Below are 115,343 nucleotides of genomic sequence, written 5' to 3'. Positions count from 1 at the left end.
ACTGCGGGTTTCCCATCACCGGTTTGACGGTTTTAAGCTTGGCGCGACAACAATTCGTGATGGTCATCTGCTGCTTTCCCAGGTGCTCCGACAAATTCTGCCACGTGAACCCAATTCGTTGAAGTTTCTCGCCCGCGTAAGTGCCCGTGAATCAGAATCTTGACATCCTTAAGGGTGATAGCTAAACTCCCGAACGCAGATGACCTTTCCTTTTATCCGTTGTGACGGGCTGTTGCCTGTTTCTTGGAGGTACCGTGACTTTTCAGGAACTAATCCTTTCCCTGCAGAACTTCTGGGCCGCCCAGGGGTGTATTATTCAACAGCCCTACGACATCGAAAAAGGTGCCGGAACCTTTAATCCTGCGACTTTTCTGCGCGCTCTCGGTCCTGAGCCCTGGAATGTTGCTTATGTTGAGCCGTCGCGGCGCCCAACTGATGGGCGCTATGGTGAAAATCCCAATCGTCTGCAGCACTATTATCAATTCCAGGTTATTCTCAAGCCCTCGCCCCTCAATATTCAGGATCTGTACCTCGATTCGCTCAAGAGTTTTGGTATCGATCCTCTTGCGCACGATATCCGTTTTGTTGAAGACGATTGGGAATCCCCTACCCTGGGAGCCTGGGGACTGGGTTGGGAGGTGTGGCTCGACGGGATGGAAATTACCCAGTTCACCTACTTTCAACAATGTGGCGGTATCGATTTAAAGCCGATCCCTGGAGAGATAACCTACGGGATTGAGCGTATTGCCATGTACCTTCAGGGCGTAGATAACGTCTACGATCTGGAATGGGTCAAAGGGATTCGCTACGGTGATGTACACCATCAAACTGAGGTCGAATTTTCCCATTATAACTTTGAAGAAGCTGATACTGCCATGCTGTTTCAGCTTTTTAACATGTACGAAAAGGAATCGGTGCGACTGGCTGAGAAAAAGCTGGTATTCCCAGCCTACGATTTTGTCCTGAAGTGTTCACACACATTTAACCTGCTTGATGCCCGCGGGGCTATTTCGGTGACCGAGCGTGCCGGTTATATCGGCAGGGTGCGTAATATGGCCAAGCTTTGCGCTAGTGCCTATGTTGAACAACGGGAACGACTTGGTTTTCCCCTGCTAAAAAAATAGCTGCTTCTACCGGGTGCTAATTGCCTGCAAGGATTGGAGACATACATGTCTGCAGAACTGTTTCTCGAATTAGGTACCGAGGAGATACCCGCCGGGTTTATTCCTCGTGCCCTTAACGATATGGAAAACCTGCTGCGTCAGGAACTTGAACACGCCCGTATCCCTCATGGTGAGGTCACGACTTTTGCCACCCCGCGGCGACTGGCGATTTCTGTTGCGGAGGTGTCATCGGTACAACAGCGTCAGGAGCTTGAACTGACCGGTCCACCCGCGCGTATCGCTTATGATGGGCAGGGGCAGCCAACCAAAGCCGCCATCGGTTTTGCCCGCACTAATGGTGTTGAGGTGGCGGATCTGAAGATTGTGCAGACCGAAAAAGGGGACTATCTCGGGATCTCAAAGATTATTGAAGGGGGTGACACCAGCGATCAACTGCCGGAGATCTTGACCCGCGTCATCAATAAAATCAGCTTTAAAAAATCGATGCGCTGGAAGGATCTGGATGTGCGCTTTGCACGCCCGGTTCATTGGATCGTTGCCCTTTACGGCGGTGAAGTGGTACCGGTGACCTATGGCGATCTGCAGAGTGGAAATCGTTCACGCGGGCACCGTTTTATGGCGCCGGATGAATTCAGGGTTACCGGGGTTGAGGATTATGTTGAACAAGCGCGGCAACATCATGTCATGGTTGATATTGCTGCCCGCCGTCAGTTGATCGAAGAGCAGTTGCACGCCCTGGCTGATCAACTGGGGGGACGCATCAATCCTGATGACGAATTATTACAGGAGGTAACCTTCCTGGTTGAGTCGCCACAGGCTCTGGCCGGTTCCATCGAAGCCGGTTTTCTCCAATTGCCATCGGAGCTGCTGATTACCAGTATGCGTGAGCATCAGCGCTATTTTACTCTGGTCGACGAGCAGGGTACGTTGCTGCCCCATTTTATTACCATAGCCAATACCCAGGCAGTTGATCCAGCGGTGGTGGTGGCCGGTAATGAGCGCGTGCTGAAGGCTCGCCTGGCCGACGCGATGTTTTTCTGGCGCGAAGATCAAAAAACTCCCCTTGAGAAGCGTCTTGACGCACTAAAAAAAGTTGTCTATCAGGCGCAACTCGGCACCAGCTTTGAAAAAGTTGAACGTTTCAGTGAACTTGCTGCTAAGCTGGCAGAGCAGTTTGCACCGGATACTCTGGCGCTGACGCGCCGTGCCGCGCTGTTGGCCAAGTGCGATCTGGAGACCGGCATGGTTTATGAGTTCCCGGAGTTGCAAGGGGTGATGGGACGCGAATATGCCCTGCTCGAAGGTGAGGACCCGCGTGTCGCAACAGCTATTTACGAACACTACCTGCCAACCCAGGCCGGGGGCGTTCTGCCTGCCGACGATATCGGTGCTTTTGTCTCTATTGCCGACAAAATTGATACTATCTGCGGCTGTTTCAGCGTTGGTCTGATTCCTACCGGAACTGCCGATCCCTACGCCTTGCGACGCAACGCTATTGGCATTCTGAGCATTATCCTCGATCGTGGTTATGCTCTGTCCATCCCCGAGTTGATCGCTCGCAGTGTTGCTTTACTTGATAACAAGCGTCAGCGCCCGGCGCAAGAGGTTGTGGATGATGTGGTCTCCTTTATCCGTCTGCGACTGGTCAACCAGTTGGCGCAGCAGTACCCTGCCGATGTCGTTGATGCGGTATTGAGTGCCTCTTTTACTGTGCCGGTCGATGCCCTGGCGCGCATCAAGGCCTTGACGACGTTGAAACAGCGAGCTGATTTTGATTTGCTGAGCGTCGCCTTCAAGCGGGTCGGCAATATGGTCAAGCAGCAGACCGATACCCGGCTTGATGAACAACTGCTGGTGGAGAGCAGTGAAAAGGATTTGTATCAGCAATTGCAACTGGTGGAACAAAATGTCTCGGTTGCGATTAAAAGGGGTGATTACGTTGCTGCCCTTGAGTCCGTCGCCCGGTTACGCAAGCCGGTCGATGCTTTTTTTGATGATGTGATGGTAATGGTTGAGGATGCTTCGCTCAGAACTAATCGGCTGGCGTTGCTGGCGGCAATTTCCACCCTGTTCAGTGGCATTGCTGACTTTAGTCGTTTGTCCTGAAACACTATTTAATTGATGGTATTTTTACCTGTAAGGAGAGATCAGGATGGCAAAATTCGTATATTCTTTCGGAGAGGGGCAGGCTGACGGTGACAGTACCATGCGTGAGTTGCTTGGTGGCAAAGGGATGAATCTTGCGGATATGACCTCGATCGGTCTGCCGGTGCCACCTGGTTTCACGATGACCACCGAAGTATGCAAGGCCTTTTATGCCAACGATCGGGACTACCCCGATGAGGTTCGCGAGCAGGTGGCGAACGCCCTGCAGTTGCTGGAAAAACGGATGGGTAAAGGGTTCGGCGACGCCGCCAATCCGCTGTTGGTATCAGTGCGCTCCGGTGCTCCGGCTTCGATGCCGGGGATGATGGACACGGTGCTCAACCTCGGACTTAACGACCAGACCATTCAAGGGGTGATCAAACAGAGTAACGACCCCCGTTTTGCCTACGATTCCTACCGTCGTTTCATTCAGATGTATTCCAACGTTGTCATGGGGATGGACGGTGAAATCCTCGAACACCTCCTCGACCAGAAAAAACAACAACGCGGCGTTGCCCTCGATACCCAGCTGTCTGCCGATGATCTCAAACAACTGGTTGCCGATTTCAAGGCGAGTTGCAAACAAACCCTGAACCAGGATTTTCCTGAAGATCCGCAGGAGCAGCTGTGGGGCGCGATCAGTGCCGTATTCGGTTCCTGGATGAACCCTCGCGCCGTCACCTATCGCAAACTCAACGGCATCCCGGCCCATTGGGGTACTGCCGTCAACGTTCAGGCGATGGTGTTCGGCAATATGGGGGATGATTGCGCCACCGGTGTTGCCTTTACCCGTGATCCTTCGACCGGAGAAAACTACTTTTACGGAGAATATCTGGTCAACGCCCAGGGGGAGGATGTGGTTGCCGGGATTCGTACCCCGCAGCCGATCAATCGCGCCAAGTATCAGGAAGGGGACCTGCCGGCGATGGAAGAGGTGATGCCGGCAAGCTACCAGGAACTGGCAAAGATTCGCGACTTGCTTGAACGGCATTACAAGGACATGCAGGACATCGAGTTTACCATCGAGAAAGGGAAACTCTACATGCTGCAGACCCGCACCGGTAAGCGCACGGCCCACGCCGCCATCCGGATCGCCGTGGAGATGGTCAATGAGGGCTTGATCAGCGAACAGGAAGCGGTCCTGCGGGTCAGTCCCGATCAGCTCGATCAACTGCTTCATCCCTCCCTCGATCCTCAGGCGGAGAAGCAGGTGATCGCCAAAGGGCTGCCGGCGTCTCCCGGGGCTGCCAGTGGCCAGGTCATCTTCACCGCCGATGAAGCAGAAGAGTTGGCACGGCTTAAAAAAGATGTGATTCTCGTGCGGGTTGAAACCAGCCCGGAGGATATTCACGGTATGCATGCCGCCCGCGGCATCCTGACCGCTCGCGGAGGGATGACCTCTCATGCTGCAGTTGTTGCCCGCGGTATGGGGAAATGCTGTGTTTCCGGCTGTGGCGCGATCAAGATCGACTACGAAAAACAACAATTTACCACTGAAGCCGGACAAGTGATAAAACGTGGTGAATATATCACCCTCGATGGCTCTGCCGGAGAGGTGTTGTTAGGTAATGTTCCCAAGGTAGAACCTCAGGTCTGCGGCGATTTTGCCACCCTGATGGCCTGGGCCGACAGTTTCCGACGTCTGAAGGTGCGGACAAACGCCGACACTCCCTATGATTCCAAGGTGGCTCGCGACTTTGGTGCTGAGGGGATTGGTCTGTGCCGGACGGAGCATATGTTCTTTGAGGGGGATCGGATTCAAACCGTACGAGAAATGATTCTGGCCAATGATCTGGCCGGACGTAAACGGGCCCTCGATAAGATCCTGCCGATGCAGAAGAGTGATTTTCTCGGGATTTTTCGTGAGATGAAGGGTTTGCCGGTTACTATTCGTCTGCTTGATCCTCCGTTGCATGAGTTCCTGCCGCAAAACGACGATGATGTGTCCGAATTGGCCCAAGCGGTCGGCATCCGCTTTTCCGAAGTGAAATCACACGTGGAAAAGCTCCATGAGTTTAACCCGATGCTTGGTCACCGTGGTTGTCGTCTGGCGATCACCTATCCCGAAGTGTACGACATGCAGGTGCAGGCCATTATGGAGGCGGCCTGCGAACTGGTGCGCGATGAACAGTTTGATATCGTGCCGGAAATCATGATTCCTCTGGTGGCGCATGTCAATGAACTGCGAATTTTACGTGAGAATGCGGTTAAAATGGCTGATGCCGTCTGTGAACGCTATGGGGTTAAGGTAAAATATCTGATCGGTACCATGATCGAATTGCCACGCGCCTGCCTGACCGCTGACGCCATTGCCGAAGAAGCAGAATTTTTCTCCTTCGGTACCAACGACCTGACCCAGACCACCTATGGGCTGTCACGCGACGATGCCGGCAATTTTCTGCCTGATTATGTCGAACGCGGCGTACTGAAGAAAGATCCGTTTGTTGCCCTGGATCAGCGCGGGGTCGGTGAGTTGGTTAAACTTGGTTTTGAGCGTGGACGTTCAACCCGTCCGGATCTGAAGGTGGGGATCTGTGGTGAACATGGTGGTGAACCATCGAGTGTTATTTTCTGCCATAAAATCGGTCTTGATTATGTGTCCTGCTCCCCCTATCGGGTGCCGGTCGCACGGCTGGCAGCTGCCCATGCCGCTATCCTGGATCAATAACCCTTCTTTCCTTTGATGTCAGATAGTACAGGCGAGTGTCGGGCTACCCGGGACTCGCCTGTTGGCTTTTAGTTTGCTGGAATGTTCCCGCCGTATCATGATGCGCTAACATATAGTCGATGATCTGTTCCTTTGCAACGGGCCGACTATAGTAATATCCCTGACCAATTGTCCCCCCGTGGATTAACAGGTATTCGTGCTGTTGCCGGGTTTCTATCCCCTCGGCGACAAAGCGTAATTGCAGCCCCTCGGCGACTCTGATCATGGCTGGAATAATCGGCTCAGCAGGGTTCTCCGGCGTAATTTTCTGGATGAAGGACTTGTCCAGCTTGAGGGTGTTGAGGGGTAGACGATCAAGATAACAGAGGGACGAATACCCGGTACCAAAGTCATCCACGGCAATGTTCACTCCGGCACCGGCGAGTTCAACGATGTTGGCAACGGTGGTTTTGAGATCCTGAATCAACACATTCTCTGTCAGTTCCAGTTCAATGTCCTGTGGCCGGAGGCGATGGAAATGGATCCGCTCCAGTACTATTCCGGCGAAATTTTCCATCTGCAACTGCACCGCAGAGACATTGATCGACACCTGGGTTTTGATTCCCCTGCGGTTTAAATCTTTGAGGTCGCGGCAGGCAATTTCAATGACGCGCGCGCCAATGTCATGAATCAGTGGGGTTTCTTCTGCCGTCTCGATAAATTGAGTAGGCATAAGAATGTTGCCGGAGGATAATTGAATTCTGGCCAGAGCTTCTATACTGGCTACCTTCAAGGTGCTGACCTGGACCAGGGGTTGGTAATGTACAATCAGTTGATCGTTCTTTAGTGCCTGCCTGATCAGATTTTCGGTAAACACCTTTTGACTGTTTTTGTTCTCCAGGGTTGTATTGTAGAAACCATAGGAGTTGATGGAGCGGTTTTTCAGATTGCAGAGCACGGTGTCAACATTTTTCATAAGATCCTGACAGCTGTTGCCATGGTCCGGATAAATGGTGATACCGAGGCTGACACTCAGATGGATGTCGTGGCCATTGGCGCGAATCGGCATCATGGTCTCTTCAACTATGCGTTCGGCTCTTGCTCGGGCAAAAGTGTCGGCCGGACCACTGGTAGGCATCAGCAGGGCAAACTCATCACCGCCGATGCGTGCCAGGGTGTCAACCGCTGTGCAGCAGCGTCCCAGGCGTTCGGCGAAGCTGCGCAAGACGCTGTCACCAACTGCTTGACTGTAGGTATCATTGATCAGCTTAAAACGATTGATATCGATCAGGATCAGGGCAAAGGTTTCGTTGGTGCTGCGCGCTCGACTGAGTAACTGCTCCAGCCGCTCATGGAAGAGACTGCGGTTGGGTAAGCCGGTCATCAGGTCGTGGTTATTCTGAAAGCGGATAATTTCTTCTGCGCGTTTTTTTTCGCTGATGTCCCGGGCAACGCCATAGGTGCCGATAGCATGGGTATCCGGCTTGCGAGCACGGCCTAAACGGTAGCCTCCAGCAAGCTTTCGTTCGATATGAATCGAGCGGATTTCAGCATGGATGATATTACCCTTGTTTTTGCCTTGCAGGCGCAACTCGATACTTTCGTGGTGGGGTAAGGTTGCGTTGGTCATAAAGTATCGTTGCGCAAGGTCCAGATCGTCAGGGTAGACAACACTACTGTAGTGTCTACCCATTAGTTCTTGTCTCTTGTAACCCAGTCGTTCTGCCGTATTGTTGTTGACGAAGGTGAAGTTGCCCTGATGGTCGAGCATATAGACCAGATCGGGTGAGTGGTGAACAATAAACTTATGGAGGGCCTCTGATTCCTGCAGCGTCGCAATCATCGCTTGATTGTCACGTTCCAGTTGGATTTTTTCACGCACGTTATTGATGGAAAAAATCAGTTCTTCCGGGGTGTAGGGTTTGCGAACAAAGTCCCTGGCTCCGGCCTTCAGAACGTGAACAGCTTTTCTGATTTCGGACTCGCCGCTGACCACAATGACGCTGGTGTCAGGGTGGTTGCGGGTGATGTGGTCAAGAACAGTCATGCCATCAATCTGCGGCATGTTCAGATCAAGGAGGGCTATATCGTAAGGATGACGCGCTAACTCTTCAAAAGCTGCTGCCCCCGATGTTACAATCTGGGCTTCAAACCCCTCCAGCTTGAGGATCAGTTGCAAGCTCTGGGCAACCTTAATTTCGTCATCTACGATCAGAATCAACATTGGTTTTAATTCTCTTTCCCCCGCCGTTTTTAATTAGGTTTTTTTTCGTCCCCGCAACCGGCCATATTTTCAGTGGCGGTTTTACCCTGTAGCGCGTGGCAGCAAAATTTTGAACTCAGTGCCGGTGGCACTTGAAAAGCAGGAGATGCTGCCACCTAGATCCTTGATCAGGTTGTTGACTACTGTCAAACCCAGGCCGGAGTGCCCTTCTTTGGTGCTGGTGACTGGGCTGAACAAGCCCTGCAGCACCGCAGGTGCAATGCCGGGCCCGTTGTCTTTGATAGTGATCTCAATATAACGCTGCTGATCCTGGAAGATATTGTCCCTGGTGGAAACCTGAATGGTTCCACCGCAGTCAAGAGCTTCCGCCGCATTCTTGAGCAGATTAATCAAAATCTGTTTGAGCTTGTCGGAAGAACATCGTACAGGAGGCAACTTCTTGTCAAGATGCAGAACCGATTGGATCTGTCCAGAAGAATAAAGTGAATTGTTCAGGATGCGATCAAGGTCGGATATCAGTTCATTAATATTTGTAATATCTTGACTTCTTTTAGCTCCTGAGCTGCTTTCCCCGGCGTGCAGCAGGATGCGGCCAATCCGATCAATTTCTTCGGAAATAGTTCGCAAGTCCTCCTGAGCCGTATCCTCATGGTGAAGTTTTTTGCCGAGAACATAAAGATAGTTGTTGATAATTGACAATGGGTTGCTGATCTCATGCACCAGCTGTCTGAACCGGTTTGCCCCCATGCCAAGCGAATTATCCAGGGTGTTGTTAAGGGTAGCGTAGCGTCGGGCGATCTCCTCGCAGAACAATGACAACAAGGCCTTGTCCTTCACTGCCAGAGGGGATTGTTCACCACCCAGCCCCAGAGCTATCAACCCGATTTTTTTATTCCGGTACACCAGGGGGATCAGGGACGCTGTTGAACTGTCGAGAAGGCGGAGTAATTGCCGATCTGCGATAGTGGCCCCGTTCGTGGTCAGGGTTTTTTCGCTAGCGGAGTTGAGGGCGGCAACAACCCGACTTTTCTTGTCTGAGTCTTCCCAGAGCAGGTCGTCTAACTGATGTAGTTCAAGATCATTGATTGGAATCAGGAGATTATTTTTCTCGTCGTAACTGAGCAGCAGCAGCTGTTGCAGAGGGAAGACCGAACAGATGCTGATTCTTACCTGCTTGGCAAAAGTGATCAGGTCCTTGCTGGTGCCAGGCGCTCCAGCCTGGCTGAGCGCAATCCGGCGAACCGCTGCGCGCAGTTGTGGGGCGGAGTGTTCATCCTCGGGGAGTTGTCCGGATTCGCGCTGGTGATTGATCAGAGAGGCGGCATTCGGAATCCTTAGGGCCGTCAGCATGGCGATACTTATGTTCAGTGATTCCTGAAGGCACGTAAGTGATGTTTCGGAAGTGAGTCCGAGTAGCTCCGTAGCTATGGCCAGCGCTGTGGGATTATCGTCAGGCTTGCGGCTCCCGGTAAAGCGCGCAGCAACGGCGAGGATTTTTATCAGGGTCGGTGCACTGCGCAATTCTTCAACAGGAGCGCGCTGGAACTGGATGGCATCGGCAATAAAGGAATCGAGCTTCCAGCTCTGTGCCAACAGTGCACCCAGCTCACAGTGATCGATTTGTAGAAGCGCCCTTTCCTGTTCACAGAAACTGTACGGGGTCTCGTAATAGCTGTCCAGCAGCTGTAGATAATTGTCACAATCGTTCATCATCAGTATCAGCATGCCGGACTGATGGAGAAGACCGGCAAAAAAAGCCTCTCCGGGCTTGTGATAGTTAAGCAGGCGGGCCAGGCGCTCGCACAGATTGGCACAACAGATGGATCGCACCCAGATCTGGCGTAACTGGTGATTAAAGGCACTGCTGAACTGGTAAAAAAACTGCTCAATGGCAGAAGTGGTAACAATGGTCTTGAGGTTGTGCATACCCAGAACGATCAAAAACCGGCGCAGATCACTGACATCTTTCCATTGTCGAAATGCCGGGGTGTTGGCAATGTGCATCACTCGTGAAGTCAGTCCGGTATCTTTGCCGATCATCTCGGCGAACTTGTCAAAACTGACATCTTCCTGATGACAAAGATTGAGCAGTTCCACCAACAGATGAGGGACCGTGGGGAGATTGGAGATGTTGTAGCTCTTGTTGTCGCTGCAAGTGAGATTCATCGCTTCTCTGATGTTCAATAGATTCGACAGTTCTTCTGTCTTGCCGACCGCCGGAATGTTAGGTGGTCGACTACCACCAATAGATCTGCTTTAGTTAACTAAACCAGTGAAGAAAGGCAAGGATTTTAATTATTTCATGCGCGCTTGTTAGTGAAATTTGTCTTATTAAAGAGTTCGAGTATTGATTCCGCCTTACTGGTGCTGAGACGTCCTGAACCTTCAGCAATCAGTACTGTTCTGCCGCCCAGAAGACAATAGAGGTCAAGCAGACCGGTGGGGCTGCTTTCCAATGCCTGCAGATGGGCAGTGAGGGTGCCGATATCTCCCCGCACAATGGGACCGGTCAGCCCTTCGTTTGTCCCACAGGTTGCAACATTGCGCAAGGTGGCTTCAAGTAGCGGAAGAAGGCAAGTTTCCCCCTGACTCGGTTCAATGCCACATTCTTCCAGTAGAGAACCGGCCTCCGCGATCAGCGTGACAAGATAATTGGAGACCAGGCAGGCGGCAGCGTGGTAAAGATGCTTCATCTGTGGGCTTAGAAAGTGGAGTTGTCCCCCCAGGGTGTTACCGAGGGCCTCGGCAGTGGGATAAGCGGTCACATCCCCTTCACCGAAATAATGAATAAGACCCAATTGTTCATACGCCTGCCGGCGGTCAGCAAATGGGAACAGGGGGTGGAGGGAAAACAGGAACGTTCGCCCTTCCGGCTGGCGCATAACGGCAGCCGGGTGAACACCGCTGAAATGAAGCAGGACGCAGCCCGGTTTTGCAACCTGATTGAGGTGGATTTGACCGGCGACAGCTGCGATGCGGTCATCCGGTACGGCCAGTAGAATCAGCTCGGCAGGGGCGGCAGCGTACAGATCCATGGTTGCCAGACCCACGTCACAGCCGATGAAAGAACAGGCTTCCTGCGCTGATTGCAGGTTGCGACCAATGATGGCGACCGGCTGATAGCCGTTCTCGAACAGCGCCCGGGAGATGACTGAACCGACCCGACCTGGGCCGATCAGGGCAAATTGCTTGCTCACGCTACAGACACCTTCAGGGAACCAACCTGTTCAATCGTCCCCTCGAGGATATCACCACTATAAAGCCTGGCAACGCCGGCCGGGGTGCCGGTGAGAAGGATATCACCGGGTTCGAGGGTGAAATAGATGGAGATCTCAGCAATGATCTCCTCAATCGAACGCATCATGTGCGCGGTATTCCCTTTTTGACGGGTCACACCATTCACCTTGAGCTGCAACTCAAGATTGTTGGGGGTTGTCACCTGGTCAGCGGGGACAAAGGCAGAAAGGGGGCAGGAGGTGTCGAATCCTTTGGCGATATCCCAGGGGAGCCCCTTTTCTTTGAGCTGCGTCTGTAGGTCGCGCAGGGTCAGATCAAGTGCAACGGCATAACCGGCGACATGATCAAGGGCCCTTTCTGTCTTGATGTTTTTGCCGGTTTTGCCAATCAGTACGGCAAGTTCCAGTTCGTGGTGACATTCCTTGGAAAATTCCGGCAGATTGATGATGCCGCCATTATTCAGTAGACTGCTCTGGGGTTTGGAGAAGATGACCGCCCGTTCCGGGACGGCATTGCCAAGCTCACGGATGTGATCCAGGTAGTTGCGTCCCAGACCGATAATTTTACCGGGGTTCAGCGTTGTGCCATCAGTGAATTTGATTTGATGCATGGTGATATCCTCATAAGGGGTGGAGAAAAACTATTGGATTGGGGCCTTGGGTAGCGACCAGTTGTAGCGGATGGCCAGGACCCGGATCAGAATAACGCTGCCGGCCACCAGCAGCAGATTAAGTTGCTCCGGAACTTCAAGGTGGGTCAGGATGACCAGCAGAATACCGCCAAGAACGCAGGCAGACGCATAGATTTCCTGGCGCAGAATCAAGGGAACTTCGTTAGCGAGAATATCGCGGATAACCCCACCGGCAGTGCCGGTCAATATCCCCATCAATACGGCACCAAAGGGTCCGGTGTCAAATAACAGCGCCTTGCTCACGCCAATCACGACAAAAGTCCCCAGACCAATGGCATCCAGATAAAGTAATGGCTGCATCAGGGTGGGCAGATGACGATGCATGACAAAAACCAGTAGCGCTGTCGCCGCCGGCACCCAGAAGTAGATTTCATTCTGCAGGCAAAAAGGGGGGAGATCCCCAAGCAGCAGGTCGCGCAGGGTGCCTCCACCGATTGCGGTGACCATTCCTAAAGCAACGACGCCGAACAGATCCATTTCCTTGCGGACAGCGACCCAGGCCCCGGAGGCGGCAAAAGCTACGGTGCCGATCATATCCAGCATAAACAAAAGACTCATAGTAAAACCCTCGCTGCAGGGATGATTCCGGTAGCCGGATATTGTGCTATTATATTGGCCTGCCAACCGACAGGATTGCAATGTTTTTCCCCATCGCCGATACTCCCCGAGCTCCTGGCCGTCCCGCTGTCACCTGGGGACTGATGGCGATAAACATTGGTGTTTTTCTTTTTATCAGCTTTCCGGCAACCCGTACCAAGGTTGATTTGACTGACCCGCTGCTGTTGGACTATCTCAGATCTTTGGGGTTGTATGGCAGGATTTCCGCCCGTGAAGTTCTTGACCATCTGAGTGCTCATGATCTGCTGGTGTTTCAGTATGGTTTCAGGCCCGCTGCCGCCTCATTGCTGACCCTGCTCAGTTCCCTGTTCCTGCATGGGGGATTCATGCATCTGGTCGGCAACATGTTGTTTCTATATATTTTCGGTAAAAATGTCGAATATCGGCTTGGTCATTTACGCTACTTGCTTGCTTATCTCGGCTGTGGGGTTTCAGCCACCTTGTTTTTTTCCATGTTTTCACTGAATTCACAGGTCCCGTTAATCGGTGCATCCGGGGCGATCTTTGGAGTGCTGGGCTGTTACTTTCTGTGGTTTCCCAAGAACCGGGTGCGGTGTCTGATCTTTTTATTTCCCATTGTGGTGACTACAATTTATCTACCCGCCCGCCTGTTGCTGGGTTTTTATCTGATTATTGATAACCTGCTGCCATTCATTGTTTCCGGTACTCAGGGCAGTGGTATTGCTCACGGTGCTCATATCGGTGGCTTTTTGGCGGGCTTGGGAATTGCCTGGGGGGGGAATCACTACCGTCGCCTCTTTCCCTTGCGCCGGACGCAGCAGGTCAGTGCTCCCCTCGAATCGTTGCGCAGTATTTGTCCCGCCGTGGATCGGGGGGATCTCGATCAGGCCGCACACTGTTATTTCAGTTTGACCAGTCGCGAGCAACGTGGTCAGGTCGCGACCGCTGATCTGTTAAGGGTTGGTGATTATCTGCTGGCTCAGGGGCGGGATCAGGAGGCTTTATCCCTTTTTCGACGACTGATCGCTGAACGGCCGCGCGATAGGGCCCTTGATCATGCCTACCTGGGAGCAGGGCAGGCGATGCTGAAAAATCCGCGCTATTTGACCAGCGCCTATCATTATTTTCTGGCAGCGATCGACTTATCCAGCGATCAAGAATTGATTGGCCGAGCGCGCGGCTATCTGCGCGCGATTGAAGATCGCCCTGGCCCGGATTTATGACCGGGTGGGGAGGGGGTAGTCGATGTCCGGCAGGTACAGGGTATTTCGGCCGCTTTCTTTTGCCCGATAGAGGGCCTGATCAGCCAATGCGATCAGATCGGCGGGTGAGTTATCGTGGCTGGGGGTCATCATGGCTCCCCCAAGGCTCATGGTAATATGGTCGGCAGCGTCGGAATATTCGTGGGGAATCTGCAGGTCAACAATCGCCTGACGGGCACGTTCACCAACTGTCCCGGCTCCGGCAAGATCACTCCCCGGCAACAACAGGGCAAATTCCTCACCGCCATAGCGGGCAGCCATGTCACTTGGACGCAGAATAGCCTCCTTAAGCGCCTTGCCAACCAGGATCAGGCAATCGTCCCCCTGCTGATGACCATAGTTGTCGTTATATTTTTTAAAAAAATCGATATCGGCGAGAATCAATGAAAAATTCTGATTCTGTTCCCGTGCCAGGCGTTTCCATTCTTTATCAAAGACTTCATCAAAAAAACGCCGATTAGCAATGCCGGTCAAGCCGTCAATCCGGGCCATCTCTGATAGGGCCCGGTTGAGCTCTTCAAGCTGTTGCTCCGCTTCTTTGCGCGCTGTAATGTTTTTGAATTGGCTGATAATAGCGGTGGTGCCGACAATAGTGGTCAGCGGTGCGACACTGATAATGTAATGATCGCAGCTATCCGCTCCTGTCGCCAGTTTGACGTCAAATTCCTGTTTCTTTCGGCTGCTGCAAACCTCAAGCGGGCAGGATTTGTTCTGGCAGAGGCCATAATCAAGTAACTCGCGGCATTTCTTGCCGACAATGTCAGCGGTAGGTTTGCCGAGCAGCGCTGCCATCGCCTCATTGGCTCTGATGACAGTGCCGTCATCACGGACGGCCCACATGGCATCACTGACAGAAAGAAAAATCTGTTCCAGTTCCATTGCTTCAATTTCGGCGCGCAGTTGCTTATTGCCGAACTCAGCAATCGCCATCTCCAGGGCTTCACGCTCACTGATCAGGTCTTTACAGGTCTGCTTAAGTTCTCCATTTTCCTGTTGGAGCTGGGCAAGCAGCTGCTGGACGTCGTCGCCGGTGTCGGCCATTGGGTACCCTTGGGTCTGATTTTCAACTACAAGTTGACCATGCTTTATTTATTGGTTTAAGAGCCTGGCTTTTTCGTTCGACACGGAAAAGCCAGGGGTTTAAGAATTGATCTCTAGTGGTCATCAGCTACGCTGAAAACTGTCATGGGCAAAGGAGTAGCTGAAATTCATGTGATCGGTATAGGTTCCTTCGAGGATAGCAACCACATCCTCGGTAAAAACCAACTCCTCATCTGTGGGAATAACAAAGACCTTGATCGGCGAGTCCGGGGTGGAAATCATCGTTTCACGCTTGCGGGTCATGGTGTTGCGGTTTTTCTCACGGTCAAGTGTGATCCCCATATGTTCCAGATTGTCCAGTGTTTTTTCGCGGATCAGCCAGGCCATCTCTCCAACTCCGGCGGTAAACACCACCGCATCAAGGCGTCCTAACGCAGCATTGTAGCAACCGATATATTTTTTCAGGCGATAGGACTCAATGTCAAGGGCGAGTTGACAGCGGGTGTTGCCGGCTTCGGCGGCCTCGATGACGTCGCGCCGATCGGTGAATTCACCCGTAATGCCAAATATTCCTGATTTTTTATTGAGGATATTGTCAATGTCCTTAGGAGTTAACCCTTCGCGCTCCATGATAAAGGCCGGGATCGCCGGGTCAATGTCCCCACAGCGGGTTCCCATGACCGCGCCTTCCAGAGGCGTCAAGCCCATGGAGGTATCTACCGAGACACCATTTTTGATAGCACAATGAGAGACCCCGTTGCCAATGTGCATGGTGATAATATTGCACTGTTCCGGTTTCTTGCCGAGCAGAACCGCAGCACGCTTGGCTACATAAAGGTGACTGGTACCATGGAAGCCGTAGCGCCGTACGCCATGCTGGGTATACCATTCGTGGGGAACCGGATAGGTATAGGCATATTCGGGCATGGTCTGGTGAAACGCGGTGTCAAAGATAGCAATGTGCGGAACGTTGGGAAGCACCGCTTGCGCTGCTTCGATGCCGGAAATGTTAGGCGGGTTGTGGAGCGGGGCGAGGTGTTGAACCTCTTTGATGGCGGCCAGCACATCGTCGTCAATACGCACCGAACAGGTGAATTTTTCTCCACCATGAACCACTCGATGACCGACCGCCGATATCTGATTCATATCCGTGACGACACCGTGCTCCTTGCCGCTCAGGGTTTTGACAATCAGGTGGACGGCCGTTTTGTGGTCGGGGCATTCATATTCTTCGCGGTAGGTTTCGCGTCCCGGTACTTCGTGAATAATGTAAGAATCGCCGATGGTCACGCGTTCCACCATGCCTTTGGCGATTACTTCCTTGCGCTTCCAGTCAAATAATTGATATTTGACCGATGAGCTTCCACAGTTCAGCGCCAGAATGTCCATATCGTCAGCTCCTTTTTATTGTCAAATGAAAAAAATGGTTCGAACATTTCCCCGTTTTTCAGATCATCGTGGGAGGATTTGTTGTCCCGCTATTGATATATTCATAGCTTATACGAAAAAAATACGGATAAAATCAAGACGACAGGCTAGCGCGATTACACCATTTTCCGCAAGTGTTTTTCAGGTCTGGACAGGAAGGTTGAGATCGGGTAAAGTGCCACCTGTTACGAGGGTATAACCATATCAGGTGATACCGGACCTTAATTTTCAGGAGGAAAAAAACCATGGCTCATGTAATCTCTGACGAATGTATTGCTTGTGGCGCCTGCCAATCAACCTGTCCTGTCGACGCAATTGCCGAAGGCGACATCTATTCCATCGATGCAGGAACCTGCACCGATTGTGGTGCCTGTGTTGATTCCTGCCCGGTGGATGCAATCAGCCAAGCCTGATTCATTGCTGGACAGTATGAGGTAAGAGAGCGGTGGCTGTTATTGACGGTCGCCGCTTTTTTTATAGATCGAGGACCGGACCTGAGGTGCTGGTAAAATAAGCAGGAATGGTGGATGGACGCGACAATCAGCGGGCAATTGGGCGGGAGGACGTGACGTTAACACTAAATTCGGCAATGTTAGCCGGCAGATCCTTGAAGATAATGTCGAAGGAAATACTTGTTCGTGGGTCCACCTTCATGTTGCTCAGGTCTTTGCCAAACTGGTTTCCCATCAGTTGTTCCAGTTCATTAAAGGGCAGGGTGCGTAGCTGCTCATCGCTGATCGGATTACCACAGAATACCGTCTTTTGCATCAGTGGTTTGCCGTGTTGATCGTACAGCACCCCTTTGACCTGAACAGCTGAGCGAGGTTGATTGAAATTATTAATGGCCTCACCACGAATCAGAAAAATCTCCCCGGCGTGTTCATTTCTCAAAAACCGGCCTTCCAGTGTCCCCAGGGAGATCTGATCAATGCCGGTTGATTCCTCGCTTGCCTGACCAAAATAGTGTTTGAGCTTTTCATTGATTTCTTCCGGTCCGTCCAAATAGATGTAGATTCCTCCGATAATCAGGGCGGCCAGAATAATTAACAGCATAGCTTTGATTAATATTGAGAAGGCTGAACTGCTGGGGGCTGAAGCTTTTTTGTGCTTTTGAGCCGCTGCCGGAGCCAGTTCCCTGGCTTCATCCTGCTCTTGTGGCGCGTTAAGCTGCCCATTTGCCGTCTCGGAGACAGACTCAGTCCCTTGCGCCGGCGGGGGCGCCAATTCTTCATCATTGCCAAAGGTAAATTCCTCGGCAGCCGAATCACCGGTGTCAAGTTCGCGGAAGCGATCGTAGTCGAAGTCGCCATCGTTGGTATCGACATCACTGAAGCTCGCTGGATCCTCAGGGGGTGCGGCCGGGCTGTGGGAAAAGGTCTCTATTCTATTGCTGAAGGCCGATTCGCCTAAGCTTGATTCCTCCGGCTGCGGAGCTGAGCCTATTGTCGCAGCTTCTTTCGGGGTTGCCTCTGGTTCTTCTGGTTGCACTTCTTCCGGTATCGGTTTGTGGACCATGAAAATGTGTCGGCAGCGGGCACAGCGCAGTTTTGCCCCCGCGTCAGGGATGCGTGCTTCGGCAACATTGAAACGGGTGGAACATTCAGGGCAGGTAATAACCATGGTGATCTCCTTTTAAAGAGTAGGTCGAGAACTTTTCGCGAAAATTATCCGACAGTCTTGCCGCTCGTTCCACGGGATGAAGGTCAGACGTCGTGGACCAGGTAGATGTCCGGCAAGTTGCGATAACGTTCGTCGTGGTCAAGGCCATAGCCGATGATGAAACCATCTTCCATCGCCATACCGACATAATCAGCTTCGATCTCGACTTCGCGTCGCCCACGTTTATCAATCAAGGTGCAGATTTTTAAGGATAAGGGTTCCTGAAGCAATAACTTGTGATACAGGCATTCCAGGGTGTAGCCACTATCGACGATATCTTCAACAATAACCACATGACGACCACGAATGGGCATTTCCAGCCCTTTGCGAAATTCGATAATTCCGGATGTGCTGGTTTCCGAGCCGTAGCTTGCCAGGCGCACAAAATCAACCACGGTTGGCACCTTGATGGCGCGAATCAGGTCGGCAATAAAAATAAAAGAGCCTTTTAACACCCCAATCAGCATGACTTCCTGATCGGCAAAATCACGGGAAATCTCTAGGCCTAGACGTTCGACCTCGGCTGCAATGAGTTCTCGTGAAAAGAGAATGCTCTGCTTTTTGTCTGCTATTGTCATTGTTGCTCCCTGATCAAAAATTAATAAGAGTAATCTATAGCAGGAAAAAATAACCCTTGTCAATTGAAAGGACGTTGGCCGGGGTTTCTTTTGTGTCGCCACAACTTACTATATTCATTAATGTTTTTATTCAAAAAAAGGATGATCTGGCGATCGTTGGGCTTATCGGTCGGTAGCGGTAACCATGCTTCTTTCCGAGTGTTAAAAAAACGCAGGTAAGCGCAGCACAGTATTTTCATAAAAAGCATGTTAACGATTATCTTGATATAACCTTTGTGCTATAGTTCCGCTCGAGTTTTTTATGGGCAATGGATATTGTTGTTCTGTCACGATTGTCGTCCTGTGTTGTTAGCGTTAGTTTCTATGAAGGAGTTTGTATGAGTGAAGCCCCTGCCTCCCCTAATGAAAGAAGAACGTTTCTGGCTATTATTCTGGCAGCTATTGGCGCTGTTACCGCTGGCGTGTTTGGTTGGTCAATATTTCGTTTCCTCTCGCCGGTCGAACGGAGTGGGGAAGGCAGCCAGGTGCGTGTTGCCCGTGAGCTGGTAGCGATTGGCACGGTTCATTTCTTTGCCTTTCAGGGACGCCCGGCAGTTGTCCTGCAACCACGAGCAGGTGAGTTTGTCGCTTTGAGCGCAGTCTGCACTCACCTGGGGTGTATCATCAAGTGGGTTCAAGAAACGCAGGAATTTCTCTGCCCCTGCCATGCCGGTCGCTTTGGCAATTCCGGCCAGGTTCTGGGTGGACCACCACCCCGCGCCCTTGATACCTATCCGGTTACCCTCGATGGCGACGACATTCTGATCGGTTAAGGAGGTACACAATGAATCCTGCTAAAGAAGCAATTAACTGGCTGGATCGGCGCCTGGGCGTTCGTGAACTGTTGCATCAGAACCTCGGCGGCTATCTTTTGCCACCTAATATTAACATCTGGTACACCCTGGGGGCCGTGCTGATGGCCATGTTCGGTCTGCAGTTCCTTACCGGAACCCTGCTCCTGGTTTTTTATGTGCCCGATACGGAAAAGGCTTTTGCCAGCGTTACCATGATCATGAACGAGATCCCCTATGGCTGGTTGATCCGATATCTGCATGTGGTCGGTTCCAATCTGATCATTGTCTTTCTGTTGGCACACATGCTCTCCGTTCTGTTTATGGGCAGTTATAAGCGCCCCCGGGAGTTGACCTGGGTGTCGGGTTTTATTTTGTTTAACCTGGCGCTGGTCTTCTGTCTGACCGGTTATCTGCTCCCTTGGAGTCAATTGTCATTCTGGGCAACTACGGTTGCCACTGATGCGGCCGGCGCTATCCCGATTGTAGGTGACCAGCTGGTCGCCTTTATGCGGGGTGGGCCTACGGTCAATGAAGCCACCCTCGGGCGTTTCTTTGCCCTGCACGTGATGGGATTACCCCTGGTGTTTTTTGCTCTGGTCGGCTTCCATCTGTTCTGTGTCCGTCGGGTTGGTATCTCCAGGCCGCCTTTTGGTGACGCATATCGGACGACGGAAATGCCACTTAGCTTCCATCACGAAGAACATCCGGATGGCGTGCCTTTCCATCCTAACTACACTATTAAAGATGGCGCCATGGTCTTTTTTGCTTTGGCACTGCTGGTGGGCATCACATTTTTTGCCCCCTGGCTCTTTATTCCGCCTGACGCACTGGAACCTGCCGATCCGTTTTTCACTCCGCCCAACATCAAGCCGGAGTGGTATTTCCTCTGGGCTTATCAGGCGTTGAAAATATTCCCCAATGAGCTTTTAGGCCTCGCTTCTCAAGGGATAGCCATGGGCTTTTTGGCAGTGCTGCCGTTTTTTGATCGGGGCTTGGAACGGCGACCGTCCCATCGGCCGCTTTTTGTCACCCTCTACCTGCTGGGGATTCTGCTGTTTGTCGGCCTGTCACTGTGGGGGCACTACTCATGAAAAAAATATTGCTGAACAATCTGTTCTTTTTTCTGATGATTTTTTTGCTGACCAGCGCAACCGCTTCTGCTGCCGCTACCAGTGTTTGTATCGAATGCCACGGCGGACTGTCCGGTCAACTGGGGGAAATCCCCACCGCTGAGTGGCATACCAGTGTCCATGCGGTTCATCGGGTGTCCTGCCATGATTGTCACGGTGGCGACCCGACTGATTATGTTGAGGCCATGTCCTCTGATCGGGGCTTTATCGGAGTGCCTGATTATGCCGAGGTTCCGGCTTTCTGCGGCCGCTGCCACGTTGGGGTGGAAGAAGATTATCGTGCCAGTCTGCACGGCCAGGTGGTTGAGTTTGGGGGCCCCAACTGTGTCAGCTGTCATGAAAATCACGCTGTGCAGGTAGCTACCATTGACCTGATTAATGACATCAGCTGTTCACGTTGTCATACTTACGACAAACCGGCCTTGATCAAACAGGAGATCAGCGACACTGAGGCGATGCTCAGTCGCCTGGAAGCCTCGATCGCTTCTCTTTATCGGGTTGGTTTTGATACCGGTCGCCTGCAGGATGAGCTGTTTTCGACCCGTAATAATTTCCGGCGCCTGTTCCATAGTGTCGATATTGAGAAAATTCGTGCAGAAACCGCAGGTTTCGATGCTGATCTGGCAGAAACCAAGGCCACAATTGATGAATTGGAAGAAACCCTCGGGCAGCGTAAACTTGTCGGCGGGGCCCTGGTGTTGTTGCTGATTCTCGGCGGCTGCATTGCCTTGTTAATCCGGCGTACCTTTGAGAACCGCTAATAGGCTCATGCCAACGCTGATCATAGGAAAAAGATAAGCAAAAAGGGGCAACCATCCCGGTGGTGGTTGCCCCTTTTCTCGTCAAAGATAAACACCATACTAACATGATTCCAATGGTTCATCGTCATCCTTGACAGCAGCTCAACAAAAGCCCAAAGGAGTGCTGTCGATGCCTATCACTGAGAGTTCCACCGAGACGTTTCATCAATTGACTATTCCCTGCCCCCTGTATGACCGTCGGGCCTCTCGCTGTCAGCGTTCCTCCGCTGAAATGCCTATACGCCGTCCCCTGTGCCTGACCGACGAGCACGATGCCTGCCCCCTGTACCTCGCGTATCTGCTACGCCACTCGCGCATGATGCGCTGCGATAACGACTGGCTTGATGCCAGCTGAATCCTTTAGCCTCTCAACGATCGGTGAAGGGGGTACCCCAATAACAATGGCAGGTACCCCGCGGGTCACCTGCCATTGTTATTGGTTAACTGGAATGTTGGAGTGGACTTAGTTTTCAGCAGCACCGGTCTTGCGTGCCCTGGGCAGCAGCTTTAGTCCTGCCAAACAGTATTAGCACCGCCGGCACCAGTTGTGCGACAAGGATCAGGACGCAACAGCCGACAAACAACAGAACCAGCAATCCGCTGTTGTAGGTCACTGCCGTGTCAACAGCAAAAGCAGGGGCAGCAACGCAGTCGTTGGTGGATTTTGCGACGCCATCACGTTTACTTGGGCCATTGCTCCAGATTAAGACCCGATAGTTTTTCAACAATCCTCACCACCTGGTGACTGTAGCCATATTCATTGTCGTACCAGACATAAAGAACGCAACGGTTGCCCTGGACGATGGTGGCCAGAGAATCAACAATCCCCGCATAACTTGAGCCGACCATGTCGGAGGATACCGCTTCGGGCGAATTGGTGTAGTCGATCTGATCCTGCAGGGGTGATTCCAGCGACATGCCGCGCAGATAAAGATTGAGTTCGTCGACGCTGGTCTCCTGTTTCAGGGTCAGGTTGAGGATCGCCAGGGAGACATTGGGTGTCGGCACGCGGATAGCGTTACCGGTTAATTTGCCGGCCAGTTCCGGTAAGGCCTTGGCCACGGCTTTGGCGGCGCCGGTTTCAGTGATGACCATGTTCAGGGGAGCACTGCGACCACGCCGCTCTTTGTTGTGGTAGTTGTCAATCAGGTTCTGGTCGTTGGTATAACTATGGCAGGTTTCTACATGACCATTTTCGATACCGAAACGGTCATTGATCGCTTTTAGCACTGGGACAATAGCGTTAGTGGTGCAGCTGGCGGCGGAGAGGATCTGATCCCCGGCATCCAGCAGTTCATTATTGACGCCGTAAACCACATTGGGGATATCGCCTTTGCCCGGTGCGGTCAGTAGCACCTGGGATGCGCCGGGGCGCAGATGGCGGGAGAGCCCGGCGCGGTCACGCCATTTTCCGGTATTGTCAATGACGATGGCGTTGTTGATACCGTAACTGGTGTAATCCACTTCTTCCGGGGAGTCAGCGTAAATGATCCGAATCTGATTACCGTTAGCAACGATGGAGCTCTGCTCTTGGTCGACGATGATGGTCCCTTTGAAGTGGCCGTGAACCGAGTCGCGGCGCAGCAGGCTGGCCCGTTTGGCGAGGTCATCGTCGCTGCCTTTACGTACCACTGCAGCGCGTAGGCGCAGTTTGTCGCCCCCTCCGGCTTGCTCAATCAGAATGCGGGCCAGCAGGCGGCCGATCCGACCGAAGCCATACAGCACGACGTCGCGTGGAGCGCTAAGCTGGTGTCCTTTGCCGGTATTCAGGTCACTGAGCTGTTCAGTAACAAAAGTGCGGATGTCCTGGTCTGATTGTTCCTGATAGCGCAGAACCAGTTTGGCCAGATCGACCTTGGCCGGGGCCAGATCCATTTCGGCCATTACTTGCAGGATGGGATAGGTGTCCTTAACCCAGATCTCCCGGTTGATAATCTGGCGGGCAAAACGATGAACACGCAGGATGTCGATCGTCGACTGGTTGACCAGATTGCGGTCAAATACAGTGCAGATAACTTCGTGATCGCGGTACAGCCTGCCAATCAGCGGAATCATCAATTCAGCAATGGCCTCCCGTTCTTTCCAGTCCTTAAAATAATTCCCTACCGCTGTTTCACCCATGGCCGTTTCCTTTCGTTTTGCAAATGTTTTTTAAGTCTTTTACGATCTGTGATATACCAACCATTAAAATCAAGCGTATACTAGAAGATCTAGGTACCTATTGCAACTGTTTGCAGGCTGCAAACCGGGCAATGGCGGGGCGCAGCAGCGACCTTACGACAGCGCCATTAATCCAAACAAAGATGGGGAGGTATCATTCATGGCCGAGGTAGTGAACTACAAAGATCTGGGGCTCGTCAATTCGCGTGAACTGTTTCGCCAGGCCGTTTCCGGCGGTTACGCGATTCCTGCGTATAACTTTAACAATCTTGAGCAGTTGCAGGCGATTATTACAGCTTGTGCTGAAACCAGTTCCCCTGTCATTTTGCAGGTCAGCAAGGGGGCGCGCAGCTACGCCAACGAAACGATGCTCCGTTTTATGGCGATGGGCGCGGTTCGCATGGCGCGGGAGATGGGCTCGGAGATTCCGATTGTTCTGCATCTGGATCATGGTGATTCCTTTGAGACATGCAAAAGCTGTATCGAATCGGGGTTTTCCTCGGTGATGATCGATGGTTCTCATCTGCCCTATGAAGAAAATGTCGCCTTGACGCGCAAGGTGGTTGAATACGCCCATCAGTATGATGTGACCGTCGAAGGGGAACTGGGTGTCCTGGCCGGCATTGAGGATGATGTCGTGGCTGAACATTCCACCTACACCCAGCCGGAAGAGGTGGAAGATTTTGTCAGTAAAACCGGCGTTGACTCTTTGGCTATTTCCATCGGTACCAGCCACGGTGCGTTCAAATTCAAGGTCAAGGAGGGGGAGGAACCACCACCGCTGCGCTTTGATATTCTGGCAGAGTGTGAAAAGCGGATTCCGGGTTTTCCGATTGTTCTACATGGTGCCTCCAGTGTCGTGCAGGAGTATGTCGAATTGATCAATAAATATGGCGGCAAGATGGAAGGAGCCGTTGGTGTATCTGAAGACCAACTGCGGCGAGCTGCAGCAAGTGCGGTATGTAAAATCAATATCGACTCGGATGGTCGCCTGGCCGTGACGGCGAAGATTCGTGAATATTTAGCCAATGACCCGGGCGAGTTTGATCCGCGTAAATACCTGGGTGCGGCACGCAAGGAACTGATCAAACTGATCAAGCATAAGAACGAAGCAGTGCTTGGCAGTGCCGGTCGTGCAAAGTAGGGATAAAAAGGACGGTACATGAGGATAAAATACATTGTGACCGGCGGGGCCGGCTTTATCGGCAGCAACCTGGTGCGTGAACTCAACGCTCGGGGTGAGACCGATATTCTTATTGTCGACACCCTGGGAACCTCAGAGAAGTGGAAAAATCTGGTTGGACTTGTCTATGAAGATTATATTGACAAGACGGAGCTTTTCTCGTTCCTCGATCGGATCTCTCTGGAACAGGTTCAGGCCGTTTTTCATCTTGGTGCCTGCAGTTCCACGACTGAAGTGGATGCCCGTTATCTGGCCGAAAATAACTATCGTTACACTCGCGCTCTGTGTGAGCGCTGTTTAAGTGCCGGGGTGCGTTTTGTTTATGCATCGAGTGCAGCAACCTATGGTGATGGTGATCTGGGCTATTCTGACGACGACAACAAAACGCCCAGCTATTCCCCCTTGAATATGTACGGCTACTCCAAGCACATGTTCGATCTTTGGGCCCTGCGTTCGGGATTGTTAAAAAAAATAGCCGGGCTGAAATATTTCAATGTCTATGGACCCGGCGAAGTTCACAAGGGGGATATGCGTTCGGTGGTCCACAAGTCGTTTGATCAAATAGGTGAGACCGGTAAAGTACAATTGTTCAAATCTCATCGTTCTGATTATCGTGATGGCGAGCAGGTACGCGATTTTCTCTACGTTAAAGATGCGGTCGACATGACCCTCTGGCTGGGAGAACATACCGCAGTGAACGGCTTGTTCAATTGTGGTACCGGCACCCCCCGCACCTGGGTTGATCTGGTGATGGCTGTTTTTAATGCGATGGAGAAAGAGCCCATCATTGAGTATGTCGAGATGCCGCTGCATCTGCGGGGTAAATATCAGTACTATACCTGTGCTGATATGGAAAAAATCTGCAGCTATGGCTATCCGGCAAGGTTTCATACCCTGGAGCAGGGGGTGACGGATTATGTTAATAATTACCTGTTGCCGACGTTGAGAACATAAAGTACAGGTTCCGGGGGTATGCCTGTTGGTTGGATGCTCCATGCGGTTAGATTATTCGATTGATGCTGTTTCGGCACTCGCAGGGGGCTTAACGCCGTTGCGGGTGCCGATTGTTTTCCGGCGGCACCAACTTTTTTATTGACAGTGTTGGGAAGACAGGTACAGTCGAAAACTGTCTTGTTACGTATGTCGCAAGACGTTTGCTCTGGTTGTTTTTGTTCCAACGCTGGCCGGCAGCAAAGCGGCGGTCCTGGTATTGTTTGTTTGGCTGAAAGGAGATGTTGATGAGTAAGGTTTTGATTGTCGGGGCCGGTGGTGTCGGCCGCGTTGTTGTTCATAAATGCGCCCAGCGCAAGGATATTTTTTCCGCTATCACGTTGGCTTCGCGGACTAAATCGAAGTGTGACGAGATTGCCGCGGAAATCAAGGATGTGACGGTTAAAACGGTGCAGGTTGATGCCGATAATGTTCCAGCGCTGGTCGCCCTGATTCAGCAGGAACAGCCGCAACTGTTAATCAATGTTGCCTTGCCCTATCAGGATCTGACCATTATGGACGCCTGTCTCGAAACCGGCGTCGATTATCTCGATACCGCCAATTACGAGCCCCACGAAACGGCAAAATTCGAGTACAGCTGGCAGTGGGCCTACCATGACAGGTTCAAGGAACAAGGGGTGATGGCACTGCTGGGGAGCGGTTTCGATCCCGGTGTGACCAATGTTTTCACTGCTCTGGCAGCGAAGAAATATCTCGATGTGATTGAGGAACTCGATATCATCGATGCCAACGCCGGCAACCACGGTCAGCCCTTTGCGACCAATTTCAACCCGGAAATCAACATCCGTGAGATTACCGCCACCTGTCGCCATTGGGAAAACGGTCAGTGGGTCGAGTCTGCGCCGCTGACAACCAAACGCGTTTTTGATTTCCCTGAAGGGATCGGGCCGATGAACATCTATCGGCTTTATCACGAAGAGATGGAATCACTGGTCAAGCACATCCCGACCATCAAAAAAGCCCAATTCTGGATGACCTTTTCCGACAATTACCTTAAACATCTGGAGGTTTTGCAGAATGTCGGTATGACGCGCATCGATGAGGTCGAATTCCAGGGGCAGAAGATTGTCCCGATCCAGTTTTTGAAGGCGCTGTTGCCCGATCCGGCCAGCCTCGGCCCCCTGACCAAAGGGAAAACCTGTATCGGCGTGATTGCCCGTGGCACCAAGGACGGCCAGCGCAAGCAGGTCTACATCTACAACATCTGTGATCACGAGGCCTGCTACCAGGAAACCAACTCCCAGGCGATCAGCTATACCACCGGGGTGCCGGCGGTCGTTGGTGGCATCATGATGGTGACCGGTCAATGGCACGCACCCGGCGTCTGGAACATGGAGCAGTTTGACCCGGAGGTTTTCCTCGCCGAGCTTGGCCCGATGGGGTTGCCGCACAGGGTTGTTGAAGGTGAGTGGCCGGAGCTGTAGCAGGTGATAGATATCGACATTCCTAACATCCTGAAGCTGGCGCCATCGCCGGCTTATGTCCTTGATCTGGGGCGCTTGCGCCATAATCTCGCCATTCTTGCTGACGTGCAGCAGCGCAGCGGTGCAAAGATTCTCTTTGCCTTGAAGGCCTTTTCCTTCTGGCCGGTGTTCCCCCTGATTGCCCAGACCCTGAAAGGGGTCTGTGCCAGTTCACCGTGGGAGGCGCGGCTTGGGCGTGAGGAGTTCGGCGGTGAGGTCCATTCCTTCTCCGCTGCCTTCAAGGAGGCGGATGTTGAGGACCTGCTCACCCTCTCCGACCACCTGGTGTTTAACTCCTTTGCCCAACTGGAGCGCTTTCGTCCGCTGTTGGCGAAAGCCAACGGGCGCGTTTCCATCGGTCTGCGCGTTAATCCGCAGCATTCGGAAGGGGCGGTGCCGCTCTATGACCCCTGTGCGCCCAAATCGCGCTTGGGGATACCACGGGTTGAATTTGACGGCCGCTCCCTTGAGGGCGTTGATGGCCTGCATTTTCACACCCTGTGTGAGCAGTTGTTCGAGCCGCTGGCACGCACCGCCGCAGTGTTTGAAGAAAAGTTCGGCGAGTTTCTGCCGCAAATGAAGTGGGTCAATTTTGGTGGTGGTCATCATATTACCCGTGAGGGGTATGATATTGACGGGCTGATCAAGCTGATCCGGCACTTTCAGGACAAGTACGGCGTGGCGGTGTACCTCGAACCGGGAGAGGCCGTCGTCATCGGCACCGGTCTGCTGGTCGGGGAGGTCCTCGATCTGGTGCGCAACGAGGTCGATAATGCGATCCTCGATGTGTCGGCGACCTGCCATATGCCGGACGTACTGGAAATGCCTTACCGCCCGGAAATCTATGGTGCCGGAGCGCCTCAGGAAAAGCCTTTCACCTATCGTCTCGGGGGACCTTCCTGCCTGGCTGGGGATGTGGTCGGCGACTGGTCGTTTGATCAGCCCCTGAGTGTCGGCAGTCGCCTGGCGTTTGAGGACATGGCCCATTACACCACGGTCAAGACCACCACGTTCAACGGAATTCAGCACCCGCATCTGTGTACCTATGAGCCGGATACGGGTAAATTGACAGTGGTGAGGCGTTTTGATTATTCAGATTTCAGAAGTCGACTCGGTTGATCGGCGCCCTGGGTGTTCACTATTAATTGAACGTTGGATGGGATCGGACATCGTAGCGCTGGTTGCCGATTTTGTTGATGACAACGCTCCGCCTCTGAATTTCTTCAGTGGCGAATATCTCAATGATGAAAGGTTCCGTTCATGGAAAAATGGAGCACTGCTAGTTCCGACAAACTCTATAACTTAAGCAACTGGGGGGCTGACCTTTTTTCCATCAATCGTAAAGGGAATGTCTGTGTTCATCCTTCACCAAATTCGAAATATTCTATCGATCTGCGAGTGTTGATTGACGATCTGATCAAGCGCAAAATCAAGCCGCCGATTTTGCTGCGCTTTATGGATATTCTTGAGGGGCGTATCTCTGCTATCAATCGAGCCTTCAAGGGCGCCATCAGCGACAATGAATATCCGGCGCAGTACCGTACCTTTTACCCGATCAAAGTCAATCAGCAACGTCAGGTCGTCGAAGCGATTACCGAGTTTGGCAAACGCTATAATATCGGCCTTGAGGTCGGCTCCAAACCGGAACTGCTGATTGCTATATCCTTTGCCACCGGCAAGGATATTCCCATTATTTGTAACGGCTATAAAGATAAAGCTTTTATTGAAACGGTTCTTTATGCGACCCGTCTTGGCTACGATATAACGATTGTGGTTGAGAAACTGTTCGAGCTTGAGAAAATTATTGCCCTTGCGCGTGAGATTGGGATCAGTCCGAAGCTTGGTGTTCGGGTGAAACTGTCATCAAAGGGGACTGGTAAATGGGCGACATCCGGCGGCGATGGTGCCAAGTTTGGCTTGCGGATCTCTGAAATCATGACGGCCATCGAGTTGTTGCGTGAAGAACATATGCTCGAGTGTTTGAACCTTCTCCACTTTCATATCGGCAGCCAGATTACTAAAATCGACAAGATTAAATCTGCCCTGATTGAAGGGACACGGGTCTATGCCGAGATGTGCAAGCTTGGCGTCAACCTCGAGTACGTAGATATTGGTGGTGGCCTTGGGGTTGATTACGATGGGAGTAAGTCGAGCTATTTTTCCAGTGTCAATTACTCCGTTGAGGAATACGCCAACGATGTTGTCTATCAGATAAAAAATATCTGTGATGAAGTCGGGGTCAGTTGTCCCAATATCATCTCCGAGTCAGGTCGGGCGATTGTTGCCCATTATTCGGTGTTGGTGACCAATGTCTTGGACACGAGTGCCCAAAGTCTGACGCCGGATTTTGAAGAGGTGCTGGACTCGACAGAAACGCTCGCACCAACGGTCAAAAAATTGGTCGATATCTACAAGAGCATCGATCGCCATTCGTTGCGTGAGGATTACCACGACACCTTGCAACTGATTCAGGAGGCGGTCAGTCTCTTTAATCTTGGCTATCTCAATCTCCATGACCGCGCGGTTGCCGAATGGTTGTGCTTCAAGATTTTTCAGAAGATTAACAGTATCGTTGAACGCTTGAAACTGGTACCCGAGGAACTGCAGAATTTTCAATTGTCGTTGCGCCAGACCTGTTTTGCCAATTTTTCCCTGTTTCAGTCGATTCCCGATTCCTGGGCGATCGATCAGCTGTTTCCGATCATGCCGATTCAGCGGTTGCAGCAGAAGCCCGAGATCAACGCTTCGATTGCCGATATTACCTGCGACTCCGATGGTGAAATTACCAGCTTTGTCGGGGAAAACGGACGCACCAAGTTTCTGCCATTGCACCGGGTTAAAAAAAATGAGGATTATTTTATCGGCTTCTTCCTGATCGGAGCCTATCAGGAAATTCTTGGTGATATGCACAATCTGTTCGGTGATACCAATGCCGTGCACGTGACCTTTAATCGCAAAACCGGCTACAAGATCGATACCGTCATCAGCGGCGATGCGGTATGGGAAAGTCTCAAATATGTTCAGTACAAGGGGCCGGAAATCCTCAAGCATGTGCGCGATACCCTGGAAAAAAGTGTCGCGTCACGCAAGATCAGTATTGAGCAGAGCAGTCATTTCATTGAACTGCTCGACCGCACCCTGGTGTCCTATACCTACATGGGGGAATAAGACAACCCGCCGTGAGGAACGAGAAGGTGTCTCTGCCGTGTGAGGAGTATTTTTTATCCCTATAAACAAAAAAGCCCGTATTACGCGGGCTTTTTTTATGGACGGTGCAGGGTTGTGACGGTCGCTGTTAACTCGCGGCTTTCTCCCGTTTTCTCTCGTTCATCACCTTGTAGGCGCACAGGGCGCCGCACATGGTACAGGCACCGTGACTTTCATCCACGCCCGACTCCTTGCGGATACGGCGGGCTTTGGCCGGGTCGATGGCGACCGAGAACTGTCCTTCCCAGTCGAGATTTTTGCGAAAGCGGGCCATGGCATTGTCTTTTTCTATCGCTCCCGGAATTTTTTTGACGATATCGGCAGCGTGGGCGGCAATGCGCACCGCCATGACACCTTCATGGACATCTTCAACCGTGGGTAAACGCAGATGTTCGCTGGGGGTGACGTAACAGAGAAAGTCGGCACCGGCAGCGCCGGCAACAGTACCACCGATGGCGGCAGTGATATGATCATAGCCGGGGGCAATATCGGTTACCAGCGGGCCAAGCACATAAAAGGGCGCACCGTGGCAAAGACGCTTCTGCAGCTTGATGTTGGCCTCAATCTGATCGAGGGGCACGTGACCGGGACCTTCGATCATGACCTGGATGCCGGCCTCCTGGGCGCGCTGGGTCAGTTCACCAAGAATAATCAGCTCCTGGACCTGGGCACGGTCGGTGGCGTCGGCCAGACAACCGGGGCGAAAACCGTCACCGAGGGACAGCACCGCATCATAGGGGCGTACCAGTTCGAGCAGCCGATCGTAGAATTCAAATAAGGGATTTTCGGCGTTGTTGTGGAGCATCCACTCAACGGTAAAGGACCCTCCGCGGGACACAACTTCAAGCAAACGTCCTTCACGTTCCATGCGGGCGACCGTGTCCCGGATAACGCCACAGTGGACAGTGATAAAATCGACGCCATCGTCCAGGTGTTTTTTGACCCCGTCAAAAATATCGTCAACTGTCATGTCGACGATCGGCTTGCCCTGACGCAGCACGGCATCACAGGCGGCCTGATAGAGGGGGACGCTGCCGATGCAGAGGTCGGTTTCGGCAATAATCGCAGCCCGGATGTCATCAATCGGGCCACCGGTTGAAAGATCCATCAGGGCATCTGCGCCGGCCGCAGCGGCCACCTTGGCCTTTTCCAGCTCTTTGTCAATACTGGTGTCGTCGCCACTGGTGCCGATGTTGGCGTTGGTTTTGGTACGCAATCCTTCACCGACAGCCAGGGGACGGGCGTTGAGGTGTTTGTTGTTGCGACAGATCACTGCCGTGCCGGCAGCGATCTTCTGCCGCAGAATTTCGGGGTCAATGTTTTCTGCGGCGGCGGCTTCGCGAACAAGATCGCTGATTTGACCTTGTCGTGCCATCTCCAGTTGAGTCATGAATATCGTCCTTGAAAGGGTAAAAAAAGCGCGACCACAATAAATGGGAAGTCGCGCTGTTTGGTTAACAGATGCAGTACAGGCACACCCAGGCAGTTTAATCCATCGGTGCCTTTTCATGCAAGAGTTGCATCGCCGCATGGAAGTGATTAATCGGTCCATGACCGTGGCCGATAGGAACAGCGTGCTCAATGGCAATACTGATAAAGCGTTTGGCCCGTTCAACGGCTTGCTTGAGGGGATAGCCCTGTGCCAGGAAGGTGGCAATGGCAGCAGCCAGGGAGCAACCGGTGCCGTGGGTGTTGGGACTGTCGATGCGCGGAGCGGTGATCAGATGTTCCTCTTCATCCAGCAGCAGCACATCGGTAGCATCCCCTTGCTCAAGGTGCCCCCCTTTAATCAGGACATTGCGGGCGCCGAGCATTTGCAGATTGCGACCGGCCTCGATCATTTCTTCGCTATTGCGGGGATTGATTCCGGTAATGGCGGCAACTTCCGGCAGGTTGGGGGTTAACAGGTAGGCCTGGGGTAATAACCGTGAAATTAGGCTGTCGAGGGCGACATCGTCAAGCAGGCTGGCGCCCCCTTTAGCCACCATGACCGGATCAACAACCGCCAGCAGTGCGCGTTCTTCGATGATTTGGGCAATGCGCCAGACACTCCCCCCCCAATTGAGCATGCCGGTTTTAATGGTATCGGTGCCGATATCATCAAGGACGGCATCAAGCTGCTGTTCGACAAAGTTGGTGTGAATACTGTAGACCTCTTTGACCCCAAGGGTGTTCTGCGCGGTCAGGGCGGTCAGTACGCTGGTAGCATAGCTGCCCAGCAGGGTGATGGTTTTGATGTCGGCCTGGATCCCGGCCCCGCCGCCGGAGTCGGACCCGGCAATGGTCATGACTTTGCCTTTAGGCAAGGGCAGATGACGGTTAAACAGCAGGGCGAATTCCCGTGCTGCACGTCCCGGATCATCATCGGCCATCACACCCGAAATAACCGCGATCGCATCGGCTCCGGCGTCGATAGCTGACGACGCGCGTTCAGGCGTCATGCCGCCAATGGCAACCAGCGGAATGAGCACCGCTTTACGCACCATGCTTAAGCTTTTGAGCCCAACCAGGGTAATATCTTTTTTCGTGCTGGTTGGAAAAACACTGCCAAAAGCGATATAGTCAGCGCCCTGGGCTTCAGCTTTAAGGGCTTCGTCAACACTATGGGTGGAAATGCCGATCAGTTTATTGCGGCCGATGATCTGGCGCGCCTGAACCACGGACATGTCATCCTGTCCAAGGTGGACCCCATCAGCATCGATATCGCGTGCCAGTTCAGGGAAATCATTGATGATCAACAGGGCCTGGTGTTCACGGCACAGGGTCTGCAATTGGGTGGCAATGGCACGGCGTTCGTTGACGTCGATATCTTTAGCGCGGTACTGGATAATGCGAGCACCACCGGTCAGGGCTTTTTTGACTTTGGTTAGGATGTAGCCGTCACGATTGTCGTCAGTAATCAGGTAGAGGCCGGAAATCATCGATAATATTCCTTTGCACCTGGCTTGCTGGGGGATGTTGCTAGGGCATGTTTTTTGTTATATGAAAAGAAGGTAGCTATGACACAATATGCAACACTAGCAGCTGTAAACCTTGGTGTCAATTAATCTGTTGCCGTGGTTTTTAACGGTGGATAAAAAAGGCTTTATACTCCGATGACTGGTCCAGCAAAAAACGCTACCGGTAATGGGTTGCCTGGTCGACAAAATCGGTCAGTTAACACGTTCGGCCGCCCGACCTGGGCCGATATTGATCTGCGGGCCCTGCACCATAACCTTGGCCAGATCGATAACTTGCTTCACCCGGGGCAGCGGGTGATGGCGGTGGTTAAAGCTGATGCCTATGGTCATGGTGCGGTGCCGGTCAGCAGGGAATTGGTCGGCGCCGGAATCAGCGATTTTGCAGTGGCCACTCTGGAGGAAGCCCAGGCACTGCGTTGTGCTGGAATTGACGCGAACCTGCTGGTTCTGGGTGGGTGCTTCCCCGGGCAGGAGGAGGGTTTTATCCGTGATGGATTGATGCCCGCCCTGCTTGATCTTGAAACCGCCGAGCGACTGAACGCCGCTGCGTCTTTGCGCCGGCAACAGATCAGGGTCCATCTTAAAATTGATAGCGGAATGGGGCGGGTCGGTTTCACCCCGGAGCAGTTGCAAGCAGCCCTGCCACGCTTGAAAAACATGCCGGGGCTGGTTGTTCAAGGGCTGATGTCGCACCTTGCCTGTGCCGATGAGCGTGACTCTGTGGTTTCAGTGGCGCAGCTACAACTCTTTAGCGACATGATTGCTCTGGTGCGGGCTAGCGGGATCAATCCGGTTGACTTTCATCTGTCTAACAGCGCCGGCATAGCCGGCCGGTATGGCCCTGAGTGTACCCTGGTTCGCCCGGGCATCATGCTCTACGGGGGCCTGCCGGGGGATGACTTTGCCCAGGACCTCGACCTGCGCCCGGTGATGCATTTGCGCAGCTGCGTCGCCCAGTTGCGCAAGCTGCCGGCCGGTAGCGGGATTTCCTACGGCCATCAATATCGTGCAACCGAGCCTATTCAGGTGGCGGTGTTGCCGATTGGTTATGCTGATGGTTATAACCGCTTGCTGAGCAATCGGGGGCAGGGTATTGTCCGTGGCTGTCTGGTGCCGGTGGTGGGGAGGGTCTGTATGGACTGGATTATGCTTGATGTGAGTACTGTCGCCGATGTCGCTATCGGTGATCCTGTCACCTTGCTGGGCAGTTCGCAGGGAATAACTATCAGCGGCGACGCTATGGCGGCACAACTGGGTACTATCTCCTATGAGGTTTTTTGCCGCATCAGCGCCAGGGTGCCACGCCGCTACCTGCCTTGCGCCTGAAATCGGTTGTCACTAAGCGTCCAACCATGTTAATAAATCGTCCTTTCTGCACTGAGCCTGGGTGCAGCTAACAGCGACACTTATGCTGCAGAACCCTTTTGCTGATATGAACGTTATTTCACCTTTACCCAATAGAACAACAGAGAAAGGAACCAGGATGGCTGTCATCAAGCGTGCACTTATATCGGTATCTGATAAGACCGGGGTTGTCGATCTGGCCCGAACCCTCAGTAGCGACTACGGGGTGGCGATCCTCTCTACCGGGGGCACTGCCGGTCTGCTGCGTGAAGCCCGGATTCCGGTGACAGATGTGTCTGAATATACCGGTTTTCCCGAAATGATGAACGGTCGGGTCAAGACCCTGCACCCCAAGGTTCATGGCGCGCTTCTCGGTTTGCGCGATCATCCCGAACATGTTGCTGCGATGCAGCAGCATGCCATTGAAGCGATCGATCTGGTGGTTGTCAATCTTTACCCTTTTGAAGCGACAGTAGCACGCCCGGACTGCCGTCTTGAGGATGCCATCGAAAATATCGATATCGGTGGCCCGAGTATGCTGCGCAGTGCCGCTAAAAATAACCGCTCAGTTACCGTTCTGGTTGACCCGGCAGATTACTCAACGGTGCTGGACGAGTTGAAGTCGCATGCTGGAGCGGTGTCTGAGCAGACAAATTTCCGTCTGGCCGCCAAGGCATATCAGCATACCGCGGCCTACGATGGTGCCATCTCCAACTGGCTTGGCCAGCGTACCAGTGGCGAGGTGACTGCCTTCCCGGTCAGTTTGACCCTCCAATATCAGCATAGTCAGGCAATGCGTTATGGCGAAAATCCCCATCAGAAGGCAGCCTTTTACGTCGAAAAGGGGTTCAGCGAAGCTTCCGTGGCGACGGCCAGACAGTTGCAGGGTAAAGAGCTCTCTTACAACAATATTGCTGATACCGACGCTGCCCTGGAGTGCGTCAAGCAGTTTGACGGCACCCCGGCCTGCGTTATTGTCAAGCATGCTAATCCTTGTGGGGTGGCAATTGGCGATAGCCTGCTGGAGGCCTATCGCAAGGCGTTTTCCACCGACCCGGAGTCAGCCTTCGGCGGTATTATTGCGGTGAATGGCGAGCTGGATGCCGAAACCGCAAAGGCTATTGTCGATAATCAGTTTGTTGAGGTGATTATCGCGCCGCAGGTTGCCGCAGGGGCGGTAACTGTTGTTGCTGCTAAAAAAAATGTCCGTCTGCTTGAGTGTGGCCAGTGGCCGGCAGACAGCCCCGCACGCGTTGACTGCAAAAAGGTGCATGGCGGTCTGCTGGTGCAGGACGCCGATGTGCAGCTCAGCACCGAACTGAAGGTGGTGACCCGCCGGCAGCCGACCGCGGAAGAGATGAGAAACCTCGACTTCGCCTGGCGGGTGGCTAAATATGTGAAGTCCAATGCCATCGTCTACGGTAAGGACGGCATGACCATCGGTGTGGGTGCCGGACAGATGAGCCGCGTGAATTCAGCGCGTATTGCAGCCATCAAGGCTGAGCACGCCGGTTTGAGCGTCAGTGGTTCGGCCATGGCTTCCGATGCCTTTTTCCCGTTCCGTGATGGGATCGATAATGCCGCTGCCGTTGGTGTGACAGCGGTGATTCAGCCCGGTGGGTCCATCCGCGATGAAGAGGTGATCGCCGCTGCCGACGAACACGGCATAGCGATGGTGTTTACCGGGATGCGCCATTTTCGCCACTAGCAGAGGGGCGATTCGCCAATCACCCCTTGGGCTGCAGATAGATTGTCGCTCCGCGGGCATAGCTGAAAGGAAGAAAAAACCATGAACATTCTGGTCGTCGGTGGTGGCGGGCGTGAGCACGCCCTGGTCTGGAAGATTGCCCAGTCTCCTCTGGTTGAGAAGATCTACTGTGCGCCTGGTAATCCCGGTATCGCCCAGTTGGCCGACTGCGTTCATATCGATGCCGATGATATTGAGGGCCTGTGTGAGTTTGCCCAAGCCGAGCAGATTGATCTCACCGTTGTCGGCCCCGAGATTCCTCTGACCCTAGGAATTGTCGATCATTTTCAGGCCGCCGGACTGGCAATTTTTGGTCCTACCCAAAAAGCTGCGCAGATTGAGGGGAGCAAGCGGTTTTCCAAGGAGTTGATGGAGCGGTACCAGATCCCCACGGCAGCCTATCGCAGTTTTACTGATCATGGCGAAGCGGTCGCTTATGTCAAAGCCCAAGGGACGCCGATTGTCATCAAGGCCAATGGCCTGGCGGCGGGCAAGGGGGTGGTCGTTGCCATGGACGAAGAACAGGCCCTGGCTGCCCTGGATGATATGATGTTGGGGCAAGTTTTCGGTGATGCCGGTAGGTGCATTGTCATTGAAGAGTTTATGGCCGGTGAAGAAGCCTCTTTTTTTGCTTTTACCGATGGTACGTCGATCCTGCCCCTGGCATCATCCCAGGACCACAAACGAGTCTATGATCAGGATCAGGGCCCCAATACCGGTGGCATGGGAGCCTATTCTCCGGCACCGGTGGTTACCGCCGAGCTCCATCAGGAGATTGTTGATACGATTGTCCGGCCGACGATTGTCGGAATGGCCAACGATGGTTGCCCTTACAGCGGGATTCTTTACGTCGGCTTGATGATCAAGGATGGTAGGCCACGAGTGGTGGAGTACAACGCTCGTTTTGGTGATCCTGAAGCACAGCCGCTGCTGATGCGCATGAAGTCTGATATGGTGCCGATACTCAAAGCCTGTGCCATGGGTGAACTCAGCGACCAAACAATCGAGTGGCATGACAAAGCGGCGGTTTGTGTGGTGATGGCCAGTGGTGGGTACCCGGCTGACTATGCCAAGGGGTTGCCCCTTACTGGTCTCGAGGACGCTGCAGCCCTGGAAGATGTTATGGTCTTTCATGCCGGCACCGCTCTGGAACAGGGGAAAATTGTCAATCGTGGTGGCCGGGTATTAGGGGTTACCGGTTTGGGATCCACCGTCGCCGAGGCGATCAGTAACGCCTATCGGGCGGTGGAAAAAATTCATTGGGACAAGGTTCATTATCGCCGGGATATTGGTGCCCGGGCGTTGCAGCATGCAGCGAGTGCAGGAGAAAAGAAATGAATGATAACAAACCGTTAGTTGGGATTCTGATGGGCAGCGACAATGACTATGAGGTGATGGCAGAGACCGGACGGGCGCTCAAGCAATTTGATATCCCCTTTGAGATGATTGTTTCGAGTGCCCATCGTACCCCTGAACGAACCGCCGACTATGTGCGTAGCGCACGTGAGCGTGGCCTCCGGGTCCTGATCGCCGGTGCCGGGGCTGCCGCTCACCTGGCCGGTGTGGTCGCTGCAGAAACCACTTTGCCGGTGATCGCGGTGCCGATTGACGCCACCTCGTTGCGCGGTCTTGACGCTTTGCTGGCGATGGTTCAGATGCCGGCTGGTATTCCAGTGGCTACCATGGCAATAGGCCCTGCCGGCGCCCGCAACGCCGGATTGTTTGCTGTGCGCATGCTGGCGACCACGGATTCCCGTCTGGAGCACAAACTGGATGAGTTCAGGCAGGAAATGGCTGACGGTGTTGTTAGGAAATCTGAAAAATTGCAGGAAAGGTTGCAGGCAGACGGCCTCGATTAGTGGACACTGTATACAATTTTGTTGACATTTAAGGGATGTCGTACTAATTTAACGACTCCCAGTTTTTTTGTCATTGGTAATTAATCTTTTGTCAGGAGGAGTAAAAAATGAAGAAGCTTGTTGTATTGCTGGCTGTGTTTGCTGTCGTTGGTATTGCCATGTATGCCATTGCTGCACCGGATCAAGTTGTATTTGAAGCCAAGAATGGCAATGTCACTTTTGAACATGCCAAGCATGCTGGTGCCGATTGCATCACCTGTCACCATGAAGGTTCCAACGATGCTTCCTGCCGCAGCTGTCACGATGGCACCGCCGCTTCCTCAACCAAGGCACCTCGCGGTGAGTTCCACACCTTCTGTATCGACTGTCACAAAGGGGCCGGCATGAAGGGGACCTGTAACGAGTGTCACAAGCGCTAAAAAACTGTTAATCCGGTTTTAACAGCTAAAAAATGAATGATAACGAACGCCAGCCCGGTTGAACCGGGGTGGCGTTCGTTGTTTTTGCTTGATGCGCAACAACGATTCATCTGCTGTATTATCCCGCCGCTGAATAGGCCCTGTGTAGGTGTCCATGAGCAACAGCGAAACCCTTGATCAATTGATGCCTGGAAATCTGCAGCTCTGGCAGGCAAAAGAAGGTCATCGCTACTCCATCGATGCGGTTCTGTTGGCGCGTTTTGTTCGCCTGGGAACCTGTCGGCAACTTGCTGATCTGGGTACGGGAAACGCCGTATTACCATTATTACTGGCGTCGTTGACGGGAGACGCTCATATTTGTGGTTTTGAACTGCAGCAGGAAATGGTCGCGCGGGCCCGGCGCAATGTCGAGTTGAATGGTCTGGCTGAACGCATCAGCATTTGTGCCACGGATATCCGTAATATCAGGGACATATGGGAGCCGGGAGCGATGGATCTGGTTGTCAGTAACCCTCCTTACCGGGCGCCAATCAGTGGCCGTGTTGCACCCAACGATGAGCGGGCTCATGCCCGTCACGAATTGGCCGGGACGATTGATGACTTTGCTCTGGCAGCGGCCTGGTTACTGAAAAACGGTGGTCGTTTTGCGGTAGTGTATCTGGTCGAGCGTCTTAATCAACTGTTTATTGCCATGACTCGGGCAGGGTTAGAGCCCAAGCGCCTGAGAATGATTCATGCGACAGCCCACAGCGCTGCCAGGCTGGTTCTGGTTGAGGGGATTAAGGGCGGGCGGCCCGGACTGCAGGTTGAGAAACCACTGGTTCTTTATGAGAGCTGTCAGGCCGAACGGCGCTATACCGAAGAGGTTGAGCAGATGTATGGTAATGACGGGGCGGAAGGTCAGCGATCGTGTTTTTTGTGAAGTTTTGCCTGCAGGCTGAAAAATCTGCGTAGTTCTCCTTGCAATTCCGGATTCTCAATGTTCTTGACCAGGTGATCAATGTGAGAACGCTCTGCCGCACTAAGCTTGATATCCTCGAGGGGTGGTGCTTTTTGTGGTGCTGTCCTGGGTTGACCGGTGGTTGGGGGGTGTCCGGTTTTGCGCAGGTAGAGTTCAGTAATGCCGGCCTTTGGTATCTGCTGCTGGATCTTGGCAAGGATCTGGGTTTTCATCATTTGTAACTGCTGCATCCAGACCGGATGATCGACCGCTATTTCCAAAACCCCTTTGCGTAAGCGTAACGGCCTTGCCCGTGCGGCTATTTGACGACCGACAATCTTATCCCATACCAGCCACGCCTGGTGACGAGTAATCTGCTCTCCAAGGCCCGGTTTGGCAAGTATTTCCTTGAGCAGGGCATTAACGCTTTGGGCTTGTTGAAGCCGAGGGCGCTTGCTGCTTGTCATGAATGTGCCCGTCGGTACGTCCAGCCGCCGAGAAGTTGACCGATAAATGCGCAGACCAGAGTGACAGGGATCCAGTGCCAGCTGAATCCATAAAATTGACGGACAACCACCAATAAAGGGATGGAGGCATGGATGTAGATGATCCAGCGCAGAGAATACTTAATTGCGGATTCGCGCAGATAGCCCAGGGGGAGGTTGCTGGCGAATGCAATGCAAAGAAGTATGATCAGTGGTAGCGTCTGGTGGTCCGGTAGCAAAAGTACTCCCTCTGAGATCTTTTGTGCATAGATATGCTCAAATTTACTGCACGCTTCAGGGTGTTGTCAATTGATCAAGGAGGGCGGTCAATTGCTTCTTGCACCGCCGTGACAATCATGGCACTATGCGCGACCGGATGGGGGGTGTCAATCATCAATTTAAAGGGGTACCGTGGTTAAGGAAGGTGATTGGGTTGCAGTTTTTCATTCGGTTCACCGGGTGCTTAAGGCTGAGCAGGTATTAAAGGAAGCAGGAATCGCGTTCACCCTGATTCCGGCTCCACGACAATTCAGCGCAGATTGTGGCCTGGCTTTGTGTTTTGCCCCGGATGTGCACGCGCGTATCAGCGCAACCCTTGAGGGCGCCGGCGTTAGTATCGCCGAACTCTGGGCGATGCAAGCAGGCAAGTATGTGCGGATTGTCTAAGTCCTCCTGTGGTCAGAGTTTTGTCTTGACAAGTGGGTGGGATAAATTTTACTTTAACTCTTTTGTGAGTTGAAACGATAGGCTATATGTTTGATAATCTCTCTGACAAGCTTGATGCGGTTTTTAAAAAACTGCGTGGCCACGGGCGGTTAACTGAAAAGCAGATCAAGGAAACCATGCGGGAAATTCGCCTGGTTTTACTTGAGGCTGATGTTAATTTCCGGGTTGTCAGGGATTTCGTTGCGACGGTTAGTGACCGCGCAGTTGGGCAGGATGTCCTCAAAAGTCTGACCCCGGCGCAACAGGTGATAAAAATTGTGCGGGAAGAGCTGGCGCGCCTGATGGGCGACGGGGAAGATAACTCCCTGAAATTGGCCGCCAAGCCCCCCGTTTCATTGATGCTCTGTGGTTTGCAGGGGGCTGGTAAAACCACCAGTTGTGGCAAGCTGGCCCTCAAGCTGCGGCGCGATAAGCGCAATCCGTTGCTGGTGCCGGCTGACGTTTACCGCCCGGCAGCAATTGAGCAGTTGAAAACCCTGGGACGACAGTTGGGGATCGAGGTTTTTGACTCGACGATCAACGACAAGCCGGTTGATATCTGTAGCCGTGCCCGCCGTTACGCAGAGCTTAACGGCTTTGACACGATTATTTTCGACACCGCCGGTCGCCTGCACATCGATACCGAGTTGATGGGTGAGCTCAAAGGGATTGTCCAGGCGGTTGCGCCGCAGGAAATCCTGTTTGTCGCTGACGCCATGACCGGTCAGGATGCGGTCACGGTGGCGGCGAGCTTTAATGAGCAGTTGCCGCTGACAGGGGTTATCCTTACCAAGATGGATGGCGATGCCCGCGGTGGTGCGGCTCTGTCCATCAGGGCGGTCACCGGCAAGCCGGTCAAGCTGGTCGGGATGGGAGAAAAGCTCGACGCCCTTGAGGTTTTTCATGCCGACCGTATGGCCCAGCGCATCCTCGGCATGGGGGATGTCTTAAGCCTGATCGAAAAAGCCCAGGCAGCTGTCGAGGCGGATGACGCCGCGGCGATGGAAGCCAGGTTGCGCAAAGATGGTTTCACCCTTGAGACCTTCCTTGAGCAGATGCAGATGGTCAAAAAAATGGGGTCGATGGACTCCCTGCTGAAGATGATTCCCGGCGCCGGTAAAATGATGAAGCAGGCTCCGGGGATGCAGTTGCCGGAAAAGGAAATCCAGAAGATCGAGGCAATTATCCGCTCGATGACGGCCCGCGAACGGATGGATCATCGGATTTTGAATGGTTCACGCCGACTGCGCATCGCTAAGGGTAGTGGCACCCGGGTGCAGGATGTCAATCAGTTGTTAAAGCGTTTTGTTGAAGCACAGAAGATGATGAAAAAGATGCAGAAAATGGGTCCCAAGGGGCTCAAGGGAATGCTTGGTCGTGGCGGCCAGCTTCCATTTTAAATAGTTTATCTACCGCCAATAATTCATGTGAAACCCCAGGAGGACAGACAGCATGGCAGTAAAAATCAGGCTCGCCCGCGGTGGCGCCAAGAAAAAACCAGTTTATCGGGTTGTTGTAGCCGATGAGCGTTTCCCACGGGACGGCCGGTTTATTGAAGCATTAGGGCAGTATAACCCGCGCCTGGAGAATTCTCTGGTTGACTTCAAGGATGATCGTGCCCTTGAGTGGTTGCAAAAGGGTGCTCAGCCGACCGATACAGTGCGCAGGTTGTTGCGTCTTTCCGGGGTCTGGGCTAAGTTCAAGGGTCAGTCAGCGGCGCAAGCCTGATCACGTCTGCCGATACTGATGGTGGAGTGGCATGCTGACTGGTTCAGGACATCAACAGGGTGATTACGCGGCTCTGATCCATGTTGCCGACGTTGTCGGCACTCATGGCCTGCGTGGTGACCTCAAAGTGCGCTGCCACTCAGGTGATCCGGATGTGCTGTTGGCGCTAGCCGAGATTGCGCTGGAAACACCCGGTCATGGTCTTGTTGTTGCTCAGGTTATTCGTCAGACCCCGCACAAGGGGGTCGTGTTGTTGCGGTTGAAGGGCTATGAAGCTATTGCCCTGGCCGAGCCGTTGGTCGGTAGCAAGGTAAAGATTCCGGAGTCAGCTCTGCCGGAGCTGGACGAGGATGAATATTACTGGGATGAACTGGTGGGGTTGCAAGTCATTGACCGGCACTATGGTGACCTTGGACGCCTCGTCAGAATGTTTACCACCGCTGCTCATGACACCTATGTGGTTGAGGGTGGGTACGGCGAAGTCCTGATCCCGGCAGTAAAAGAATTTATTGTGGAGATAGACCTTAAGCAGAACAGTATCGAGGTCGACCTGCCCGCCGGGCTGGTGCCGGAACCAGAATGATTTTTCATGTTGTTACCCTGTTTCCGGAAATGCTCGAGGCGCCCCTGCGTGAGAGCATCCTTGGTCGTGCTATCAAACAGGGATTGATTGAGGTTGAAACCCACAACCTGCGCCACTGGGCCGAAGGCAAGCATCTTTCCTGCGATGATGCTCCCTATGGCGGTGGCGACGGGATGGTGCTTAAACCCGAGCCCCTGTGTCGCGCGGTGACAGCACTCAAGCAGCGTACCCCTGCCGCTCGGGTGCTGCTAATGTCTCCCCAGGGAGTCCCTTTTGATCAGCACCATGCTCAGCGCCTGGCGACTGCAGAGGGGCTCATCTTTCTGTGTGGACGTTATGCCGGGTTCGATGAACGGGTTCGTACTACGCTGGTGGATGAAGAATTTTCCATTGGTGACTTTGTGTTGACCGGTGGTGAATTGCCGGCGCTGGTGATGATAGATGCCATCGCCCGACATCTGCCTGGGGTTCTGGGCTCGGCGGACAGCGTCACAAGCGATTCTTTCTCCGATGGCCTGCTGGAATATCCCCAGTATACCAGACCACCGATATTTAACGGTGTTGCTGTGCCGGAGGTATTGCTTTCAGGTGATCACGGTCGGATCGACGCCTGGCGTCGCGAACAGCAGTTGTTGCGCACCTTGCAGCGCCGCCCCGATTTGCTGGAAAAGGCCGACCTTAGTGGTGATGATCGCCGTATTCTCGAGGAGCTGCGTGGCGTCACTGACGGGTCTTAATAAACAAATACGGTCGAAAGACAAGGATAGAATCATTTTTTTCAGGAGGATAAGGCATGAACATCATCGATAGATTAGAGCAAGAACAACTCCGTAAGGACGTCCCCCATTTTAAGGCAGGTGATACCCTCAAGGTTCACGTTAAAATCACTGAGGGGGACAAACAGCGGATTCAGGTTTTTGAGGGTATCTGCATCAAGCGGGTCAACAGCGGTCTTGGTTCGTCCTATACCGTGCGTAAGATCTCGGGCACGGTCGGCGTTGAAAGAATCTTCCCGCTCCATTCACCGAGTATTGAAAGAGTCGATCTGGTGCGGGTTGGCAAGGTTCGTCGCGCCAAATTGTACTATCTGCGCAACCTGCGCGGTAAGGCTGCCCGGATTGCGGAAAAGCGCACCGCTTAATCCCTCCTCAACCGAACGAGAAGCCCTCAGTATTCAAAGCTGGGGGCTTTTTTAATGAAGGTGGCGACAGCATGACACCTTTACCTTTGTTCGACGCCCCACCGCCCACGTTTCTGGAATTCGAGGAGCAGGCGCGGCAACGCGGTTTTCAATCCGTAGCCGGGATTGATGAAGCCGGGCGTGGACCTCTGGCCGGTCCGGTGGTTGCAGCCGCAGTCATTCTGCCTGAATATTTTTCCCTGCCCGGTTTGACCGATTCCAAAAAACTCAGTGAACGCCGGCGCCAGATCCTTTATCCGGAAATCTGCCAACAGGCACGAGCCGTCGGTATTGGTGTCGCATCAACCCGGGAAATTGATCGTCTGAACATTCTCCAGGCGACATTGCTGGCCATGACTCGTGCGATTGGCCGCCTGGCTCAGGATCCTGATCACTTGTTGATTGATGGCATTACTGCCGTTCCCTTGAACCTTTCACAACAATGTATCAAACAAGGAGACAGTCGCTCCCTTTCTATTGCCGCGGCCTCAGTCGTTGCCAAGGTGATTCGTGACCGGATCATGCTCAGATACCATCGCCAGTTGCCTGCTTACGGTTTTGCTACCCATAAGGGTTACGGAACGCTGCAACACCGGGCCGCTATTGCTGAGATCGGACCGTCCGCTCTTCATCGTAAAACCTTCGCTGGCGTCAAGGAACACCTCAGGTGACTGAGAACCGCCTCGCTCTGGGAGCCTATGGTGAAGAGATGGCCGCTGCCTATTTGCGTGAACAGGGCTATACTTTGCTGGAGCGAAATTTTCGCTGTCCTCTGGGGGAAATTGATATCATTGCAAAGAAACATCACGACCTGATTTTTGTCGAGGTGAAAACCCGGCGCAGTACCCTGTTTGGATTGCCGCAGGATGCGGTTGGAGCACATAAACAACGTCAGTTGATTCGCAGTGCCCAGTGGTACCTTAAGCGGCCGGGGGGTTCACGCCATCATCCGCGCTTTGATGTGATTGCGATTCTGGTGCGTCCAGGGCAGATGCCGGAAATTAATCATATCCAGAATGCCTTTACCCTCGCCGGCTGATGATTTTATTCGCTAAGGAGATGTCGTCAATGACCAACAAAGCAACCGCTACGGCAATTGATCCCATCCCGTATGGCCTCGTTCGCGTTGCTGCGGCAACGCCGCAACTCCATCTGGCTGATCCTGATGCAAACCTTGGTGAAATCTGCAACCTGGCCCAACGGGCTGCTGAACAATCTTGTTCTCTGGTGGTTTTTCCTGAGCTTTGCCTGACCGGTTACAGTTGTGGGGATCTGTTTTTTCAGGAGCTGTTACAACGGCGGGTAGTTGAGGTGCTATTTGCCCTGGGAAAATGGACGACAACCACCGATATCGCCATTGTGGTCGGATTGCCCCTGGCGGTTGCGGGGCGATTGTTTAATTGTGCTGCGCTGATCAGCGCCGGCATCGTTCATGGTCTGGTGCCCAAGACCCATTTGCCTAATACCGGTGAGTTTTACGAGCAACGCTGGTTCTCTTCGGCGCGCGATGCCAATTGGTCAACCGTCACCCTGCGGGGTGTTGATATCCCCTTTGGTACTGATCTGCTGTTTGCTGCGGCGGATGATCCGCAGATGATGATCGGTATCGAGCTGTGCGAAGATCTGTGGGCGGTACAGCCTCCCAGCGGCTCTCAGGCCCTGGCCGGGGCCAGTTTGCTGTTGAACCTCTCAGCGAGCCCAGAAATTCTTGGTAAATTTGAGTATCGCCGTAACCTGGTGGCCTCACAGTCGGCGCGGTGTCTGGCCGCCTATGTCTACGCCGGTTCCGGACCGGGGGAGTCAAGCACCGATCTGGTTTTCCCCGGACACTCCCTGATCGCTGAAAATGGCCAGATATTTGCCGAAACCGAGCGCTTTTCCTTTGAAAGTCAGCTGGCGGTTGCCGATCTTGATGTTGCCCGACTGCAAAGTGAGCGTCAGCGCAATCGTCCCTTTGCTGAAAGTGCTCCTGAAGGTCCCTCCCGGGTGATATCCGTTCCCTTGCATCGACATCCCATCTCCGGGCTGTTACGACCATTGGCACGAACGCCCTTCGTTCCGCCCGACCTTGCCGAGCGCAGGGAACGTTGTCACGAAATTTTTCAGATCCAGACCGGCGGGTTGGTCAGGCGCCTGCGTCATACCGGATCCAGAGCCGTTGTCATCGGCATATCCGGCGGCCTTGATTCCACCCTGGCGCTGTTGGTGACGGTCAAAACCTTTGACCTCGCCGGGTTACCGCGGACCGGGATTGTCGCCGTCACCATGCCCGGCTTTGGCACCACCAGCCGGACCCGATCAAATGCGCAACGGCTTGCCGAAGAGTTGGGCGTGACGCTACGGGTGATCCCCATTGATGCCGCCGTTGAGCAGCATTTTCGTGATATCGGTCATGATCCCAAGGTTCACGACGTGACCTACGAAAACAGTCAGGCGCGCGAGCGTACCCAGATTCTGATGGATATTGCCAACCAGGTTTCCGGCCTGGTCATCGGCACCGGCGATCTGTCGGAATTGGCTCTGGGGTGGTGTACCTACAATGGTGATCATATGTCCATGTACGCGGTCAACGGCGGGGTGCCGAAAACCCTGGTACGTTATCTGGTGCAATGGTGCGCCGATGAGGAGTTCAGTGGTGAGACGTCGACCGTGTTGGGTGATGTTTGCGCTACCCCCATTTCCCCCGAGTTGTTGCCCCCGAGCGCTGATGGTGAAATTGAGCAGTTGACGGAGCAGGTGATTGGCCCCTACCTGGTGCACGATTTTTTTCTTTACCAGGTGGTCAGGATGCACTTTTCGCCGCAGAAGGTGCTGATGTTGGCCGAGCAGGCTTTCGTTGAAGAATATTCGCGTTCCCAATTGATCGACTGGTTAAAACAGTTTTATCGGCGCTTTTTTAGTCAGCAGTTCAAACGTTCCTGTCTGCCCGATGGTCCCAAGGTCGGTACTGTTGCCCTGTCACCGCGCGGGGACTGGCGCATGCCGAGCGATGCAGCGGCAGCTTTGTGGCTTGCTCAACTGGAGCAGCTACAGTGACAGGTATCCTCTATGTCGTGGCTACACCGATCGGCAATCTTGAGGACATGACCTATCGGGCGGTGCGGGTTCTGGGTGAAGTCGCCCTGATTGCTGCTGAGGATACCCGCCACAGTCGCAAATTGCTGAACCACTACGGAATCAGCACGCGGCTGATTTCATATCATGATCACAATGAAAAAGGGCGTTCCGAGCAACTTCTGGTGCGTCTGCAAGGTGGCGAGAACATTGCTCTGATCAGCGATGCTGGAACCCCCTGCATTGCCGATCCCGGTTATCAATTGGTACAGCGCTGTCATCATGAGGACGTTCCGGTCGTTGCCATACCCGGCCCCTCTGCGGTCATCGCCGGCTTGTCGATTGCCGGATTGCCGACGGAAGGATTTCGTTTTCTCGGATTTCTGCCGGCCAAAACCCAGGCCAGACGCACTATGTTGCAACGCTGTCGTGATGAAACGGCAACCCAGGTCATGTATGAAGCACCCCACCGTTTGCTGGCAACCCTGGCTGATATTGTTGACATCTGTGGCAGTGACTGTCGGGTTGCTATTGCCCGTGAATTGACCAAGCGCCATGAAGAACTGTTTGCCGGCATGGCAGCAGAAGCACTGAGCAGTTTTTCCGAACGGGACAGCATCAAGGGCGAGTTGGTTATCATGCTGGGGCCAGCTCCCCCGCTGGCACCGGCGATGACGATAAGCGAGCAGTTACTCCACCTGCGCCAGACCACCAGGTTAAGCTGGAAAGAAATCGTCAAGCAGGTTGCGCGCGATCAGGGAGTCGCCGGCAGCGAGGTGTATCGGGAGTCGCTGGCGTTGCGGAAGAAGGACTGATGGCTATGTTGACTGTGCGAAATCTTCCCGATGAAGTATATCGTCAGATTTTGTTAATCAGCGGTATCAGTAGCTGATAATCCCCATAGGTCAGAGAGGTCTGCCAGTTCCCGGAGATCATGCCGAAAGTGACTCCTCCGGCATAGATCCCCATGGCGAGTAACGGGAACACCCATAGTGGCAGGGGCTTCTTCAGTCGTGGCAGCGACATGGCCAGGGCGTTTGTCGGACAGCTTTCGACGCAGCTGACACAACCGATACATTCCGGACTGTGGATGGTTTTTTTTTGGTGTACCGGTAAGGATGAGGGGCAATGCCGGGCGCATTTAGCGCAATTGTTACATTGAGCCTCATCCCGCCTGATTTTCATCGGACTGACTATGCTGAGTAGCCCGAGAAGGGCACCGTAAGGACAGAGATAGCGGCACCAGAAATTTTTATAAAGCAGTGACAAAGCGCACAGAACGAGGATAACAGCTGCAGCAGTGATGGACATCTGTTTGAAAAAATAAAGCATCTTGATATCACTGGTGGCCCAGTACGGGGCTCGCATAAAGCCGCTGATGGCCTGGGCCGGCATGTCGTAGAGGATGGTTTTGGCGAAAAAGAAAAATAACAGGTATTTGAGTCCGCGCAAAGGAATATCCAGCCAGCTTAAGAGCTGAAAATTCCGCCCCAAAAAGCGTTGTCCGGCTTTCCACAGGCCCTCCGACAGGGTGCCGACCGGACACAACCAGGAACAGAATGATTTTTTTGCCAACAGACTCATCGCCATGAAGGTAATAAAGAGAACCAGTGCCGCGGGATGAATCGTATCGATGATGCCGTTCATCACCCAATGTTTCAGGCTCATTAACGCCCCGATCGGCAGGAAACCCTCAACTCCCGGGGGGCGGGAGACAAAAGGAGTTGCCCCAGCTGTTTCAAAATGGCGGACAAATATCCCCAAGCGGATACCGAGGTACAATATCCAAAGGAAAAACCCCCACTGGATGATGTTTCGCCAGGTGTTAACTCGGCGCAGATTAAGCAGATGATTCATGGTGAATCCTTTCCTGCGAAAGCAAGCTCAGCGATTTATGCCCGAATCTCAAAGCTGTTGAATACCCCGCCAGAATCAAGCCATTCAATATGAACATGTTCAACCTGCGCCAGCTTCGGCCCCTGATGACACCAGTCGATGATCGCATTGACGATCTTTTCATCCCCCTGAAAAACGGCTTCGACGCTACCGTCGGGGCAGTTGCGACACCAGCCGGTGACACCCAGTTCGGCAGCTTGTTCCCTGGTACTCTGACGAAACCAGACCCCCTGTACCCGTCCGCTGATCCGTACTTTTGCGCTGATGCTGGTCATGGGTTTTCTCCTGCTGCAATCAGCTCAAGAAACTCATCCTCGCTTAACACGGTAACACCTAAGCTCCTGGCCTTGTCCAGCTTGCTGCCGGCGCCGGGTCCGGCCACGACGTAGTCGGTCTTGCTGCTGACCGAGCCGCTGGCCCGCCCCCCCTGTTGCACCACCAGCTCTTCACCCTGTTTGCGGGTGAAGCGTTCCAGGCTGCCGGTAAGGACGATGGTTTTTCCTTCCAGCCGCTTTCCGGTGGGTTGCCGGTCCTCGGCGGGTGGAGCGATACCCAGCTCAGTTAAATCGGAGAGTAACGCACGGTTTTTGTTGGCGGCAAAAAAATTGACAATGCTGCCGGCAACCTGGGGGCCGATTTCATGGATAGCGATCAGGGTGTCGTAGGAAGCACCGGCGAGCCGGTCAAGGTTGCCGAATTGTTGCGCCAGCAGACGTGCCGTGTGACTGCCGACATGGCGGATCCCCAGGGCGTAGATCAGGTTGGCCAGAGGGCGGTTTTTGCTGTTCTCAATCGCCGTCAGCAGATTGTCAGCGAGTTTGTCCCCCATCCGTTCAAACTGGAAGAGATCTTCTTTTTTCAAGCGGTACAGGTCGGCAATGGTGGTAACCAGTTGCAGGCGCAACAACTGGTCGATATAACGATCCCCCATTCCCTGAATATCCATGCCGCCCCGCGAGCAGAAGTGTTTGAGGGATTCCTTCAGTCGCGCCGGACAATCGATGCCCTGACAGCGTGGTACCACCTCATCATCTTCCTGAACCAGGGGGGAGTTGCAGACCGGGCAGTGGGATGGTCGTGGTATGACCTGCTCAGCACCTGTGCGTTTTTCTTTGATCACCCGTACGACCGCCGGAATAACGTCCCCGGCTCGTTCAACAATAACCGTGTCGCCAATATGGGCATCAAGACGCTCAATTTCGTCCCAGTTGTGCAGGCTGGCGCTGGCAACCTTCACCCCGCCGACATTGACCGGAGTGAGGCCGGCAACCGGGGTGACCGCACCGGTACGACCTACCTGCAGACGCACAGATTCAAGGACGGTCTCGGCCTGCCGTGGGGGGAATTTGCAGGCGATGGCCCAGCGTGGGGTACGGCTTTTCACGCCAAGCTCCTCCTGCAGATCACGGTGGTTGACCTTGACCACCATGCCGTCAATTTCGTACTCAAGTTCCTCGCGGCGTTCAAGCAGCTGCTGGTAGCGCTGGATTACCGCGTGGATGTTTGTAACGCAGCGGGTTTCGGCAAGGTTGACCTGCAGCCCCCAGCGGCTTAGATCGTCAAGCAGTTGCTGATGGGTTTGGGGTGCCTGGCTGGTCAAGGTGCCGATGCCATAACAGCTGATTTGTAGCGGTCGTGCTGCCGTCAGGCGCGGGTCGAGCTGGCGCAGGCTGCCGGCGGCCAGATTGCGGGGATTGGCAAAAGGCGTTTCTCCTGCGTCGCGGCGCAACTGATTGAGCTGGCGAAAATCTGCAAGGTCGATATAGATTTCACCTCGCACCTCAACCCGATCAGGAAAATCGTTCTGCAATTGTAACGGAACGCTTCTGATGGTGCGGACATTCTGCGTGATGTCTTCACCGGTCGTGCCGTCGCCCCGGGTTGCGGCGCGGATCAATGTGCCGTTGTCGTAGGTCAGGGCCACAGCCACCCCATCCAGTTTGGGCTCGCACAGATACTCGATGTCTGCCGAGGTGGCTAAAAAGCGTTTGATCCGCTCATCAAAAGCGATCAGATCGTCATGGTTAAAGGCATTTTCCAGTGATAACATGGGTTCGCTGTGAATGGCGGGAACAAATTTTTCCAAGGGGGCGCTACCGACCCGTTGAGATGGTGATGTCGGGGCAATAAGTTCCGGGTATTGTCGTTCCAGTTGCAGCAGCCGTTGCATCAGCTGGTCGTATTCGGCATCACTTATTTCCGGCGCATCCAGGGTGTGGTAACGGTAATTGTGAAAGTGCAGCTGTTCACACAGGTGCCTATGATGTTCACGAATCTGGTCAGTAAGGGTGGAGGTCATGATTTTATCCTTGTAAATAGTCCCCGGATGTTGTTATTTCATCCATATCATGCGGATTCAACACAACTAATGCAAGAACTTCTCCTGTTCTAAGGAGCTGGGTAACGGTGCAATGCAAAGACTGAGGATACCTTTCAATGGATGAAACAACCTGGCGCATTCTGGCGCTGTTTTTTCTGTTGCTGCTGTCCGGCTTTTTTTCCGGTTCCGAAACCGCTTTTACCTCCCTCGATCGCTTACGGCTACGGTTGTTGCAGCAAAAGCAGCATCCGGGTGCAGATAAGCTGGCTGGACTCGTCGATAACCCTGATCGTACCTTAAGTGGTGTGTTGATTGGCAATAATCTGGTTAACATTGCCACGTCGGTTATTGCTGCCGGATTGTTTGTCAGTCTTTTCGGTGAGCAGGGGGAGTGGTTGACTGTCCTGATTCTGACCCCAATTTTGCTGATTTTTTCCGAGGTCTGCCCTAAAACGTTGGCGGCCCAGTATCCGGAACGATTTTCCTTTATCGTGTTGCGACCGATGCGGGGGTTTCTGTTTGTTATGGCTCCGGTTATTCGGGTGGTCGCAGGTACTTCAAGGCTGTTGACCGGTTTTTTGCGCAAGCACCAGGCCGAAGGGCTACAGGTTTCAGAGGATGGCATCAAGGCCTTGATTGAGGCGGGTGAAGAGTCGGGTGTGGTTGCCGCTGAGCAGCGGCGGATGCTGCACGGAGTTTTCGAACTGACCGAAACCCGGGTGCGCGATGTCATGATTCCGCGCACAGAAGTTGTTGGGATCGATGCAACGGCATCGTTTGAAGAGGTCCTGGAGGTGGTACGGCAGGCCCGGCATTCCCGTTTCCCTGTGTATCACGAAAATCTCGACAATATTGTCGGGGTGCTGCATTCGAAAAATGTTCTGGCCTATAGTCAGAATCCAGCTGATTTTTCCTTCGAGAGTGCCTGTCGCAAGCCCTACTATGTCCCGGAGTCAAAACGCATTGGCGTGCTGTTGCAGAATTTTCTGAAAATGCGCGAACATCTGGCCATCGTTGTTGACGAATATGGCGGCATGGAGGGGATCGTCACCCTTGAGGATGTGGTGGAAGAGGTCATTGGCGACATCAATGATGAATACGACATTGCCGAAGTTGAATTCAGAGAATTGGCCCCGGGCCATTACCTGATTGATGCCGCCATGCCTTTGCGTGAAGTCAATAAACGTCTGGGTCTGGAACTTCCCGAGGAGCAGGTCACTACCCTGGCTGGTCATATTTTTCAACTCAGTGGCAGCATTCCCAGCGAAGGTGACACCTTTGATGAGGGAGGGATCCGCTTTCGCGTCAGGCGGATGGAAGAAAGAAGAATAGAAGAAATTGAAATTTTTCTTGTGTCGCCATTAGAGAAGCCTTCATGACAACCAATAGTCCATAGAAATTAGCTAGTTCCCTCCTGCTTCCGGGCTTTTGCCCGCCGGTTGTCCCAAGTCCTTGTCTTAGCAATACTTTTCTTTTTTTCTCAGACCCCCTGCAGACAGATTTTCCCTTGACACTTCATGAGCCCACCGCTATATTTTCTAAACTTGGTGTCAAATAGTGTCAAGAGGTGTCATGTGAGGTTTTCCGGCGAGTTCAATGTCAGTATCGATCTCAAAGGGCGGGTCAGTATTCCGGCCCCGTTCAGGGATGAACTGCGTCAGGATTATGATAGTGACGGCCTGGTAGTGACCCGTTACAAAAATGGGCTGGTCGCCTATCCGCACAAACGGTGGGATGATATCTGTGCCAAGGTTCTTGCCATGCAGCCTGGCCCACTGCGGGAGGCGAATCTGCGTAACCGGATTGCTCCGGCACGTGAATGTCAGTTTAATGCCCAGGGGCGCATTCAAATTCCCCAATCCTTGCGCGAGCATGCCGGCCTCGACAAAGAAGCGGTGGTTATCGGCATGTTTGAAAAAATTGAGATCTGGAGTCAGCAGGCTCATGCTCTGATTGCTGCCGAGTCGGAAGCATTACTTAACGACGATGCGCAAGGGCAGGCGGATCTGGGCTTTTGATGGTTGTCGAGTCTTATTCACACCTGCCGGTACTGCCTGAAGAGGTGATCCATTGGCTTGATCCTCAACCGGGGGGGGTGTTCCTCGACGGCACCCTCGGGGGTGCCGGGCACGCCCGATTAATTCTTGACCGGGCGCCGGGCAGTCGCCTGATCGGGGTTGATCGCGATCCTGCCGCGCTGGCTCATGCTGCGCAGGTCCTGGCTCCTTACGGTGACCGCGTCAGTCTTCATCATGCTGAGTTTGATCAGGCGGCGGCGCTGCTGGCGCCACTCGGAATTACTGGTCTTGATGGCATGCTCCTCGACCTCGGGGTATCGTCCCATCAACTCGATACCCCGGAGCGGGGTTTTTCGTTCCGGCACGAGGCCCCATTGGATATGCGCATGAATCCTCAGGTCGGGATGACCGCTGCTGAGGTTGTCAATCAGTTAGAAGAGGGACCGTTACGTCAATTGTTCTTTGACCTTGGTGAAGAGCGTTACAGCCGGCGGATTGCCGCCAGGATTGTTGCCCAGCGCCGGCAGGCGCCGATTACCACTACCACCCAGTTGGCAGATCTGGTGCGTGACGTCGTTCCTGGGGGCCACCGTCCCGATCGTATCCATCCAGCGACCAGGGTGTTCCAGGCCTTACGGATCTACGTGAATGATGAACTTGGTCAGGTCAAGCGTGGGGTAGTTGCCGCTATCGACCTGCTCAAGCCCGGGGGGCGACTGGTAGTGATCAGCTTTCATTCGCTGGAAGATCGGATTGTCAAGCAGCTATTTCGGGCGCGGGCACAAGGCTGTATCTGCCCACCGCGATTGCCGGTGTGTCAGTGCCGGCATCAGCCCGAGGTGGAGTTGTTGACGCGCAAGGGCATCAAAGCAGCAGCTATTGAGATTGAAAAAAATCAGCGCTCGCGCAGCGCCATTTTGCGTGCGGTTAAACGTTGCCGTTAAAGAGGTTAGCCATGTCACAGACAATTTCTCAGACCCGTGTCAGAATCAGTGGTTTTGCTCTGACTCGTCCGCGTTTAAGCCCCATGCTGGTGGTGATTGTCCTGATGTCGCTCCTGTCTCTGCTGTTTGTCTGGTCGCGGATCCATGCCATTAGTCTGGAATATGAGATTTCCCGGCTTGAGCGGGATCTGCGGGCACAAAATCAGCAGGTCAGGGAGCTTTCTCTTGAAGTGGCTTTTCTCTCGCGTGACGAACGCATTGAAACCCTGGCAAGAAATGAACTGGGCTTGCGCGATCCGGCGCCAGGCCAAATCGTGCGAGTGGAGTAAGAGGGACAATGGCACCTGAAGCAGGACAAATACGCATCCGGATTTTTGGAGTGCTGTTCATTCTGGCTTTTTGTGTTGTTGCTGTGCGCGCATATCAATTACAGGTGGTTGAAGCCCCTGAGTTGCAGGCTCGAGCTGACCAGCAACGTCATCATGTTATCAAGCTTGCCCCACGTCGGGGCACCATTGTCGATCGTAACGGCAGTCCTCTGGCCGTCAGCCTTGAGGTGGATTCCCTCTATGCTGATCCGGTACTGATTCAGGATCCGGCTGCTACGGCAAAAAAACTCGCGCCTCTGTTGAAAACCCCCCAATCTGAATTAATCAGAAGTCTCTCCGCCGAGGGGCGGCGGTTTGTCTGGCTGCAGCGAATGATGGACCCGGAGGTTGCCGATGCTGTGCGCCAGCTCAGAATTCCCGGTCTGGCATTTGTCAGCGAACGCAAGCGCTATTACCCCCAATCGGCAATTGGAGCCCATGTGGTGGGCTTTACCGGTCTTGATCCCCGTGGACTGGAGGGGATTGAGCTGGAATACGATCGTTTGCTGCAGGGAGAACCGGAACTGCTGGTATCGACCAAGGATGCTCGTGGTCGTGGCCTGGCGAGCGCTGAAGCGCCGATCCAGGGGGGCGCAAGCGGGCACAATCTGCAACTGACCCTCGACCGCTCATTGCAATATATCGCGGAAAAAGAGCTGGCGCGGGTAGTGCGTGAGAGTGAAGCGATTGGCGGTACTCTGGTGATGCTTGAACCCGCCAGTGGAAGGATTCTGGCGTTGGCCAGCTGGCCCGACTTCAATCCCAATCTGGCGGGTCGCTATAAGGCCGATGAGCGTCGCAACCGCGCCATCTGTGATGTCTACGAACCCGGTTCAACCTTCAAGCCTTTTTTGCTGGCCGGGGTGCTTGAAGAGGGGCTGATGACCCCTGAGCAGACGGTTTATTGTGAACAGGGGCGTTATTCGGTGGGTGGCAGCGTGGTCCGTGACCATCGAAAATTTGGTGATCTGACCCTGCTGGAAATGTTGAAATTCAGTAGTAACATCGGTTTTGTCAAGCTCGGTAAAAAGCTCGAGCGCGATCGTTATTATCGTTATCTGCAATCATTTGGGTTTGGTTCCAAAACCGGTGTTGATTTCCCCGGTGAGGTCGCTGGGCTGATTCGTCCATCGTCGCGCTGGTTTGAGATTGATCTTGCCGCTATCTCCTTTGGCCAGGGGATCAGCGTCACTCCCCTCCAGATGGCCGCGGCGATAGCCGTAATTGCCAATGGCGGGCTGTTAATGGAGCCTTATCTGGTAGAAACAGTCAGAGATGCCGATCATCAGGTGGTACGACGGCGGCTGCCGGAAGTGCGTCATCGGGTGATTTCTGAAAAGACCGCGGCGCAGGTGCGCCAGATGATGGTTGCGGTTACCGAAGAGGGAGGGACTGGTGTCAGGGGCGCGGTTCCAGGTTTTCAGGTCGCAGGTAAAACCGGCACGGCACAGAAAGTTGATACAGTTACCGGAGGCTATTCTATCGATAAACGGATTGCTTCCTTTATCGGTTTTGTCCCGGCAGAGAACCCGGCCCTGGTCATTGCCGTAACCGTCGATGAACCCCAGGGAACGGTCTATGGTGGCCAGGTTGCCGCCCCGGTTTTTTCCCGGGTGGCGGCGCAGGCGCTAAATCACTTGAATATTTTGCCGGACAGTCAGGTCACAACCTTACCCGTGGTTTCTGCAGCAACTGAGCCGTTGCCTGATTTGGCCGCGCTGTTGCCGGTCAGGACTCCGGCTGATGGTCTGGTTATGCCGGACTTTCGTGGTATGAGCTATCGTCAGGTATTGCAGGCGATGGAACGGCAGGGGTTGAACCTGAAGTTGACCGGTAGTGGGCGGGCGGTTGAGCAATACCCCCATGCGGGCGAGTCGATCCCTTACGGCAAGGAAGCATGGGTGCGTTTTGGGGCCTGATAATGAATCTGCGGAGGTTACGTTGATGCAGTTGCGTGAATTGCTGAATGCCATCAGTCCGGTTGCCGTTGAAGGTTCAACGGCGGTGGATATTTGCGCGCTGGAGTGTGATTCCCGCCAGGTGAAACCCGGTGCCCTCTTTTTTGCCCTGCCGGGCAGCAAAACCGACGGACGCAAGTATATTTCCCAGGCGCTTGCAGCGGGCGCTATTGGGGTTGTTGCTGATTCTTTTGCCGGGCCGGAGCAGGCCGAAGGTTGTTGTTTTATCCAGGTTGCCAACGTTCGTCGTGCCATGGCCCAGGCTGCAGCGCATTACTATGGCAACCCCGGCAAAGGGATCCCGGTGATCGGTGTGACCGGAACCAATGGCAAGACGACCATTACCTATCTGATCGAAGCGATCCTCAAGAGCGCCGGTTATACCCCGGCAGTTTTCGGAACGGTTGATTATCGATTGGCTGACACCCTGCGTTTTGAAGCTACCCATACCACGCCGGAATCGTTGGATTTGATGCGGATGCTGGCTGAGTTTCGACGCCACGGCGCCAATGCCCTGGTCATGGAGGTCTCATCCCATGCTCTGGAACAGCACCGCGCAGATGGACTCGATTTTGACATCGCGGTCTTTACCAATCTGACCCAGGATCATCTCGACTACCATGCCGGGCTGGAACCCTATTTTGCCAGCAAGCGCCGACTGTTTACCGAACTGCTTGGTAACGGGGTCGCCTTGATCAATGCTGATGATCCTTATGGCCGGCGCCTGCTGACCGATATCCCGGCGGCACGGACCTTTGGCCGGCGATCATCCTGCACCCTCTATCCGCGCCAGGTGACTATCGGGCGCGAGGGCATCCATGGGGTTTTTAGCGGCAGTCACGGTGAAGTGCAGATCGACAGCCCGATGATCGGTGAATTTAATCTGAGCAATCTGCTAGCGGCGGTAGCCGTTGCCCAGCAATTGAACATCAGTAATGAACAGATTGCCGCCGGGATTCGTGTCGCACCTCAGGTGCCGGGACGACTCGAGCGTGTTGATAACGACGGCGAGGTGCTGGCACTGGTCGATTATGCCCATACCGGTGATGCGCTGGAACAGGTGTTAAAAACCCTTTTTAATCTGGAACATCAGCGCCTGTATACCGTTGTCGGTTGTGGCGGTGACCGGGATCCGGGCAAGCGTCCGTTGATGGCTGCAGCAGCGGTTAACTATTCAGATCTGGCTATTTTTACCTCTGACAATCCACGCACCGAAGATCCCCTCGCGATTCTGGACCAGATTCGGAGCGGAGCTCTGGCAGCGGGGGGCTGCGAACTTGATCCAGGCACGGTTGCTGGCGACAGCCGAGGCTTTGTCGTGATTCCTGATCGCCGTTCAGCCATCAACTACGCCGTCGACTTAGCCGGCAAGGGTGATTTGCTGCTGGTCGCCGGTAAGGGGCACGAGGATTATCAGATTCTTGGAACGACAAAGATTCATTTTGATGACCGTGAAGAGTTGCAGCGGGCGCTAGCTCAAGCCTGTGCGGCACCCATTCCTGGAGGCCGGGCCCATGTTTGATCTTGAACGGATCGCGCGCATTGTCGGTGGAGAATTTTGTGGTCGCAAGGTCAATTGCGAACTCACCGGGGTGTCTACCGATAGCCGCAATATGGTGCCGGGAGCTTTGTTTGTGCCGTTGCGCGGCGGGCGTTTTGATGGTCACGACTATCTCAGTCAGGCGGTTAAGAACGGTGCCGCTGCCTGCTTGAGTGAAGAGGTTGTGGAGGGGCTGAATGTGCCGGTGGTCAGGGTAGCCGATACCTTGCGCGCCCTGGGCGACATTGCCGCGGCCCATCGTTTCCAACTGCAGGGACCGCTGATTGCGATAACCGGTTCAGCCGGCAAAACCACGACCAAGGAAATGCTCGCCGGCATTCTGACGCAGGTTGCCCCCGGACTTAAAACCTACGGTAATTTCAACAACCTGATCGGATTACCGCTGACCCTGCTGCGGATTGAAAAATCTCATCAGTGGGCGGTCGTTGAGATGGGCACCAGCGCTTTGGGTGAAATTGAACGCCTGACCGAGATCGCTCAGCCGACCATCGGAGTGATCACCAACATCGGAGAAGCTCACCTTGAAACCCTGCATGGTCTTGATGGGGTTTCGCGGGCCAAAGGGGAGCTCTACGCCGGGCTCAAAGGTGGAACCGCAATTATTAATCTCGATGATGAACGGGTTGCACAGTTGCCCGTTGCTAATGGGGTAAAAAAGCGGACCTATGGCCTCAACGCTCGGGCCGATGTGCGTGGCGAACATAGAGTGGTTGAACCAGATGCCGTTTCTTTTGAGCTGTTGACCGCTGATCAGCGGCGCTCGATCCGGTTGCCGGTGCCGGGTGTTCATAACGTGCACAACGCCCTGGCCGCAGCCGCAGCCGCTCTTGAGCTTGATGTTTCCTTAGAGCACGTTGTGCGCGGATTGGAAGAATTTGTTCCGGTTCAGGGACGGATGAACCTCTTCCCTCTGGCAAGCGGCGGTATGCTGCTCGATGACAGTTATAACTCAAATCCGTTGTCAGCCCGTTCTGCTCTCGATGCCCTGAAGGCACTCAAGGGTCAGGGCAGGAAGGTCGCCATCCTCGGGGACATGCTTGAACTGGGAGAGGACGCACAGTTGTTGCATCAGGCTTTGGGGGAGCGAGTAGCGCAGGTGGCCGATGTGCTGATCACGGTGGGCCGGCATGGCGAACAATTGGAGATGGGAGCCCTTAAAGCAGGGATGCGCAAGGAACAGATCTACAAGGTTGACCATGTGGCCGAAGCGATTGAGATGGTAAAGAGCTGTCACCGTACCGGCGACCGCTTGCTGGTCAAGGGATCACGTGGCGTACAACTCGATCGTCTGGTGCAGGAACTCAAGGCGGCGGGGCCGGATGCCGCGCAAAGGAAGGGTTGACCGATGCTGTATCACTTGCTCTATCCATTGCATACCGATTTTTCTGCCCTCTATGTGTTTCGTTACATCACCTTTAGAACCATTTACGCCACCATTACGGCGCTCATGATCTCGTTTATGCTCGGTCCCTGGTTGATCGCCACCCTGCAGCGCATGCAGGTTGGCCAGACTATCCGCAAGGTCGGGCCGGAGTCGCACTTTGTCAAGGAAGGCACCCCTACCATGGGGGGAGCCCTGATCCTGATTGCCATTATCCTGCCGACGCTGCTGTGGGCCGATCTGACGAACCTGTATATCTGGGTCTGCCTGCTGGTGACCAGTGGGTACGGCGCTATCGGTTTTGTTGATGACTATCTTAAGGTGGTCCGTAAAAACAGCGACGGTATCTCGGCCCGGCAAAAGATGTTCTGGCAACTGGTGATTGCTGCCGTTGCGGCGTTGCTGCTTTATTTCAGTGGCCTGGTGGAAACCCATTTGAGCGTGCCATTTTTCAAAAACATCAGCCCCGATCTGGGGATCTTTTACATCCCCTTTGCCATGCTGGTGATGGTTGGAGCAAGTAACGCGGTGAATTTGACTGACGGTCTTGACGGTCTGGCCATCGGTCCGATGATTATTGCATCCAGCACCTTTCTGTTGTTGGCGTATGTGGCCGGCAACGTCAACCTGGCCGGTTATCTGCAGATCACCAGCGTACCGGGAGCCGGGGAATTGTCGATTCTGTGTGGGGCTATGGTCGGGGCAGGACTGGGGTTCCTGTGGTTCAATACCTATCCGGCCCAGGTGTTTATGGGGGATGTCGGCAGCCTGTCGTTGGGAGGTGCCCTGGGAACCATCGCCGTCATTACCAAAAATGAATTTGCCCTGGTGATTGTCGGCGGAATTTTTGTCATTGAAGCCCTATCGGTTATCGTTCAGGTCATCTCTTTCCGCTACTGGGGGCGGCGGGTGTTCCGGATGGCACCGATCCATCACCATTTTGAACTGAAGGGCTGGCCGGAACCCAAGATCATTGTGCGGTTCTGGATTATCAGCATCATTCTGGCATTGATTGCTTTATCGACATTGAAATTACGATGAAAAAAAACGACCAGCACCAGCGAGTGATTGTCATGGGCGCCGGCCAGAGTGGTCAGGCGCTGGTGCGTTTTTTTGTCGCTCGCGACGCCACTGTTGTACTCTCTGATCAGCGCTCACTGGAGCAGCTGGGTGGCTTGCCCGCATTGGCAGGATTGCCGGTTCATTACGATCTGGGGGGACATGACCCGGCCCTGTTTGCCGACGCCGATCTGATCGCTGTCAGTCCCGGGGTGCCCTTGACCAATGAAGCATTGCAGCATGCCATCCACTGTGGAGTGCCGGTTTGGGGGGAAATCGAGATTGCCGCCCGTGAGATTAATGCCCCGATCATTGCAGTAACCGGGACCAATGGCAAATCGACCACCACCAGTCTGATCGGTGAGGTGATGCAGGCCTGGGGAAAAGACGTCTTTGTCGGTGGCAATCTGGGGACGCCATTTGTCAGTGCCGCGCTGCACCCGTATCAGCTGGCTGTCGTTGAGCTTTCCTCCTTTCAGCTTGAGGCGATCGATACCTTCCATCCACAGATAGCGTTACTGTTGAATCTGAGCGCCGATCATCTTGACCGTTACCCTGATCTGCCCAGCTATTTTGCTGCCAAACGCAACATTTTCAAGAACATGAAAACAACTGATCTGGCGGTGCTCAATGCCGATGATCCGGCAGTCGCCGAGCTGTGTAGTGATATCCAGGCCACCAAAGTGTGGTTCTCCGCCGCCGGCAAGCAGGTTGCCGGACTGACCCGGCAGGGGCATCAGCTGCAATGGAGCTGGCAGGGGGCACAGGAAGTTTTTGCTCTGTCGGCGCTGCGCCTGTCCGGTGAGCACAATGTCGAAAATGCCATGGCCGCCCTGACTGCTGCGCTGCTGCATGGTTGCCCCGGTGATTTGGCCTGGAGGACAATCTGTGACTTTGGCGGATTGCCCCACCGCATGCAGCTGGTGCGTACCCTGGCCGGAGTGAAATGGTATAACGATTCCAAGGGTACCAATGTCGGCAGTGTGATGAAGAGCCTGGCTGGACTTGATCGTCCGGTGACCCTGATTGCCGGCGGCAAGGACAAAGGCGGAGACTACGCACCGCTGCGCCCGCTGCTTGCGGAAAAAGTCAGGCATCTGATTCTGATCGGTGAAGCGCGCCGAAAGATGAATACCGAGCTGGCCGGTTGCTGTGACATCCACTGCGTCGACAGTATGGCCGAGGCGGTTGCTACGGCACAGCGATTGACCCCGGAGGGGGGAGCCGTGTTGTTATCGCCGGCCTGTTCAAGTTTTGATATGTTTGCCGGCTACGAACAGCGTGGCACCGTTTTCACCGAACTGGTACAGGCCCTTTCCAGCCCTGGGGAGGTCAGCCGATGAACCTGCACCGCAACATTGATACCAGTATGCTGTTGATGACGGTGGCATTGACCTGTATCGGCGTCGTCATGGTTTATTCATCGTCGGCCATAATGGCGGCGGAGCGCTTTGGCGATGGTTTCTATTTTCTCAAACGCCAGGCGGTCTATACCCTGGTCGGGTTTCTGGTGTTGTGTCTGGCCACTTATTTCAACTATGAAAACTGGCGCAAGCTGGCAGTTATCAGTCTGTTGGTCAGTATTGGACTGCTCGCCCTGTTGCTGGTTCCCGGCATCGGCGTCAAAGTCGGTGGCGCGGTGCGGTGGATCCGTTTGCCGGGGGTGACCCTGCAGCCGGCAGAGCTGGTCAAGATGACGTTGGTGCTGTATCTCGCTCACTCCCTGACCCGCAAAAAAGAGAAAGTCAGATCCCTGACCAAGGGATACCTGCCCTACATGATTGTGCTCGGGGTGCTGCTGATTCTATTGCTCAAGCAGCCAGATCTGGGTAGCTCAATGATTGTTGCCGGAGTGGCTCTGGTCATGCTCATCGTTGCCGGGGTGCGCTGGTTGTACATTCTACCGACAATCCTCATGTCGTTGCCGGTGCTCTACTACCTGTTGATGAATTCCGATTATCGCCGCCGGCGGATCATGGCATTTCTCGATCCCTGGACCGATCCTTACGATAGTGGCTTCCAGATTATCCAGAGTCTGGTTGCTTTTGGTAAAGGCGGGATAACCGGTGAAGGTCTCGGGGTTGGGCAGCAGAAGCTCTTTTATCTGCCCGAAGCTCATACCGATTTTATCTTTTCGGTGATTGGTGAAGAGCTGGGGATGATCGGGGTGCTGGTGGTTGCCGCCCTGTTTTTGCTGCTGGTGCTCTGTGGCATCCGCATTGCGCTGCAATGCCAGGAGCCGTTTGGCAGAAATCTGGCCTTTGGATTGAGTCTGCTGATTGGTTTCGGCGCTTTTGTCAACATGGCCGTCTGTATGGGGTTATTGCCGACCAAAGGCTTGACCTTGCCGTTTATTTCCTATGGCGGCACCAGCCTGGTCACCAATCTGTTGGCGGTGGGGATTCTGTTGAATATTTCGAGCCACCAGCGGAGGCCGTCATGAGAATGTTGTTGGCCGGTGGCGGCACCGGCGGACATCTATTCCCGGCGGTGGCCTTAGGACAACTGCTGCTCAAGGAAGTGGCGGGGGCTCAGATCCTGTTTGTTGGTACCAAGCGTGGGATTGAATACCGTCTTCTGCCCCAGCTGCAGTTGCCGTTGGAGTTGGTTGACATGGTCGGGGTGGTCGGGCGCGGCTGGCGTGGCAAGCTGGAATTGCTACCTAAATTGACCCGCAGCCTGATTCAGGCTCAGGGTATCCTGCGCAGATTCAAGCCGGATCTGGTCGTTGGTTTTGGTGGTTATGCGTCAGTGCCGGTATTGCTGGCGGCAAAGATTCTCCATATTCCCTATGTGATTCATGAGCAGAATGCTGTTCCCGGGGTGAGCAACAAGCTGCTCGCCAAAGGGGCTGCGCGGATCTGCGTTTCCTATCCCGATACCCTGACGTGTTTTCCCCGCAGCAGAACCATCCTGACCGGCAACCCGTTGCGCCAGGGTTTTGATCAGATGCCGGAGGAGTTGCCGGTACCGGGGCAGGTGTTGGTCTTTGGTGGCAGCCGCGGCGCCCGAGCCATCAATGAGGCCCTGATGGCCTGCCTGCCGGAACTGCTGCGCTGGAAGCAGCCACCGCAAATCCTCCACCAGACCGGTGAGGATGATTTTGCTATGGTCCAGTCAGCCTATGCGGCGGCCGGTTATCCCGCTGCAACCGTGGTTCCTTTTATCGATGATATGGCCGAGGCCTATAGCCATTCGGCGTTGGTGATCTGTCGGGCCGGTGCCACCACCCTGGCTGAATTGACGGTATGTGGACGTCCGGCGATTCTGATTCCCTTTCCTCACGCGACGGGCGATCACCAGAACGCCAATGCCAGAGCCCTGGAACAGGCCGGCGCCGCCGTGGTGCTGCAGCAGCGTGATCTGACGGCCCTGCGTTTGGCAACCGAATTGCGAATTCTGCTCGCTGACCGGGACGAGTTGCAGCTGATGGCAATGCGTGGACGTTCCCTGGCACGTCCTGATGCCGCCGCTAAAATTCTGGCGGAATGTCGCAATCTTATTCCCTTTTTATCACCGGCGGAGGCGCATTGATGTACGGACGGATCCGTAAAATACATTTTGTCGGTATTGGTGGTATCGGTATGAGCGGCATCGCCGAATTGTTGCTCAATCTGGGCTATCGGGTCTCCGGGTCAGACTTGCGCGATAGCGACACGACCCGTCGGTTGGCGGGCCTGGGAGGTGACATCGTTATCGGTCATCGTGCCGAAAACCTGGTCGAGGTTGATGTAGTGGTGACCTCAACCGCAGTGAAGGCTGACAACCCGGAAGTCATCGAAGCTCACCGGCGCCACATCGCAGTCATTCCGCGGGCGGAAATGCTGGCAGAGTTGATGCGCATGAAGTACGGCATTGCCATCGCCGGTACCCATGGGAAAACAACGACCACCAGCATGACCTCGGTGGTGCTGCATCATGCCGGCATCGACCCAACTGCGGTCATTGGTGGCAAGCTTGATGCCTTCGGCTCTAACGCGAAGCTGGGGCGTGGCAAGTTTCTGGTTGCTGAGGCTGATGAGTCGGATGGTTCCTTTATGCTGCTGACTCCTACCATCGCCGTGGTCACCAACATCGATCTGGACCATCTTGATTACTATTCCGGCATTGACGAAATCAAACAGATATTCGTTGATTTTATCAATAAAGTGCCCTTTTACGGCCGTGCCATCCTCTGTCTGGAGGACCGTAATATCCAGGCCATTTTACCTGAAGTCAAGAAGCGCTATTCAACCTACGGATTCAACAGCCAGGCCGATTTTTACGCACAGGACATCAAGCATCGCCAGGGGCGGACGAGTTTCACCGCCTTCTACCAGGGGCAGGAGCTCGGCCAGATCTCTTTTGCCATGCCGGGACGGCACAATGTGCTAAATGCTCTGGCGGTGGTTGCCGTGGCTCACGAACTGGAGATTCCGTTCAGTGCCGTAGCTGGTGGGTTTCGTCATTTTGGGGGATTGCAGCGGCGCTTTGAGGTGCGGCACCAGATCGGCGATATCATGATCATTGATGATTACGGCCATCATCCTGAAGAGATCAAGGCAACCCTGTCCGCGGCCAAAAATGGCTGGGGAAAGCGCGTGATTGCGGTGTTTCAGCCTCATCGCTATAGCCGCACCGAAGCGCTGTTTGCCGATTTTCTGACGGCTTTTTATGACGCCGATATGTTGATCGTGACCGACGTTTATGCGGCGGGTGAGCCGCCCCGCGCCGGTGCTTGCAGTCAGGCGCTGGTAGCCGGAATAGTTGAACATGGGCACAAGGCCGTCGAATACTGTGAAACCCTTGAAGCGGCAGCTGATCAGGTTGCTAATCTGGTGCAGCCCGGCGATATGGTGATTACCCTGGGTGCCGGCAACGTTAACCTGATCTGCGATCTGCTGGCCAACCGAATTCGTTCTTCCGGGGCCGAATGATGAAGAGCTGGACGCGTGAACAGTTGCTGAAAAAGAAGATCGGGGTGCTGGCCGGCGGCTGGTCGGCTGAACGTGAGGTTTCCCTGCGTACCGGACAGGCGGCCTTGAAGGCCCTGGTCGCGCGGGGCTACCATGCCGTACCGATTGATCCGGATCTGCGGTTGCCCCAGCAACTGCAGGATGCAGAAATCGACGTTGCTTTTATTGCTCTGCACGGTCAGGGCGGAGAGGACGGTACGGTGCAGGGGCTGCTGGAAGTCATGCGTATTCCCTACAGCGGTAGTGGGGTGTTGTCTTCAAGTGTTGCCATGGACAAGATCATCACCAAGCAATTGCTGGCTTATCATGGCTTGCCGACTCCCGCGTTTGATTATGTCAAGTCGGGAGAAACTCCTCGGGATCTGGCCCGTCGCTGTCAGCGGCTGCCGCTGGTGGTAAAGCCCTCTCAGGAGGGATCAACGGTCGGAATCTGTATTGCGCGAACCCGGGAAGAACTGGAGGCTGGTCTGGAAATAGCCGCCAGGCTCAATGGCACACTGATGGTGGAGGATTTTGTCGATGGTGACGAGCTGACCGTGTCGGTGGTGAACGATCAGGTGCTGCCGATCATCCAGATTGTTCCGCAGGGCGGTTTTTACGACTACCAGGCCAAATATGCCAGCACGACAACCCGCTATCTGGTGCCGGCACCCGTAGCTCCTGACATCGCTGTTCAGATTCAGGATGCCGCGCTGCGCGCCTGCAGGGCGCTGGGCTGCCGCGGTGCCGCGCGGGTTGATTTTATGATGGCGAATAACAGCTTTTATTGCATCGAAGTTAATACCATTCCGGGGATGACCGCGACCAGCCTGTTGCCTAAGGCTGCTGCCGCTGCCGGCATCGGGTTTGAGGATCTGGTTGAAATGATTCTGTTTGATGCTGATCTGATGAAGTAGAGCAACCATGCGTGATATGAAACGGCAAAACGTCAGCAAGAAGGTGCGTAGCAACCGTCGAAAAAGGCAGAGAAAGCCGCTTGATCTGCGTTGCCTGTTGCACCGCTGCCTGCGGGTTGGGGTTGGGGTCTTCAGTATTACCCTGGTTGTTGCCGGTAGTTTCTTTCTGGTGCAATTGCTCCTCGCATCGGACCAGTTTCGTATTGATACGATCCGGGTGGAAGGAAACCAGCGTCTGGCCCAGGAGACTGTCGTGGCCCTTTCTGATGTGCAGCCGGGAATGTCAACCTTCAGCCTCGATCTTGATTTGATTGGACGCAAAATTGCTGAAAATCCTTGGGTTAAGGAGGCGAGAATCCAGCGAATTTTTCCACGCCAGATCAGTATTCGCGTGGTAGAGCGTGAACCCCTTGCGATTGTCAATCTGGGGTACCTCTACTATCTGGATATGAACGGGACAATTTTCAAGCTTCTCGATGGCAGTGACAGCCTGGATTATCCCGTGATTACCGGTTTCAATGCCGGCCAGTTGGAGTTGGGGCAACACAAAGACCGAGCTCAGCTATTGAACGTTGTAGGACTGATTGAAGAACTACAGGCGCGTTCGCAGTTTGGATTGGATAAGGTCTCGGAGATCCATAAGGAGACCGGCGGAGGGTTGTCCGTATATACCCTGGATAGTGGCGTGAGGATCCGGCTGGGGAACGACAAATATCATGAAAAGCTCGACCGTCTGGAACGCATCTATGCGCTGCTGAAACCAAAAATGAAGATGCTCGATTATATCGATTTAAACGTTGATGAGAAGGTAATCGTACGAATTGAATGGTCGAATAATACGACCAAAAGCTGATACCAAGGGGGTGTCATGAGTAAAACAAAAGATAATTTGATCGTCGGTCTGGATATTGGAACCACGAAAATCTGCTGTATTGTCGGTCATATGGCAGAGGATGGGCTGGAAGTGGTCGGGATTGGCACCAGTCCGTCACGCGGAATGCGCAAAGGGGTGGTGATCAATATTGAATCCACTGTAGCCGCTATTCGTAAGGCCATTCGCGAGGCCGAGTTGATGGCCGGCTGTGAAATCAAGTCGGTATTTACCGGCATTGCGGGTGGCCATATTCGCGGCATGAATTCGCAGGGGGTGATCGCCATTAAAAATCGCGAGGTGACCAGCGAGGATCTGCAGCGGGTCATTGATGCCGCCAAGGCGATTGCCATCCCGATGGATCGGGAAGTGCTGCACATCCTGCCGCAGGAATTCATTATTGATGATCAGGATGGCATACGTGAGCCGCTGGGGATGAGTGGTGTGCGCCTGGAAGCCAAGGTGCACATTGTCACGGGTGCGGTTGCCAGCGCCCAGAATATTATCAAAAGTTGTAATCGTGCCGGCGTTGATGTCGCCGATATCGTTTTGGAACAACTTGCCAGCAGTGAGGCGGTGCTTTCAGCGGATGAAAAAGAGTTGGGGGTTGCGCTGGTGGATATTGGCGGCGGCACCGCGGATATTGCGATCTACTCCGACGGCGCGATCAAGCATACTTCGGTCCTGTCGATTGGTGGGGATCACCTGACCAACGACATCGCCGTTGGACTGCGTACTCCGATGGCGGAGGCGGAAAAAATCAAACAGGCGTACGGTTGCTGCCTCACCTCCATGGTCGGCAAGGATGAAACCATCGAGGTGCCATCGGTGGGCGGTCGTGAGCCAAGAATCCTGTCGCGTCAATTGCTCGCTGAAATTCTGGAGCCACGGGTAGAAGAAATGTTTTCTCTGATCAACCGGGAGATTATCAAAAGTGGTTATGACGAGTTGATCGCTTCCGGGGTCGTTATTACTGGTGGCACCGCCATTTTGCCGGGGATGCCGGAGTTGGCGGAGCAGATTTTTAATTTGCCGGTGCGCAGGGGCACGCCGGTCGACATCGGCGGGCTGGTGGATGTCGTCAATTCACCGATATACGCCTCAGGTGTCGGACTGGTGAAGTACGGCAGCATGAACAGTCAGGCGCAGAAGTTCAAGGTCGGAGAAGACAATATGTTTGAGCGGGTCTCAAAGCGGATGAAAGAGATGTTCAATGACTTTTTTTGATAAATAATTATATAATAATTACTTGTAAAAGAGCTTATCTTTTGGTAACTTATGCTTAGTTAAATAACCAGCTTCTGTGATCGCGGAGTGAGCAGGAGCGTAACGACAGGGAGGCAGTTATGCCGATACAAGAGGGAGTCATGTTTCAATTTGAGGAAAATCTGGATCAGACAGCCAAAATCAAGGTAATTGGTGTCGGTGGTGGGGGCGGTAACGCAATCAACACCATGATCCGCAATCATGTCGAAGGGGTTGACTTTCTGGTTGCCAATACCGATGCCCAGGCTCTGCGGCGCAGTGAAGCCCCAATGAAAATTCAGCTCGGCGGCAGTCTGACCAAGGGGCTTGGTGCCGGAGCCAACCCGGAAATTGGCCGTCAGGCAGCTGAAGAAGATGTCAAGCGTCTGGTCGAACTCTTTACTGGCGCAGATATGATTTTTATTGCCGCCGGCATGGGTGGTGGTACCGGCACCGGCGCCGCTCCCATTATTGCCAAGGCAGCAAAAGAAGTAGGAGCGTTGACTGTTGGCGTGGTGACTAAACCCTTTACCCGTGAAGGAAAACAGCGCATGGCCAGAGCGGATGCCGGTATTGCGGCATTGCGCGAGGTGGTTGATTCACTGGTTGTGGTTCCGAACGATCGCCTGTTGGGTTTGGCCGGTAAAAATATGAGCATACTTGATGCCTTCAAGCCGGCTGATGATGTGTTGCGCCAGGCAGTGCAGGGTATCTCGGATCTGATTATCACCGAGGGGATGATCAACGTCGACTTTGCCGACGTGCGTACCGTCATGAGTAACCGCGGCATGGCGATGATGGGGATTGGCACTGCCGAAGGGGAGCGCCGCGCTGCGGAAGCTGCCTACAGTGCGATCAGCAGCCCGCTGTTGGAAGAGGTCGATATTTCCGGGGCGATGGGTGTGCTGGTCAACATTTCCGGTTCCTCCAGTATGACGATGGAAGAATTTGAGGAGGCATCGACCATCATCCATGAAAAGGTTCATGAAGATGCCAATATTATTGTCGGACTGGTTATTGATGAAAGCCTGGGCGAGAAAATCAAGATTACTGCTATCGCAACCGGTTTTGGTGAGCAGTTTGGCGCAAAGGACAAGGGTACTGAGAGTACGGAAGTGCAGCGCGCACCCTATGTGCCACCGGCAGTTCGAACCAAGCGTGATCTTGACGTACCGACCCACATCCGCAATCAACAGAATGAGCTTTATGGCCGTCGTCGTGAAGTGCCGAGCCAGAATCGCGATCTGTTCGTTGATGATGAACAGTTCGATATCCCGACTTTTTTGCGGCGTCGGGTTGATTGAGCCTTATCTTAGCTATTTTATGGCACCCAGTTCACCTTCTTCTGATGGTGGTGAGTGATGATGATAGATGTATGCGCAGGCATTGTTGGTAAATAACAGCTGCGTCCAAGAATCACTCATGAATATTGAGGTTGTCGCTTGTCGGCAACGTGCACCTGCAGCAGTTATTGATGTGATGCATGCCGGTTCTCCGCCCGGCGGATGTACAGCGTTTCTGTACCTTGTAATTGTATCCCGACGACTCCCTCGTCCAGGGCCATCTTGAATGGCCCTTTTTTTCTTTGTGCTGATCATTTCTCGTGTATAACTGCAGTTATGGCGAATAACATCCTTACCTCCAATCAACAGCGCCGTAGCAAGGAATCCGGAGCCTGCTATCATTCCTGGAATGAAGGCCGGTATCGTATTGCCCTGATTTACCCCAATGGTTATCAGCAGGGGATGGCTAATCTCGGCTTTCAGACGGTCTACCATCTGATCAATCAGCGGGATGATTGTCTGTGCGAGCGATTTTTTCTACCGGAAGAATCAACCGCACATCATGTAACGCCTCTGCTTTCCCTTGAGTCTGATCGTCCTTTACGGGATTTCGATCTGATTGCCTTGTCCATCTCCTTTGAAAATGACTATCTGCACCTGCCGGCTATTTTTTCTGCCGGTAATATCCCACTCCTGGCTGAGCATCGCCGGCTTGAAGATCCGCTGGTTTTAATCGGTGGTGTTTGTGCTTTTATCAATCCGGAACCTGTGGCTGAGGTTGCCGACTTGATGGCTGTCGGTGAAGCCGAACCGATATTGCCGGCACTGTTGACCGGCCTGTTGCAGTCACCATCCCTGCCACGTCACCGGCTGTTGCTTGAACTGGCACAGCTGCCGGGGGTCTATGTCCCGCGCTTTTATCAGCCGTCCTATGCCGCCGAAGGTGTTTCCTATCAATGTGATGGGGCGTTACCCAAAAGGATCCAGCGTCAATATCTCCATGATCTTGACAGCTCCGCTAGTCGTACCTTCATTCAGGCCGATGCCGCGGAATTTGGTCATATGGCGCTGGTTGAGGTCTCACGCGGCTGCTCACGTGGCTGTCGTTTCTGTGCTGCAGGGTTCGTCTATCTGCCGCCGCGCGAGCGCAGTCTGGATAATCTGCTTGAGCAGGCTGATCTGGGGTTGTGTCAGCGTAACCGGATTGGTCTGGTTGCCGCTGCGGTTGCTGACTATTCGCAGGTTGTACCGCTCCAGCAAGGGATTATCGCGCGTGGCGGTGAAATTTCCATTTCCAGCTTACGGCTGGACGCGATCGATGCACAGACCGTTGCCTTGCTTACTCAAGCCGGCCACAACAGCGTCGCTATTGCCCCGGAAGCCGGCAGTCAGCGGATGCGCGATGTTATCAATAAGGGGTTGAGTGAAGATCAGATTCTTTCAGCCGTACAGGTCCTGGCAGATGGTGGGATCCGCCACCTGAAACTGTATTTTCTGATTGGTTTGCCGTTTGAAGAGATGGCTGATGTCGAAGCGATCGTTGAGCTGGTACAAAAGATCGCGGCCATGCGCCAGGTCAGTGGCAAGGTCCGGGGTCATCTTGGCAATCTGACTGTCAGCGTTAATCCTTTTATTCCCAAACCCTTTACCCCTTTTCAGTGGGCCGGCATGGAAGGGGAAAAGTCGCTGAAGAAAAAGGGGCGATTGCTTCAGTCAGCATGCAGCCGGATTCCTAATACCCGTTTCATGATGGAATCGGTGCGTCTGGCGATTCTCCAGGCTTTTCTGTCCCGGGGTGATCGCCGCATTGCCGCGATGTTGCCGGAACTGGCCAGGGGCGGGAGTTTAAGACAGATCTGCGCAGCGGCCAATTGGCCCTTGGTTGCTGAGCTGACGCGTGAGCGTGGAGAAGGTGAAGCCTTTGCCTGGGAGATTATTGATGCCGGGGTGCGGCGCGAATACCTGTGGAACGAATACCAGCGTGCTGCCGAGCAGCGTTTAACTCCTCCCTGCACGCCCGGATGCTGTCGGTGTGGCGTCTGTAGCAGATGTAGCTGAAATTTTTTTTGTCGTTACTGTTCGGGAAAGGACTAGTCACAATTTTTTTACGGAGCGACCCCGCGCTTCTGCAACTCGAGCCGTACCTGGTTGCGGTGGGCGCGCAGATCGGCAGCTGTCTCGGGTTGGCCGATCGGGGTGCTGACACCAACACCAGCGCCGACCGAGCTGCTACCGCCATAACTGCCCAGACCGAAACCGAGACTGACGGACGGTGATGAACGGCGTTGTTCGGACAGGGTGATCTGATCTTCGACCTCATAATAGTGTAACAGCAGGGCATCATTATCGAGCTGCAGGTAGTCAGTGGCCATCAGTTCCTGGGTTCTGGTTGCGTGGCCTGCACAACCGGCCAAGGCCACCAGCAGGAACAATAAAGGTAGAATCAGACAAGGCGTTATCAGGCTACATGCCGAACGATAACCTGTTGCATGGGCTGTTGGGGGCAGCATCCTGGTCTCCTTGGACAGGGTTGGGGCACGTTGCAGTATATTGCCCTGATTTTGTCAGAAACCGCTTAAAACCTCAAGCTGGGCTCCCGGCGTGACCTCTCCGCCACTTAATACCCTGGCAAAAATTCCTTCCTTGGGCATAACGCAATCCCCGGCCTGATGGTAAATGGCGCAGCGGGTATGGCATTCCTTGCCGATCTGGGTTACCTCCAGCAGCACCTCGCCGATCTGCAGCCGGCTTCCGATGGGCAGGGCAGGCAGATCGATCCCAAGGGTGGTGAGATTCTCAGCAAAGTCCCCATTGTCGACATCGAGTCCCATGGCCCGCATTTTATCGATACTTTCTTTCGCCAGCAAACTGATCTGGCGATGCCAGTCACCGGCATGGGCATCATCAACGATGCCATGATTTTCCCGCAAGGTAACCTTCGCAACGGGGGTTTTGCGCTCACCTTTAGCGGCGCTGATGCAAACCGCAACAATCTTACCCATCATGAACTATCCTCCTATGCTGGCCATGGAAAACGGGGTGGTCGAATCGGGATCGGAGCCCAGACAATGGTGTTCCGGTTTGCCGCAGATGACCATTTTCAAAGCGTCGATCAACTTGCTCTGCTGACGGACGCCCAGCAGGGGTCGCAGATCGACAGCGTCATTTGACATCAGACAGCTTTTTGCCTGACCCATGGACGTCACCCGGATTCGATTGCAGGAACCGCAAAAATGTTCGCTCATGGGGGTGATAATCCCAAGGGTGCCGGCAGCTCCGGCAATCCGATAAGGGCGTGCCGGACCACAGAAACGATCCGCTGTGAGGGGATTCAGTTGATAATGCTGGTTCAGCAACGCCAGGATATCCGCGCCGCTGATAATCCGGTGCTGCCATTGTTGTTCACGGATCGTCGGCATATATTCGATAAAGCGAACTGACCAGGGTTTGTCGATTGACAGTGCGGCAAAATCGAGCAGCTCATGGTCGTTGACGCCGCGCATGGCGACCAGGTTGAGCTTGATTTTCATGCCGACCTGTTCGGCCTTGCCGATGCCGGCCAAAACCCGACCAAGATCGCCGCCACGGGTAATGTCGCTGAAGGTGTCAGGCTTCAGCGAGTCGAGACTGATATTGAGGCGTTTGACGCCGGCAGCGTATAATTCCTCGGCGTAGTCTGCCAGCAGGATGCCATTGGTCGTCAGGGCGATTTCCTCGATTCCCTCAAGGGCCGCCAGCTGCTCCAAAAAGCCGATAACCCCTTTGCGTACCAGCGGTTCCCCACCGGTGATACGGACCTTGCGAATGCCCAGGGTGGTGGCAGCGGCGACAATCCGGAGCATTTCGTCATAACGCAGGATGTTGTCGTGGTGCTGTGATGTGATCCCGGTCGCCGGCATACAATAAAGGCAACGCAAGTTGCAGCGGTCGGTAATCGACAGCCGCAGATAATTGATGGTGCGGCCGAAGCTATCCTGCATGGCGTTCTGATTCTGATTCAGTTTTTTTCTTTTCATCGAGGTTGGCAACATCGAGATCCTCGATTTCTGTCACTCCTTTTTTGAAGTTGCGAATGCCTTTACCCAGGGCGCTTCCTACCTGGGGAAGTTTACCGGCCCCAAAAATAACCATGACCAGTACCAGAATAATCAGCAGTTCCTGTGTGCCCAGACCAAACATACGTGCTCCTTTAATTAATTGTGAGAAGGGTTCTGCCCAAAAGGCAGGTGTAACATGATGACATCGATGCTGTCTCCCGCGGCCAGTGCGGGGGAGTCAATCGGGAGAGGAAACAAGGCCTGAGCACCGACCGCGCTCCGGTTCTGCCCTGACCCCTGGCGCTGGGATGGATCAAATTGCAATACGCCATTAACAATGATCAGATTGCCCCAGAGAAAATGTAACCGTTTTCCTCCGGCTTTGAGCGGTGTGGCCAATGTGACCCTGAGGGTCGGTGCAAAAGGGTGGGAGTGCCCGGCAAGCATCCGCAAAGCAGGACGGGCGTACAGTTGGTAGGTCGCAGCAGATGCCGCTGGATTGCCGGGCAAACCAAACACCGGCTGCCCGTCAATCGTGCCGAACAGGGTTGGTTTCCCCGGTTTGGTCGCCACCTGCCAGAAGAGTTTTTTAAACCCGATTTTCATCAGGGTTGGCTGCACCAGATCACGATCCCCCACAGAAACACCGCCGGTGGTGATCAGCATGTCAGCATCCAGCCCTTTGCGCAGAAAGGCTTCAAGTTCGCCCGGTTGATCCCTGGCGATACCAAGTAGGATCGGGATGAATCCATCCTGACGCAAACAGGCAGCGAGCAAGTGGGCATTGGAGTTGATGATTTTTCCGCTGTCAGGCGTCTCCCCCAGTTCGACCAGCTCATCTCCGGTGGAAAGAATTGCCACCCGCGGGGCCGGGTAAACGCAGACTTCAGTAATCCCAGCTGAGGCCAGCATGCCGATCGCTGCCGGGTCGAGGTGCTGCCCCCGGCAAAGAATTTTTTCACCGGCCTTGAGTTCTTCACCACGGACGCGAACATTGGCACCGTGCTCAAGTCGCTTGCGCAGGCGGATGCGGTTGTCACTGAGGGATTCAATGTCTTCAATCGGCACGACCGTATCAACCCCTTTAGGCAGGGGTGCCCCGGTCATGATCCGTACCGCTTCGCCGCGCTTAACGGTTGCCGAAAAAGTGTCGCCGGCCGGTATAAAACCGATCGTGGTCAGAAACCCATCAGCGAGCCCGGCGTGGTCAAAAGCGTAACCGTCCATGGCGGAATTGTCGGCGGGAGGGAGCTCCAACAGCGAAAAAACATCCTCCGCTAACACCCTGTCAACGCCTTCAGCAAGGGGAACGCGCACCGCAGCTAATGGCTTGATGGTTTGAAAAATACAATCGATGGCTTGCTGGTAATCTATCACCGTTGTTCTCCTTGTTGAACGCTGCTCCAGACGATCGGGAGTATCAGTCTGTACAGGTTTATCTTCTTTAAGAAATTCAAACTGTTGCGACGCCATCAGGAATTAAAAACCTGGTCAAACTTGTCGTCAATCATCTGATGCAGTCCCTCCTGAACTTCATCAAAGTTTTTGAGCAGTTCCCGGGCTTGTGGGGTAATGACAGAACGACCACCGCCACTCCCCCCCCTTTCACGCTCAACCAGGGGGATGCCGTGTTTTTCCATCTCCTGCAGCTGGCTCCAGGCCTTGCGGTAGGAGATGCCGAGTTGCTGGGAAGCGGCATTGATCGAGCCGGTAGCGGCAATGGCGCGGAGCAGGCGCAAGCGACCGCCACCGAGAAACGGCTGGCCGTTTACTTCCAGCCAGATCTTGCTGCGGATGCGCAGGTCATTCACGACAGAAACCTCTTATCGATCAGGTCACACAGACCGGCGGCATCATTGATATCAAACACCGGCACATCGAGCTTAAGGGGTTCATCGGATGCCACGGCAAACAGGGTCGGATCATGTCGTTCACCGCGACACAGCAGGGTGGCGCTGCGCTCACGTCGATGAACTTCGATTTTCGGCATGCTGCTGCGTTTGAATCCTTCGGTCAGAACAATATCGACATCCCGGCAGTAGGTGGCGACGGTCTCATCAAGGACCGGCTCACTGTCGCCATTCTGCCTGACCATGGCAATCTTGGCCGGTGAGGTGATCAGCATGGTGTCAGCCCCGGCCTGGGTCAGACGCCAGGAATCCTTTCCTTCATGATCAATACTGAAACTGTGGGCGTCATGTTTGATCGCGCCTACCCGAAATCCACGCCTTTTCATCTCGCTAATCAGTTTTTCCAGCAGGGTGGTTTTGCCGGTACCACTTTTGGCAACAATCGACACAATGGGCGGCGTCATGATGCCTCCTGGTTGAGTTGTTCAAGATCGACCGGTGAATTCAGATTGACCAGGGCCGTTTGCCAGCCGGTCGGCAGTTCATCGCTCTCCACAAAGCGGGTGCGGATGTGATCATAAAATTCGTAGATCCGATAATTGCCCGCACGCAGCATTTGTTCCATCACCGGCAGGCAGTTTTTGTGATAGAGGGCAAACACCGGCTCAAAACCTGCCGGCGTACGAGGTACTACGGCCTCGTAGCTGTGGCGATAGGGGAGCAGGTGACGGATCAGGTTCGGATCGGGTGCAGCCAGGTCACAAGGGGTGACAAAGATCCAGGGCGTTTGTGCGGCCCGCAGACCACCATGAATGCCGCCCAGGGCGCTGCCGGGAAACTCGTCAGCAAAGTATGGCACGGCCGCGGAGGCGAGGTCGGGACGCTCGCCGGCAATCAATATCTGTGCAAAAACCCCATCAAAGGCATCATGCGCGCGTTCAAACAAGGTGCGCCCATCAACCGTCAAGGTCGCTTTGTCGCGCCCCATGCGCCGGCTGCGGCCACCGGCAAGAATGACGCCGGTGATATCGTTATGGTCAGTAAATTGTTGGTTGTGCGAAATCTGCATAACGCTTGTCCAAAAAAACACCCCTAAGGAGTGGTGACAGTGATTGCCGACTGACGACAAAATTCTACACAAAGATTGCAGGCAATACAACGGTCTTTATTGACTTGCGGCTGGTTGCCACAAATATCCGGGGACGCCAGTGCGCCGGTCGGACAAATGCCGACGCAGGCGGTGCAGCCCCGGCAATCGGCGACAAAAGTCAGCTCTCGCAGGATCTTCGAGTCGATCATTTCCCGGATGGCGGAAGAGGCCTTGCCGAGTTGCAGCAGGAGTTGACGGGTCTTGGGAATGTTTTTTTTGCCGTAGCTGCCTGACGTTGTGTCGAGATGCAGACGGGTGACCAGTGACATACCAGTCTGGCGTGAACGCCGATTGAGAAAGTTAAAAAACTCCCGGCGTGAACAACTTTTTTCGCGGTAATCGAGCTGTGGTGCTGACTCTATCACCTTAACTGCGCCGGGCAACCCCTGTGCCAGTTCAGCAACCTGTTGCGCTGATTGATGCAGTTCGGGCAACATGCGACAGTTTTCGCAGGTGGCACAGGCAGACGCATTGAGGCGCAGTTCCTTGCCCAGCGCCAGTTGCAGTACCAGCAACAGCTGCGGATCGGCGAGCAATCCCAGGCAGGGTACGCGCGCATGACCTTGAGTCTGCGGTTCAAATGAACAGGCCAGCAAAGGAGTGTCAACTTCGTCAAGGCGCTGGAGCAGATCGCCTACGGTTAGCTGATTACTGGTCAGAGCATCTGTGGGGCAATCGGCAGCACAGAGCATACAACCGGTGCACTTTTCCTTATCCCAGTCAAGTCCGGTTTCCGTCCAGGTTAAGGCACCCGTTGCGCAGGTCGTAAAGCAGTTGCGACAGCTGGAAGAAGACAGACGATGGCGTAAACAGCGGCCACGCTCGATGAGCAGTGCGTCCTGGGGTAGGAGGAGCTTAAAGGCAGTGCTTTGCAGCATCATGTCAGCAACCTAAGCCGTTGCTTTCTGAGCGTTGATAAAGCGCTGGGTCAGATCGGCAAGGTGGCGGTAATAATCGCATTGCGTGTTGTTGCTCAGTCTACCACAGAATTCATCAATCCAGCGACCCAGATGGTCAGCAATAAATTGTTGGCGGTGCTGATTCCAATGCTGTTGATCGTCAGTGCGTTCTTCAGTTTGCGCCAGGGCTGCGTTGAAGCAGAGCAGATAGAGAAATTCCAGTTCGATAGCAATGTGATCTGGTACCTCTTTGAGCTCGGGGCTGACTGCAAAGTCAGCGTCTTGATAACGGGCAATGACGTCCATCGTGGAATCACCCATCAAAACTTTTGGCCCATCCAGATAAACCGAACCGTAAGGGTGTGCCAGCAGTACGTCGGGGCCGACAAAGAGCTTGGCATAATCGATCAGCAGATCTTGTTGCGGCGCATCCCGCAAGCTTGTTGCCATGGCATCGGCTAAGCTGGCCGAGTCGGGATGACATAACTCAAGGGCTTCACGCAATTGGGCAAATAGTCCTTCTTCGAGCAGCATGTTTTTGTCCGGCTCATAATAACAGGCAGAGAGCAGTCGAAATGCGTCAGCCGTAGCAGCGATTTTATCCACGAGGGCAGTAGCGGTCACAAATGTCTCCCAAAATAGAAGTGGTAAAATTAACTGGGAAAAAATGCCGCAGGCGAAGGGATTCGTCTGCGGCACATTTAATCGAAAAGCTTACTATTTACGCATTGAATAATTGCGGACATAGTAAACATTGGGGCTAACACCCTTTTCATTGGCAGCCAAAAACTCACCCTTGTTGTTTTTCAGGCGCCGTCCACCGTACTGCTTGAGCAGCTTAGCGGCATCGCTGTTAGGGTCATCAAGGTCTCCGGCAACGCGGGCACTGGATGGACAGACATCGGTACAGTAGGGCTTCATCCCGTTTTCAATGCGATGGTCGCAGAGGATACATTTTTCCACCACGCCAGCAGTTCTGATATTTTTATAGTCAGGATGGCCGTAATTCGTGGCATGCGGTGGTGTGAACCCTGCTTTTTTTGCGATTTCCGCACCGGAAGTGGTGCAGCCCTTGATGATTTCGGTCTTATCTTGATAAGCCGCGTGGATGGTTTTACCGAAATCATTGAAGCTGATAACGCTGTAATCGTTGGTGCCTTCTTCGATGTCGCCCTGGCTGTAGGGGCAGGCAAACTGGCAGGCACGACAGCCAATGCAGCGCTCTTCGTTGTGCAGAGTAACGCCATTCTCTGACTTGAACATCGCCTTGGGTGTAACGGGACAGGCGCTAACGCAGGGTGCATCGGTGCAGTGGTTACAGAGAACCGGCAACATTTCGAACTTGACGTTGGGGAATTTGCCGGATACGACAGACTTGTAATCCGCCCAGTTATGAGTCTGACCGTCGGCACGGTCGTCCGTATTGTTTTCGGTTTTGCACCCGAGGCCACAGGCGCCGCAGCCGGTGCACTTGTGCAGGTCAATAACCATTCCGTATCTTGCCATCTATTTATCTCCTATTTAAGTATAAGGGTATCGTCAGATCAGGCTTTTTCAATCTTAAGGCCAGTGTGACCGCCGTTACGGGCGGTAGAACCGCTCAAACGATCGTAGTCATCGGGCATGATCTCATTGAAGTTCGCTCCGCGAGGAATGGCCTTGGCAAAATCCTTGGCAGCGACGCGACCCATGGCGTGGTGACCCTGACCATAGCACTTGGCGACGACGCCGGGGCGGACACCCTCCCACAGGCGGGCTTTGACCTTCAGGCTGCCCACTATTGAGGTTACCTTGACCATATCACCATCCTTGATGCCAAGTCTGGCGGCGTCAGTCGGGTTGAGCTGGATGACATCCTGCTCATTGACATCTCCCGGATCGCACTGCTTGAAGCTATGATACCAGGTGTTGTTGGCACTGCGACCTTCACGGTTGAAGCGCGACTTCATGTCGATCAGGTCGAATGGATAGTCACTCCTGCTACCGTTGCGCTTGGGCGACTCATAATGGGGGACAAAAGCCAACTCGCCGCGAGCTTCATAGTTGGTGACTTCCATGACCTTGTCGATGCTGACCTTGTGTTTTTCAGCGTGAGCGGTCAGACCCTTCTTCAGGGTTTCGCTATAGAATTCAAACTTCTTGGTCTCAGTTTTGAAACCATCTGCCCATTTCTTGCGGAAGATGAATTTAGGCGAGTTGACCACGCCCTTGGCGCGGAAATCTTCCCAGCCGTTGGGGCGGTCACCCTTGTAGTCCTTGTTCTCGGCCGGATCCCAGGCTTTTTGACTGCGGATCTTGGTGGCATAGATGGCAAACTCCATGCTATTTGTCGGTTCCTTGCCTGTTTCCGGATCCTTATAGGATTTCACCCACTGGAGCATGTTGGGGAAGCCCTTGTCGTTGAGTTTCTCCGCCAGCAGCCAGGTGACTTCTGTTTCGATGCCTTTGACATCAAACATCCGATCGATGACCGGTTGCTGGATGGAGATGTGACCGTGAAGGTTGGCTTTGCTGCGTACTACGGTCCAGTCTTCAGAATGGTGCAGAGCGGAGGGGAGTACGATGTCAGCAAAATAGGTCATCTCAGAGAACATCGGGACGCAGTGAATAAAGAAGGGAACCTTGGTCATCGCCTTGTCCCAACGAGCGCCCTCGGTGCCGGAGAAGTTGACATTCTGGAAATAGGACAGGGCGACCTTGATATCGTAGGGGTCTTCGGCCAGGATGGCGTTGGCAACGTTATTGAGAACAACACCGGAGCCGGGTTTGTGGCTGGCCATAGCCGGGAAGGTCAGGGTGCCACGTTGATCGATTTTCTTGTTTTTCGCACCTGCGGCAGCAACGGGATCCTGAAAATCGTTGTACTTCGGATAGCTGCTGGAGGGAGCGCCCATGCCGGTGCAGAGTCCCCCTTCGCTATCGGTAGCACCAACCAGGCCGTTGAGGGCGTGCATGGTCATTGCGGCATAGGTGCCGCGGGGCTGCATATTCGGGCCAAACCAGACGGCGCACTGGGGAGCAGCCTGAGCAAATTCTTTGGCGATGCGCTCAATCTGTGCCTGATCCACGCCAGCTTCTTTGGCGGCCCATGCCGGATCCGAATCTTTCAGCGCCAGATTCCACCACTTGACCAGACCGTGGGTCAATTTCTCATCGAAGTCGTCTTCACTGATGGTTGCACCCTTGACAAAGCGGTTTTTGCCGTCCTTGAAGTCACCGACGAACTCCTTGCTCCACATACCATTGACCAGAATATAATGCGCCAGGGCGGAGGCGACAGCGCCATCCGTTGAAGGTTTGACCGGCATCCATTCATGCGCTTTGGCGGCGGTGTTATTCATGCGCGGGTCAATAACAGCAACCTTGCCGTTTTCCATGACCTTGTTTATCTTACGGATGGCGTTGGGGATCTGACGGTTGGAAGACATGGGGTCACAGGCCCAGACAATCAGATACTTCATGTTGTCGAGATCGTAATCAGCATACCCCCAGTAGCCTTCCAGCATCCGCCCCATTTTTTCAACTTCAGCGCAGATGGAGCTGTGGGAGATATTGTTCGGGGAGCCGATCATCTTGGGCAGGTCACCGTAGAAAATGGAGTTGTGATCGGAATAGCGACCGCGCATCAGTAAAAACTTGTTGGTTTCGTTGTTTTTGCGCAGTTCCATGATCTTGTCGGCAAATGTATCCATTGCCTCATCCCATGAAATGGGAACGAACTTGGGATCGATGCCGCGCCCTTTTTGCGGATTGGTGCGCTTCATCGGGGTTTTGATACGGTCCGGATCATAGATCTGCTGCAAAATAAGATGACCGCGCGGGCAGACATAGCCACTGTTGGCTTTGGAAAGCTGGTTACCGCGGACCTTTACGGCTCGGCCGTTCTGAACAAAGATCTCAATGGGACACCAGGTGGTGCAGCCCTGACAGGTGTTAGCAATCCATTTGCCGGCATCCTCGCCCCTGGGCTTTGTCGTTGCGGCTGTATTGGACATAGCATTGGTGGCAGGTTTTACGGCGGTGCAACCGGCCAGTAAAGCACCTCCGGTGGCAGCGGAAGCTTGGATGAAGCTTCGACGTGTCAATCTCATTCGTATCCTCCTTGACAGTTGTTAAATAACGGGGCTGAACAGCATGCTAACAGGTGCAATAACAGGTGTTCTCCGCAATGTGGTTGAGCAAGGTTCGTGCCGACTTAAATGATGCACCTCAGGGCCATAAACCCATGATTAAAAACATGAAAGACAGAATGGCTGAATTCGTTATTTTGTAACCCAAGCGTTACGATCGACAATTGATTTAGTAGAATAATTAACAAAAACAGCTGGATGGGAATTAATGTATACACTGTTACCGGGCGGTAACAATTCACTAATGGTAACGCAGTTTTTTATGCTGCGATTTCGGCCAGCCAAATAGTTGGTTGATTTTTTTTGGAAAAATCAATGGTGCGCAAAGTATAGCCGCTTGTGGGGAACTTACAGGGCGAGTTTTTCCCACAGGGATTTGCGCGATATCTTCAAACGTTGAGCTGCGGCGGTGCGATTCCCCCCCTCCTCATTAAGAACCCGGGTAATAAATCTCAGTTCAAAATCGCGGATGGCTTCGCGCAACGGCAGATCGGTGCGAAAGCACTGGATGATGTCGCCATTGTTGCCACCGGATTGACGCAATGGCTCGGGTAACATGCCGGGGGTAATCTCTTTGCCGGGAGCGAGAACCTGTAGTCGTTCAATCAGATTTTCCAGCTCACGGACGTTGCCGGGCAGGGGGCAGTTCTTTAGCCGTTCGTAGGTTTCGATGCTGAGCTGAATCGGCTCTTTGTTGTAGCGGGAAGCATACTTGTCGATAAAATGGGCAATCAGCAAGGGAATATCCTCGCGCCGTTGCCGCAGCGGCGGTAGATGTAGCGGGACGACATTGAGACGGTAGAAAAAGTCCTCACGGATACTGCCTTCGTCGCGCAGTTCAGCCAGGTTGCGATGGGTGGCGGCAATCAGGCGGAAGTCGACCTTGATCGGCTTTTCGCTCCCTAAGCGGCGGATCACGCCGTCCTGTAGGACACGCAACAGCTTGACCTGCATCGACTGCGGGATTTCACCGACTTCATCCAGAAACAGGGTACCGCCATGGGCCTGCTCCAGGTAGCCTCGGCGTACCTGGTCGGCGCCGGTAAAGGCGCCCCGTTCGGTGCCGAAAAGTTCCGATTCGAGCAACGTTTCCGGGATCGCTCCGCAATTGACCTTAACCAGCGGTTTGTCACGCCGCAAGCTGACGTGATGAATAAAATCGGCCGCCAGTTCCTTGCCGGTGCCGCTCTCACCCTGGAGCAGAATAGTGACATCGGTGGCGGCGGCGGTTTGTGCGGCGGTTAAAAACTTGCGCAACGCCTGGCTATCGCCAATCATCCCTGATGGCTGCTCGCGGCGACGCAGATCGCGGTTTTCAGCTTCTATCTGTTGGAGATGAAACAGACGTTTGAGCTTGAGTAACAACAGTTCGGTTCTAAAGGGTTTGGCCAGATAATCGTGAGCTCCCTTTTTGAGTGCATCGACAGCCGCTTCGACGGTGGCTTCGCCGGTCATCATCAGAATGGTGCAGTCAGGCTGCTGGTTGAGAATGACCTCAAGCAGTGACATGCCGCTGACATCGGGAAGGCGGATGTCGATCAGGGCCACCGGAAAACAGTGCTGCGTCAGCGCATCAACTGCCTGCTGACCATCCTTGGCGGGGATCACATCGTAGTTATGATCGCTGAGAACTTCGCTGAGCATCTCCAGATGGACTGGATCATCCTCCACCAGTAAAATCATTTTATTCATCAGTTGTGTCCGCATGTTTACTACAGGGAATAATCAGGGTGAAAACCGTGCGCTCCCCGATCCGTTGATAGTCAAGGGTGCCACCATGGTTTTCGGCAATGCCTCTGGAAATAGCAAGACCCATGCCAGAGCCTTTGCCGGCTTGCTTGGTGGTAAAGAAGGGTGTGAAAATTTCATCAATAATCTTTTCTGGAATGGCGGGACCGGTATTTTTAACCCGCAACAAATAACAACTATCTTGCCACTCTGCTATCAGCCTGACTTCCCCGTTGGCGCAGATAGCATTGGTGCAGGTAGCATCAATTGCATTCAGTACCAGGTTAAGTACGACCTGATGAATTTTGTCACGGTCGAGGGTGAGGGTGGCCGGTGGACAACGGTTTTCGGTAATAAAGTGGCAATTGATCCCTTGGGCCGCCATGCGCGAGACCGTTGCCAGGTCTTCGAAAAAGCTGTCACTGTTAACCGGTTTGGGATTAATAGTGCCGGCGCGTGAAAGGTCGGAGAGTTGGCCGACGATTCTGCCGATGCGCTCGATGCTCTGACGGACCCGGCCAACATAACGTTCGGTCGCTGGGCCCCCTTTTTGTTCGATCTGATAAAGAGCCCCTTCGATGCCGGCCAGAGGGTTGTTAACTTCGTGGGCCACTCCGGAAACGATACGACCGATAGCGGCGATCCGTTCGTTTTCGAGCATCCGGTTCATCGAGGTGATACGTTCAGCTTCGCTGCGGTTGAGACGTTCGAGCATGGCGCTGAAACTTTTTTGCAGCTGGCCAATTTCGTCATTACGGTAAGCATTGATGGTGAGATTGCTCGAATCTTTGCCAACATGTTCCATGCGGTCAGTTAAGGCCATGATCGGTCGGGCCAGCCAGGTGCCGATGATCCAGTAAATCAACAGAGCCCCGATGGAAAAAAATCCGGAAAATAGAAAAATCTGCTGTTCCAGCCGCCCAATTGCGGCATAGGCCGGTTCCATGGAAATCCCGACGCGCAAAGACCCCCAGCGTTTGCCGGCAATTGCCAATGGCATGGCCAGATCCGCAACCCGCTCCCCCTCCAAAAGAATATCGGTTTGGCGGAAGGTGTCTGCAGCCAGGGCCGTGCGACTCAATGGACTATCATAGATAGTGCCGAATTCGGCAAGGCGGTTGTGAGCAAGGACTCGGCCATGTTCATCCAGAACAAAAGCGTAGCGGATCTGAAGGCGCGGCGTCGCCATGATTTCACTGACAAAATTATCTAGTAACCCGCCTTCGCTGATAATGCCGAGTTCCTCGTAAAGCAGGGCGTTGATCACGGGAATCGCCATGGTTGTAACGAGAATTTCCCCTTCACGCGTAAGGGTTTCCAGCAGAGAAATACGCTCGCGTTGCCAGGTCCAGCCACCCCAGATGGCTGACGAGCCGAGGGTTAGGATAACGGCGACCACCATGAAGCGGACACGCAGACTGAAAAAAGGGAGTTGGCGCGGCATCAGTGACATCCTAATCCGCAGCCGGTTTTGTTGTTGCTGGTAAGGTCAAAAATCAATTGATAATCATCAATAGCGGCGGGGACAAAGCCGTGGGAAAATTCCGGATCCCAGCGGATCAGCTCCTGCCCGATGCGTGGATCATCAGGATCAATCGCCAGCAGCGCCATTTTCAGAGCAGTTACCAGCTCTTCCGGCGCATCTTTACGCACAACGATGGGGACCGACGGAATTGGGTCGGAGATGGAGAGGAAACGCAAGCCGTGCTCGCGGTAGCGCAGAGCCACTACATCCTTGACCGCACCAGCGTCAACATTGCCTTTGAGCACCGCTTTAGCGACGGCATCATGGGATTCAAGATGCTGGTAAGATGAAAAGTCATCCAGCTCAATACCATGAAGCTTGAGGTGATGATAGGGTATCAGCTTGCCTGAGGTGGAATGATAATCGCCAAAAGCAAAGTGTTTACCTTTGAGGGTTTCCAGTGATTGGATCGAGCTGTCCTCTCGCACAATGATATAACTATGATAGTACGCTTCCCGATCTGCGTTGAGGGGTTTGAGGATAGGCTCCGCTCCAAACTTCTGATGGGCTTCAGCGAAAGTAACATCCCCGAGGGAGGCCACGGGTGTAGTACCGTTTTGCAGGAATTCAACAGCCTCGTGATAGTTGCGCGAAAGTTTCAGCTCAAAGCGGTAAGGGGTGTTGGCGGTCAGATAATCCATCATCGGTTGGTAGGAGCGGTACATAATGATCGGATTGTAGCGAGGAATAACCCCGAAATAGATGACTTGTTTGTCCGTTGCCGCTAACGGAGTTTGAGTAAAAACCGGGGCGGTTGCTAAAAATAAGGTGACCAGGACGATGCCAAGGACAATGGGCCTGTTCATAGTAAATTCTGTCTCCGTAAGCAGGATGGCTGGAGTATTTCCAGAGCACGTATCTATATGCGGATGTTTTTGAGCACAGGTTGGTTCACGATTCTAGCAGGAGTCGTTGCTAAAAACAGGTTTTTTTGTCAGCAACTTTTTAATCCCTTTTCTTGACTGTGCGACCGCAATCGGGTGAAAGTTGATCTTCCTTTTAAATGAAGATTCTGAGTCAGGTTAATATGATGCACAACCAAATAAGAGTTAATTCCCCGGCAAAAATCAATCTCTGTTTGCACGTGCTGGGGCGATATGAGAATGGCTATCATGCGTTAGCGATGGCGATGCAGCGGGTTGATTTGTGCGATCAAGTTGATATCCGTATTACCAGGGCTAAGGGAGTGACGGTACATTGTGATGGTTTGGCGCTGGCACCTGGTGAGGACAATATTGCTGTCCGAGCGGCTCATGTGCTCCTTGCCGACGCACGGCTTGATGTCGGTATCGAGATCCAGATCGATAAGCGCATTCCGGTTGCTGCCGGTCTTGGTGGAGGGTCATCAAATGCGGCAACCGTGTTGCTGGCATTAAACGCCATGCTTGAACTGAATATGACGAATCAACGGTTGCAGCAGCTGGGTGCGCAGCTGGGGGCTGATGTTCCTTTTTTCGTTTTTCAACGGCCGGCCTGGGCCACCGGCACAGGAACCGACTTGGCGCCTTTGCCCCCCCTGCCGGACGTGGCATACCTGTTGGTCAATCCCGGAATAAGCGTATCGACGGCCGAAGTTTATCAAAGTTTACAGTTGACAAAGGGTGGTGAACTGGCTAACCTTCCGAGGTTTTCTGTAGTGACTAAGGAGGACCTGTGTGCGGCCCTGCATAACGATCTGGAGCGGGTCACCCTGAAACGTCACCCGCTGTTACAGCAGATCAAGCAGCGCCTGCTGCAGCTGGGCGCCCGTGGGGCGCTGATGTCAGGTAGTGGTGCAACCCTGTTCGGGGTGTTTGATGCGCTCGGCCAGGCGCAAAGCGCCGCTGATATTCTGGCCGCGGAAACCGACTGGTGGACCTGCCCGGTGTCACCACTGTAGTTTTTGGTTGCGCAGGAACCAGACAATGATATTCATATGAAGCGGTGCCGGTTTTGACCGGCTTCATTTGTTTTTTTGGTTACAAGATCGGCAGGCTGTTTATTGGGGCGTCGCCAAGCGGTAAGGCACCGGATTTTGATTCCGGCATTCCCAGGTTCGAATCCTGGCGCCCCAGCCACTTAACATGGTCGTTGACCGGTCGTTTCGCCGGGATTCGAAGCGGAGCGAACGCTGACTTGATGTCAGAAGAGCGGCCATGGATGGCCGCGGAAGTGAGCGCAGGGGAGCCGACGCAGGAGCCGCCGTGATGGCGGTGACGTAGTGGGTGAAGCCTGGCGCCCCAGCCACTTAACAAGGTTTCAAAGGTTTCGACGCACGTCGATATGGAAGAAGGGTTTTGATTCGTGGGAATGATCAAAGTTTTTACCGGCAACTCCAATGAGCCCCTGGCTCATGACATCTGCCGCCACCTCTCGGTAAATCTCGGCAACGCCAAGGTCAAGACTTTTTCTGACGGAGAAGTCCTGGTTGAAATCAATGATAACGTGCGTGGCCGTGATGTCTACGTTATTCAGTCAACCTGTTCCCCGGCGAATAATAATCTGATGGAATTGCTGGTCATGACCGACGCCCTGAAGCGGGCTTCTGCCGCTCGCATCAATGCGGTTGTTCCTTATTTCGGTTACGCCCGTCAGGATCGTAAGGTTGCTCCGCGAGCGCCGATTACGGCTAAGCTCGTTGCGGACCTGCTGTCGGTGGCAGGCATCGATCGGTTGTTGACCATTGATCTGCATGCCGGTCAGATTCAGGGTTTTTTTGATATCCCCGTCGATCATCTGTATGCCGCACCGGTTATGCTTGAAGAAATCCGCCGTTTGAATCTTGGTGAGCTGGTGATCGTTTCGCCTGATGCCGGGGGCACCGAACGTGCTCGTGCCTTTGCCAAACGCCTTGATGCCGGATTGGCTATTATCGACAAACGCCGCAGTGGTCCTAATGTCTCTGAAGTCATGCATATTATCGGGGATGTTAAAGGCAAGGTTTGCGCTATTGTCGATGACATGATCGATACTGCCGGTACCCTTTGTACGGCTGCGACGGCATTGCAGGACCAGGGAGCAACAGCGGTTTATGCCTTCGCTACTCATGGGGTTCTGTCCGGCCCGGCGTTGGAACGGATTGCTGAAAGTCCGCTTAAAAAGGTTTTTGTTACTGATACCATTCCAATTAAGGAAAAACTGAACAAGTGCGACACCCTGCAAGGGGTGTCCGTCAGTTACCTGCTGGCTGAAGCGATCCGCCGCATTCACAATGCGGAATCGGTCAGTTCGCTGTTTGTATAATTAATAGAATAGAGATGTAATTAGCGTATACGAGTAACCAATTTATACGGAGGACGAATAGATGGCTCAGGTAGTTCTGGAAGTAGAAGCACGCGAGAATGCAGGCAAAGGTTTTGCGAGGAGATTGCGGGCTGCAGGTAAGGTCCCTGCAGTGGTCTATGGCAAAGGGATGGATGCGACAATGGTTGCGGTTGACCCGAAGGCATTGCACAAGGCTGTATCTGGCGAAGCCGGCTGGAACACTCTGTTGACTCTGTCGGGGGCCGGACTCGACAAGAAGGTTGTTGTGCTGCGCGATGCCCAGATCCATGCGCTGCGCCGCGATATGCTCAGTGTCGACTTCCATGCGATTAACCTCAAGGAAAAAGGGCACTTCATGGTACCGGTCAACCTTGTGGGGATTTCCAAGGGGCAGAAGATGGGGGGCTCAACCCAGTTGATCAGAAAAGAACTTGAGGTTGCCTGTCTGCCGACCGAAGTTCCACAGTCGATTGACATCGATATCGAAGCGCTGGACATTGGTGACACCGTTCATATTCAGGACGTCACCGTCCCTGCCGGCGTTGAGCTGGTCCATGATGTCAATTTTACCGTTGTGACTGTTATCGGTCATAGTGCCGAGGAAGAAAGTGACGAGGAAGCTGAAGTTGCAGAAAGTGATGAAGACTAACTTCACTGCAGCTGCAACCATCGCCCAAGGATATTGCAAGTGAAGCTGCTTGTCGGTCTCGGTAATTATGGTTCAGAATATGCGACAACCCGGCACAACATCGGCTTTATGGTGGCGGAACTGGTTGCCGGGCGTTTTGGAATTGCCCTGAAAAAAAAAGGTTACCAGGGGATATACGGAGTTGGAGCGGTTGCTTCACAGCAAACCACCATCATTCTCCCCCAGACTTATATGAATCGCAGTGGCGCTTGCGTCCATGCTGCCAGTAGTGCACTGAGCGTTGATCCTGCTGATATTGTCGTGATTTACGACGATCTCGATCTGCTTTTCGGGCGGATCAAGATCAGCAAGGTAGGTGGACATGGCGGCCACAACGGGATCCGGGATGTTATCTGCGCTTTAGACCGCCGCGATTTTGTTCGCCTGCGTATCGGCATTGGTAAGCCGGAGCACGGAGATGTAACCCGTCATGTGCTCGGTCCTTTTAGCTCGACGGAACGCGTCGGGCTGCCCGCCTTGGTCGCGGCTGCTGCAGATGCAGCTGAATTGATCATCGCCGGCGGGGTGGCTGCCGCCATGAATAAATTTAACGGTTTCAATCTGGAAGACAATCTTTAACCCCTTATCAGACGAAAGAGGCGAGACGAATGCAACTGCAAGCATGGGCCCCCATACTCGGGGTGATCGGTTTTGTGATCGCGCTGGTGATCTACAACAACGTTAAATCCCAACCTGTGGGCAATGACAGGATGCGTGAGATATCTGAAGATATCCACAGAGGTGCCATGGCCTTCTTGAACCGCGAATATCGCGCCCTGGCCATTTTTATTGTGGTGGTTTTTGTGTTGATTGCCGTTGCCATGAGCATCCACAGTGCTCTGGCTTTTGTTGGCGGCGCTTTGTGTTCCATGACCTGCGGGTTTATCGGCATGAAGGCCGCAACCCGGGCCAATGTCAGAACCTCAGAAGCTGCCCGTGCCCACGGTCAGGCGCGTGCCTTGGAGGTTTCCTTCAACGGTGGCGCGGTTATGGGTCTTGCTGTCGCCTCTCTGGGTCTGGTTGGTGTTGGTATCGCTTACATTTTTTATGGTGGCGATGTTGAGAGCGCTAAACATATCAGCGGCTTTGCCATGGGCGCCTCATCTATTGCGCTGTTCGCTCGGGTTGGTGGTGGTATTTATACCAAGGCTGCTGATGTCGGTTCTGACCTGGTGGGTAAGGTCGAGGCCGGCATTCCCGAAGATGACCCGCGTAACCCCGGTGTTATTGCTGATAACGTTGGTGACTGTGTTGGCGATACCGCTGGTATGGGTGCTGACATTTTTGAATCCTATGTTGGTTCCATCATCGCAACGATGGCCATTGCCGCTGCTGCCAGCCCGCTGTTGCTTACCAAGCTTGGCTCCGGTGCCAATGTTCAGGCGGCTGCCATGCTGTTGCCGTTAGCACTGGCAATGATTGGTTTGGTCTTCTCAGTCATCGGTATTTTCTCGATGCGTTTTCTCAAGTCAATGGACCCCGCCAAAGCGTTGCACTATACAACCTTTGTTGCCGCTGGTGGTTTCTTGATTGCGGCATTCATCTACATCAAAGCCGCCGGGCTCAATGCCGGTATCTTCTGGGCCATCCTCATCGGTAGCCTTGCCGGTATCGCTATCGGTCAGATTACCGAATACTACACCGCTCATGGCCCGGTAAAACGGATTGCTGAAGCCAGTAAAACCGGTCCGGCAACCAACATCATTCATGGCTTGGCGATCGGTCTTGAATCCGCGGTTCTGCCGGTATTGATTATTGCCTTTGCCATCTTTGTAGCGAACGCTTTTGCTGGTCTCTATGGTATCGGTATCGCTGCGGTCGGCATGCTGGCAACGGTTGGTGTCACCATGACGGTGGATGCCTACGGCCCGATCGCCGATAATGCCGGCGGTATCTCGGAAATGGCTGGTCTCGGACCGGACGTGCGTAAAATCACTGACGGGCTCGATGCTATCGGTAACACCACTGCCGCAATCGGTAAAGGTTTTGCTATCGGTTCTGCCGCGCTGACAGCCCTGGCGCTGTTTTCTGCCTATGCCACAACGGTTGGTCTTGAATCAATCAACTTGATCGAGCCGATGGTGGTTATCGGTCTGTTGGTTGGTGGTTCTCTGCCGTTTTTGATTGGTGCCATGACCATGACCAGCGTCGGCCGTGCTGCCGGTGCTATGGTTGACGAGATCCGTCGTCAGTTCCGTGAAATTCCCGGCTTGCTGGAAGGCAAGGAAGGGGCCAAGCCTGATTCTCAGAAGTGTATCGATATCTCGGCCAAGGCGGCTCTAAGGGAGATGATTCTTCCTGGTGTGGTCGCTGTTGCTGCGCCGGTGCTGGTTGGATTTATCCTTGGAAAGGAAGCTCTCGGCGGCATGCTGGCCGGTGCGACTCTGGCCGGTGTGCTGTTGGCGTTGTTCATGTCCAACGGTGGAGGCGCATGGGATAACGCCAAAAAATATATTGAAAGCGGTCAGCTTGAAGGCGAAGGAAAGGGCGGCGAAGCCCATGCTGCTGCAGTTATTGGCGATACCGTCGGGGATCCGCTGAAAGACACCTCCGGTCCGTCAATGAACATTCTGATCAAACTGATGAGTGTTGTGTCGCTGGTTATTGCGCCGCTGCTTATCTGACCAGTAGCATCAACAGATAGATGATCTGATAGCCGGAGCGCATGCTTCGGCTATCAGTTTTTTGAGGATAAAAAAACATGGGGTTTAAATGTGGAATAGTCGGACTTCCTAACGTTGGAAAATCGACCATATTCAATGCGATTACCGCTGCCGGTGCTGAATCTGCCAACTATCCTTTTTGTACGATTGAACCGAATGTCGGCATGGTCGCCGTCCCTGATCCGCGGCTGGACGAACTGGCAAGATTGGTGAAACCCAAAGAGATTGTGCCGACGGTGATGGAGTTCGTCGATATCGCCGGTCTGGTGAAGGGAGCCAGTCGTGGTGAAGGTCTGGGAAATCAGTTCCTCGGCCATATCCGTCAGGTCGACGCTATTGCCCATGTCGTGCGTTGCTTTGAAGATGATAACGTTGTTCATGTTGATGGCAGTATCGATCCGCTGCGCGACATTGAAGTGATTCAGACCGAACTGAATCTCGCTGATCTGGACAGCGTCGACAGGCGTATTCAACGCAGCAGTAAGCAGGCCAGAAGTGGTGATAAAAAGCTGCAAGCCGAGGTTACGGTCCTTGAAAAAATAGCCAAAGCCCTCAACCGGGGATTGCCGGCACGTTCGGTGGTTCTTGAAAAGGATGAACAGTTGCTGATCAGGGATCTTCACCTGATCACGGTAAAACCGGTTCTGTATCTCGCCAATGTCGCAGAGGATGATCTTGGAGGGACCCACCCTTTTGTCGCTCAAGTGCGTGAACACGCCGCCGCTGAAGGAGCAGAGATGCTGACCTTATGCGGTAAGATAGAGGCGGAAATCGCTGAACTGGATCAGGATGAAAAGGTCGATTTCCTTTCGGAATTAGGACTTGAAAACTCGGGGCTTGACCGGATGATCCACGCCGGTTATCGCTTGCTTGGTCTGATCACCTATTTCACCGCCGGACCTAAGGAAGTGCGGGCCTGGACGGTCTCAGCCGGGGCGACTGCGCCTCAGGCTGCCGGAGTGATTCACAGTGATTTTGAAAAGGGATTTATCCGTGCTGAGGTCACCGCCTATCAGGACTACGTCAGGTCCGGTGGCGAAACGGGCGCCAGGGAAAAGGGGCTGTTGCGCCTAGAGGGTAAAAATTATCGGGTTGTTGATGGTGACGTGATGCATTTTCGTTTTAATGTCTGATGCCATGATCAGGATAAAAGTACTTGTAATAGCGCGGGTTGCGTGATAGAAACTTTGGTTCTGCGGATTCATGGTGAATCTGCACCATTCCTTGCTCCGGGATATGCTCGGGGCTGTTAGTCCGAAAGGGGTAAATGCTCAATGAGAAACTATGAGTCACTTTACATCGTTCATCCGGAGGTTGTTGGCGACGAGCTGACGGCAATGGTGGACAAATTCCAGAAAATTCTCAATGATCAGCAGGCTGAGATTGTCAAGATCGATAATTGGGGTGTGCGTAAGCTTGCTTATCCGATTAAAAAGGTTGAGCGTGGCAACTACGTCCAGGTGTTGTTCAGCGCCGGACCAGAGGTTGTGGCCGAGTATGAACGTCGTCTCCGGTTGGATGAGCAGATTCTGCGCTTTCTGACCGTGCGCCTGGATCGCGATTTCACCGCAGAAGTAGCTGAACCCGCTGCACAGGTTAGGGCTGACGATGATGATGACGATTTCAACGAAGACGACGAAGAATAACGACAACAACTGATTCAGGAGAATATAGTATGGCTAGTGAAAATCCAGGACGTCCCGGTTCCTCAGCACCTCGCCGCCGCTTTGGCCGCCGCAAGATTTGCCGTTACTGTGCCGACAAAGGTGCAAAAATTGATTACAAAGATGTCGACAGCTTGCGTTACTACCTGTCGGAGCGTGGCAAGATCGTGCCCCGCCGGATCTCGGGTACCTGTGCGACCCATCAGCGCCATATTGCCGATGCCATCAAAAATGCCCGGCAGATTGCTCTGTTGCCCTATACCAACTCACATTCCGTGTGATTGGGTCTCACCGGGCGCTGATCAACGATCCGCACCGCTCATCATACGTTTAAGCTACGGAGAAAATAGATGAATACAGATGTGATTCTGCGAGAAAATGTCGATGGCCTCGGGACCATCGGTGATATTATCAGTGTAAAGGCCGGTTACGCCAGAAACTATCTGGTGCCCCAGGGGCTGGCCCACCTGGCCGATGCTCGTAATGTAAAGGAGCTTGAACATCAGAAGCGTCAACTTGCGCGTAAACTGGAAAAGGTCACCAACGATGCCAACGCCCTCAAGGCCCGGATTGAGAAGGTGATCTGTAACTTTACCCAGCGAGCCAGTGAAGAAGGCAAACTGTTTGGTTCGGTGACCTCCATGGATTTGGAAGCCAAGCTGGCCGATGCCGGAATCAGTATCGACCGCAAAAAAATTCAGCTTGGTGAACCGATCAAAACCCTCGGTGAACATCTGGTGAACATCAAGCTGGATGCCGGTGTTGTTGCTGGTCTGAAGATCGTGGTTGCGCCGGAAGAAGCTTGATCCCTGGCCGGACTTAAAATGTCGTTGCGAATCAAGGCTGCAGGGTATTTTTCCAGCGGCCTTTTTTCGTCTATGATAATGATATGGTTACAGTGCTGGTTAGACAATGAATGATTTCAGGATGGTTTGATCAGTGAAAGCGGGGCTGTCATGCTGATGATGAAATGTCCAAAATGTCAGAACTACATTCGTTCAGCTTTGCTTGCTGAGTTACAGGTGATCGTTTGTGACCAGTGCCAGACGCAGGTTCCGGTGGACAATGTCCTGATATCGTCTAACGGTTTTACCTTTGAACGCAACGATCTGCTGAAACGATTTTATCGCTACCGTAAGCTTCTAGATGAGGTGATTGAAGAGCGCAACACCATGAGTACCAAGGGTAGCGTCTCCGAAGTAAGCCTGCGTAGTATCGAAAAGTTCATGTCGGTGCTACAGGGGATGATGGCGGGGGCCAGGGATCACTATCGTTGTGAGTTTACCCGGCCCATCCAGGTCAGATTGCGCTATTTGCAACAGGAATGTGCCGGCTCGATCTACAACATGAGCATGGATGGTGCCTGCATTGAAACGGCCGGGAGAAATCCGCTGCCGCGGGTTAACGGGATTATCACCCTCAGTTTCCAACTGCCGCAACAGGATCACACCCATGTGATCACTGGTGAAGTCTGCTGGACCCAGAAAGGGGAGAGCGACGGTAACCGTGGACACCACTCAGGCGTGCGCTTCACCTATCTGGATGAGCCTTCCCGCGCTGTTCTCTGGCAGTTTATTTCGACCATGGCAAAGCAGAAATTGTCAGCAGAACAAAAATAGCCCCCCCCCTTTTTTCATTTATTACGGATAAAAAAAGGTCGGGCACACGCTCTTGCGCCAAGTCTCCCGACTGGTTGATTGGTCCAGTTTAATAGTCGATCCCCGCAGCTTGAATGCTTTTCGTATCATGAGCGTGGCAGGGTGTCACCCCGTAAACCATGCCGCAGTGCGGGCAGCGATATTCCAGAGTCGACATGGTGAAGTTCTGATCACAGCCACTACAAATGAGCTGAACCTCCTGCGGCAGGCTATGGTTGGAAAAGCCCATCATCCGTAATTTGTCCACCACCTTTGCGCCATCTCCTACCTGTCCTTGACAACCGTCGTGCATGTTATTTCTCCTCTAGAGTTGTTCCAACGTTTCGCCGGAGCGGATCCGGTTGCGTAGCGCCAGAAGTTGATTGTCCATTTCTTCCAGGCGCTGAAGATTACGGCGTTCCGCTTCGTTAGCCATGATGACCTTGGCAATTCCGCCGTTTTTGATCACCAGACGGCGATCACCCATTAGTGCCAGAATCGGATCATGGGTCGCCATCAGGACGATTTTTTCTTCACGAATCAATAAGTTCAGGGCTTTTTTTCGATCAATTCCAGCATTTTCGATTTCGTCAATCAGGGCAATAGGGGATTTGCTCAGGAATGCCATGTCGGCGATCATCAGTGCCCGCGACTGCCCACCACTAAGGGACGTAACCGGGGTGTCGGGACGGAACTGTTCCCCGGCCAACAAATTGGCCTGTTCCAGGATCTGGGCAACCTTCTCCTGGGGATTGGTCACCAGACGACTTTCGGCATGCATCTGGATGAATTCTTCAGCGCTCAGATCCATGACAAAATTCATGTTCTGTGATAATTGTGCCACCAGTTTGTGCTCGGTGGAAAAACGCCACTGGCTGTCCGGGACCTGGCCGTTAATCAGAATGTTGCGTCCGGTCGGGGTGTCCCCCTGGGCCACCCATTCAATGTCAGCCAGCAGCCGGCTTTTGCCCGACCCGGTGGGGCCGACAATGCAGGTGACTTCCCCCGGCTGCAGGATCAGTTCAAAATCTTCCGCTTCTCCTGATTTGTTGCGCCCCCCGATGATGGTCAGGGACTCGACCTTGTCGAGGGGTTTGCGCAGGGCCAGCATGCCGTTCAGAAAGTCATCGAGGCTGCGCTGAAGTTGCTCGCGGCTGAGGCCCAGATCCTCAAGCAGGTCCGGGTTGAGTTGGTCCAGATAGTGCTTAAGGCTGTTGTTGTCGGCGGCAATTGTTAGCCCAAACGAGGTGATAAAATCCTCAATATAGGGGTGTTCAGCCAGGGTCGCGGTCAATGGCTGTAGGTACAGTTCGGTCAGTCTCATGGTTTGTCCTCCATCTCCATTTTACGCACGTTGCCGGTTTGGTATTCATCGCCGATGCGGGTTTCACCGAGACAGTAGGAGCACAGGGCTGCCGGCATGGAGAAGCGCAAGGTTTTCCCTTTGAGAGTGTCGATGTTGGAGGCGGCTTCAAACAGACTGGTCAGTTCAAAAGCGCCCTGCCCGGTGATGCCGTTGATGTTCATGATCACGGCGCCGGGGTTGACCTGTTTAACGCGCGAGGCAAAGACTTCGCGTTCGGCCTGGGAGACGATATCCCCCTTGGTGATGACGACGATATCGGCGGATTTGAGCATCGGACCGATTTTGCGCGGCGTATTGACCCCGCTTAAGTTATCGATAACGCAGATGGCGGTAATGTCCTTGATGTGGGGAGAACAGCGGTTACACAAACCGGCACTTTCACTGATCAGGTATTCGCAGTCGTTTTCCCGCCCCCAGGTCACGCAAGCTTCGATATTGCTGACAAAATAGTGATCAGGGCACAGGGCGCCGGAGAGCCCTTTTTTTACCAGCACCCCTGTTTTCGCATAAAGGGTGTCATCGTCGGTCAACAAGCAGTCGAACTTGACTACCCCGATCTTGCGTTGCCGTTGTTGCAGGGCTTCAATCACCCGCAGGATCACCGAGGTTTTGCCGGCGGACGGTGGGCCGGAAACGGTTAGAAATCGCATATTATACTCCTTCGGTAAGGCCGAGAGCGTCTTCAAAAATCTGGTTGGTGTCAAGGATCAGAGCGCCGATGTCATGCTGATAGATGTAGTCCCAGCCAATCCATTTCCACGGATGCTCGACGTTGAGTCGGTTGTCCACTTCCGGGTGCAGGGAGGGGAACAGTCCTTTGTGGGCGAGAATGTCGCCGACCCCGCGACCGCTCAAGAACTCGGCGATCGGCCGGGTCTTGTTAAGGGTAGAACGCTTGGTCAACATGAATATCGGGCTGACCACGGCGCCATCCTCCGGCCAGATAATCTCAAGCCCTTCGACCATGCGCGCCATCTTGGTAAAAAAGTAGGGCATGATGGTGACGTAGGGTTTCTCCTCGCTGACCCGTTTGGCATTTTTCACCATCTGTGACGGATGCATCGATTTGAGCATGCAGCGACCGAGCTTTTTCACCCCTTCCTCGCCGTGCTCCTTATGGATCGCCAGCAGCAGGGCGTTAAACAGATCAAAGTCGCCGACCGGCAGGGCAACCTGCTGGGCGAATTCCGGTTCGAGCAGATCCGCCCAGGTGCGTGGAATCGGCAGATCGCCACGCACATCATGGTTGATCATAAAGACCGCAGCAACTGCGGCAACAATCGAGTAATCCCCCCTGGGATCACGGATATCAAGATCAGCAAAGTCCCGGTTGACCTCTTTACCACAGATGTCCTCAAAAACACCCTGATCTTTGAAACGGCCAATAGTTTGGTGATCGAAGAAGGTCTCAAAACCGGCAGAAATAAAGATATCGGGGAGTTTATCGGCATCTTTGATGCCGCGGATGTTGTCCGCAATCCAGTCGGCCCCAACCGAAGCTGCTTCGAGTTTGTAGCTGACTTTGTGGCCGGTTTTGGTAGTGAAGTCTTCGATAAACGCATCAAAACTTTCCAGTAATGGTAAGCGTACCGGACAGGGCAGCAATCCGGCAACCCGGATATCACCCTGGTCGTGATCGGTTTTTTTCATGGTAATGTCAGCCTGATGGGAGCTCAGGGCAATCTGATTTCGTAGTAGCGCGAGAAAATTGTCGAGATCATAATGTTTCATTGCAACGGCACGTTCCAACTTCAAAAAAGGTGCAACCGCGTTGCGCTGTTTTTCGTCACGGAGATTCTCAAACCCGTTGGCGACGAACACATCGAGGGTTTCGGGCCAGATGTCGAGAACCTCTTTTATCGTCATATCCTTGGTCAATAGTGGTGTCATGGTTGTTCTCCTTGGTAGATGTCGAGCTACTATAAGGGCGCCCATGAAATAATTAAATTGATTCAGGTCAAGAAGAAGATTTTTTTTGTTCATTGCGACGGGCTGGGCGTGAGAGGTTGATTTTGTGTTTTTTTGATAGGCCCGAAATTTGGTCATTTTTTAATAAAACTGTCCTTGAAGTTTTAAAGACTTGTTGGCAGAATGCGCGTGTTCAGCATTTTTTAATCTGAATAGGAGCTTTTGAATCTATGGGTACGAGCGGGCTGGAAGAGGGTCGTGAGTTGCTGATCGACTTTGCCAAGCGTGGAGGTATTGTCCCAGCAGTTGTTCAGGACATCACTGATGGCCGCATCTTGATGCTGGCCTATGTTAACCGCCAGGCGTTAGAGGTCACCCTGCAAAAAGGGATGGCGACCTTCTGGTCGACCTCGCGCAATGAGCTCTGGACCAAAGGCGAAACTTCCGGCGATTTTCTTAAAATTATCGATATTTATATCGATTGTGATCAGGATGCGCTGATCTACAGGGTTGAGCCCCAGGGTGGTGGTGCCTGTCACACCAGGGACCCAGCGTCGGGGCGAACACGTGTCAGTTGTTTTTATCGTAAACTCAACCCGGCAGATGGTAGCTTACAACCGGTCTGATCCTTTGCCGGCGCTCAGCATTGAAGTGACGAGTCCGCCGGCGGTAGAACAGGCAAAACAAGTGCCACGCGTCGCGCACGGAGATGCTGCCCTTGATGAAGATCGAGCACGTTAATAAGACCTGCCTGTACTGCACTCCTGCGCCGCTCTGATATTGATATCTTTCCCTTCCTTCGGCCTGACAACCGTACCAAACGCGCGGTTTTTGGTGAATGGCTTTTATGCTCGCTTAAGGATGGGGAACAGCGAAGAATCGCCGGTGCCACAGATCAGGACTGTAAACTGTTCTTTCTGAGCAAGATCGGGTGGCATCAAGTAATAATCAGAACCTGTTTTTTCGGATGGGTCATGACCGCTTTTTGTCGCCGTCCATGGCGACAAAAACCCTTGCCACAGGAGCCAAAGGTCCTACGCAAGGATAGCGCTGAATAGCTACGTTACAAACACGATTCTTTTGTCTCGGGTCGGTACCCATCAGTCAAATTGTAGGAGAGGGTCTGTTGCAGGACCCTCTTTTTGTTTTGTGCCGGTGCTTTTTCCTGTTATCTTGCCGACACTATCAGTTGCTGGGAGAAAAACATGTCCGAACCATCTTCACACCGTTTGCCGCCTCAGAATCTCGAAGCAGAAATGTCGGTTCTGGGCGGGGTGATGTTGGAAAACGAGGCGCTGAATCGTGCCCTGGAGGTCCTGGTCCCGAGTGATTTTTACCGAGAAAATCACCGTAAAATATTCAAGGCTCTGATTTGTTTATCCGAGCGCAATGAACCGGCTGACCTGGTGACCCTGACTGCTGAACTCAAAGCGCACCAGGAGCTCGATGCTGCCGGCGGCAGTGGGTATCTGGCAACCCTGGTCGATTATGTGCCGACCGCTGCCAACATTTCCTATTATTGCAAGCTGGTTAAGGAAAAAGCGGTGGCGCGCAAGCTGATTGAGGTTTCAACCGATATTGCTACCCAGGGGTACGATGGCGGTGATATGGAAGAGATTCTTGATCGCGCCGAAAAGGCCATCTTTGAGATTGCCGAAAACCGTACCCGTCCTTCCTACTTCCCGGTTCGGGAAATCCTTAAGGACACCTTTCGTACCATTGAGAAACTCTATGAGCGCAAGGAGCTGGTCACCGGGGTCCCCACCGGCTATCTTGACCTGGATAAAATGACCGCCGGTTTGCAGCCGAGTGACCTGATTATTATCGCTGCCCGACCTTCCATGGGGAAAACCGCCTTTGCCTTGAACCTGATCGAATATGCCACCACCCACGACGACAATCCGCTCCCGGCGGTGGTCTTTTCCCTGGAAATGAGCAAGGAGCAGCTGGTGCAGCGGATGCTCTGTTCGCTGGCCAAGGTTGATGCCGGACGCTTGCGGACCGGCCACCTGGGGGAATCGGATTGGCCCAAATTGACCATGGCGGCAGGCCAGCTCAGCGAAACCCAGATTTTCATTGATGATACCCCGGCGATTTCAGTCCTTGAGTTGCGTTCGAAGGCGCGACGCCTTAAGGCAGAGCATGGTCTGGGATTGGTTATTGTCGATTATCTGCAGTTGATGCGGGGGAGTAATCCGGAGAGCCGGCAGCAGGAGATCTCCGAGATTTCACGTTCTTTAAAGGCGTTGGCCAAAGAACTTTCGGTTCCGGTTGTTGCCTTGTCACAGCTCAACCGTTCGCTGGAAAGCCGGACCGACAAGCGTCCGGTCATGGCCGACCTGCGTGAATCGGGGGCGATTGAGCAGGATGCCGACGTTATCATGTTCATCTATCGTGAAACGGTTTACTGTGAAGATTGTAAGAGCCGCGATAAAACCTGTGACAAAGATCATGAGAAGGACGCAGAAATTATTGTCGGCAAGCAACGCAACGGGCCGATCGGTACCGTCCATCTGACCTTCCGTGGCGAGTTTACCCGTTTTGAAAATCAGGCGCGGCGCGAGGAGGGTTATTAGCGTCACCCGGCGCTAATCACCGTTGTTGCGCTTGACCTCAATCTTCAGCGTATTGATTTTTTTGCGCAGGGTATTGCGATTAATGCCCAGGATTTCTGCAGCACGCACCTGATTGCAGCGTGCCTTTTGCAGGACAATATTGATCAGCGGGCGTTCAATCTGATGGAGGACCATCTCATAGAGATTGTTCATCTCGGTTAAATCCATCTGCGCCAGGGAACTTTGTAGCTTGCGGCAGACCAGCGCCTCCAGTGAGTCCTCATTGGGATATGACCCTTTTCCGGGGTCCAGGTCAGGAAAATCGGTAGCTGTCAATACGTGATTCGGGCACAGCAGGGACGCTCGGTTGATGGTGTTTTCCAGCTCGCGGACATTGCCGGGCCAGTGATGGCCTTTGAGTAGTTCCAGAGCCTGCGGGCTGCATTCAATCGCATCAATACCAAAATCCTGGCGCGCTTTCTGAAGAAAAAAATCGACCAGGGCCGGGATGTCCTCCCGCCGCTCGCGTAGCGTCGGCAGTGCAATCGGGACAACGTTAAGGCGGTAATAGAGATCTTCGCGAAAGGTTTTTGCCTCGACCTGCTTGGTCATGTTTTGATTGGTGGCGGCGACAATCCGGACGTTGACCTTGATAATTTGCTGACCACCGGTACGGGTGATCTCCTTTTCCTGCAATACCCGCAACAACTTTGCCTGTAATTCCAACGGCATGTCACCGATCTCATCCAGAAAAAGGGTTCCCCCTTCAGCCTGCTCAAATTTCCCCGTTTTGCGATCGGTGGCACCGGTAAAGGCGCCCCGTTCATGACCAAATAGTTCGTTTTCAAGCAATTCTCGTGGAATGGCGGCACAATTCAGGGCAATGAAAGGTTTACCCAGGCGCGGGCTGTTCATGTGGATAGCGCGGGCGATCAGTTCCTTGCCGGTGCCGCTTTCGCCGGTAATCAGAACGGTGATATCAGAGCCGGCAACGCGGCCCAGGGTTTTGTATACACTCTGCATGGCCTGGCTGTTGCCGATGATGCTGCGGCCGAAGCTGTACTGGCTCTGAATTTCACGTTTAAGCTGATCGATCTGTTCGGTAACTTCTGCCGCGTTGGTTGCCTTGAAGATGATTGCGTCCAGCGCGCTCAGGTCGAAGGGCTTGGTCAGATAATCATAGGCGCCGTTCTTCATGGCAGTGACGGCATGTTCCATGGTCGCTTCGGCGGTCATGATGACGACCAGGGTGCTGGGGTGCTCTTCACGAATGAATTTAAGAACGTCGAGGCCGTTGGCGCCGGGCATTTTGATATCCAGGATAGCAAGATCGTAGTGACGTTCCTGCACCATCTTTCTGGCCTGATTGCCATCTTCGGCCACCTCGACATCGTACCCCTGTTTTTTCAGGGCCTTGGAGAGAACCCAGCGGATACTCTCTTCGTCATCAGCAACAAGAATGCGTGAAATAGCCATGGTTCTATGTTCCTTCATCAGGTGCTTATTGATCACGATCGGTGCGCAAGAGCGGTAGCGAGACGCTAACAATTGTGCCGCCATCAGGATGTTCATTGAAGTGCAGCAGGCCACCGTGGTCGGCAACAATCTTCTGGCAAATTGGCAATCCCAGGCCGCTACCTCCCTCTTTTGTCGTGTAAAAGGGGGTAAATACCTGCTCTATCTCCGTAGGAGAGAGTCCTGGGCCACGATCGCAGATACGGATCTGAACCAGGGGGGCCAGGCGAGAACCTTCGACACTGAGATAATATTCGCCATCGATTCTGGTTTCAATGGTTATCTCGGTGTGTTCAAAAGATGCTTCCCAGGCATTTTTGAGCAAATTAAGAAACAGGCGGTTCAGCAGATCGCTATCACCATAGATAGGCGGAATGCTCGGATCAAGGAGTAGTTTGAACTCGATATGTTTGGCCTGGGCGTTATGCCGTTGGAGGGCGATCATCTCATTAAGCAGTTTGTTGATGTTGACCGGCTCCAGACGGTTGCGGCGTGGCGCGGCGAGATCAAGCAGTTCAACAATGATGCGGTTGATGCGTTCACTTTCGCGAATAATCAGGCTGGTGTACTCATGCAGCTCGGGCTGTTCGCTTAATTCCATCTGCAGCAATTGTGCTGCGCCTCGGATGCCTCCCAGGGGGTTTTTGATTTCGTGGGCGAGACCGGCAGCCATGGTGCCGACCATGGTGAGGCGATCGGCATGACGCACTGTCTCTTCCAGTGAACGGACCTGGGTTAAGTCGTGCATAATGACAATTGCACCCTGTTGCCGGCCGGCAGAGGAAAGGATCGGTGAAACGCTGACACTTAAGTGCCGCTTGCGACGGCGCCCCAGGGATTCAAAGGTAACGGCCTCGTGGTCAGAGAGGGAGCGACCTTCGCGCAGACTGGTTCTGACCAGATCACAGAGGCTTTCCTGTTGCTGGAAACACGCACAAAATGCCTTGCCCAGTGCCTGCCTTTCGGACAGCCCGGTAAAGTTCTGGGCTGCGGGGTTAAACAGGATAATGACCCCGGCCTGATTAATGGCAATAACGGCGTCCTCGATATTGTCGATGATAGAATAGTAGTCTTCCAGATTCAGTCGGTTGGTGGGATTCATCGGTGGTGATCCTGCTGAAAAAAGTGCTCGGTCAGAGCGACAAGCTGGGGCAGCTGTTGGCAGGATTGAAGCTCTGATCGAAGGTGCCCGGCACCCTCCATGCCACGGGCGTACCAACTGATATGCTTGCGCATCTCAAGTAGGGCTTTGTGCTCCCCAAACTGTTCGCGGTGCAGTTCAAGGTGCCGGAGAATTATCGCGAGCTTGTCGGCCGCCGTCGGATAGCTAATCCGGTTGCCCTGCAGGGCATCATTCAGCTGTTTGATCAGCCAGGGGTTGCCGTAGCCGCCACGGCCGATCATCAGCCCGTCACAGCCGGTTTCCTGGTGCATGCGCAGGCCATCGTCCACTGTCATCATATCGCCACTTCCAAACACCGGTATGCGGAGAGCCTGCTTCAATTCGCCGATCTGTTTCCAGTCGGCCCGACCGGTAAACCCCTGGCAGCGGGTGCGTGGATGAAGGGTAATAGCATCGACCCCTTCCTCCTGAGCAATGTGACCAATTTCAAGGAAGTTCATGTGGTGGATATCCCATCCTGAGCGGATCTTGATGGTCAGGGGTCCGCTAACGCAGCGACGCACGGCTTTAAGGATACGAGCGATCAAACCGGGGTTCTGCAGCAGGGCGCTGCCGGAACCGCTGCGAATCACTTTTTTTACCGGACACCCCATGTTCAGATCGATCAGATCCGGCACGTCCGGAAGCCTTGAAGCGGCCTCGGCAAGGACCTGTGGATCGCTGCCAAATAACTGAATTCCAAGGGGACTTTCCTCTGGATGAGTGGCCAGCAGTTGTTGTGTCCTGGCGCCATCACGAATCAAACCATTAGCGCTGACCATCTCACTGAAGACCAGACCGGCGCCACAGGATTTCATTATGCGGCGATATGGCAGGTTGGAAATCCCGGCCATGGGAGCCAGGATGATCGGGCTGGTTAGGGTCAGGGATTGTATTGTTAAAGGTTTTGTTTGCATAAATTTTGGGCATAGTAGCATCGGTTTGCTGTCGCGCAAAGAAAAAAATCAGGCTGTTGTCGCCAAAACAACAGTAAAATACGTGGTTAGGCTTGGTGGATACAGTATACAATTTACAACTTGACAATGAAGGGGTATGTTGTTAGAACATCATTTGGGAAGTGCAGCTGTTTGCAGCTCCAGGGGGCTGCATCTTAGCTGTCACCAGGTACTGGCTTCCCGCATATTTCCGGCATAGCTGAATATGCTGTGGATCGCAGGTTGTTCGGTTCATGATTTTGACCCATGTTTTTCCGCTGGGCGGAAATATTTCCCATGGCCCGCAAGGGCATCAATAAGTTGTTTTAACACCCACAAAAGGAGAGAGAACATGTCCACACTGAAACAAGTACTGGCGCAAAAAATTGCAGAGCATCGTCCTCGCACCACCAAACTTGTCAAAGAGTTCAGTGATGTTAGCCTTGGTGAAGTGAATATCGGTCAGGCCATTGGCGGCGCACGTGGCATCAAGTGTCTGGTAACCGACATTTCTTATCTTGACCCGATGGAAGGTATCCGCTTCCGCGGCAAGACGATTCCTGAGACCTTCGAAGCCCTGCCCAAAGTGCCCGGCAGCGAATACCCCTATGTAGAAGCTTTCTGGTGGATGCTGTTGACCGGTGATGTGCCGACCATGGAGCAGACCCTTGAAGTTGTCGAAGACTGGAAACAGCGTGCACAGATTCCTCAGTACGTCATCGATGTGTTGCGTGCTCTGCCCCGCGATTCTCATCCGATGGCTATGTTTTCCTCGGCTATTCTCGCCATGCAGCGTGATTCGGTTTTCGCCAAGACCTATTCCTCAGGCAAATTCAACAAGATGACCTGCTGGGAAGACATGTACGAAGATGCCAGCAATATGATGGCCAAGCTTGGCCCCATCGGTGCTTACATCTACCGCATGAAGTATATGGGCGACACCCACATTGCTGCTGATCCTGATCTTGACATGGGCGGCAACTTTGCTCACATGATGGGCATCCCGGCTCCTTATGACAACGTTGCCCGGATGTATTTCATCATTCACTCCGACCATGAGTCCGGCAACGTGTCCGCTCATGCCACCCACCTGGTTGCTTCTGCCCTGTCCGATGCCTACTATGCGTACAGTGCCGGTATCAACGGCCTGGCCGGCCCTCTCCACGGTCTCGCTAACGAGGAAGTGCTGCGCTGGACCCAGAACTTCATGAGCCACCTGGGTGGCGAAGTGCCGACCGAAGAAGGCCTCAAAAAAGCTCTGTGGGATACGCTCAACAGTGGTCAGGTTATCCCTGGTTACGGTCATGCCGTGCTGCGTAAAACCGATCCACGCTACACCACTCAGCGTGAGTTCTGTCTGAAGACTGAAGGGCTCAAGGATTACCCGCTGTTCAAACTGGTGAGCATGATTTTTGAAGTGGCTCCCGGCGTGCTTACCGAGCATGGCAAGGCCAAGAATCCCTGGCCGAACGTTGATGCCCAGTCCGGTGTTATCCAGTGGTACTATGGCGTGACCCAGTACGAGTTCTATACGGTTCTGTTCGGTATCGGTCGTGCTTTGGGTTGTCTTGCCAACATCACCTGGGATCGCGCTTTGGGTTATGGTATTGAACGTCCCAAGTCGGTTACCACGGAAATGCTCGAAAAAGCAGCTGGAATCAAATAATAATTTTAAACATAATTCATTATCGATGATGATCGGGGGGTCCTTCTGGGGCCCCCCGTTTTTTTTATTGTTCGCAGCATGATTGTTATAACGAGGTAGAGTATAATCAAAAAAACGATATTTTCTCAGGCTTAATTGGAAGAAGAGCCACTATCGTTTCAGCGCGAATGTTAATTAACCTTAAGGAGAAATAATATGATCAACAGATCAGTAATTCTGACACTTGTTGTCGCCATGCTGGTTGGATTGAGTGGCTGTGCTGCCAATACAACGCATGATCAAACAAAAAAAGGTGCCGGAATCGGTGCTATTCTTGGCGCTGCTTCTGGCGCCATTATCGGATATCAGAGTGATAAAGAGAGCGGCGCGTTGCGTGGGGCCCTGATTGGTGGCGCTGCCGGCGGTGCTCTGGGTGCCGGCGTGGGTGCGTATATGGATAAGCAACAGACCGAGTTTGAGCAGCAGCTCGCTAACGAGCAGGCTCAGAATCAGATCGAAATTGAGCGTCAGCAGAATGAGATTCTTAAGCTGACGATGAGCAGCGAAGTTGGCTTTGATTTCGACTCAGCCACGGTCAAGCCAAGCTTCTATTCTTCCCTCAATAAAATAGCCGATATTATGAATCGTTATCCGCAGACCGACATTATTGTTGTCGGCCATACCGACAGTATTGGCAACCCGGATTACAATCTACGTTTGTCTTTACGTCGGGCCAATGCTGTCGCTGATTATTTGATGGATCAGGGCGTGGCGCGTTCCCGCCTGTCCACTGAAGGACGGGGTCAGTTGGAGCCGATGGCATCCAATCAGACAGCGGCAGGCCGGGAACAGAATCGGCGGGTGGAGATTTATGTTGTTCCAAACTGATTTTATTGCATCGATGTGAATATTTCGGAATGATGAGTTGCTGCAGGGGCGGGATTTCCGAGTTCAGGGCGGGGTTTCCCCGCCCTGAACGTTCTTACCTTATTCTGTCTCTGTTCAGCACCGGATCTTCGGATCCTATGTCAAGGGACGCTTTTCGTCATCCTTGACCGCTTTTTGTCGCCGTCCATGGCGACAAAAACCCTTGCCACAGGATCCAAAGACCCGGCGCAAGGAGAGTGCTGAATAGTTACCTTATTTTTTTTCTTTTTCCTTGCGCGATGCGTAGATCAGCAGCTTTTGATCAGTAAAGGTTTCGACTTCTCCGGCGAAGGATTCAATTTTGAAGAAGTCGTGCACCTTGGGCGACGCTTCCATGAAGAATTTGTTGAGTTCCTGTATTTTTGCGCGGTTAAGGCCGGCAGTCTTCACCCATTCCTGAAAATCATGAACTTTTGGAATAATCCGGGTTTCCTGGAGGATCAACTCAGCATCCTCGATCATTTGCCGCCATTGCTCCTCACTGAAGGCTTTGACGTGGGTAGGATTGCGCAGCTGCTCCATGGTCTGGAAAAAATCGGCTATTTCCGGGTCTTCCGGGAGCAGGGTGTCGATGATCACCATGCGCCCCCCACGTCTTAAAACCCGATGAAATTCACTGAGGGCCCGCGGGACATCAGCAAAATGGTGCGACGCGATGCGGCAGGTCAGCAGCGTAAAGGACCCGGCTGGAAAGGGGAGATCTTCGGCGTCAGCCTCACGAAAAATAACATTATCGACCAGGCCCTCTTCGGCGATATGTTCCTGAGCCTTTTTTAGCATCTGCATGGTCAGATCGGACGCAACAACCTGACGTACCATGGGAGAAAAAAACAGCGCCATGTGACCACCGCCGCAGGCAACGTCAAGCATATTATCATCCTGGGTCGGTTGAAGCAGGCGCGCCGCTTCCTCGAGATCCTGCCCGCCGGTAAAATGTGTTGCTTCGACAAAAGCTGTAGCTGTTCTACCGAACTGCTCACGAATTCGATTTTTGAATTTTCGGTCCATTGGTACATCCTGTTGAGGGTATGTTTTTTTGCACCAGTATAGCATCAAAGTTTGCTATTTTAGCAGATAATGACTGGTGGAAATTGTTTTTGCCGATAATTTTTTGGAACCCATTTTTTTACTGTGGTTGGCAGGGTCAATTATCTGATTCGGCCCAAGGATCAAACGATGAAAATGTGTCTGGTGGGACCGGAAACCAAGCGTGTATTGCAACAGGGTCACCCGTGGGTAATCGCCGATCGCTACACCCGCCAATGGCCTAAGGTGACCAGCGGAGAGCTGGTAATGCTGGTCGATGAGCAACGACAATCTCTGGCGGTGGCAATTTGTGATCCACAAAACCGTATCATTGCTCGGCGTCTACCTGGTGACCCGACGAGGATCAGTGCCCTCTGGCTGGAGGAGCAGTTCCGGGGATGCCTGAGATTGCGTCATCACGCCCTGCTTGGTGATAGTGACTGCTATCGCCTGGTGAATGGGGAGGGGGATGGTTTGCCGGGAGTAACAGTTGATCGCTACGGTGATTACCTGATGGTGCAATTCTATACCGCAGCCTGGGAAGCCTATCGGAGCGCATTAATAGCAGCACTGGCAAAGGTTTTCCAGCCAGCCGGCATCTATCTGAAGTATCGTCCGCAACAAACGCGCAAACTCGAAGCTCAAAATAAAAGTCGTCAGAGCAATGAGCTCCTTACCGGAACTTGCGCACCGGATGTTTATCAGGTGAAGGAGGATGGGCTGTACTATCAGGTAAATCTGCAACGTGGGCTTCATACCGGTCTCTTCCCCGACCAGCGCCGTAATCGCCGGGAATTGATGCAGCGGGTTGCAGGAATGCAGGTGCTTAACCTGTTTGCCTTTACCGGCGCTTTCTCAGTAGCGACTGCGGCCGCAGGGGCCAGCCGGGTTACCAGCATTGATGTGTCGGAAAAATATTTAGCCATTGCTCGTGAAAATTTTAAAGCAAACCGGATCGACCCGCAACACCATGAATTTATTGTCGGTGACGTATTTGCTGAACTGGCAAAGATGAAGGCCGAAGGGCGCTGGTTTGATTGCATTCTGTTTGACCCACCGTCTTTTTCCACAACCAAAAAAAGCCGTTTTTCTACTCAAGGAGGCACGGCTGATCTGGTATCTGCAGTGATGTCTTTGCTGTCTGCGGGCGGCCTGCTGGTCGGATCATCAAATCATCAGAAAGTGTCCCTGGATGATTATATGAAAGAACTGCGTCGAGGTGCTGTTGGTCATCGACTTAGAACTATATTTGTTGGCGGTCAGCCCGAAGATTTCCCCTGCGATGTCGGTTTTCCCGAAGGGCGCTACCTCAAATTTGTTATCTGCGTTAAATCTTGAGGTTCAAAAAAAAACCGGATATCCTTCGACATGTCGGCGCGCGGAAAACTCAAGAATGATGAGGAAAAGGCTATCTTTGTCGTTTTTTCTGATTTATTGTTGAAGCCTTAAATAGTGAGGATTCCGTTTTCACTACATTAAATGGCCGCGGGTGGTTGGCAGTGAAGAGTGGATTAGCTATTATTCTGTAAAAAAAAACGATACAGTCTTCTGGTCAAAATATTCAGCCAGCAGTCTCTAGAGGGGGTTGTCAGTGGTGTAAGTCGGAACAATAATGTTGCTCCGGCTGGCCGTGACGCCCTTTTTTTGAGACTTTTTTCTAACCCAGCTCATGTCAGGAGGAGAAAATGGTTAAATCTCGGTGGTTTGTTTCAGGTTTATGTCTGTTGGTGGCGAGTTTCACCTTCGCCACAACAGCGACTGTCAGTGCCTCGCAGGATCGTGATTATCTGCTGGCGACAGCTTCGACGGGTGGCACCTACTATCCGGTGGGGGTTGCTCTTTCAACCTTGATTAAAGTTAAATTGCAACCAACTCAGAATATCGGTATGTCGGCGATCAGTTCGGCAGGTTCCGGTGAGAATATCAAACTGATGAACGATGGTGAGGTACAATTTTCCATCCTTCAGGGTCTTTACGGCGCCTGGGCCTGGAATGGCACAGGAGATTTTGCCACTGCCGGTCCTCAGCGCGAGCTGCGGGCAGTAACCATGTTGTGGCAGAATGTTGAGCACTTTACTGTTCTCAAGCGTTTTGCCAAAACCGGAACGGCGGCTGACCTGGTGGCGATGAAGGGGCAGAATATGGCCATGGGACCACGTAACTCTGGAACCCTGGGTTCTAACAAGACTCTGCTCGGCGGTCTCGGTGTGGATGTCGAAAAGGATTACAGTCTTGCATATGCCGGTTATGGCCCCTCTGCTGATGCCCTGCAGAACGGTCAGGTTGCCGGCATGAGTACCCCCGCCGGCGCTCCGGTCAGTGCAGTGACGCGGACCTTCGCGACTATGGGTGATGATGTTGTGGTTCTTGACTTTACCGATGAGCAGATGAAACAGGCCGACAGCGGCATGGAGCTCTGGACACGTTACGTGGTTCCTGCCGGTACCTATCCAGGTCAGGTCAAGGATATCAATACCATCGCCCAGCCAAACTTTTTGGCAGTGCGTGCTGATGTCGATGAAGATGCTGTTTATCAGATCACCAAAACCATCTACGAGAACCTGCCATTTTTGAATGCTATCCACAGTGCAACCAGGGTCATGGCGATAGAGAAAGCGATTGCCGGTCTGCCGATGCCGTTGCACCCGGGAGCGCTGAAATATTTCCGCGAGGTTGGACTTAATATCCCTGCTCGCCTGATTGCTGAATAATCCTGATCTTCTTCCAGCGACCGCCCTTTTGGGCGGTCGTTTTTTTTCTTCGGAGCCATCTGTATGTCTGTCAATGAAACCGAAGTCCATCCGCTGGAAAGCCGGGCTCTGTTAATCATCGGGGTCGCCGTATCCTTGATGCATATCTGGTTTAACGTTTTTGCCGTACTTTCAAGCCTTTGGCAAAATGCGCTGCACTTTGCCGGTTTTGCCATCCTGGTGGCGATTGCCTACCCCCTGCGACGCAATGGGCCGTTACTGTTGCGCCTGTTTGATGTTTTACTGGGAGTCATGGCGGCGGCATCGGCAGTTTTCCTGATTGCCCGGGAGGATGCCATTTATGCGCGTGGGATCTATCTCGTCCAATCGGAATGGATCGCCGGGATTATCGTTGTTCTCTGTGCCATCGAATTTACCCGGCGGGTCGCCGGCTGGTTCATTCCGGTGTTGATTGTCGTCGGACTCACCTATGTTGGCTGGTGGGGGAGTGAGTTGACGGGCATGTTCCGTTTCGCTGGACTTAAGCCTGAAACCCTGTTGTTTCGCAGTATCTATGGTGATGACGCTCTGTTCGGCACGATTGCCCAGATCTCATCCTCGTATGTCTTCATGTTCCTGCTGTTTGGGGCCTTCTTGTTACGTTCCGGTGCCGGGGATTTTGTTATCGATATGGCGCGCGCAGTCGCCGGGCGGTTGGTTGGCGGACCGGGCTTTGTGGCGGTTATTGCTTCCGGCTTGATGGGGACCATCTCCGGGTCGGCGGTGGCCAATACTGCGTCGACCGGGGTAATCACCATCCCGCTGATGAAAAAAGCCGGTTTTCCCTCTAAGTTTGCTGCCGGTGCGGAAGCGGCTGCCTCAACGGGCGGGCAATTGATGCCGCCGATCATGGGTGCCGGTGCTTTTGTCATGGCGACTTACACCCAGATCCCCTATACCACGATTGTTTTGGTCAGTATTCTGCCGGCAATTTTATATTTTGCTACCGTCGGTTTTTTTATTCGCATAGAAGCCAAACGCAGCTTCGTGACGGCCATTGACGATGAAAAAATCTCTTTTTTGGAGGTTATAAAAAAAGGGGGGTTTGTCTTTTTACTCCCTATCGGTATCCTGATTGGCCTGTTGATTTACGGATTTACCCCGACCTATGCCGCCGGTTACAGTATGATCGCGGTGGTTGTTTCGTCCTGGTTGACCCCCAATAAGATGGGGCCTAAAGCGGTCATTGAGGCCTTGGCCCTTGGGGCAAAAAATATGATCATGACTGCGATTCTGCTGTGTACTATCGGGCTGATCGTTAATGTGATTACCACGGCTGGTATCGGCAATACCTTTTCGCTGATGATCAATGAATGGGCCGGACACAGTCTGCTGATCGCTATTGGCCTGGTTGCCCTGGCGTCCCTGGTTCTGGGGATGGGATTGCCGGTCACCGCCGCTTATATCGTGCTGGGGACCCTCTCCGCCCCGGCTTTACAGGGTCTGATTGCTGATGGAATGCTGGTCAAGGCGTTGGTCAGTGGCCAGGTTCCGGAGGCAGCAAAGACCTTCTTTATGCTGGCGGTGCCGGAAAAGCTGGCTCTGATTGGTGAACCCATGTCGGTGGCAACGGCACGCTCGATTGTCGATGCTATTCCGTTTGATATGGCCAGCCTGGTTCGCGAGTCAGTGCTCAGTGATCACACCCTCACCTTTGCCTTACTGTCAGCGCACCTGATCGTTTTTTGGCTCAGTCAGGATTCCAATGTTACGCCGCCAGTCGCTCTGGCAGCCTTCGCCGGTGCTGCGATTGCCGGCTCCAAGCCGATGATCACCGGTTTTTATTCATGGAAGCTGGCCAAAGGGCTCTATATTATTCCCCTGTTGTTTGCCTATACTCCCTTTATTGGCGGCACCCTGACGCAGGATCTCTATATCTTTTTCTTTGCCCTGTTCGGCCTTTACGCTTTTGCCGCCGGAATTGAAGGATTCATGGAGGCCAAGCTGAATCCGCTATTCCGTATCCTGACCCTGACCTCATCAGCCCTGCTGCTGTGGCCGACGGTCTGGTGGGTCAACGTGGCTGGCTGGGTGTTGCTGATGACTATTATCATCCTCAACAAGCGTAAAGATACGGCTGCAGCAGGGAGCAAGCCTGCTCCCGCCTGATTTTTTCCTCTCTTGATTTCCACAGCGCCCGGATTTGTCCGGGCGCTGTGCCTTTGTGATGGACTTCTGTTTCGCATCGGTTACAATTAGCGCTAGTTGCTTCGTTGCTTTTTCGTTTGCTTGATCCGCTTATCCCCTCCTGAGGATCGCCGCTATGATGGCGTCTGACTCACATAATACTCACCTGGATCCTGATCTGCTTGCTGTGCACGAGACTGACAGTTACCGTTTGACCCTGCGTCTGCCACCTGATCAGATGGAGTGCATTGCGACCCTTGAGTTGCTGTCCCCGGTGTCGCTGGCACCATTGTCAGATCGGCTGGTTGAATCAATCCAACCAGCAGATAAATCAGAGGTGACGGAGACAACAGCGGCTTTGTCGGCTCAAAGCCCTCCGGCAGATAGCAGAGCGACACTGGTTCCTGCCGACTTGGTGGAGCTATTGCAACAGCACCACATCATCGACGCCATTGATGCCGCGGCCCTTGACAACTTTTGTGCCTGCCTTGACCAGGGGCAGGAACCACCACCAACGGTGGTTGCCCGGGGAACCGAACCGCAGCCCGGCACTGACGGCTGGTTTGAGCTGCTGGTAAAGGTCAGCGGTGAAGATCATCAGTTTATCCCCGATGAAAAGGGGCGTATCGACCTGAAGCGTCTTAATGCCTATACCGAAATCGAAGCCGAGCAGAAACTCGGGGTGATCCATCCACCGGAACCGGGAATTCCCGGTATTACAGTACAGGGACACGAAATCGAAGCTCCTGCCGGCAAGCCGAAAAACATCATTGCCGGTGAGGGGGTGCAACTCAAGTATGGTGGCCGTATGGCTTTTGCTACCAGGCCCGGCCGTGCCTTGTTTGAAAAAAACACCCTGACGGTGGTCGATCAACTGGTGATCCCCGGCCATGTCGATTTTTGCGTTGGGCATATCGATTTTCACGGATTTGTTGAAGTCAAAGGGGACATTCTTGATGACTTTGATGTGCGTTCCACCAAGGGGATCAAAATTAGTGGTCACGTCGGTGCCTGCCATATCGAGTCCCAGGGCTCGGTTGAGGTTGGGTCAATGGCCGGGCGTGAAATTGGTCATATTTTCTGTCAGGGAAATTTGCACGCCCGCTATCTTAATCAGGTAACAGTGGTTTGTTATGGTGATGTGGTCGTGACCAATGAAATCCGCAATTCTCATATCCGCGCTACGGGGCATGTTGTGGTGGAACGCGGGGCGATTATCGGTGGTGAGGTGACGGCCCTGACCGGGGTGTCGGCGGCGATCATCGGGACGAACTCAGGTCAACGTACCCAGATTACGGCCGGTGTTTATTTTCCTGATGCCGAGCGCAGCGACTACATTCGTCGTCAGCTTCACTCTATCGAGCAGCAGATGAACACGATCAATGCTGCTATCAAGCCGCTGATGCAGCATTTGCGCAAAGGGTCGGAATTTATCGATACGGTGCGCATCCGTCTACAGATTCTTAACGACAAACTCGATGCCCTCCATGAACAGAAAAATGCCTTTATTGCTGAGAAGCTGTCATCGCGTCCGTTAGACATTGAAGCCAAAAACCCTAAAATCAATGTGCAGAAAACCCTCAAGGATGGCGCTGTGATTGTCCTTGGTAAGGTCAGGGAAGAACTCACCTGTGATCGTCAGGGGCCTTTGTCAATCATTGAAAACACTCACAGCGGCGGGTTGCGCTTTCTGTCCCTAACCCCGTTGCCGATTCCTGCCCTCCTGCTTGAAGAAGAACAGCTTAAGTTGGAGCAGCAGCCACCTTCATAATCCTGCAGGAGTAGCACCTGCGCTTTTGCACAATCCTGCCCTGCTTTATCCCCTGATTCACCAGCTAAAAAATAGAAAAACCTCGTTGCCCCAGTAAAACTGGGAAGATAGAATGCTTGTGCGAGCAAACAGCTATCATCAACGAGGTGAAACTAATTATGGCACAAGGCGTTCTTCCCTTCCAGTATAAAGAGCAAGTACAGACATCAGGACTCACGGCGTTAGCAGGCTTACCAGCCTATCTTGAGTTGGCGCATATTGCCGGGCTACGCGATGCCATC

Annotated in this window: 106 protein-coding genes and 1 tRNA gene (1 of these 107 running past the window's edge); 67 read left to right on the top strand and 40 right to left on the bottom strand. The window is 53.4% G+C overall.

The features are described from left to right. The 4 genes from recO to ppdK form a co-directional block, all read left to right on the top strand. On the top strand, window positions 1-163 hold the 3' portion of the coding sequence (recO, locus tag ICT70_RS05895; RefSeq protein WP_191154474.1) for a DNA repair protein RecO. 602 nt of this gene lie to the left of the window's left edge; only the last 163 of its 765 coding nucleotides appear in the window; the start codon falls outside the window, past its left edge; the stop codon is at window positions 161-163. Between the two features lie 91 nt (window positions 164-254). Beyond that, entirely contained in the window at window positions 255-1,124 is an 870-nt protein-coding gene (gene glyQ, locus ICT70_RS05890; RefSeq protein WP_191154473.1) for a glycine--tRNA ligase subunit alpha, read from the top strand. 45 nt (window positions 1,125-1,169) lie between these two features. After that, entirely contained in the window at window positions 1,170-3,230 is a 2,061-nt protein-coding gene (gene glyS, locus ICT70_RS05885; protein ID WP_191154472.1) for a glycine--tRNA ligase subunit beta, read from the top strand. A gap of 46 nt (window positions 3,231-3,276) precedes the next feature. After that, a complete protein-coding gene (ppdK, locus tag ICT70_RS05880) occupies window positions 3,277-5,937 on the top strand; it encodes a pyruvate, phosphate dikinase (RefSeq protein WP_191154471.1) in 2,661 nt (886 codons plus the stop codon). Between the two features lie 43 nt (window positions 5,938-5,980). Here the strand turns inward: ppdK and ICT70_RS05875 are convergent, their stop codons facing one another. From ICT70_RS05875 to ICT70_RS05855, 5 genes are all read right to left on the bottom strand, one after another. Continuing rightward, on the bottom strand, window positions 5,981-8,140 hold the full coding sequence (locus ICT70_RS05875) for a putative bifunctional diguanylate cyclase/phosphodiesterase (RefSeq protein ID WP_191154470.1): 2,160 nt from the start codon (window positions 8,138-8,140) through the stop codon (window positions 5,981-5,983). A gap of 81 nt (window positions 8,141-8,221) precedes the next feature. Continuing rightward, window positions 8,222-10,306, bottom strand: a complete 2,085-nt coding sequence (locus ICT70_RS05870; protein WP_191154469.1) for an HDOD domain-containing protein — start codon at window positions 10,304-10,306, stop codon at window positions 8,222-8,224. A gap of 134 nt (window positions 10,307-10,440) precedes the next feature. Further along, entirely contained in the window at window positions 10,441-11,337 is an 897-nt protein-coding gene (locus ICT70_RS05865; RefSeq protein ID WP_191154468.1) for a DUF2520 domain-containing protein, read from the bottom strand. Beyond that, a complete protein-coding gene (locus ICT70_RS05860) occupies window positions 11,334-11,987 on the bottom strand; it encodes a fumarylacetoacetate hydrolase family protein (protein WP_191154467.1) in 654 nt (217 codons plus the stop codon). The genes ICT70_RS05865 and ICT70_RS05860 overlap by 4 nt, the downstream gene beginning before the upstream one ends. Window positions 11,988-12,017: 30 nt before the next feature. Beyond that, window positions 12,018-12,626: a trimeric intracellular cation channel family protein gene (locus ICT70_RS05855; protein WP_191154466.1), complete on the bottom strand. Its 609-nt coding sequence runs from the start codon at window positions 12,624-12,626 to the stop codon at window positions 12,018-12,020. A gap of 143 nt (window positions 12,627-12,769) precedes the next feature. Between ICT70_RS05855 and ICT70_RS05850 the strand changes: the two genes are divergently transcribed. Next, window positions 12,770-13,870, top strand: coding sequence for a rhomboid family intramembrane serine protease (locus tag ICT70_RS05850; protein WP_191154465.1), 1,101 nt, complete (start codon window positions 12,770-12,772; stop codon window positions 13,868-13,870). On the opposite strand, the gene ICT70_RS05845 is transcribed toward ICT70_RS05850, so the two are convergent. Beyond that, the gene (locus tag ICT70_RS05845; protein ID WP_191154464.1) at window positions 13,865-14,950 is read right to left on the bottom strand and encodes a GGDEF domain-containing protein; all 1,086 of its coding nucleotides are present in this window, start codon (window positions 14,948-14,950) and stop codon (window positions 13,865-13,867) included. The two genes, ICT70_RS05850 and ICT70_RS05845, sit on opposite strands and share 6 nt — an antisense overlap. A 123-nt stretch (window positions 14,951-15,073) precedes the next feature. Then, complete coding sequence (locus ICT70_RS05840; RefSeq protein ID WP_191154463.1) at window positions 15,074-16,339, bottom strand: acetate kinase; 1,266 nt, start codon at window positions 16,337-16,339, stop codon at window positions 15,074-15,076. A gap of 284 nt (window positions 16,340-16,623) precedes the next feature. Between ICT70_RS05840 and ICT70_RS05835 the strand changes: the two genes are divergently transcribed. Further along, window positions 16,624-16,791 (top strand): 4Fe-4S binding protein, encoded by a 168-nt coding sequence (locus ICT70_RS05835; protein WP_191154462.1) that lies wholly within the window; start codon window positions 16,624-16,626, stop codon window positions 16,789-16,791. 127 nt (window positions 16,792-16,918) lie between these two features. On the opposite strand, the gene ICT70_RS05830 is transcribed toward ICT70_RS05835, so the two are convergent. Next, entirely contained in the window at window positions 16,919-17,998 is a 1,080-nt protein-coding gene (locus ICT70_RS05830; protein ID WP_191154461.1) for a DUF3426 domain-containing protein, read from the bottom strand. Window positions 17,999-18,081: 83 nt separating this feature from the next. Continuing rightward, a complete protein-coding gene (hpt, locus tag ICT70_RS05825) occupies window positions 18,082-18,615 on the bottom strand; it encodes a hypoxanthine phosphoribosyltransferase (RefSeq protein WP_191154460.1) in 534 nt (177 codons plus the stop codon). A gap of 377 nt (window positions 18,616-18,992) precedes the next feature. On the opposite strand from hpt, the gene ICT70_RS05820 reads away from it, so the two are divergent. From ICT70_RS05820 to ICT70_RS05805, 4 genes are all read left to right on the top strand, one after another. Continuing rightward, window positions 18,993-19,427: a QcrA and Rieske domain-containing protein gene (locus tag ICT70_RS05820; RefSeq protein WP_191154459.1), complete on the top strand. Its 435-nt coding sequence runs from the start codon at window positions 18,993-18,995 to the stop codon at window positions 19,425-19,427. 11 nt (window positions 19,428-19,438) lie between these two features. Next, window positions 19,439-20,539 (top strand): cytochrome b, encoded by a 1,101-nt coding sequence (locus tag ICT70_RS05815; protein WP_191154458.1) that lies wholly within the window; start codon window positions 19,439-19,441, stop codon window positions 20,537-20,539. Beyond that, window positions 20,536-21,339 carry a cytochrome C gene (locus tag ICT70_RS05810; protein WP_191154457.1) on the top strand — a complete coding sequence of 268 codons (804 nt, stop codon included), beginning with the start codon at window positions 20,536-20,538 and terminating at the stop codon, window positions 21,337-21,339. The genes ICT70_RS05815 and ICT70_RS05810 overlap by 4 nt, the downstream gene beginning before the upstream one ends. A gap of 169 nt (window positions 21,340-21,508) precedes the next feature. Beyond that, window positions 21,509-21,733: a hypothetical protein gene (locus tag ICT70_RS05805; protein WP_191154456.1), complete on the top strand. Its 225-nt coding sequence runs from the start codon at window positions 21,509-21,511 to the stop codon at window positions 21,731-21,733. 115 nt (window positions 21,734-21,848) lie between these two features. On the opposite strand, the gene ICT70_RS05800 is transcribed toward ICT70_RS05805, so the two are convergent. Beyond that, complete coding sequence (locus ICT70_RS05800; protein ID WP_224746854.1) at window positions 21,849-22,106, bottom strand: hypothetical protein; 258 nt, start codon at window positions 22,104-22,106, stop codon at window positions 21,849-21,851. Beyond that, window positions 22,060-23,499: a glyceraldehyde-3-phosphate dehydrogenase gene (locus ICT70_RS05795; RefSeq protein ID WP_191154455.1), complete on the bottom strand. Its 1,440-nt coding sequence runs from the start codon at window positions 23,497-23,499 to the stop codon at window positions 22,060-22,062. Before ICT70_RS05795 ends, ICT70_RS05800 begins: the two co-directional genes overlap by 47 nt. Before the next feature lie 199 nt (window positions 23,500-23,698). Between ICT70_RS05795 and ICT70_RS05790 the strand changes: the two genes are divergently transcribed. The 5 genes from ICT70_RS05790 to speA all read left to right on the top strand — a co-directional run bounded on the left by ICT70_RS05790 (window position 23,699) and on the right by speA (window position 30,363). Next, window positions 23,699-24,682 (top strand): class II fructose-bisphosphate aldolase, encoded by a 984-nt coding sequence (locus ICT70_RS05790; RefSeq protein WP_191154454.1) that lies wholly within the window; start codon window positions 23,699-23,701, stop codon window positions 24,680-24,682. An 18-nt stretch (window positions 24,683-24,700) separates the two neighbouring features. Further along, a complete protein-coding gene (gene rfaD / locus ICT70_RS05785) occupies window positions 24,701-25,675 on the top strand; it encodes an ADP-glyceromanno-heptose 6-epimerase (protein WP_191154453.1) in 975 nt (324 codons plus the stop codon). Between the two features lie 284 nt (window positions 25,676-25,959). Further along, window positions 25,960-27,156, top strand: coding sequence for a saccharopine dehydrogenase family protein (locus tag ICT70_RS05780; protein WP_191154452.1), 1,197 nt, complete (start codon window positions 25,960-25,962; stop codon window positions 27,154-27,156). A 3-nt stretch (window positions 27,157-27,159) separates the two neighbouring features. Continuing rightward, on the top strand, window positions 27,160-28,314 hold the full coding sequence (nspC, locus tag ICT70_RS05775; RefSeq protein WP_191154451.1) for a carboxynorspermidine decarboxylase: 1,155 nt from the start codon (window positions 27,160-27,162) through the stop codon (window positions 28,312-28,314). Between the two features lie 141 nt (window positions 28,315-28,455). Further along, window positions 28,456-30,363: a biosynthetic arginine decarboxylase gene (gene speA / locus ICT70_RS05770; RefSeq protein WP_191154450.1), complete on the top strand. Its 1,908-nt coding sequence runs from the start codon at window positions 28,456-28,458 to the stop codon at window positions 30,361-30,363. A gap of 127 nt (window positions 30,364-30,490) precedes the next feature. Here the strand turns inward: speA and thiC are convergent, their stop codons facing one another. Both thiC and thiD read right to left on the bottom strand, forming a co-directional pair. Continuing rightward, the gene (gene thiC, locus ICT70_RS05765; RefSeq protein ID WP_191154627.1) at window positions 30,491-31,798 is read right to left on the bottom strand and encodes a phosphomethylpyrimidine synthase ThiC; all 1,308 of its coding nucleotides are present in this window, start codon (window positions 31,796-31,798) and stop codon (window positions 30,491-30,493) included. A 91-nt stretch (window positions 31,799-31,889) separates the two neighbouring features. Further along, on the bottom strand, window positions 31,890-33,323 hold the full coding sequence (gene thiD / locus ICT70_RS05760; protein ID WP_191154449.1) for a bifunctional hydroxymethylpyrimidine kinase/phosphomethylpyrimidine kinase: 1,434 nt from the start codon (window positions 33,321-33,323) through the stop codon (window positions 31,890-31,892). Between the two features lie 174 nt (window positions 33,324-33,497). On the opposite strand from thiD, the gene alr reads away from it, so the two are divergent. The 6 genes from alr to ICT70_RS05730 all read left to right on the top strand — a co-directional run bounded on the left by alr (window position 33,498) and on the right by ICT70_RS05730 (window position 39,653). Beyond that, window positions 33,498-34,688 carry an alanine racemase gene (gene alr, locus ICT70_RS05755; protein ID WP_191154448.1) on the top strand — a complete coding sequence of 397 codons (1,191 nt, stop codon included), beginning with the start codon at window positions 33,498-33,500 and terminating at the stop codon, window positions 34,686-34,688. A 157-nt stretch (window positions 34,689-34,845) separates the two neighbouring features. Beyond that, a complete protein-coding gene (gene purH, locus ICT70_RS05750) occupies window positions 34,846-36,414 on the top strand; it encodes a bifunctional phosphoribosylaminoimidazolecarboxamide formyltransferase/IMP cyclohydrolase (RefSeq protein WP_191154447.1) in 1,569 nt (522 codons plus the stop codon). 81 nt (window positions 36,415-36,495) lie between these two features. Continuing rightward, window positions 36,496-37,791, top strand: coding sequence for a phosphoribosylamine--glycine ligase (gene purD / locus ICT70_RS05745; protein WP_191154446.1), 1,296 nt, complete (start codon window positions 36,496-36,498; stop codon window positions 37,789-37,791). Then, window positions 37,788-38,312, top strand: coding sequence for a 5-(carboxyamino)imidazole ribonucleotide mutase (gene purE, locus ICT70_RS05740; protein WP_191154445.1), 525 nt, complete (start codon window positions 37,788-37,790; stop codon window positions 38,310-38,312). Before purD ends, purE begins: the two co-directional genes overlap by 4 nt. A gap of 107 nt (window positions 38,313-38,419) precedes the next feature. Beyond that, window positions 38,420-38,731, top strand: coding sequence for a cytochrome c3 family protein (locus tag ICT70_RS05735; RefSeq protein WP_191154444.1), 312 nt, complete (start codon window positions 38,420-38,422; stop codon window positions 38,729-38,731). Between the two features lie 154 nt (window positions 38,732-38,885). Then, window positions 38,886-39,653 (top strand): tRNA1(Val) (adenine(37)-N6)-methyltransferase, encoded by a 768-nt coding sequence (locus ICT70_RS05730; RefSeq protein WP_191154443.1) that lies wholly within the window; start codon window positions 38,886-38,888, stop codon window positions 39,651-39,653. On the opposite strand, the gene ICT70_RS05725 is transcribed toward ICT70_RS05730, so the two are convergent. After that, window positions 39,632-40,138, bottom strand: coding sequence for a DciA family protein (locus ICT70_RS05725; protein ID WP_191154442.1), 507 nt, complete (start codon window positions 40,136-40,138; stop codon window positions 39,632-39,634). The genes ICT70_RS05730 and ICT70_RS05725 overlap by 22 nt on opposite strands. Before the next feature lie 429 nt (window positions 40,139-40,567). Between ICT70_RS05725 and ICT70_RS05715 the strand changes: the two genes are divergently transcribed. From ICT70_RS05715 to rsmI, 10 genes are all read left to right on the top strand, one after another. Continuing rightward, window positions 40,568-40,822 carry a putative Se/S carrier-like protein gene (locus ICT70_RS05715; RefSeq protein WP_191154440.1) on the top strand — a complete coding sequence of 85 codons (255 nt, stop codon included), beginning with the start codon at window positions 40,568-40,570 and terminating at the stop codon, window positions 40,820-40,822. Window positions 40,823-40,908: 86 nt separating this feature from the next. Further along, the gene (gene ffh, locus ICT70_RS05710; RefSeq protein WP_191154439.1) at window positions 40,909-42,261 is read left to right on the top strand and encodes a signal recognition particle protein; all 1,353 of its coding nucleotides are present in this window, start codon (window positions 40,909-40,911) and stop codon (window positions 42,259-42,261) included. 52 nt (window positions 42,262-42,313) lie between these two features. Further along, window positions 42,314-42,589 (top strand): 30S ribosomal protein S16, encoded by a 276-nt coding sequence (rpsP, locus tag ICT70_RS05705; RefSeq protein ID WP_191154438.1) that lies wholly within the window; start codon window positions 42,314-42,316, stop codon window positions 42,587-42,589. Window positions 42,590-42,620: 31 nt separating this feature from the next. After that, the gene (gene rimM / locus ICT70_RS05700; protein ID WP_191154437.1) at window positions 42,621-43,172 is read left to right on the top strand and encodes a ribosome maturation factor RimM; all 552 of its coding nucleotides are present in this window, start codon (window positions 42,621-42,623) and stop codon (window positions 43,170-43,172) included. Then, window positions 43,169-43,909: a tRNA (guanosine(37)-N1)-methyltransferase TrmD gene (gene trmD, locus ICT70_RS05695; RefSeq protein ID WP_191154436.1), complete on the top strand. Its 741-nt coding sequence runs from the start codon at window positions 43,169-43,171 to the stop codon at window positions 43,907-43,909. Before rimM ends, trmD begins: the two co-directional genes overlap by 4 nt. 56 nt (window positions 43,910-43,965) lie before the next feature. Continuing rightward, window positions 43,966-44,313, top strand: a complete 348-nt coding sequence (rplS, locus tag ICT70_RS05690; protein WP_191154435.1) for a 50S ribosomal protein L19 — start codon at window positions 43,966-43,968, stop codon at window positions 44,311-44,313. A 71-nt stretch (window positions 44,314-44,384) separates the two neighbouring features. Further along, window positions 44,385-45,023: a ribonuclease HII gene (locus ICT70_RS05685; protein ID WP_191154434.1), complete on the top strand. Its 639-nt coding sequence runs from the start codon at window positions 44,385-44,387 to the stop codon at window positions 45,021-45,023. After that, window positions 45,020-45,391, top strand: coding sequence for a YraN family protein (locus ICT70_RS05680; protein ID WP_191154433.1), 372 nt, complete (start codon window positions 45,020-45,022; stop codon window positions 45,389-45,391). The genes ICT70_RS05685 and ICT70_RS05680 overlap by 4 nt, the downstream gene beginning before the upstream one ends. A 29-nt stretch (window positions 45,392-45,420) precedes the next feature. Next, entirely contained in the window at window positions 45,421-47,388 is a 1,968-nt protein-coding gene (locus ICT70_RS05675) for an NAD(+) synthase (RefSeq protein ID WP_191154432.1), read from the top strand. Beyond that, window positions 47,385-48,221, top strand: a complete 837-nt coding sequence (gene rsmI / locus ICT70_RS05670; RefSeq protein WP_191154431.1) for a 16S rRNA (cytidine(1402)-2'-O)-methyltransferase — start codon at window positions 47,385-47,387, stop codon at window positions 48,219-48,221. Before ICT70_RS05675 ends, rsmI begins: the two co-directional genes overlap by 4 nt. Before the next feature lie 43 nt (window positions 48,222-48,264). On the opposite strand, the gene ICT70_RS05665 is transcribed toward rsmI, so the two are convergent. From ICT70_RS05665 to ligA, 3 genes are read right to left on the bottom strand one after another with little or no spacing between them, the layout of a single operon-like run. After that, window positions 48,265-49,263 carry a 4Fe-4S binding protein gene (locus ICT70_RS05665; protein ID WP_191154430.1) on the bottom strand — a complete coding sequence of 333 codons (999 nt, stop codon included), beginning with the start codon at window positions 49,261-49,263 and terminating at the stop codon, window positions 48,265-48,267. A 35-nt stretch (window positions 49,264-49,298) separates the two neighbouring features. Beyond that, a complete protein-coding gene (locus ICT70_RS05660) occupies window positions 49,299-49,577 on the bottom strand; it encodes an acylphosphatase (RefSeq protein ID WP_191154429.1) in 279 nt (92 codons plus the stop codon). Continuing rightward, a complete protein-coding gene (gene ligA, locus ICT70_RS05655) occupies window positions 49,574-51,601 on the bottom strand; it encodes an NAD-dependent DNA ligase LigA (RefSeq protein WP_191154428.1) in 2,028 nt (675 codons plus the stop codon). The genes ICT70_RS05660 and ligA overlap by 4 nt, the downstream gene beginning before the upstream one ends. Before the next feature lie 137 nt (window positions 51,602-51,738). Between ligA and ICT70_RS05650 the strand changes: the two genes are divergently transcribed. The 17 genes from ICT70_RS05650 to ICT70_RS05570 all read left to right on the top strand — a co-directional run bounded on the left by ICT70_RS05650 (window position 51,739) and on the right by ICT70_RS05570 (window position 72,219). Beyond that, entirely contained in the window at window positions 51,739-53,001 is a 1,263-nt protein-coding gene (locus ICT70_RS05650) for an HlyC/CorC family transporter (protein WP_191154427.1), read from the top strand. A gap of 195 nt (window positions 53,002-53,196) precedes the next feature. Continuing rightward, a complete protein-coding gene (locus ICT70_RS05645) occupies window positions 53,197-53,640 on the top strand; it encodes a division/cell wall cluster transcriptional repressor MraZ (RefSeq protein ID WP_191154426.1) in 444 nt (147 codons plus the stop codon). Further along, window positions 53,640-54,584 (top strand): 16S rRNA (cytosine(1402)-N(4))-methyltransferase RsmH, encoded by a 945-nt coding sequence (gene rsmH / locus ICT70_RS05640; protein ID WP_191154425.1) that lies wholly within the window; start codon window positions 53,640-53,642, stop codon window positions 54,582-54,584. The genes ICT70_RS05645 and rsmH overlap by 1 nt, the downstream gene beginning before the upstream one ends. An 11-nt stretch (window positions 54,585-54,595) precedes the next feature. Next, window positions 54,596-54,913: a cell division protein FtsL gene (gene ftsL / locus ICT70_RS05635; protein WP_191154424.1), complete on the top strand. Its 318-nt coding sequence runs from the start codon at window positions 54,596-54,598 to the stop codon at window positions 54,911-54,913. A gap of 8 nt (window positions 54,914-54,921) precedes the next feature. After that, window positions 54,922-56,871 carry a penicillin-binding protein gene (locus tag ICT70_RS05630; RefSeq protein WP_191154423.1) on the top strand — a complete coding sequence of 650 codons (1,950 nt, stop codon included), beginning with the start codon at window positions 54,922-54,924 and terminating at the stop codon, window positions 56,869-56,871. 25 nt (window positions 56,872-56,896) lie between these two features. Beyond that, complete coding sequence (locus tag ICT70_RS05625; RefSeq protein ID WP_191154422.1) at window positions 56,897-58,432, top strand: UDP-N-acetylmuramoyl-L-alanyl-D-glutamate--2,6-diaminopimelate ligase; 1,536 nt, start codon at window positions 56,897-56,899, stop codon at window positions 58,430-58,432. After that, window positions 58,425-59,813, top strand: a complete 1,389-nt coding sequence (locus ICT70_RS05620) for a UDP-N-acetylmuramoyl-tripeptide--D-alanyl-D-alanine ligase (protein WP_191154421.1) — start codon at window positions 58,425-58,427, stop codon at window positions 59,811-59,813. Before ICT70_RS05625 ends, ICT70_RS05620 begins: the two co-directional genes overlap by 8 nt. Before the next feature lie 3 nt (window positions 59,814-59,816). After that, entirely contained in the window at window positions 59,817-60,893 is a 1,077-nt protein-coding gene (gene mraY, locus ICT70_RS05615) for a phospho-N-acetylmuramoyl-pentapeptide-transferase (RefSeq protein ID WP_191154420.1), read from the top strand. Beyond that, window positions 60,890-62,254 carry a UDP-N-acetylmuramoyl-L-alanine--D-glutamate ligase gene (gene murD / locus ICT70_RS05610; protein WP_191154419.1) on the top strand — a complete coding sequence of 455 codons (1,365 nt, stop codon included), beginning with the start codon at window positions 60,890-60,892 and terminating at the stop codon, window positions 62,252-62,254. Before mraY ends, murD begins: the two co-directional genes overlap by 4 nt. After that, a complete protein-coding gene (gene ftsW, locus ICT70_RS05605; protein WP_191154418.1) occupies window positions 62,251-63,354 on the top strand; it encodes a putative lipid II flippase FtsW in 1,104 nt (367 codons plus the stop codon). The genes murD and ftsW overlap by 4 nt, the downstream gene beginning before the upstream one ends. Beyond that, complete coding sequence (murG, locus tag ICT70_RS05600; RefSeq protein WP_191154417.1) at window positions 63,351-64,445, top strand: undecaprenyldiphospho-muramoylpentapeptide beta-N-acetylglucosaminyltransferase; 1,095 nt, start codon at window positions 63,351-63,353, stop codon at window positions 64,443-64,445. Before ftsW ends, murG begins: the two co-directional genes overlap by 4 nt. Continuing rightward, window positions 64,445-65,827, top strand: coding sequence for a UDP-N-acetylmuramate--L-alanine ligase (murC, locus tag ICT70_RS05595; RefSeq protein WP_191154416.1), 1,383 nt, complete (start codon window positions 64,445-64,447; stop codon window positions 65,825-65,827). Before murG ends, murC begins: the two co-directional genes overlap by 1 nt. Next, on the top strand, window positions 65,827-66,762 hold the full coding sequence (locus ICT70_RS05590; RefSeq protein ID WP_191154625.1) for a D-alanine--D-alanine ligase: 936 nt from the start codon (window positions 65,827-65,829) through the stop codon (window positions 66,760-66,762). Before murC ends, ICT70_RS05590 begins: the two co-directional genes overlap by 1 nt. 7 nt (window positions 66,763-66,769) lie before the next feature. Continuing rightward, window positions 66,770-67,615, top strand: coding sequence for a cell division protein FtsQ/DivIB (locus tag ICT70_RS05585; RefSeq protein WP_191154415.1), 846 nt, complete (start codon window positions 66,770-66,772; stop codon window positions 67,613-67,615). Window positions 67,616-67,630: 15 nt separating this feature from the next. Then, window positions 67,631-68,860 carry a cell division protein FtsA gene (gene ftsA / locus ICT70_RS05580; RefSeq protein WP_191154414.1) on the top strand — a complete coding sequence of 410 codons (1,230 nt, stop codon included), beginning with the start codon at window positions 67,631-67,633 and terminating at the stop codon, window positions 68,858-68,860. 140 nt (window positions 68,861-69,000) lie between these two features. After that, the gene (gene ftsZ, locus ICT70_RS05575) at window positions 69,001-70,182 is read left to right on the top strand and encodes a cell division protein FtsZ (RefSeq protein ID WP_191154610.1); all 1,182 of its coding nucleotides are present in this window, start codon (window positions 69,001-69,003) and stop codon (window positions 70,180-70,182) included. Window positions 70,183-70,497: 315 nt separating this feature from the next. After that, window positions 70,498-72,219, top strand: coding sequence for a radical SAM protein (locus ICT70_RS05570; protein ID WP_191154413.1), 1,722 nt, complete (start codon window positions 70,498-70,500; stop codon window positions 72,217-72,219). 47 nt (window positions 72,220-72,266) lie between these two features. Here ICT70_RS05570 and ICT70_RS05565 read toward each other — a convergent pair whose 3' ends face one another. The 15 genes from ICT70_RS05565 to phnD form a co-directional block, all read right to left on the bottom strand. Beyond that, window positions 72,267-72,671 carry a hypothetical protein gene (locus tag ICT70_RS05565; protein ID WP_191154412.1) on the bottom strand — a complete coding sequence of 135 codons (405 nt, stop codon included), beginning with the start codon at window positions 72,669-72,671 and terminating at the stop codon, window positions 72,267-72,269. A gap of 54 nt (window positions 72,672-72,725) precedes the next feature. Continuing rightward, window positions 72,726-73,166 (bottom strand): MOSC domain-containing protein, encoded by a 441-nt coding sequence (locus ICT70_RS05560; protein WP_191154411.1) that lies wholly within the window; start codon window positions 73,164-73,166, stop codon window positions 72,726-72,728. Window positions 73,167-73,169: 3 nt separating this feature from the next. After that, window positions 73,170-74,177 (bottom strand): GTP 3',8-cyclase MoaA, encoded by a 1,008-nt coding sequence (gene moaA / locus ICT70_RS05555; RefSeq protein ID WP_224746851.1) that lies wholly within the window; start codon window positions 74,175-74,177, stop codon window positions 73,170-73,172. Then, window positions 74,131-74,340: a twin-arginine translocase TatA/TatE family subunit gene (locus ICT70_RS05550; RefSeq protein ID WP_191154410.1), complete on the bottom strand. Its 210-nt coding sequence runs from the start codon at window positions 74,338-74,340 to the stop codon at window positions 74,131-74,133. Before ICT70_RS05550 ends, moaA begins: the two co-directional genes overlap by 47 nt. Window positions 74,341-74,354: 14 nt before the next feature. After that, window positions 74,355-75,575, bottom strand: a complete 1,221-nt coding sequence (locus ICT70_RS05545) for a molybdopterin-binding protein (protein WP_191154409.1) — start codon at window positions 75,573-75,575, stop codon at window positions 74,355-74,357. 95 nt (window positions 75,576-75,670) lie between these two features. Beyond that, complete coding sequence (locus ICT70_RS05540; protein WP_191154408.1) at window positions 75,671-76,009, bottom strand: LysR family transcriptional regulator; 339 nt, start codon at window positions 76,007-76,009, stop codon at window positions 75,671-75,673. After that, window positions 76,006-76,512, bottom strand: coding sequence for a molybdopterin-guanine dinucleotide biosynthesis protein B (gene mobB / locus ICT70_RS05535; RefSeq protein WP_191154407.1), 507 nt, complete (start codon window positions 76,510-76,512; stop codon window positions 76,006-76,008). Before mobB ends, ICT70_RS05540 begins: the two co-directional genes overlap by 4 nt. Beyond that, entirely contained in the window at window positions 76,509-77,117 is a 609-nt protein-coding gene (mobA, locus tag ICT70_RS05530) for a molybdenum cofactor guanylyltransferase (protein WP_191154406.1), read from the bottom strand. Before mobA ends, mobB begins: the two co-directional genes overlap by 4 nt. A 23-nt stretch (window positions 77,118-77,140) precedes the next feature. Further along, on the bottom strand, window positions 77,141-78,079 hold the full coding sequence (locus ICT70_RS05525; RefSeq protein WP_191154605.1) for a 4Fe-4S binding protein: 939 nt from the start codon (window positions 78,077-78,079) through the stop codon (window positions 77,141-77,143). Between the two features lie 9 nt (window positions 78,080-78,088). Next, complete coding sequence (locus tag ICT70_RS05520) at window positions 78,089-78,721, bottom strand: molecular chaperone TorD family protein (protein ID WP_191154405.1); 633 nt, start codon at window positions 78,719-78,721, stop codon at window positions 78,089-78,091. A gap of 93 nt (window positions 78,722-78,814) precedes the next feature. Beyond that, entirely contained in the window at window positions 78,815-79,603 is a 789-nt protein-coding gene (locus ICT70_RS05515) for a 4Fe-4S dicluster domain-containing protein (protein ID WP_191154404.1), read from the bottom strand. A gap of 38 nt (window positions 79,604-79,641) precedes the next feature. Beyond that, the gene (locus ICT70_RS05510) at window positions 79,642-82,188 is read right to left on the bottom strand and encodes a molybdopterin-dependent oxidoreductase (protein WP_191154403.1); all 2,547 of its coding nucleotides are present in this window, start codon (window positions 82,186-82,188) and stop codon (window positions 79,642-79,644) included. Window positions 82,189-82,575: 387 nt separating this feature from the next. Continuing rightward, entirely contained in the window at window positions 82,576-83,919 is a 1,344-nt protein-coding gene (locus tag ICT70_RS05505; RefSeq protein WP_191154402.1) for a sigma-54-dependent transcriptional regulator, read from the bottom strand. Then, the gene (locus ICT70_RS05500) at window positions 83,912-85,399 is read right to left on the bottom strand and encodes a sensor histidine kinase (protein WP_191154401.1); all 1,488 of its coding nucleotides are present in this window, start codon (window positions 85,397-85,399) and stop codon (window positions 83,912-83,914) included. Before ICT70_RS05500 ends, ICT70_RS05505 begins: the two co-directional genes overlap by 8 nt. Further along, a complete protein-coding gene (phnD, locus tag ICT70_RS05495) occupies window positions 85,399-86,286 on the bottom strand; it encodes a phosphate/phosphite/phosphonate ABC transporter substrate-binding protein (protein ID WP_191154400.1) in 888 nt (295 codons plus the stop codon). Before phnD ends, ICT70_RS05500 begins: the two co-directional genes overlap by 1 nt. Window positions 86,287-86,483: 197 nt before the next feature. Here phnD and ispE point away from each other — a divergent pair, with 197 nt between their 5' ends. The 11 genes from ispE (at window position 86,484) to ICT70_RS05440 (ending at window position 95,357) form a co-directional block, all read left to right on the top strand. Further along, window positions 86,484-87,359, top strand: coding sequence for a 4-(cytidine 5'-diphospho)-2-C-methyl-D-erythritol kinase (gene ispE, locus ICT70_RS05490; protein ID WP_224746849.1), 876 nt, complete (start codon window positions 86,484-86,486; stop codon window positions 87,357-87,359). 103 nt (window positions 87,360-87,462) lie between these two features. Continuing rightward, window positions 87,463-87,537 (top strand) — tRNA-Gln (locus ICT70_RS05485). A gap of 232 nt (window positions 87,538-87,769) precedes the next feature. Then, window positions 87,770-88,702, top strand: coding sequence for a ribose-phosphate pyrophosphokinase (locus ICT70_RS05480; protein WP_224746857.1), 933 nt, complete (start codon window positions 87,770-87,772; stop codon window positions 88,700-88,702). Between the two features lie 61 nt (window positions 88,703-88,763). Further along, complete coding sequence (locus ICT70_RS05475) at window positions 88,764-89,372, top strand: 50S ribosomal protein L25 (protein WP_191154398.1); 609 nt, start codon at window positions 88,764-88,766, stop codon at window positions 89,370-89,372. A 39-nt stretch (window positions 89,373-89,411) separates the two neighbouring features. Beyond that, a complete protein-coding gene (gene pth / locus ICT70_RS05470; RefSeq protein WP_191154397.1) occupies window positions 89,412-89,990 on the top strand; it encodes an aminoacyl-tRNA hydrolase in 579 nt (192 codons plus the stop codon). Window positions 89,991-90,019: 29 nt separating this feature from the next. Beyond that, on the top strand, window positions 90,020-92,035 hold the full coding sequence (locus ICT70_RS05465; protein ID WP_191154396.1) for a sodium-translocating pyrophosphatase: 2,016 nt from the start codon (window positions 90,020-90,022) through the stop codon (window positions 92,033-92,035). Window positions 92,036-92,112: 77 nt separating this feature from the next. Next, window positions 92,113-93,207, top strand: coding sequence for a redox-regulated ATPase YchF (gene ychF, locus ICT70_RS05460; RefSeq protein ID WP_191154395.1), 1,095 nt, complete (start codon window positions 92,113-92,115; stop codon window positions 93,205-93,207). A 141-nt stretch (window positions 93,208-93,348) separates the two neighbouring features. Continuing rightward, a complete protein-coding gene (gene rpsF, locus ICT70_RS05455) occupies window positions 93,349-93,720 on the top strand; it encodes a 30S ribosomal protein S6 (protein ID WP_191154394.1) in 372 nt (123 codons plus the stop codon). A 29-nt stretch (window positions 93,721-93,749) separates the two neighbouring features. Next, complete coding sequence (rpsR, locus tag ICT70_RS05450; RefSeq protein ID WP_191154393.1) at window positions 93,750-94,019, top strand: 30S ribosomal protein S18; 270 nt, start codon at window positions 93,750-93,752, stop codon at window positions 94,017-94,019. A gap of 69 nt (window positions 94,020-94,088) precedes the next feature. After that, entirely contained in the window at window positions 94,089-94,544 is a 456-nt protein-coding gene (rplI, locus tag ICT70_RS05445) for a 50S ribosomal protein L9 (RefSeq protein WP_191154392.1), read from the top strand. Window positions 94,545-94,700: 156 nt separating this feature from the next. Next, window positions 94,701-95,357 carry a PilZ domain-containing protein gene (locus tag ICT70_RS05440; protein ID WP_224746847.1) on the top strand — a complete coding sequence of 219 codons (657 nt, stop codon included), beginning with the start codon at window positions 94,701-94,703 and terminating at the stop codon, window positions 95,355-95,357. A gap of 88 nt (window positions 95,358-95,445) precedes the next feature. Here ICT70_RS05440 and ICT70_RS05435 read toward each other — a convergent pair whose 3' ends face one another. From ICT70_RS05435 to ICT70_RS05420, 4 genes are read right to left on the bottom strand one after another with little or no spacing between them, the layout of a single operon-like run. Then, a complete protein-coding gene (locus tag ICT70_RS05435; RefSeq protein ID WP_191154390.1) occupies window positions 95,446-95,688 on the bottom strand; it encodes a hypothetical protein in 243 nt (80 codons plus the stop codon). A 12-nt stretch (window positions 95,689-95,700) separates the two neighbouring features. Then, window positions 95,701-96,699, bottom strand: a complete 999-nt coding sequence (locus ICT70_RS05430) for an ATP-binding cassette domain-containing protein (RefSeq protein ID WP_191154389.1) — start codon at window positions 96,697-96,699, stop codon at window positions 95,701-95,703. Beyond that, window positions 96,696-97,391 (bottom strand): GTP-binding protein, encoded by a 696-nt coding sequence (locus ICT70_RS05425; RefSeq protein ID WP_191154388.1) that lies wholly within the window; start codon window positions 97,389-97,391, stop codon window positions 96,696-96,698. The genes ICT70_RS05430 and ICT70_RS05425 overlap by 4 nt, the downstream gene beginning before the upstream one ends. A 1-nt stretch (window position 97,392) precedes the next feature. After that, complete coding sequence (locus ICT70_RS05420) at window positions 97,393-98,631, bottom strand: ABC transporter substrate-binding protein (RefSeq protein WP_191154387.1); 1,239 nt, start codon at window positions 98,629-98,631, stop codon at window positions 97,393-97,395. A 248-nt stretch (window positions 98,632-98,879) separates the two neighbouring features. On the opposite strand from ICT70_RS05420, the gene ICT70_RS05415 reads away from it, so the two are divergent. Next, the gene (locus tag ICT70_RS05415) at window positions 98,880-99,275 is read left to right on the top strand and encodes a phosphoribosyl-AMP cyclohydrolase (RefSeq protein WP_191154386.1); all 396 of its coding nucleotides are present in this window, start codon (window positions 98,880-98,882) and stop codon (window positions 99,273-99,275) included. Window positions 99,276-99,854: 579 nt separating this feature from the next. Beyond that, window positions 99,855-101,225, top strand: coding sequence for a replicative DNA helicase (gene dnaB, locus ICT70_RS05410; protein ID WP_191154385.1), 1,371 nt, complete (start codon window positions 99,855-99,857; stop codon window positions 101,223-101,225). Window positions 101,226-101,237: 12 nt separating this feature from the next. Here dnaB and ICT70_RS05405 read toward each other — a convergent pair whose 3' ends face one another. Genes ICT70_RS05405 through dusB form a run of 3 tightly spaced genes read right to left on the bottom strand, consistent with a single transcriptional unit; the run spans window position 101,238 to window position 104,798 of the window. Beyond that, entirely contained in the window at window positions 101,238-102,698 is a 1,461-nt protein-coding gene (locus tag ICT70_RS05405) for a sigma-54-dependent transcriptional regulator (protein WP_337906699.1), read from the bottom strand. A 7-nt stretch (window positions 102,699-102,705) separates the two neighbouring features. Further along, window positions 102,706-103,821 carry a two-component system sensor histidine kinase NtrB gene (locus tag ICT70_RS05400; protein WP_191154383.1) on the bottom strand — a complete coding sequence of 372 codons (1,116 nt, stop codon included), beginning with the start codon at window positions 103,819-103,821 and terminating at the stop codon, window positions 102,706-102,708. Then, on the bottom strand, window positions 103,818-104,798 hold the full coding sequence (dusB, locus tag ICT70_RS05395) for a tRNA dihydrouridine synthase DusB (RefSeq protein WP_191154382.1): 981 nt from the start codon (window positions 104,796-104,798) through the stop codon (window positions 103,818-103,820). Before dusB ends, ICT70_RS05400 begins: the two co-directional genes overlap by 4 nt. A gap of 370 nt (window positions 104,799-105,168) precedes the next feature. Here dusB and ICT70_RS05390 point away from each other — a divergent pair, with 370 nt between their 5' ends. Both ICT70_RS05390 and ICT70_RS05385 read left to right on the top strand, forming a co-directional pair. Then, window positions 105,169-106,482, top strand: a complete 1,314-nt coding sequence (locus ICT70_RS05390; protein WP_191154381.1) for a citrate (Si)-synthase — start codon at window positions 105,169-105,171, stop codon at window positions 106,480-106,482. 195 nt (window positions 106,483-106,677) lie between these two features. Continuing rightward, entirely contained in the window at window positions 106,678-107,349 is a 672-nt protein-coding gene (locus tag ICT70_RS05385) for a YiaD family glycine zipper/OmpA-like lipoprotein (RefSeq protein ID WP_191154380.1), read from the top strand. A 252-nt stretch (window positions 107,350-107,601) separates the two neighbouring features. Here the strand turns inward: ICT70_RS05385 and ICT70_RS05380 are convergent, their stop codons facing one another. Beyond that, window positions 107,602-108,396, bottom strand: a complete 795-nt coding sequence (locus ICT70_RS05380) for a class I SAM-dependent methyltransferase (RefSeq protein WP_191154379.1) — start codon at window positions 108,394-108,396, stop codon at window positions 107,602-107,604. A 168-nt stretch (window positions 108,397-108,564) separates the two neighbouring features. Between ICT70_RS05380 and ICT70_RS05375 the strand changes: the two genes are divergently transcribed. The 4 genes from ICT70_RS05375 (at window position 108,565) to ICT70_RS05360 (ending at window position 115,062) form a co-directional block, all read left to right on the top strand. Further along, complete coding sequence (locus ICT70_RS05375; RefSeq protein ID WP_191154378.1) at window positions 108,565-109,752, top strand: class I SAM-dependent rRNA methyltransferase; 1,188 nt, start codon at window positions 108,565-108,567, stop codon at window positions 109,750-109,752. A 347-nt stretch (window positions 109,753-110,099) separates the two neighbouring features. After that, window positions 110,100-111,125 carry a TAXI family TRAP transporter solute-binding subunit gene (locus ICT70_RS05370; RefSeq protein ID WP_191154377.1) on the top strand — a complete coding sequence of 342 codons (1,026 nt, stop codon included), beginning with the start codon at window positions 110,100-110,102 and terminating at the stop codon, window positions 111,123-111,125. Between the two features lie 63 nt (window positions 111,126-111,188). Beyond that, a complete protein-coding gene (locus ICT70_RS05365) occupies window positions 111,189-113,273 on the top strand; it encodes a TRAP transporter permease (protein WP_191154376.1) in 2,085 nt (694 codons plus the stop codon). 154 nt (window positions 113,274-113,427) lie between these two features. After that, complete coding sequence (locus ICT70_RS05360; protein ID WP_191154375.1) at window positions 113,428-115,062, top strand: DUF342 domain-containing protein; 1,635 nt, start codon at window positions 113,428-113,430, stop codon at window positions 115,060-115,062. The last annotated feature ends 281 nt before the right edge of the window (window positions 115,063-115,343 follow it).

The sequence above is a fragment of the Pelovirga terrestris genome (assembly GCF_014773365.1).
Lineage (GTDB): Bacteria > Desulfobacterota > Desulfuromonadia > Desulfuromonadales > Geopsychrobacteraceae > Pelovirga > Pelovirga terrestris.
The sequence above is the reverse complement of the archived record's forward strand: the minus strand, read 5'-3'. Positions and strand labels throughout refer to the sequence as shown.

Coding starts and splice junctions, on each gene's coding strand:
- glyS (WP_191154472.1), top strand. CDS start 1,170: ATGTCTGCAGAACTGTTTCTCGAATTAGGTACCGAGGAGATACCCGCC.
- ppdK (WP_191154471.1), top strand. CDS start 3,277: ATGGCAAAATTCGTATATTCTTTCGGAGAGGGGCAGGCTGACGGTGAC.
- ICT70_RS05875 (WP_191154470.1), bottom strand. CDS start 8,140: ATGTTGATTCTGATCGTAGATGACGAAATTAAGGTTGCCCAGAGCTTG.
- ICT70_RS05870 (WP_191154469.1), bottom strand. CDS start 10,306: ATGAATCTCACTTGCAGCGACAACAAGAGCTACAACATCTCCAATCTC.
- ICT70_RS05860 (WP_191154467.1), bottom strand. CDS start 11,987: ATGCATCAAATCAAATTCACTGATGGCACAACGCTGAACCCCGGTAAA.
- ICT70_RS05855 (WP_191154466.1), bottom strand. CDS start 12,626: ATGAGTCTTTTGTTTATGCTGGATATGATCGGCACCGTAGCTTTTGCC.
- ICT70_RS05850 (WP_191154465.1), top strand. CDS start 12,770: ATGGCGATAAACATTGGTGTTTTTCTTTTTATCAGCTTTCCGGCAACC.
- ICT70_RS05845 (WP_191154464.1), bottom strand. CDS start 14,950: ATGGCCGACACCGGCGACGACGTCCAGCAGCTGCTTGCCCAGCTCCAA.
- ICT70_RS05840 (WP_191154463.1), bottom strand. CDS start 16,339: ATGGACATTCTGGCGCTGAACTGTGGAAGCTCATCGGTCAAATATCAA.
- ICT70_RS05835 (WP_191154462.1), top strand. CDS start 16,624: ATGGCTCATGTAATCTCTGACGAATGTATTGCTTGTGGCGCCTGCCAA.
- ICT70_RS05830 (WP_191154461.1), bottom strand. CDS start 17,998: ATGGTTATTACCTGCCCTGAATGTTCCACCCGTTTCAATGTTGCCGAA.
- hpt (WP_191154460.1), bottom strand. CDS start 18,615: ATGACAATAGCAGACAAAAAGCAGAGCATTCTCTTTTCACGAGAACTC.
- ICT70_RS05820 (WP_191154459.1), top strand. CDS start 18,993: ATGAGTGAAGCCCCTGCCTCCCCTAATGAAAGAAGAACGTTTCTGGCT.
- ICT70_RS05815 (WP_191154458.1), top strand. CDS start 19,439: ATGAATCCTGCTAAAGAAGCAATTAACTGGCTGGATCGGCGCCTGGGC.
- ICT70_RS05810 (WP_191154457.1), top strand. CDS start 20,536: ATGAAAAAAATATTGCTGAACAATCTGTTCTTTTTTCTGATGATTTTT.
- ICT70_RS05805 (WP_191154456.1), top strand. CDS start 21,509: ATGCCTATCACTGAGAGTTCCACCGAGACGTTTCATCAATTGACTATT.
- ICT70_RS05795 (WP_191154455.1), bottom strand. CDS start 23,499: ATGGGTGAAACAGCGGTAGGGAATTATTTTAAGGACTGGAAAGAACGG.
- ICT70_RS05790 (WP_191154454.1), top strand. CDS start 23,699: ATGGCCGAGGTAGTGAACTACAAAGATCTGGGGCTCGTCAATTCGCGT.
- rfaD (WP_191154453.1), top strand. CDS start 24,701: ATGAGGATAAAATACATTGTGACCGGCGGGGCCGGCTTTATCGGCAGC.
- ICT70_RS05780 (WP_191154452.1), top strand. CDS start 25,960: ATGAGTAAGGTTTTGATTGTCGGGGCCGGTGGTGTCGGCCGCGTTGTT.
- speA (WP_191154450.1), top strand. CDS start 28,456: ATGGAAAAATGGAGCACTGCTAGTTCCGACAAACTCTATAACTTAAGC.
- thiD (WP_191154449.1), bottom strand. CDS start 33,323: ATGATTTCCGGCCTCTACCTGATTACTGACGACAATCGTGACGGCTAC.
- alr (WP_191154448.1), top strand. CDS start 33,498: ATGACTGGTCCAGCAAAAAACGCTACCGGTAATGGGTTGCCTGGTCGA.
- purH (WP_191154447.1), top strand. CDS start 34,846: ATGGCTGTCATCAAGCGTGCACTTATATCGGTATCTGATAAGACCGGG.
- purD (WP_191154446.1), top strand. CDS start 36,496: ATGAACATTCTGGTCGTCGGTGGTGGCGGGCGTGAGCACGCCCTGGTC.
- purE (WP_191154445.1), top strand. CDS start 37,788: ATGAATGATAACAAACCGTTAGTTGGGATTCTGATGGGCAGCGACAAT.
- ICT70_RS05735 (WP_191154444.1), top strand. CDS start 38,420: ATGAAGAAGCTTGTTGTATTGCTGGCTGTGTTTGCTGTCGTTGGTATT.
- ICT70_RS05730 (WP_191154443.1), top strand. CDS start 38,886: ATGAGCAACAGCGAAACCCTTGATCAATTGATGCCTGGAAATCTGCAG.
- ICT70_RS05725 (WP_191154442.1), bottom strand. CDS start 40,138: ATGACAAGCAGCAAGCGCCCTCGGCTTCAACAAGCCCAAAGCGTTAAT.
- ffh (WP_191154439.1), top strand. CDS start 40,909: ATGTTTGATAATCTCTCTGACAAGCTTGATGCGGTTTTTAAAAAACTG.
- rpsP (WP_191154438.1), top strand. CDS start 42,314: ATGGCAGTAAAAATCAGGCTCGCCCGCGGTGGCGCCAAGAAAAAACCA.
- rimM (WP_191154437.1), top strand. CDS start 42,621: ATGCTGACTGGTTCAGGACATCAACAGGGTGATTACGCGGCTCTGATC.
- trmD (WP_191154436.1), top strand. CDS start 43,169: ATGATTTTTCATGTTGTTACCCTGTTTCCGGAAATGCTCGAGGCGCCC.
- rplS (WP_191154435.1), top strand. CDS start 43,966: ATGAACATCATCGATAGATTAGAGCAAGAACAACTCCGTAAGGACGTC.
- ICT70_RS05685 (WP_191154434.1), top strand. CDS start 44,385: ATGACACCTTTACCTTTGTTCGACGCCCCACCGCCCACGTTTCTGGAA.
- ICT70_RS05675 (WP_191154432.1), top strand. CDS start 45,421: ATGACCAACAAAGCAACCGCTACGGCAATTGATCCCATCCCGTATGGC.
- ICT70_RS05665 (WP_191154430.1), bottom strand. CDS start 49,263: ATGAATCATCTGCTTAATCTGCGCCGAGTTAACACCTGGCGAAACATC.
- ICT70_RS05660 (WP_191154429.1), bottom strand. CDS start 49,577: ATGACCAGCATCAGCGCAAAAGTACGGATCAGCGGACGGGTACAGGGG.
- ligA (WP_191154428.1), bottom strand. CDS start 51,601: ATGACCTCCACCCTTACTGACCAGATTCGTGAACATCATAGGCACCTG.
- ICT70_RS05650 (WP_191154427.1), top strand. CDS start 51,739: ATGGATGAAACAACCTGGCGCATTCTGGCGCTGTTTTTTCTGTTGCTG.
- rsmH (WP_191154425.1), top strand. CDS start 53,640: ATGGTTGTCGAGTCTTATTCACACCTGCCGGTACTGCCTGAAGAGGTG.
- ftsL (WP_191154424.1), top strand. CDS start 54,596: ATGTCACAGACAATTTCTCAGACCCGTGTCAGAATCAGTGGTTTTGCT.
- ICT70_RS05630 (WP_191154423.1), top strand. CDS start 54,922: ATGGCACCTGAAGCAGGACAAATACGCATCCGGATTTTTGGAGTGCTG.
- ICT70_RS05625 (WP_191154422.1), top strand. CDS start 56,897: ATGCAGTTGCGTGAATTGCTGAATGCCATCAGTCCGGTTGCCGTTGAA.
- ICT70_RS05620 (WP_191154421.1), top strand. CDS start 58,425: ATGTTTGATCTTGAACGGATCGCGCGCATTGTCGGTGGAGAATTTTGT.
- mraY (WP_191154420.1), top strand. CDS start 59,817: ATGCTGTATCACTTGCTCTATCCATTGCATACCGATTTTTCTGCCCTC.
- murD (WP_191154419.1), top strand. CDS start 60,890: ATGAAAAAAAACGACCAGCACCAGCGAGTGATTGTCATGGGCGCCGGC.
- ftsW (WP_191154418.1), top strand. CDS start 62,251: ATGAACCTGCACCGCAACATTGATACCAGTATGCTGTTGATGACGGTG.
- murG (WP_191154417.1), top strand. CDS start 63,351: ATGAGAATGTTGTTGGCCGGTGGCGGCACCGGCGGACATCTATTCCCG.
- murC (WP_191154416.1), top strand. CDS start 64,445: ATGTACGGACGGATCCGTAAAATACATTTTGTCGGTATTGGTGGTATC.
- ICT70_RS05590 (WP_191154625.1), top strand. CDS start 65,827: ATGAAGAGCTGGACGCGTGAACAGTTGCTGAAAAAGAAGATCGGGGTG.
- ICT70_RS05585 (WP_191154415.1), top strand. CDS start 66,770: ATGCGTGATATGAAACGGCAAAACGTCAGCAAGAAGGTGCGTAGCAAC.
- ftsA (WP_191154414.1), top strand. CDS start 67,631: ATGAGTAAAACAAAAGATAATTTGATCGTCGGTCTGGATATTGGAACC.
- ftsZ (WP_191154610.1), top strand. CDS start 69,001: ATGTTTCAATTTGAGGAAAATCTGGATCAGACAGCCAAAATCAAGGTA.
- ICT70_RS05570 (WP_191154413.1), top strand. CDS start 70,498: ATGGCGAATAACATCCTTACCTCCAATCAACAGCGCCGTAGCAAGGAA.
- ICT70_RS05565 (WP_191154412.1), bottom strand. CDS start 72,671: ATGCTGCCCCCAACAGCCCATGCAACAGGTTATCGTTCGGCATGTAGC.
- ICT70_RS05560 (WP_191154411.1), bottom strand. CDS start 73,166: ATGATGGGTAAGATTGTTGCGGTTTGCATCAGCGCCGCTAAAGGTGAG.
- moaA (WP_224746851.1), bottom strand. CDS start 74,177: ATGAAAAGAAAAAAACTGAATCAGAATCAGAACGCCATGCAGGATAGC.
- ICT70_RS05550 (WP_191154410.1), bottom strand. CDS start 74,340: ATGTTTGGTCTGGGCACACAGGAACTGCTGATTATTCTGGTACTGGTC.
- mobB (WP_191154407.1), bottom strand. CDS start 76,512: ATGACGCCGCCCATTGTGTCGATTGTTGCCAAAAGTGGTACCGGCAAA.
- mobA (WP_191154406.1), bottom strand. CDS start 77,117: ATGCAGATTTCGCACAACCAACAATTTACTGACCATAACGATATCACC.
- ICT70_RS05525 (WP_191154605.1), bottom strand. CDS start 78,079: ATGATGCTGCAAAGCACTGCCTTTAAGCTCCTCCTACCCCAGGACGCA.
- ICT70_RS05515 (WP_191154404.1), bottom strand. CDS start 79,603: ATGGCAAGATACGGAATGGTTATTGACCTGCACAAGTGCACCGGCTGC.
- ICT70_RS05510 (WP_191154403.1), bottom strand. CDS start 82,188: ATGAGATTGACACGTCGAAGCTTCATCCAAGCTTCCGCTGCCACCGGA.
- ICT70_RS05505 (WP_191154402.1), bottom strand. CDS start 83,919: ATGAATAAAATGATTTTACTGGTGGAGGATGATCCAGTCCATCTGGAG.
- ICT70_RS05500 (WP_191154401.1), bottom strand. CDS start 85,399: ATGCCGCGCCAACTCCCTTTTTTCAGTCTGCGTGTCCGCTTCATGGTG.
- phnD (WP_191154400.1), bottom strand. CDS start 86,286: ATGAACAGGCCCATTGTCCTTGGCATCGTCCTGGTCACCTTATTTTTA.
- ispE (WP_224746849.1), top strand. CDS start 86,484: ATGAAGATTCTGAGTCAGGTTAATATGATGCACAACCAAATAAGAGTT.
- ICT70_RS05480 (WP_224746857.1), top strand. CDS start 87,770: ATGATCAAAGTTTTTACCGGCAACTCCAATGAGCCCCTGGCTCATGAC.
- ICT70_RS05475 (WP_191154398.1), top strand. CDS start 88,764: ATGGCTCAGGTAGTTCTGGAAGTAGAAGCACGCGAGAATGCAGGCAAA.
- ICT70_RS05465 (WP_191154396.1), top strand. CDS start 90,020: ATGCAACTGCAAGCATGGGCCCCCATACTCGGGGTGATCGGTTTTGTG.
- ychF (WP_191154395.1), top strand. CDS start 92,113: ATGGGGTTTAAATGTGGAATAGTCGGACTTCCTAACGTTGGAAAATCG.
- rpsF (WP_191154394.1), top strand. CDS start 93,349: ATGAGAAACTATGAGTCACTTTACATCGTTCATCCGGAGGTTGTTGGC.
- rpsR (WP_191154393.1), top strand. CDS start 93,750: ATGGCTAGTGAAAATCCAGGACGTCCCGGTTCCTCAGCACCTCGCCGC.
- rplI (WP_191154392.1), top strand. CDS start 94,089: ATGAATACAGATGTGATTCTGCGAGAAAATGTCGATGGCCTCGGGACC.
- ICT70_RS05440 (WP_224746847.1), top strand. CDS start 94,701: ATGATGAAATGTCCAAAATGTCAGAACTACATTCGTTCAGCTTTGCTT.
- ICT70_RS05435 (WP_191154390.1), bottom strand. CDS start 95,688: ATGCACGACGGTTGTCAAGGACAGGTAGGAGATGGCGCAAAGGTGGTG.
- ICT70_RS05430 (WP_191154389.1), bottom strand. CDS start 96,699: ATGAGACTGACCGAACTGTACCTACAGCCATTGACCGCGACCCTGGCT.
- ICT70_RS05425 (WP_191154388.1), bottom strand. CDS start 97,391: ATGCGATTTCTAACCGTTTCCGGCCCACCGTCCGCCGGCAAAACCTCG.
- ICT70_RS05420 (WP_191154387.1), bottom strand. CDS start 98,631: ATGACACCACTATTGACCAAGGATATGACGATAAAAGAGGTTCTCGAC.
- ICT70_RS05415 (WP_191154386.1), top strand. CDS start 98,880: ATGGGTACGAGCGGGCTGGAAGAGGGTCGTGAGTTGCTGATCGACTTT.
- dnaB (WP_191154385.1), top strand. CDS start 99,855: ATGTCCGAACCATCTTCACACCGTTTGCCGCCTCAGAATCTCGAAGCA.
- ICT70_RS05405 (WP_337906699.1), bottom strand. CDS start 102,698: ATGAAGGAACATAGAACCATGGCTATTTCACGCATTCTTGTTGCTGAT.
- ICT70_RS05400 (WP_191154383.1), bottom strand. CDS start 103,821: ATGAATCCCACCAACCGACTGAATCTGGAAGACTACTATTCTATCATC.
- dusB (WP_191154382.1), bottom strand. CDS start 104,798: ATGCAAACAAAACCTTTAACAATACAATCCCTGACCCTAACCAGCCCG.
- ICT70_RS05390 (WP_191154381.1), top strand. CDS start 105,169: ATGTCCACACTGAAACAAGTACTGGCGCAAAAAATTGCAGAGCATCGT.
- ICT70_RS05385 (WP_191154380.1), top strand. CDS start 106,678: ATGATCAACAGATCAGTAATTCTGACACTTGTTGTCGCCATGCTGGTT.
- ICT70_RS05380 (WP_191154379.1), bottom strand. CDS start 108,396: ATGGACCGAAAATTCAAAAATCGAATTCGTGAGCAGTTCGGTAGAACA.
- ICT70_RS05375 (WP_191154378.1), top strand. CDS start 108,565: ATGAAAATGTGTCTGGTGGGACCGGAAACCAAGCGTGTATTGCAACAG.
- ICT70_RS05370 (WP_191154377.1), top strand. CDS start 110,100: ATGGTTAAATCTCGGTGGTTTGTTTCAGGTTTATGTCTGTTGGTGGCG.
- ICT70_RS05365 (WP_191154376.1), top strand. CDS start 111,189: ATGTCTGTCAATGAAACCGAAGTCCATCCGCTGGAAAGCCGGGCTCTG.
- ICT70_RS05360 (WP_191154375.1), top strand. CDS start 113,428: ATGATGGCGTCTGACTCACATAATACTCACCTGGATCCTGATCTGCTT.